The 115,343-nt window shown below is 61.4% G+C and carries 103 protein-coding genes and 1 pseudogene (2 of these 104 running past the window's edge); 48 read left to right on the top strand and 56 right to left on the bottom strand.

All coding sequences use genetic code 11. The features are described 5' to 3' along the window. Both LB545_RS15000 and LB545_RS31010 read left to right on the top strand, forming a co-directional pair. A protein-coding gene (locus tag LB545_RS15000; RefSeq protein ID WP_140763606.1) for a D-alanyl-D-alanine carboxypeptidase family protein crosses the window boundary here: on the top strand, positions 1-472 show its final stretch. 833 nt of this gene lie to the left of the window's left edge; the window shows 472 of its 1,305 coding nt (coding positions 834-1,305); its start codon lies off the left edge, out of view; the stop codon is at positions 470-472. Between the two features lie 327 nt (positions 473-799). Beyond that, positions 800-1,174 (top strand): SH3 domain-containing protein, encoded by a 375-nt coding sequence (locus LB545_RS31010; RefSeq protein ID WP_281405101.1) that lies wholly within the window; start codon positions 800-802, stop codon positions 1,172-1,174. A 263-nt stretch (positions 1,175-1,437) separates the two neighbouring features. Here LB545_RS31010 and fdhF read toward each other — a convergent pair whose 3' ends face one another. The 4 genes from fdhF to glp form a co-directional block, all read right to left on the bottom strand. Continuing rightward, positions 1,438-4,230, bottom strand: coding sequence for a formate dehydrogenase subunit alpha (gene fdhF / locus LB545_RS15010; protein ID WP_224705361.1), 2,793 nt, complete (start codon positions 4,228-4,230; stop codon positions 1,438-1,440). Next, positions 4,230-5,903, bottom strand: a complete 1,674-nt coding sequence (locus tag LB545_RS15015) for an NAD(P)H-dependent oxidoreductase subunit E (protein ID WP_224705362.1) — start codon at positions 5,901-5,903, stop codon at positions 4,230-4,232. Before LB545_RS15015 ends, fdhF begins: the two co-directional genes overlap by 1 nt. Positions 5,904-6,052: 149 nt before the next feature. Then, positions 6,053-6,304 carry a sulfurtransferase TusA family protein gene (locus LB545_RS15020; protein ID WP_224618804.1) on the bottom strand — a complete coding sequence of 84 codons (252 nt, stop codon included), beginning with the start codon at positions 6,302-6,304 and terminating at the stop codon, positions 6,053-6,055. 76 nt (positions 6,305-6,380) lie between these two features. Then, positions 6,381-7,637, bottom strand: a complete 1,257-nt coding sequence (gene glp / locus LB545_RS15025) for a gephyrin-like molybdotransferase Glp (RefSeq protein ID WP_224705363.1) — start codon at positions 7,635-7,637, stop codon at positions 6,381-6,383. A 150-nt stretch (positions 7,638-7,787) separates the two neighbouring features. Between glp and LB545_RS15030 the strand changes: the two genes are divergently transcribed. Together LB545_RS15030 and mobA are read left to right on the top strand one after the other, a co-directional pair. Continuing rightward, positions 7,788-8,672, top strand: coding sequence for a formate dehydrogenase accessory sulfurtransferase FdhD (locus tag LB545_RS15030; RefSeq protein ID WP_140499459.1), 885 nt, complete (start codon positions 7,788-7,790; stop codon positions 8,670-8,672). Next, complete coding sequence (gene mobA / locus LB545_RS15035; RefSeq protein ID WP_181167225.1) at positions 8,662-9,303, top strand: molybdenum cofactor guanylyltransferase MobA; 642 nt, start codon at positions 8,662-8,664, stop codon at positions 9,301-9,303. Before LB545_RS15030 ends, mobA begins: the two co-directional genes overlap by 11 nt. Here the strand turns inward: mobA and LB545_RS15040 are convergent. The 5 genes from LB545_RS15040 to LB545_RS15060 are packed head-to-tail and all read right to left on the bottom strand — an operon-like array spanning position 9,287 to position 14,686. Beyond that, complete coding sequence (locus tag LB545_RS15040) at positions 9,287-11,236, bottom strand: molybdopterin biosynthesis protein (protein ID WP_224705365.1); 1,950 nt, start codon at positions 11,234-11,236, stop codon at positions 9,287-9,289. The two genes, mobA and LB545_RS15040, sit on opposite strands and share 17 nt — an antisense overlap. 14 nt (positions 11,237-11,250) lie before the next feature. Further along, positions 11,251-12,378, bottom strand: coding sequence for a molybdopterin-binding protein (locus tag LB545_RS15045; protein ID WP_140499356.1), 1,128 nt, complete (start codon positions 12,376-12,378; stop codon positions 11,251-11,253). Between the two features lie 42 nt (positions 12,379-12,420). After that, a complete protein-coding gene (locus tag LB545_RS15050) occupies positions 12,421-13,248 on the bottom strand; it encodes an extracellular solute-binding protein (RefSeq protein ID WP_140499358.1) in 828 nt (275 codons plus the stop codon). A 20-nt stretch (positions 13,249-13,268) separates the two neighbouring features. Next, on the bottom strand, positions 13,269-13,991 hold the full coding sequence (locus LB545_RS15055) for an ATP-binding cassette domain-containing protein (protein ID WP_140499360.1): 723 nt from the start codon (positions 13,989-13,991) through the stop codon (positions 13,269-13,271). A gap of 2 nt (positions 13,992-13,993) precedes the next feature. After that, positions 13,994-14,686, bottom strand: a complete 693-nt coding sequence (locus LB545_RS15060; RefSeq protein ID WP_140499362.1) for an ABC transporter permease — start codon at positions 14,684-14,686, stop codon at positions 13,994-13,996. Positions 14,687-14,781: 95 nt separating this feature from the next. On the opposite strand from LB545_RS15060, the gene LB545_RS15065 reads away from it, so the two are divergent. Further along, positions 14,782-15,657, top strand: coding sequence for a helix-turn-helix transcriptional regulator (locus tag LB545_RS15065; RefSeq protein WP_140763609.1), 876 nt, complete (start codon positions 14,782-14,784; stop codon positions 15,655-15,657). A 27-nt stretch (positions 15,658-15,684) separates the two neighbouring features. Here LB545_RS15065 and LB545_RS15070 read toward each other — a convergent pair whose 3' ends face one another. From LB545_RS15070 to LB545_RS15095, 6 genes are all read right to left on the bottom strand, one after another. Continuing rightward, positions 15,685-15,891 (bottom strand): DUF6494 family protein, encoded by a 207-nt coding sequence (locus tag LB545_RS15070; protein ID WP_140499366.1) that lies wholly within the window; start codon positions 15,889-15,891, stop codon positions 15,685-15,687. 309 nt (positions 15,892-16,200) lie between these two features. Beyond that, the gene (locus LB545_RS15075; RefSeq protein WP_224618810.1) at positions 16,201-17,256 is read right to left on the bottom strand and encodes an ABC transporter ATP-binding protein; all 1,056 of its coding nucleotides are present in this window, start codon (positions 17,254-17,256) and stop codon (positions 16,201-16,203) included. Between the two features lie 25 nt (positions 17,257-17,281). Further along, on the bottom strand, positions 17,282-18,037 hold the full coding sequence (locus LB545_RS15080) for a ribonuclease activity regulator RraA (protein ID WP_140521326.1): 756 nt from the start codon (positions 18,035-18,037) through the stop codon (positions 17,282-17,284). A gap of 106 nt (positions 18,038-18,143) precedes the next feature. Then, entirely contained in the window at positions 18,144-19,022 is an 879-nt protein-coding gene (locus tag LB545_RS15085) for a carbohydrate ABC transporter permease (RefSeq protein ID WP_140499370.1), read from the bottom strand. Next, a complete protein-coding gene (locus LB545_RS15090; RefSeq protein ID WP_224618856.1) occupies positions 19,019-19,942 on the bottom strand; it encodes a carbohydrate ABC transporter permease in 924 nt (307 codons plus the stop codon). Before LB545_RS15090 ends, LB545_RS15085 begins: the two co-directional genes overlap by 4 nt. A gap of 2 nt (positions 19,943-19,944) precedes the next feature. After that, positions 19,945-21,225, bottom strand: a complete 1,281-nt coding sequence (locus LB545_RS15095) for an ABC transporter substrate-binding protein (protein ID WP_224705367.1) — start codon at positions 21,223-21,225, stop codon at positions 19,945-19,947. Positions 21,226-21,580: 355 nt separating this feature from the next. Between LB545_RS15095 and LB545_RS15100 the strand changes: the two genes are divergently transcribed. Next, positions 21,581-22,276: a FadR/GntR family transcriptional regulator gene (locus LB545_RS15100; protein ID WP_224680586.1), complete on the top strand. Its 696-nt coding sequence runs from the start codon at positions 21,581-21,583 to the stop codon at positions 22,274-22,276. An 84-nt stretch (positions 22,277-22,360) separates the two neighbouring features. Here LB545_RS15100 and LB545_RS15105 read toward each other — a convergent pair whose 3' ends face one another. After that, on the bottom strand, positions 22,361-23,347 hold the full coding sequence (locus LB545_RS15105) for an aldo/keto reductase (RefSeq protein WP_140521324.1): 987 nt from the start codon (positions 23,345-23,347) through the stop codon (positions 22,361-22,363). Between the two features lie 289 nt (positions 23,348-23,636). Here LB545_RS15105 and LB545_RS15110 point away from each other — a divergent pair, with 289 nt between their 5' ends. From LB545_RS15110 to LB545_RS15120, 3 genes are all read left to right on the top strand, one after another. After that, positions 23,637-24,794, top strand: coding sequence for a mandelate racemase/muconate lactonizing enzyme family protein (locus LB545_RS15110; protein WP_140521323.1), 1,158 nt, complete (start codon positions 23,637-23,639; stop codon positions 24,792-24,794). 54 nt (positions 24,795-24,848) lie between these two features. Beyond that, positions 24,849-25,745, top strand: a complete 897-nt coding sequence (locus LB545_RS15115) for an NAD-dependent epimerase/dehydratase family protein (RefSeq protein WP_140521322.1) — start codon at positions 24,849-24,851, stop codon at positions 25,743-25,745. Between the two features lie 670 nt (positions 25,746-26,415). Continuing rightward, positions 26,416-28,038: an alpha/beta hydrolase gene (locus LB545_RS15120; protein ID WP_224705369.1), complete on the top strand. Its 1,623-nt coding sequence runs from the start codon at positions 26,416-26,418 to the stop codon at positions 28,036-28,038. A gap of 8 nt (positions 28,039-28,046) precedes the next feature. Here the strand turns inward: LB545_RS15120 and LB545_RS15125 are convergent, their stop codons facing one another. The 3 genes from LB545_RS15125 to LB545_RS15135 form a co-directional block, all read right to left on the bottom strand. Beyond that, positions 28,047-28,187, bottom strand: a complete 141-nt coding sequence (locus tag LB545_RS15125) for a hypothetical protein (RefSeq protein WP_411909462.1) — start codon at positions 28,185-28,187, stop codon at positions 28,047-28,049. A gap of 243 nt (positions 28,188-28,430) precedes the next feature. After that, on the bottom strand, positions 28,431-29,906 hold the full coding sequence (locus tag LB545_RS15130; protein WP_140521321.1) for a Do family serine endopeptidase: 1,476 nt from the start codon (positions 29,904-29,906) through the stop codon (positions 28,431-28,433). 656 nt (positions 29,907-30,562) lie between these two features. Continuing rightward, a complete protein-coding gene (locus LB545_RS15135) occupies positions 30,563-30,817 on the bottom strand; it encodes a hypothetical protein (RefSeq protein ID WP_224618816.1) in 255 nt (84 codons plus the stop codon). A 166-nt stretch (positions 30,818-30,983) separates the two neighbouring features. Here LB545_RS15135 and LB545_RS15140 point away from each other — a divergent pair, with 166 nt between their 5' ends. The 5 genes from LB545_RS15140 to LB545_RS15160 all read left to right on the top strand — a co-directional run bounded on the left by LB545_RS15140 (position 30,984) and on the right by LB545_RS15160 (position 34,460). After that, a complete protein-coding gene (locus LB545_RS15140; RefSeq protein WP_224618859.1) occupies positions 30,984-31,133 on the top strand; it encodes a BA14K family protein in 150 nt (49 codons plus the stop codon). Between the two features lie 57 nt (positions 31,134-31,190). Continuing rightward, complete coding sequence (locus LB545_RS15145; protein WP_224655847.1) at positions 31,191-31,751, top strand: hypothetical protein; 561 nt, start codon at positions 31,191-31,193, stop codon at positions 31,749-31,751. An 806-nt stretch (positions 31,752-32,557) separates the two neighbouring features. Next, positions 32,558-33,103, top strand: a complete 546-nt coding sequence (locus LB545_RS15150; protein ID WP_224705371.1) for an HdeD family acid-resistance protein — start codon at positions 32,558-32,560, stop codon at positions 33,101-33,103. A 405-nt stretch (positions 33,104-33,508) separates the two neighbouring features. Next, entirely contained in the window at positions 33,509-34,030 is a 522-nt protein-coding gene (locus LB545_RS15155; protein WP_140499392.1) for a DUF1269 domain-containing protein, read from the top strand. Positions 34,031-34,115: 85 nt separating this feature from the next. After that, positions 34,116-34,460, top strand: coding sequence for a hypothetical protein (locus LB545_RS15160; protein ID WP_224618819.1), 345 nt, complete (start codon positions 34,116-34,118; stop codon positions 34,458-34,460). A gap of 31 nt (positions 34,461-34,491) precedes the next feature. Here the strand turns inward: LB545_RS15160 and LB545_RS15165 are convergent, their stop codons facing one another. The 4 genes from LB545_RS15165 to LB545_RS15175 all read right to left on the bottom strand — a co-directional run bounded on the left by LB545_RS15165 (position 34,492) and on the right by LB545_RS15175 (position 38,876). Then, complete coding sequence (locus tag LB545_RS15165) at positions 34,492-35,520, bottom strand: AI-2E family transporter (RefSeq protein ID WP_411971085.1); 1,029 nt, start codon at positions 35,518-35,520, stop codon at positions 34,492-34,494. Positions 35,521-35,667: 147 nt separating this feature from the next. Then, a complete protein-coding gene (locus LB545_RS31205) occupies positions 35,668-35,982 on the bottom strand; it encodes a YMGG-like glycine zipper-containing protein (RefSeq protein ID WP_348641017.1) in 315 nt (104 codons plus the stop codon). A 197-nt stretch (positions 35,983-36,179) separates the two neighbouring features. Beyond that, on the bottom strand, positions 36,180-37,424 hold the full coding sequence (locus LB545_RS15170; protein ID WP_140559915.1) for an arginine deiminase: 1,245 nt from the start codon (positions 37,422-37,424) through the stop codon (positions 36,180-36,182). Between the two features lie 18 nt (positions 37,425-37,442). After that, positions 37,443-38,876, bottom strand: a complete 1,434-nt coding sequence (locus tag LB545_RS15175; protein WP_140499399.1) for a basic amino acid/polyamine antiporter — start codon at positions 38,874-38,876, stop codon at positions 37,443-37,445. Positions 38,877-39,141: 265 nt separating this feature from the next. Here LB545_RS15175 and LB545_RS15180 point away from each other — a divergent pair, with 265 nt between their 5' ends. Then, on the top strand, positions 39,142-40,572 hold the full coding sequence (locus tag LB545_RS15180) for a basic amino acid/polyamine antiporter (RefSeq protein ID WP_140657542.1): 1,431 nt from the start codon (positions 39,142-39,144) through the stop codon (positions 40,570-40,572). Here LB545_RS15180 and LB545_RS15185 read toward each other — a convergent pair. After that, entirely contained in the window at positions 40,569-41,624 is a 1,056-nt protein-coding gene (locus LB545_RS15185; RefSeq protein ID WP_140657544.1) for a helix-turn-helix domain-containing protein, read from the bottom strand. The two genes, LB545_RS15180 and LB545_RS15185, sit on opposite strands and share 4 nt — an antisense overlap. A 471-nt stretch (positions 41,625-42,095) precedes the next feature. Between LB545_RS15185 and LB545_RS15190 the strand changes: the two genes are divergently transcribed. The 13 genes from LB545_RS15190 to LB545_RS15250 all read left to right on the top strand — a co-directional run bounded on the left by LB545_RS15190 (position 42,096) and on the right by LB545_RS15250 (position 58,343). Continuing rightward, positions 42,096-43,289, top strand: coding sequence for a succinylglutamate desuccinylase/aspartoacylase family protein (locus LB545_RS15190; protein WP_140623463.1), 1,194 nt, complete (start codon positions 42,096-42,098; stop codon positions 43,287-43,289). 79 nt (positions 43,290-43,368) lie between these two features. Further along, on the top strand, positions 43,369-44,811 hold the full coding sequence (locus LB545_RS15195; protein ID WP_140499405.1) for a metal-dependent hydrolase family protein: 1,443 nt from the start codon (positions 43,369-43,371) through the stop codon (positions 44,809-44,811). Between the two features lie 266 nt (positions 44,812-45,077). After that, entirely contained in the window at positions 45,078-45,659 is a 582-nt protein-coding gene (locus LB545_RS15200) for an HdeD family acid-resistance protein (RefSeq protein ID WP_140559917.1), read from the top strand. 15 nt (positions 45,660-45,674) lie between these two features. After that, entirely contained in the window at positions 45,675-46,808 is a 1,134-nt protein-coding gene (locus LB545_RS15205; protein ID WP_140556215.1) for an efflux RND transporter periplasmic adaptor subunit, read from the top strand. Beyond that, positions 46,805-49,966 (top strand): efflux RND transporter permease subunit, encoded by a 3,162-nt coding sequence (locus tag LB545_RS15210; protein ID WP_140559918.1) that lies wholly within the window; start codon positions 46,805-46,807, stop codon positions 49,964-49,966. The genes LB545_RS15205 and LB545_RS15210 overlap by 4 nt, the downstream gene beginning before the upstream one ends. Before the next feature lie 238 nt (positions 49,967-50,204). Then, positions 50,205-50,912, top strand: a complete 708-nt coding sequence (locus tag LB545_RS31015; protein WP_181172733.1) for an META domain-containing protein — start codon at positions 50,205-50,207, stop codon at positions 50,910-50,912. A gap of 18 nt (positions 50,913-50,930) precedes the next feature. After that, complete coding sequence (locus LB545_RS15220) at positions 50,931-52,112, top strand: alpha/beta hydrolase (RefSeq protein WP_140559920.1); 1,182 nt, start codon at positions 50,931-50,933, stop codon at positions 52,110-52,112. Between the two features lie 38 nt (positions 52,113-52,150). Then, positions 52,151-52,858, top strand: coding sequence for an MgtC/SapB family protein (locus LB545_RS15225; protein WP_181172734.1), 708 nt, complete (start codon positions 52,151-52,153; stop codon positions 52,856-52,858). Between the two features lie 62 nt (positions 52,859-52,920). Continuing rightward, positions 52,921-53,121, top strand: a complete 201-nt coding sequence (locus LB545_RS15230) for a hypothetical protein (protein WP_140499417.1) — start codon at positions 52,921-52,923, stop codon at positions 53,119-53,121. Positions 53,122-53,231: 110 nt separating this feature from the next. Beyond that, complete coding sequence (locus tag LB545_RS31020; RefSeq protein ID WP_140674440.1) at positions 53,232-54,170, top strand: helix-turn-helix domain-containing protein; 939 nt, start codon at positions 53,232-53,234, stop codon at positions 54,168-54,170. A 652-nt stretch (positions 54,171-54,822) separates the two neighbouring features. After that, positions 54,823-55,893, top strand: a complete 1,071-nt coding sequence (locus LB545_RS15240) for a helix-turn-helix domain-containing protein (protein WP_140499421.1) — start codon at positions 54,823-54,825, stop codon at positions 55,891-55,893. Between the two features lie 532 nt (positions 55,894-56,425). Next, positions 56,426-57,493, top strand: coding sequence for a helix-turn-helix domain-containing protein (locus LB545_RS15245; protein ID WP_140517445.1), 1,068 nt, complete (start codon positions 56,426-56,428; stop codon positions 57,491-57,493). 427 nt (positions 57,494-57,920) lie between these two features. Continuing rightward, positions 57,921-58,343, top strand: coding sequence for a L,D-transpeptidase (locus tag LB545_RS15250; protein WP_224646872.1), 423 nt, complete (start codon positions 57,921-57,923; stop codon positions 58,341-58,343). A 137-nt stretch (positions 58,344-58,480) separates the two neighbouring features. Here the strand turns inward: LB545_RS15250 and LB545_RS15255 are convergent, their stop codons facing one another. From LB545_RS15255 to LB545_RS15275, 5 genes are all read right to left on the bottom strand, one after another. Beyond that, the gene (locus LB545_RS15255) at positions 58,481-58,933 is read right to left on the bottom strand and encodes a universal stress protein (RefSeq protein WP_140499425.1); all 453 of its coding nucleotides are present in this window, start codon (positions 58,931-58,933) and stop codon (positions 58,481-58,483) included. A gap of 673 nt (positions 58,934-59,606) precedes the next feature. Continuing rightward, positions 59,607-60,431, bottom strand: coding sequence for a Ku protein (locus LB545_RS15260; RefSeq protein WP_140517447.1), 825 nt, complete (start codon positions 60,429-60,431; stop codon positions 59,607-59,609). 137 nt (positions 60,432-60,568) lie between these two features. Beyond that, positions 60,569-61,564, bottom strand: coding sequence for a YihY/virulence factor BrkB family protein (locus LB545_RS15265; RefSeq protein WP_140657550.1), 996 nt, complete (start codon positions 61,562-61,564; stop codon positions 60,569-60,571). A 5-nt stretch (positions 61,565-61,569) separates the two neighbouring features. Next, entirely contained in the window at positions 61,570-61,809 is a 240-nt protein-coding gene (locus LB545_RS15270) for a hypothetical protein (RefSeq protein ID WP_140630370.1), read from the bottom strand. 102 nt (positions 61,810-61,911) lie between these two features. Continuing rightward, the gene (locus tag LB545_RS15275) at positions 61,912-62,217 is read right to left on the bottom strand and encodes a preprotein translocase subunit YajC (protein ID WP_140500644.1); all 306 of its coding nucleotides are present in this window, start codon (positions 62,215-62,217) and stop codon (positions 61,912-61,914) included. Between the two features lie 592 nt (positions 62,218-62,809). Here LB545_RS15275 and cyoA point away from each other — a divergent pair. From cyoA to LB545_RS15345, 14 genes are all read left to right on the top strand, one after another. Continuing rightward, positions 62,810-63,757, top strand: coding sequence for a ubiquinol oxidase subunit II (cyoA, locus tag LB545_RS15280; protein WP_140517451.1), 948 nt, complete (start codon positions 62,810-62,812; stop codon positions 63,755-63,757). 2 nt (positions 63,758-63,759) lie between these two features. After that, a complete protein-coding gene (cyoB, locus tag LB545_RS15285) occupies positions 63,760-65,763 on the top strand; it encodes a cytochrome o ubiquinol oxidase subunit I (RefSeq protein WP_224705375.1) in 2,004 nt (667 codons plus the stop codon). After that, a complete protein-coding gene (gene cyoC / locus LB545_RS15290) occupies positions 65,760-66,434 on the top strand; it encodes a cytochrome o ubiquinol oxidase subunit III (RefSeq protein WP_140521305.1) in 675 nt (224 codons plus the stop codon). Before cyoB ends, cyoC begins: the two co-directional genes overlap by 4 nt. Then, a complete protein-coding gene (gene cyoD, locus LB545_RS15295; protein WP_140521304.1) occupies positions 66,431-66,841 on the top strand; it encodes a cytochrome o ubiquinol oxidase subunit IV in 411 nt (136 codons plus the stop codon). The genes cyoC and cyoD overlap by 4 nt, the downstream gene beginning before the upstream one ends. A gap of 315 nt (positions 66,842-67,156) precedes the next feature. Continuing rightward, positions 67,157-67,993 carry a GlcG/HbpS family heme-binding protein gene (locus LB545_RS15300; RefSeq protein ID WP_224705376.1) on the top strand — a complete coding sequence of 279 codons (837 nt, stop codon included), beginning with the start codon at positions 67,157-67,159 and terminating at the stop codon, positions 67,991-67,993. A 122-nt stretch (positions 67,994-68,115) separates the two neighbouring features. After that, positions 68,116-69,876 (top strand): methanol/ethanol family PQQ-dependent dehydrogenase, encoded by a 1,761-nt coding sequence (locus tag LB545_RS15305; RefSeq protein ID WP_263493954.1) that lies wholly within the window; start codon positions 68,116-68,118, stop codon positions 69,874-69,876. After that, positions 69,857-70,726 carry a substrate-binding domain-containing protein gene (locus LB545_RS15310; RefSeq protein ID WP_140517461.1) on the top strand — a complete coding sequence of 290 codons (870 nt, stop codon included), beginning with the start codon at positions 69,857-69,859 and terminating at the stop codon, positions 70,724-70,726. Before LB545_RS15305 ends, LB545_RS15310 begins: the two co-directional genes overlap by 20 nt. Beyond that, the gene (locus LB545_RS15315; RefSeq protein ID WP_140500652.1) at positions 70,723-71,256 is read left to right on the top strand and encodes a c-type cytochrome; all 534 of its coding nucleotides are present in this window, start codon (positions 70,723-70,725) and stop codon (positions 71,254-71,256) included. The genes LB545_RS15310 and LB545_RS15315 overlap by 4 nt, the downstream gene beginning before the upstream one ends. Continuing rightward, positions 71,253-72,266, top strand: coding sequence for a cytochrome c oxidase subunit II (gene coxB / locus LB545_RS15320; RefSeq protein ID WP_140584239.1), 1,014 nt, complete (start codon positions 71,253-71,255; stop codon positions 72,264-72,266). Before LB545_RS15315 ends, coxB begins: the two co-directional genes overlap by 4 nt. Further along, positions 72,263-74,233: a cytochrome c oxidase subunit I gene (gene ctaD / locus LB545_RS15325; protein ID WP_140565683.1), complete on the top strand. Its 1,971-nt coding sequence runs from the start codon at positions 72,263-72,265 to the stop codon at positions 74,231-74,233. The genes coxB and ctaD overlap by 4 nt, the downstream gene beginning before the upstream one ends. Beyond that, a complete protein-coding gene (locus LB545_RS15330; RefSeq protein WP_140500655.1) occupies positions 74,230-74,835 on the top strand; it encodes a heme-copper oxidase subunit III in 606 nt (201 codons plus the stop codon). The genes ctaD and LB545_RS15330 overlap by 4 nt, the downstream gene beginning before the upstream one ends. Before the next feature lies 1 nt (position 74,836). Next, entirely contained in the window at positions 74,837-75,178 is a 342-nt protein-coding gene (locus tag LB545_RS15335) for a hypothetical protein (RefSeq protein ID WP_140500656.1), read from the top strand. Further along, positions 75,175-76,053: a cytochrome c oxidase assembly protein gene (locus LB545_RS15340; RefSeq protein WP_224705379.1), complete on the top strand. Its 879-nt coding sequence runs from the start codon at positions 75,175-75,177 to the stop codon at positions 76,051-76,053. The genes LB545_RS15335 and LB545_RS15340 overlap by 4 nt, the downstream gene beginning before the upstream one ends. A gap of 1 nt (position 76,054) precedes the next feature. Next, on the top strand, positions 76,055-76,441 hold the full coding sequence (locus tag LB545_RS15345) for a c-type cytochrome (RefSeq protein ID WP_224519045.1): 387 nt from the start codon (positions 76,055-76,057) through the stop codon (positions 76,439-76,441). A gap of 696 nt (positions 76,442-77,137) precedes the next feature. Here the strand turns inward: LB545_RS15345 and LB545_RS15350 are convergent. Continuing rightward, positions 77,138-78,127, bottom strand: a complete 990-nt coding sequence (locus LB545_RS15350; protein WP_140500659.1) for an NAD-dependent epimerase/dehydratase family protein — start codon at positions 78,125-78,127, stop codon at positions 77,138-77,140. Between the two features lie 605 nt (positions 78,128-78,732). On the opposite strand from LB545_RS15350, the gene LB545_RS15355 reads away from it, so the two are divergent. Further along, complete coding sequence (locus tag LB545_RS15355) at positions 78,733-79,575, top strand: ABC transporter permease (protein WP_224705380.1); 843 nt, start codon at positions 78,733-78,735, stop codon at positions 79,573-79,575. A 3-nt stretch (positions 79,576-79,578) separates the two neighbouring features. Beyond that, positions 79,579-80,808: an ABC transporter ATP-binding protein gene (locus LB545_RS15360; RefSeq protein WP_224705381.1), complete on the top strand. Its 1,230-nt coding sequence runs from the start codon at positions 79,579-79,581 to the stop codon at positions 80,806-80,808. A gap of 9 nt (positions 80,809-80,817) precedes the next feature. On the opposite strand, the gene LB545_RS15365 is transcribed toward LB545_RS15360, so the two are convergent. Genes LB545_RS15365 through LB545_RS15405 form a run of 9 tightly spaced genes read right to left on the bottom strand, consistent with a single transcriptional unit; the run spans position 80,818 to position 90,503 of the window. Continuing rightward, positions 80,818-81,756, bottom strand: coding sequence for a glycosyltransferase family 2 protein (locus LB545_RS15365; protein WP_181178035.1), 939 nt, complete (start codon positions 81,754-81,756; stop codon positions 80,818-80,820). After that, positions 81,753-82,631, bottom strand: coding sequence for a glycosyltransferase family 2 protein (locus LB545_RS15370; RefSeq protein WP_140674450.1), 879 nt, complete (start codon positions 82,629-82,631; stop codon positions 81,753-81,755). The genes LB545_RS15365 and LB545_RS15370 overlap by 4 nt, the downstream gene beginning before the upstream one ends. Then, the gene (locus tag LB545_RS15375) at positions 82,624-83,568 is read right to left on the bottom strand and encodes a polysaccharide deacetylase family protein (protein WP_224705382.1); all 945 of its coding nucleotides are present in this window, start codon (positions 83,566-83,568) and stop codon (positions 82,624-82,626) included. The genes LB545_RS15370 and LB545_RS15375 overlap by 8 nt, the downstream gene beginning before the upstream one ends. A 50-nt stretch (positions 83,569-83,618) precedes the next feature. Next, positions 83,619-85,181, bottom strand: coding sequence for a glycosyltransferase (locus LB545_RS15380; protein WP_224705383.1), 1,563 nt, complete (start codon positions 85,179-85,181; stop codon positions 83,619-83,621). Next, on the bottom strand, positions 85,178-86,359 hold the full coding sequence (locus LB545_RS15385) for an NAD-dependent epimerase/dehydratase family protein (RefSeq protein ID WP_318012487.1): 1,182 nt from the start codon (positions 86,357-86,359) through the stop codon (positions 85,178-85,180). Before LB545_RS15385 ends, LB545_RS15380 begins: the two co-directional genes overlap by 4 nt. After that, positions 86,269-87,372 carry a Gfo/Idh/MocA family protein gene (locus LB545_RS15390; protein ID WP_224681397.1) on the bottom strand — a complete coding sequence of 368 codons (1,104 nt, stop codon included), beginning with the start codon at positions 87,370-87,372 and terminating at the stop codon, positions 86,269-86,271. The genes LB545_RS15385 and LB545_RS15390 overlap by 91 nt, the downstream gene beginning before the upstream one ends. After that, on the bottom strand, positions 87,356-88,348 hold the full coding sequence (locus LB545_RS15395) for a glycosyltransferase family 2 protein (RefSeq protein WP_140672443.1): 993 nt from the start codon (positions 88,346-88,348) through the stop codon (positions 87,356-87,358). The genes LB545_RS15390 and LB545_RS15395 overlap by 17 nt, the downstream gene beginning before the upstream one ends. Further along, a complete protein-coding gene (locus tag LB545_RS15400) occupies positions 88,345-89,361 on the bottom strand; it encodes a glycosyltransferase family 2 protein (protein ID WP_140517478.1) in 1,017 nt (338 codons plus the stop codon). The genes LB545_RS15395 and LB545_RS15400 overlap by 4 nt, the downstream gene beginning before the upstream one ends. Then, positions 89,358-90,503 (bottom strand): glycosyltransferase family 2 protein, encoded by a 1,146-nt coding sequence (locus LB545_RS15405; RefSeq protein WP_181170979.1) that lies wholly within the window; start codon positions 90,501-90,503, stop codon positions 89,358-89,360. Before LB545_RS15405 ends, LB545_RS15400 begins: the two co-directional genes overlap by 4 nt. Before the next feature lie 611 nt (positions 90,504-91,114). Here LB545_RS15405 and LB545_RS15410 point away from each other — a divergent pair. Then, positions 91,115-91,339, top strand: coding sequence for a hypothetical protein (locus tag LB545_RS15410; protein ID WP_224655852.1), 225 nt, complete (start codon positions 91,115-91,117; stop codon positions 91,337-91,339). Positions 91,340-91,442: 103 nt separating this feature from the next. Here the strand turns inward: LB545_RS15410 and LB545_RS15415 are convergent, their stop codons facing one another. From LB545_RS15415 to LB545_RS15480, 14 genes and pseudogenes are all read right to left on the bottom strand, one after another. Next, a complete protein-coding gene (locus tag LB545_RS15415; protein WP_224705384.1) occupies positions 91,443-92,564 on the bottom strand; it encodes an aminotransferase class I/II-fold pyridoxal phosphate-dependent enzyme in 1,122 nt (373 codons plus the stop codon). A gap of 11 nt (positions 92,565-92,575) precedes the next feature. Continuing rightward, entirely contained in the window at positions 92,576-93,835 is a 1,260-nt protein-coding gene (locus tag LB545_RS15420; RefSeq protein WP_140500672.1) for a cysteine desulfurase-like protein, read from the bottom strand. A gap of 11 nt (positions 93,836-93,846) precedes the next feature. Continuing rightward, entirely contained in the window at positions 93,847-94,836 is a 990-nt protein-coding gene (locus tag LB545_RS15425) for a pyridoxal-phosphate dependent enzyme (RefSeq protein WP_224705385.1), read from the bottom strand. 14 nt (positions 94,837-94,850) lie between these two features. Beyond that, complete coding sequence (locus tag LB545_RS15430; RefSeq protein ID WP_224705388.1) at positions 94,851-95,837, bottom strand: ornithine cyclodeaminase family protein; 987 nt, start codon at positions 95,835-95,837, stop codon at positions 94,851-94,853. Positions 95,838-95,848: 11 nt separating this feature from the next. Continuing rightward, entirely contained in the window at positions 95,849-96,973 is a 1,125-nt protein-coding gene (locus LB545_RS15435; RefSeq protein WP_140500675.1) for an aminotransferase class I/II-fold pyridoxal phosphate-dependent enzyme, read from the bottom strand. Between the two features lie 20 nt (positions 96,974-96,993). Next, complete coding sequence (hisN, locus tag LB545_RS15440) at positions 96,994-97,803, bottom strand: histidinol-phosphatase (protein WP_140500676.1); 810 nt, start codon at positions 97,801-97,803, stop codon at positions 96,994-96,996. Next, a complete protein-coding gene (locus tag LB545_RS15445) occupies positions 97,790-98,524 on the bottom strand; it encodes an ABC transporter permease (protein WP_140500677.1) in 735 nt (244 codons plus the stop codon). The genes hisN and LB545_RS15445 overlap by 14 nt, the downstream gene beginning before the upstream one ends. Further along, positions 98,521-99,219 (bottom strand): ABC transporter permease, encoded by a 699-nt coding sequence (locus LB545_RS15450; RefSeq protein ID WP_140517485.1) that lies wholly within the window; start codon positions 99,217-99,219, stop codon positions 98,521-98,523. Before LB545_RS15450 ends, LB545_RS15445 begins: the two co-directional genes overlap by 4 nt. A 77-nt stretch (positions 99,220-99,296) precedes the next feature. Next, entirely contained in the window at positions 99,297-100,088 is a 792-nt protein-coding gene (locus LB545_RS15455) for a transporter substrate-binding domain-containing protein (RefSeq protein ID WP_181165247.1), read from the bottom strand. Positions 100,089-100,113: 25 nt separating this feature from the next. Beyond that, positions 100,114-100,878 (bottom strand): ABC transporter ATP-binding protein, encoded by a 765-nt coding sequence (locus LB545_RS15460; RefSeq protein ID WP_140500680.1) that lies wholly within the window; start codon positions 100,876-100,878, stop codon positions 100,114-100,116. Between the two features lie 129 nt (positions 100,879-101,007). Further along, a complete protein-coding gene (locus LB545_RS15465; RefSeq protein WP_140663443.1) occupies positions 101,008-102,489 on the bottom strand; it encodes a PLP-dependent aminotransferase family protein in 1,482 nt (493 codons plus the stop codon). Positions 102,490-102,712: 223 nt separating this feature from the next. Then, a pseudogene (locus LB545_RS15470) lies at positions 102,713-102,823 on the bottom strand (integrase); the annotation flags it as partial. A 154-nt stretch (positions 102,824-102,977) separates the two neighbouring features. Then, positions 102,978-104,309: an aspartate aminotransferase family protein gene (locus tag LB545_RS15475; protein ID WP_140500682.1), complete on the bottom strand. Its 1,332-nt coding sequence runs from the start codon at positions 104,307-104,309 to the stop codon at positions 102,978-102,980. A 97-nt stretch (positions 104,310-104,406) separates the two neighbouring features. Then, positions 104,407-105,384 (bottom strand): LysR family transcriptional regulator, encoded by a 978-nt coding sequence (locus LB545_RS15480; RefSeq protein ID WP_140500683.1) that lies wholly within the window; start codon positions 105,382-105,384, stop codon positions 104,407-104,409. A 119-nt stretch (positions 105,385-105,503) separates the two neighbouring features. On the opposite strand from LB545_RS15480, the gene LB545_RS15485 reads away from it, so the two are divergent. Genes LB545_RS15485 through LB545_RS15495 form a run of 3 tightly spaced genes read left to right on the top strand, consistent with a single transcriptional unit; the run spans position 105,504 to position 111,984 of the window. Next, positions 105,504-107,951 carry an FAD-dependent oxidoreductase gene (locus LB545_RS15485; protein ID WP_140663441.1) on the top strand — a complete coding sequence of 816 codons (2,448 nt, stop codon included), beginning with the start codon at positions 105,504-105,506 and terminating at the stop codon, positions 107,949-107,951. Beyond that, on the top strand, positions 107,948-110,413 hold the full coding sequence (locus LB545_RS15490) for an FAD-dependent oxidoreductase (RefSeq protein ID WP_140663439.1): 2,466 nt from the start codon (positions 107,948-107,950) through the stop codon (positions 110,411-110,413). Before LB545_RS15485 ends, LB545_RS15490 begins: the two co-directional genes overlap by 4 nt. 14 nt (positions 110,414-110,427) lie before the next feature. After that, complete coding sequence (locus tag LB545_RS15495; RefSeq protein ID WP_224618847.1) at positions 110,428-111,984, top strand: trimethylamine methyltransferase family protein; 1,557 nt, start codon at positions 110,428-110,430, stop codon at positions 111,982-111,984. A gap of 80 nt (positions 111,985-112,064) precedes the next feature. Here LB545_RS15495 and LB545_RS31025 read toward each other — a convergent pair whose 3' ends face one another. From LB545_RS31025 to LB545_RS15510, 3 genes are all read right to left on the bottom strand, one after another. Continuing rightward, positions 112,065-113,579 carry an ABC transporter permease gene (locus LB545_RS31025; protein WP_140663437.1) on the bottom strand — a complete coding sequence of 505 codons (1,515 nt, stop codon included), beginning with the start codon at positions 113,577-113,579 and terminating at the stop codon, positions 112,065-112,067. Then, entirely contained in the window at positions 113,566-114,696 is a 1,131-nt protein-coding gene (locus LB545_RS15505) for a quaternary amine ABC transporter ATP-binding protein (protein ID WP_411971083.1), read from the bottom strand. The genes LB545_RS31025 and LB545_RS15505 overlap by 14 nt, the downstream gene beginning before the upstream one ends. Positions 114,697-114,782: 86 nt before the next feature. Continuing rightward, on the bottom strand, positions 114,783-115,343 hold the 3' portion of the coding sequence (locus LB545_RS15510) for a glycine betaine ABC transporter substrate-binding protein (protein ID WP_140818982.1). The gene runs 453 nt beyond the window's last position; only the last 561 of its 1,014 coding nucleotides appear in the window; the start codon falls outside the window, past its right edge; its stop codon occupies positions 114,783-114,785.

The following is a 115,343-nucleotide window of genomic DNA, read 5'->3' on the forward strand; positions in this document are numbered from 1 at the left end:
TAAGGCTTCCAACGGTCCGGACCGGTTCAGGATCGATCGTGGCGGAGAAAGCGCATTGGTCGCCTCCGCGGCTTCGAACGCATCGGTGCCCACTCCGACGTGGAAGCCGGCCCAGGTGGCCGATTCCCGAGCCGCTTTCGCCGCTGAGGCGATGGGCGATGTGTCCAGGGAGCAGGCCTTGTCTGCCGATGCCATCGATCCGATCAGCACCGCTTCCACCCAAGAAGGTCAATGGATCATCCAGATTGGATCGATGCCAAGCAAGGCCGCAGCTCGTGAAATCCTTTCACTCGCGGCTCGCAAAGCGCCAAAACTGCTTTCGAACACTTCTGCTTTTACCGAGGCCTTCGAAAAAGATGGCGATGTGTACTACCGCGCCCGATATGGCGGCTTCGATAACAAGTCGGAAGCGTGGCGCGCTTGCGGGCGACTGGCGCTCAAAAAAATCGATTGCTACGCGCTCACTCGGTAGGTGGGATCGAACGCCCATGCGAACGCTGCAACTCGCCTCTCCCGACGTTGTCTCACCAGGACCACGCGGCAATATCGAAAGATGTCCTCGAGCCCTCTTCAATCCTTCGCATGGGGCTTCGCTGTGAGACGCCGCGGTTGTGCGCCTCGGAGCAACGTCGTCTCGTCGACTTATCAAGACGCCGGTTGCGGCTTTTTCGTCACGGGTAGCGTCCTTCGTTGTTGCCTCATCGCTGCACTATGTGTTGCAACTGTCACAAAGGCTGGCCCTCAAGCTGCCGCCAATGGGATTGCCTTGCCCCGCTTCGCGTCGTTGAAGAGTTCTCCTGTGAATATGCGGGTCGGACCGGGCACCCAATATGACGTCGAATGGGTTTATGTCCGGCCCAGGATTCCGCTTGAAATCTACCAGGAATATGGAAACTGGCGGCGCGTGCGAGACTGGCAGGGAACATCCGGCTGGGTCTTCGGTCCGCTTCTTTCGGGGCGAAGGACCGCTGTAACCGCCCCATGGAGCAAGGACAAGATCGCGCTGCGCGGGAAGCCTTCGGTTTCCAGCCTCGTTACCGCATGGCTGGCGCCGGAAGTAATTGTCGAACTGGTGCGCTGCGACGGCCAATGGTGCAGGGTCGCGGTCAATTCGCTGGCAGGCTTCGTCAGGCAAACCCGCCTTTGGGGCATCTATCCTAACGATATACTCTAACAGCAGCACTCGTCGGAAGGCTGCTGCTGGTCGGCCGGTGATCGCATCTCGCGTCGCCTTCAGCCAAATCAAACCTCGCGAGAAAAACGCCGAGTTGAAGGCGTTCCGCACAACTATGGCTGACATCTGGCCGCCGACAGAGCCCCTCCCACCTGTCGCGAGCCTTCGCGACGGCCTGCCCGACTATTCCGGCGGCCGTCGGACAATGGACTTCCTCAAGTCAGCCATCGCCCAACACCACCTCCGCGGGCAGTTTCCAAACGTCATTCGGCAGCTTCGACCGATCTCGATGCCGGCACGATCCGCGCGGCACAATATTTGAACTCGGGGATCTTGCCGTAAGGATCGAGCATAGGATTGGTAAGCATGTTGGCCGGGCTCTCGTTAAAGCAGAACGGCATGAACACCATGCCATCGGCGACCTCTCGATCGGCCCGCAGAATGGCTTCGACGACGCCGCGCCGCGTCTCCACGTTGATCACGTCTCCCTGCGCAAGGCCGCGGCGCTTGATCTCGTAGGGATTCATCGCGGCAATGCCGTAGGGCTCGATCGCGTTGAGCACCCCGGCGCGGCGCGTCATGGCGCCCGTGTGCCAGTGCTCCAGCAAGCGACCAGTGGTTAGCACCAGAGGATATTCGTCGTCGGGCACCTCGTCGGGAGGCAGGAGGTCGGCGGGCACGATGCGCCCGCGGCCATCCGCGGTCGGAAACCCGGTGGTGAAGACGATCTCGTTGCCAGGAACATCAGGACCATCGGCAGGATAGACGACGGACTCCTCGCGTTCGATGCGCTCCCAGGAAATGTGCTTCAGCGACGGCATTACTTGCGCCATTTCGGCGAAGACATCCGAAACGTGCCTGTAGTTCCAGTCCAGCCCCATGCGGCTGGCAAGCTCGATGATGAGATCGAGGTCCTGCCGCGCCTCGCCCGGCAGGTTGACGGCCGGCCGGCCGATCTGCACCTGCCGATTGGTATTGGTGTAAGTGCCGAGCTTCTCCGCATGCGCGGAGGCAGGGAGCACCACGTCGGCATGCCACGCTGTTTCGGTCAGGAAGATATCCTGAACAACCAGATGCTCTAGCTTGGCGAGTGCGGCGCGCGCATGGCTCTGGTCCGGATCGGACATGGCCGGGTTCTCGCCCATGATGTACATGCCCCGGATCTCGCCGTCATGGATCGCGTCGACGATCTCGACGACGGTCAAGCCGCGTTTGGGGTCGAGCGTCTGGCCCCAGAAATTCTCGTACTGGCCGCGGATATCGGCATTCTCCACCGATTTGTAGTCGGGGAAATACATCGGGATGAGGCCCGCGTCCGAGGCGCCCTGGACATTGTTCTGGCCGCGCAGCGGATGCAGGCCTGTGCCGGCGCGCCCGACATGGCCGGTGATCAGCGCCAGCGCGATCAGGCAGCGCGAATTGTCCGTGCCGTGGGTGTGCTGCGAAATGCCCATGCCCCAAAAAATCATTGAGCGCTCCGCCTTGGCATAGGTGCGCGCCACCTCGCGCAGCACACCGGCCTCGATGCCGCAGACGGGAGCCATCGCCTCGGGCGAAAAATCCTTCACCTTAGCCTTCAATGCCTCGAAGCCGGAGACATTGGCCTGGATGTACTGCTCGTCATAGAGCCTCTCTTCTATGATGACGTGCAGCAGCGCGTTGAGCATCGCCACGTCGCTGCCCGGCTTGAAGCGCAGCGCATAACTGGCGTGGCGCATCAGTTCCTGGCCGCGTGGATCCATCACGATCAGCTTGGTGCCGAGCTTTGCCGCTTGCTTGAAATAGGTGGCGGCCACTGGATGGTTTGTCGCCGGCCGCGCCCCGATGATGATCACGCATTCGGCCTTCATGGCGTCCATGAAAGGCGCCGAGACCGCGCCAGAGCCAACGCCCTCCATCAGAGCGGCCACGGAAGAGGCGTGGCAGAGCCGGGTGCAGTGGTCGATATTGTTGGTGCCGAAACCCTGCCGGACGAATTTCTGGAAGAGATAGGCCTCCTCATTCGACCCCTTTGCCGAGCCGAAGCCAGCCAGCGCCTTGCCACCATGCTGGTCGCGGATGCGTTTCAGCCCACTGGCAGCGCGCTCCAGCGCCTCTTCCCAGCTGGCCTCACGGAACACTGTCAGCGGGTCGACATTGCGCAGATCAATGTCGCCGGCCTTCGGCGCGTCGTCGCGACGGATCAGCGGCTTCGTCAGCCGTTCGGGCGACATCACATAGTCGAAGCCAAAGCGCCCCTTGACGCAGAGCCGGTTCTCGTTCGCCGGACCGTTACGGCCGTCAACCTGGACGATTTTATTGTCCTTGACGGCGACCTGCGTCTGGCAGCCAACGCCGCAAAACGGGCAAACCGTATCGACGACCTTGTCGAACGCCTGGACGACACGCGTCTTGCCGGTCTCGTCCATCAGCGATTTCTCGTAGAGCGCACCAGTCGGGCAAGCCTGGACGCATTCGCCACAGGTGACGCAGGTCGACAGGCCCATCGGATCGTGCATATCGAAGACAGGAATCGAGTGATTGCCGCGCTCGGCCATGCCGATCACGTCGTTGACCTGCACCTCGCGGCAGGCGCGCACGCAAGCGCCGCAGGTGATGCACGCGTCGAGATTGACGGCAATGGCCGGATTGGTGATGTCGAATTCTGGCGCTAGCCCCTCCTCGGTGAACTTGGAACGGTATCGGCTGCCCGAAATCCCCATCGAACCGGCCCATTGCCAGAATGCCGACTGGTTGTCTGGACCGTCGCTCGCCGGTCGCATGTTGCTTGCGAGGAGCTCGAATACCATCTCGCGCGATTTGCGGGCGCGTTCGGTATCGGTTTTCACGACCATGCCGGCGGAAGGCTGGCGAACGCAGGAGGCAGCCAGCACGCGCTCGCCTTCGATGTCGACCATGCAGGCGCGGCAATTGCCGTCGGGACGATAGCCCGGCATGTCGACATGGCACAGATGCGGAATCTTTGTTCCCTCGCGCTTGGCGATATCCCAGATAGTCTCGCCAGGGGCGGCGCTCACGGTTTGCCCATCGAGGGTGAATACCACGCTCTCGGCCATCAGAGGTCACTCCGGAAATGCGTCAGCAGATGATTGATCGGGTTGGGCGCCGCCTGGCCCAGGCCGCAGATCGACGAATCGCGCATCACCGCTTCGAGGTCGCGAATCTTGTCTTCCGGCATCGGGCCCTGTTCCTGCAAGATGGCCACCAACTTTTCGGTTCCCTCGCGACAAGGCGTGCACTTCCCGCAGCTCTCATGTTTGAAGAATTTCATGAGGTTGAGCGTGACCTGCTTTATATTGTCGGCCTGCGAGAACACGACTATAGCATGGGAGCCGACGAAGGCGCCCTGCTTGGCCAGATCGCCGCCGAAATCGAGCGGAATGTCCCCCAGTGCTGCTGGCAGGATGCCGCCTGAGGCGCCGCCCGGCAAATAGGCCTTGAACTCATGACCGTCCGCCATGCCGCCGCAATAGTCGTCGATCAATTCGCGCACCGTGACGCCGGCCGGCGCCAGCTTGACGCCGGGATTTTTCACCCGGCCGGATACGGACCATGAGCGGATGCCGGGGTGGCCGGGCCTGCCCTGCGCAGCGAACCATTGCGCGCCCTTTTCGACGATGTCGCGGATCCACCAGAGCGTCTCGACATTATGGTTGAGGGTCGGTCGTCCGAACAGGCCGACCTCGGCGATGTAGGGGGGGCGGTGGCGCGGCATGCCGCGCTTGCCCTCGATGCTTTCCAGCATCGCACTCTCCTCGCCGCAGATATACGCGCCAGCGCCGCGGCGGAGCTCGATGAAGCCCGGCTTGACGATGCCGGTGGCCTCGAGCGCGGCGATCTCCTGACGAAGAATGGCGAGCACCGCAGGGTATTCGTCACGCATGTAAAGATAGATCCGTTCCGCCTCGACGGCGTGCGCCGCGATCAATGCACCCTCAAAGGCACGGTGCGGATCTCGCTCGAGATAGATGCGGTCCTTGAAGGTGCCGGGCTCACCCTCGTCGCCATTGATCGACATCAGACGCGGGCCCGGATAGGAGCGCACGAACTGCCACTTCTTGCCAGCGGGAAAACCCGCACCGCCCAGACCCCTCAAGCCCGCATCGCCCACGGTGGCGATGAGCTCGTCCGTGGTCAGCGCCCCAATCCGTACCCGCTGCAAAAGCTGGTAGCCGCCCGCCTGCCGATACGCCTCCAGCCCGACATAATCGAGCACGTTCACACCGGTCTCCGCTGCCGCGGCCATGCGCCTCAGGCCCTCGGCGGTTGCCTGGTCGACCTCGCGATCACCGATACGCGCGGCAGGCGCGCCAGCGCAACGGCCCATGCAGGGCGCGCGCATGACCCTGGTCGCCGCTGGATCGGCGCCCGCTTGCAATTCAGCCAGGAGCGTGTCGGCGCCCGCCAGCATGCAACTCACTGAATCGCACACGCGGATTGTCAACGGCGCAGGCGGCATCTCGCCTTCCTTCACAACGTCGAAATGGTCGTAGAAGGTCGCCACCTCGTAGACCTCGGCCTGCGACAAGCGCATATCTTGCGCCAGCGCCCGCAAATGCCGCGCCGACAGGCAGCCATATCGGTCCTGGATCAGATGAAGGAATTCGATCAGCAAGTCGCGCCGTCGCTGGCGCGCGCCCAGGAGCGCCTGAACCTCGGCGAGCGCAGCGTCATCCAGCGGCCTGCCCTTTGGTCCGCGATCACGCGGCCGTCGTTCCTGGATCGTCATGTGCTCACCTCCCCGAGTGAAACGCCCTTACCTCTTAACGATACCCCGCGGACCAGGATGTCGACTATGAGGCACGACATGTCCCCTGCACGACTAGCGCAAGCATTGCGTCCCAAATCTTGGGGCCGCCGCCGACGGGGTGCAACTCGTCACATCGTCGCGGGCTGCGTCTTTTCGATCATGAACACGACGCGATCGCCGTCGCGCTCCGTCGCTTCAAGTCGCTCGCCCATCTCGTTGAGCAGATTGGGGATATCGATGACCGCCAGCGGGTCCGTGCAGTGAACCTCGAGCCGCTCGCCTGGCCTCAAGGCTTTCAACGCCTTGCGGGTCTTGAGCGCGGGCAAAGGGCACTTAAGCCCGGTCAGATCCAGCTTCGTCGTGGTTATCATGGTCGGCATGATGCCCGACGGGACCTGGCCGCGTCAATCGAGCCTGGGTTCCGGCTCTCGTTTCGAGGACGCGATCCGACGGCGCTCACATAAGACTGGAATAGGGTAGGAACTGGACCGTGTGACCTGGCTCGACACGGACTATCTCCTCTCCCAACTCGACGAGACCGTCGGTCGCGACCAGGGATGACAACAGTCCTGCGCCTTCCCTGGGAAACTTCGTCGCTTCGTAGCATCCATCCGCGGCCGCGCGTACGCTTGCTCGCACATACTCGCGCCGTCCCTGCTTTTTGCTATAGGAAAAGGCGGCCCGCATAGCGATCGGGGTCGGTGGTTGCTGGAGGGCCCCCGCAAGGGCGAGGATTGCCGGGCGGGCAATATGCGCGAAGGTGACGAAGCTCGCCACCGGATTGCCAGGAAGTCCGATCAGCGGGGTTCCATCGATCACCCCCATGGCGACCGGCCGGCCCGGCTTGATCGCGACGCGCCAGAACACCAGGGTTCCGGCACTCTCGACGGCGGCCTTCACGCAATCTGCCTCGCCCGTCGACACACCGCCCGAAGTCAGGATCAGGTCATGGCTCAATGCCGCTTCGCTCAGCTTTTCAGCGATCAGGCTACTGTCGTCCACGAGGATACCGAGATCGGTGATGTCGCAGCAGAGTCGAGCGAGCATCGCCGTCAGCATGAAACGGTTGGAGTCGAAAAGCTGCGCCGGTCCGCGCATGTCTCCCGGCGCGACGATTTCGTCCCCGGTCGAGAACACTGCGACGCGTATCCTGCGCCTGACCTGGAGTTCCGTGAACCCCAATGCGGCGGCGAGCGCGATATCTTGCGGCCGCATCCGGTGGCCCGCCGGGAGGACGGCCTCGCCCAATGCGACATCTTCACCCGCAGGGCGCACATTGGCACCCTTTTTCAGGCCGGGCGGGAGAAGGATCCTGCCGGAGCCGTCGATGCTCACGTCTTCCTGCATGAACACCGTGTCGACCCCGTCGGGCATTGGAGCGCCAGTGAAGATGCGTACCGTCTGGCCCGGCCGCACAGGTTCATTCGCCGCCATGCCGGCCTGAACCCTCCCGGCAACGGCGAATGCCGTCTCGACGGTCTGCGGCAGGTCTGCCCCTCGCACGGCGTAGCCGTCGACCGCGGAATTCGTGAAGGGCGGCAGCGGCAGCGATGCCACCATCTTTTTTGCCAGGACGCGCCCATCCGCCAGCAAGAGCGGGACCGCCTCGACCTCCTGTACGGCGCTGAGTTTCGAGGCGATCAGCGCGGCAGTCTCGTCGATGGGCCGCATCTGTCCGCCGAAAGCGAAGCAGTCATCCGAGATTTGCGCCATTTATATTCCCACTCTACGAGCGTGTCGGCTTCTTCGTAATCGCATCAATCCGGCTTTTTTTAATCAGCTTCGGTTGAACAGCCTGTAAGATACGGCAAGCTAGCGCAGGCGCGAGCCAGAATACGACGTCAGGAGACTGCCATGCCTTTGATGCTACGCCAACCGGAACACGCTATCATCACACCCGATCCGCAAGACCAACGGCTGACGGAGCTGGTTGCGGGCGTCGACCATACAGGCGCGGCGGTAGAGGTCCGCGTACCGATCGAACGTGCCCTGACGCTCTATCTCAACGCTCAGGAGATCGTCACGATGATGACGGTCAACGACTATCCGGAATATCTTGCGCTCGGCTATCTGCTGAACCAGAACATGCTTCTGCCCACCGATGTGGTGACGGACGTCGAGTATGACGAGGACCTCCAGGTCGTGGTCGTTCGCACCGAGCGCAACACCGACTACGAGCAGAAGCTCAGAAAGCGAACGCAGACTTCGGGTTGCGCCCAAGGCACTGCCTTCGGCGACGTGCTGGAGGCGATCGAGGACATCACGCTCCCGCCCGCTGAGCTTCGCACCTCCTGGCTCTACGAGCTGACGCACAAAATCAACACCACGCCGTCGCTCTATCTGGAGGCAGGCGCGATCCATGGCTGCGTCCTTTGCAGGAAGGGCACGCCAATCTGCTATATGGAAGACGTCGGCCGCCATAACGCTGTCGACAAGATCGCCGGCTGGATGTACCGCCACGCCATCGATCCGGGGGACAAGATCATGTACACGACCGGGCGGCTGACCTCCGAGATGACGATCAAGACGGTTCGGATGGGCATTCCCATCCTGGTTTCGCGTTCCGGCTTCACCGCCTGGGGCGTGGCGCTGGCCCGCCAAGTGGGGCTGACGCTGGTCGGCCGGGCGCGCGGCAAGCGCTTCACCGCACTTTCGGGCCAGGAGCGGATCGTCTTCGACCAGGATATCGCTTCGGTCGATGAGGAAGCGCCGCGCCACCGCCGCAAGGGTGCCGAGCATGACGACTGAGCGGCCCATGACGCTGGGCGTCGTGCTCGCCGGCGGTCTGGGTCGGCGCATGGGCGGCGGGGACAAGCCGACGCGCGTGATCGGCGGACGCACGATGCTCGAGCATGTCATCGAACGGCTAGGACCTCAATGCGAGGGGCTCGTGCTTAATGCCAATGGCGACCCCGTTCGCTTTGCCCGTTTTGGCCTGCCAGTCGTTGCCGACACGATCGAGGATTATCCTGGGCCGCTCGCCGGCATGCTCGCCGCGCTCGATTGGACGGCGGACAACAGGCCCGACGTCGAGTGGGTGGTCAGCGCCGCCGGTGATTGTCCTTTCCTGCCGCGCGACCTCGTTGCACGCCTCCAGCGGGCGCGCATGACCGAGGGGGCGGATTTGGCGGTGGCGGCATCTGGCGGTCAGGCGCATCCGGTCATAGGTCTCTGGAAAGTCGCCCTGCGGGGCGAATTGCGGCATGCGTTGACCAACGAGGGCCTGCGCAAGATCGACCGGTGGACCAGTCGCTACGGCCTTGCCACCGTATCCTGGCCGGCAGAGCCGGTGGACCCGTTCTTCAACGCCAACACAGTCGAGGACCTCGCCGAAGCCGAGCGGCTGGCCGCGTTGCTTGCCGCTAACCCGGCCGGCTGAACCCCGCATGCTCCAGCGCCGAATGCACCTCGTCGGTCTGGAGGACTTCGAGAAACGCGTGCACCGCGGGCCGATCCTTTCGCGCGCAAACCAGCGCGAAGTCGTAGTGCTCTTCGGTCAACGGGATAAGACCGAGCCCGGCCGCACGCGCGACCGGCGCAATGGTGACGCCCCAGTCAGCGCGCTTCTGCGCTACCGCCGCGGCCACGGCATTGTGTGTGCGCGGCTGGTTCCAGTAGCCGTCCGGGCGTTCCGCGCCGAGGAGTTGGTCGATCAGGATACGCGTTCCCGAGCCTTGGTTGCGGTTGACCATCATGCAATCGGGATCGGCGAGCGCGGCACGGACCGCGTCCTCCGCGCCGAGGCCCTCGAAGCGCTCGTCCCCTCGGCGGAACACCAAACCTTGCATGCGCCGCCAGCCTGGCACGAGTTCGAGACCGTCACCGAGGAAGGGCGCGTTGTAGTTCCGCGTCTTCGGGTCGAAGAGATGGATGGGAGCGAGATCGCACTCGCCGCGCTTGGCCGCCGCAAGACCGCCCAGGCTTCCCACAGACAGCGAGCGCACCGAAATCCCGCGACGCGAAAGTTCGCCAACGACCAGATCGAGGCCGACGCAATGACTGCCGATGACGACGAGGTCGGGAACGCGGACCCGCGGCGTGAACAGCGTCACCGCTACGTCGGCACCGGCAGGCACGTGATCGGCCAGGGCCTCGATGCGGATGAAGCCATCCGCCTGGGTAAAGGATGTTATCGCTCCCGAGCCCTTACCAGTCGGATAGGCCGTCAATCCTCCCTGCCCTTGCACAAGGGAGACCATCGCGAATTCGGTCCGTCCGAGTTCTGAAGGAACCCGCAACGGAAGGCTTGCGGTGATCTGAGCATCGACGCGCGGCGGCAGCCCCGCCATGCGCCGCAGGGCGGGTACCACCATGTCATGGAAGGTGAACATGGCCGAGGTCGGAAATCCCGGCAGGACGATGACCGGCTTGCCCCCGCACACCGCCAGGCAAAGCGGCTTTCCGGGCTTCAGCGCCACGCCGTGGGCGATGATGCCGGGTTTGCCCAGTCGGCAGATAATGCGATGCGTGACATCCCCTGCCCCTTTGGACGTGCCGCCCGACAGGATCATTACGTCGTGGGCGGCGAGCGCCCCGCGCATAGCCGTCTCAAGCGTTGCCTCGTCGTCCGGGAAGGCGCCGAGAAAATGCGCTTCGCCGCCATTTTCAGTGACAGCCGCAGCGATGATCGGCCCGTTGGCATCATAGATGCCGGCCGCCCGCAGCGGCTCGCCTGGCTGAACGAGTTCATCGCCAGTGGAGAGCACAGCCACGCGTGGCCTGCGCGCCACGGCCACTTGCGCGATTCCGCACGCGGCGAGCATGCCGATTTCGCGCGAGCCGATTTGCGTTCCGGTGCGCAGCACGACCTCTCCTCCCGCCATGTCGGATCCTGCATTGGAGACAAACTGGCCGGGCGAGATGCCGCGCCCCACCTCGATGGCACTCAATCCCACCGGATGCGTATGCTCCACCATGATGATGGCGTCCGCGCCACGCGGCAGCGGCCCGCCGGTTGCGATGGGCGTGGCGGTTCCGGTCAGAACGGGGAGTTGCGGAACCGTGCCGCAGGCAATCGCTTCCGCATTCAGCTCAAGCCGAACGGGACGGGTTTCAGAGGCGGCAGCCAGATCGGCCGCACGTACCGCGAAGCCATCGACATTGGAGCGGTCGAAGGGCGGCACGTCGACCGGCGCCGCCACGTCCTCGGCAAGAACCAGCCCGAGCGCGTCGGCCAGCGTCCGCGTCTCGGTCGGCAACGGGCGGGGAAACAGCGCTGCCTCGAAGCGAGCCAGCGCAGCTTCGCGCGACAATATCGTCAGGAACTGCTCCTGCCCGCTGTTCTGCCGGGCCGATGATGGAGAATTCGTCATAGCGGCTCACTCGATCAAAAGTTGCGGAGCGGAAAGGCGGAGACGGGCGTACCGGCGGCATACCCTTCGCTATCGCCCGGGACCGCAAGCCAGGCGTCGGCAAGCCGCATGGCGTCCAGCGAAAAGTCGCCGACGGCGAGCGGCGTCCACATATCCCGTTCCTTCCCGAGCAGAACGAGCTCGTAAAGTCCGACCGCGGATGAGATTTTCCGCGAGAGCGGCAAGATGATCCCTGACCGTTCAGATCTGCCCGACAGGCGGTCCAGGACTGGCTGGACAAGCGCAAGGAACCCAGCGAAGGCTTGGTGCGGCGATCCGGCCAATGCGACCACCGGTGTCTTGCCGAGCCGGCCTATTGCCGTTGTCCCTCCGGGCCGTAAGGCAATGCCGTGCCCAATCAACACCCCGCGCCGCACAAGAGCCTCGGCGGTCACGTCGGCGTGGCCGTCACCAGTACCGCCGATCAGGAGCAGAAAATCGCAGGCCTCGCCATCAAGAGCGGCAATGATCGATGCCGCGTCGCGCTCTACGGTCTCTATACCGACGATCGAAACGCCCGAGGCACTCAGGCTCTCGACCACGAGCCGCATGGAGAATGTCTCGTGGCTGTCGGCAGCGACATCGATCACGCGCACGCGCGGGCTCCGTATGGCAAGCTGGCTCAGTCCCACTTTGCGGGCGACCAGCAGGTCGGCGACGCCGATCGCCTTTCCCTCAAGCATTGGCGGGCGGGCCGCCGCCATATCCTCGCCCGCCCGGCGCACACCCTGACCGGGCACGGCTTCAGCTGCTGCTTGGATCATCGGTCCACTGCAATCGACGAGGCCGGCCTGCAGCACACAGTCGCGATCTTCAGGCATGGCCTCACCCGTCTCGACCCAGATCGGCGCGACCGGCAAAACTAAGGGCGAATAGGCTGATGCCCCCACGAGGTCGAGGGCGCGACACGCCCAGCCGTCAATGGCAGCGATATCTCGCGCAGGCTGAGCCGGCACGACAGGCGGCATCCCGGCAGCGACATAGCGCAAGGCTTGTTCAAGCGGCACCCAGCGGGGGGTGACGGGCATTACACCATCGAGCAGCGCGTCGAGCGCCGCTTCCAGGGGAGTCAGCGGGCCCGTCGAAGAAAACGTTCTCGTCATGGCGCGATATTGAAGCAGACGCGAGCCTGTTTGCAACCAGCTTCAGGAACGCCCGCGCTGCGCATTCGGGAAGAAGAGCTGCTGGCCGTCGATCTTGTACTCTCCGATCGCCTTCTGGCCTTCCGGAGAAATCAGCCAATCGATGAAGCGCTGGCCGGCCTCCACTTTGACGCTTGGATGCTTGTGAGGATTCACCAGCATCACGCCATACTGATTGAACAGCCGCTTGTCACCCTCGACGGCGATGTCCAACTCGCCACGATTCTTGAACGACAGCCAGGTGCCACGATCGGAAAGCGTATAGGCGTTCATGGCTGCCGCGGCGTTGAGCGCCGCCCCCATGCCCTGCCCGATCTCCTTGTACCACGGGCCCCTGGCCGCCTCGATGTCGATGCCGGCCGTCTTCCACAGACCCAATTCGGCCGAATGGGTGCCGGACCTGTCACCACGCGACACGAAGGCCGCCTTCTTGGCTTTGATGGCGATCAGCGCGGCTGCGATGTCCTTGGTCCCGCTGACGCCCGCCGGGTCGCTCTTGGGGCCAACGAGGACGAAGTCGTTGTACATCACGTCGAAGCGCTTCACCCCGAAGCCTTCCTCGATGAACTTCTCCTCCTGCGCCTTGGCATGGACGAAGACCACGTCGGCATCGCCGCGCCGACCGGTGTCGAGCGCCTGACCGGTGCCCTGAGCGACAATCTTCACGCCGATGCCGGTTTTCTTCTCGAACAGCGGCAGGATGTGATCGAACAGGCCGGAATCCTGGGTCGAGGTCGTCGACGCCACGACGATCGACTGGTCCTGGGCAGGCGCGCCGCCTGCTAGCATCAGAAGCACCACAAGCGCAGAGAATATTCGGCGGGTCAGCATCTCAATCTCGGTCCAGTTGATCAAAGCACGAGCTCGCCGCGCACGAAGGCAGCGGCTTGCGGGGTCGCGGGGCGGTCAAGGAAGTCGTCGGCGTCGGCATGCTCGCAAACGCGCCCTCGGAGCAGAAAGACGACGTCTCCCGCGATCCTGCGTACCTGGCCGAGGTGGTGCGACGCCATGATGATCTTCGTGCCCGATTGGGCAGCCGTGATGATGATCTGCTCGACAAAACGCGTCGCCGCCGGATCGAGGCTGGCTGTCGGCTCGTCGAGCAGCAGGATTTCCGGCTGGCGCGACAGGGCGCGGGCGAGGGCCAGCCGCTGCTGCTCGCCACCGGAGAGATGCCGTGCCGGACGTGCAGCGAGATCGAGAAGACCGACGCGCTCGAGCAGTTCCTCCACGCGCGGGGCCCGGAGCCGGCGCGGACAGCCCGCTTGAGCCAGTGCATAGGCGACATTCGCGGCCGCCGAGCGACGCAGCATCACCGGCTTCTGGAACAGGATTGCACGCCGTGTCGGCGGGGAAAGCGTTCGTCCCCCCCAAGTCAGGGTTCCAGCAGAAGGTGCAACAAGCCCCATGCAGAGCCGCAGCAGGGAGGTTTTGCCCGACCCGTTCGGGCCGACGACCAGAGTCGGGGCGCGCGGCCCGATCGTCAGGTTCACCCGGTCCAGGATGGTCGTCGCACCGGCGACCAGCGACACGTCATCGAAGACAAGTGGAAGATCGCTCTGAGCAGCCCGCATCCCTAGCCAGCCCGTTGCTCGGACCAAACTCGCACGCCCCAGGCGGCGGCGTTGATCAGCAAGATGAGGAAAATCAGCATCAGGCCGAGCCCCATGGCGAGCGGCAGGTTTCCCTTCGAGGTCTCAAGTGCGATTGCCGTCGTCATGGTGCGGGTGAAGCCATCTATGTTGCCGCCGACGATCATCACGGTGCCGACCTCGGCCGCCGCCCTGCCGAAGCCCGCGAGCAGAGCCGTGACGAGGCTGAAGCGGCCGTCCCACAAAAGCGTGGCGACCAGGCCCGCCGGCCCGACCTGCATCGCAGTCAGTTCCTCACGATACTCGCGCCACAGATCCTCGACCGTCTGGCGAGTCAGCGCGGCAATGATGGGCAGCACCAGTAGCGCCTGCGCGATGACCATCGCGGCGGGTGTGAACAAGAGGCCGAATTCACCCAGCGGCCCGGATCGCGATAGCAGCAGATAGACCGTCAGCCCGACCACCACCGGCGGCAGGCCCATGAAACCGTTCAGCAGCACGACGATCGCCGAACGACCGGGAAAACGTGCCAGCGCGATAATTGCGCCCAGCGGCAGGCCTGCGACCATGGCGATCGCGACAGCCGAAAGGCTCACGGCGAGCGACAGGCGCACGATGGCAAACAGCGTGGCGTCGCCGCTCGCGATCAGTTGCCATGTGCCCAGCCCTTCCGACATTGCTCCTCGCAGTCCTGTCCCGTGTCAATGTCCTGCAACTCCTCCGTCACTGTCAAATTCTTGAACCTGCACAGGAATATGCATATCAATGCAGGATGGATTTGCTGACGACGTCCGAAGCCGCCGACTATCTGCGCATTGGCGAGCGCAAGCTTTATGAGCTAATCGCGGAGGAGCGTATCCCGTGCAGCAAGGTGGCGGGCAAGTGGCTGTTTCCGCGGCATGAACTCGACCGTTGGGTCATGTCGGGGTTGGTCCGGCCTGCAGGAATGACCCAATCCGAGCCGCCGCCGATCGTCGGTGGCAGCCAGGACGACCTGCTCGAATGGGCTCTCCGCCAATCAGGTTCCGGCCTGGCCTTTCTGACGGAAGGCACGGAAGCCGGCGTGACACGCCTGCTGCGCGGCGAGGTGTCTGTCGCCGCGATTCATTTCCACAGCCCCGACCCGGACCCGAATGTCACCGCGATTGCGACCAGACCGCGGCTTTACGATGCGGTGCTGGTCGGATTCGCCCGCCGCGAGCAAGGCCTGCTGCTCGCGCCAGGCAATCCAAAATCGCTCAACAACCTGACCGACGTACTTGCGACCGGCGCACGCATCGCGGTTCGTCAACGCGGCGCAGGCGCGGACATGCTGCTCACGCAATTGCTGGCGGACTCCGGCGCGAAACAGGACGACGTCAACCGGTTGGAGCCGCCCTGCCTGACCGGACCCGATCTCGCGGCTGCCGTGCGCATTGGTAGGGCCGATTGCGGAATTGCCACGCGCGCGGCCGCCCGCGCCGCTGGCCTCGATTTCGTTCCATTGGCCTGGGAAAGCTTCGATCTCCTGATGCGGCAGCGGACCTACTTCCAGCAACCGATCCAGGCGCTCCTGCGTTTGCTAGGGCAGGAAATCTTCGCCAGCCGCGCCGCCGAGCTTGGCGGATACGATCCATCGCCCGCCGGGCAGATACGGTTCTTCAAGTAGCAGCCGACCCCGATCAAGCCGCAGCTCTCATCCAAGATCGATCTCGCCCTCCACGACATGGCGCAAGCCTGCCGGCTCCGAGGTGATGACGGCCCTCACGGTCAGTCGGCCCTGTCCTTTCAGGCCCTTCTCCGCCACGGCTTTCTCGATTGCCTGCTGCGAAGTCACGCCGACCTGCTTCAGGAACTTGCGCATGGAGACGTTGAAGGGATCGGTTTCCATATTCTGGGTCATATGATTGCCTCGAACGGTGTGGACGATATGGCCGGTCCGGCAAGCTTGGTGCCCGCAACGGCGGCGCTGCGCCAACGGAGCACGGAATGGCCCGGGGTGCAATGAGGACGACGCTCGCACTATGTCTGACGCGGTCCGTTCCTCTGTGGCGTAACAACGCGTGGTGCCGAGATCCCTGGTCATGCCGGAGCGCCGCGGGCGATTGCCGTGACGGCCGATGGGCAAACGGCGATCACCGGTGGTTTCGCAGCAAGTGGCAACTGATGAAGGGCATGATGGGATGGGCTGTTTTTCGCCCGTCAGCGCGCCCTAAGCAATCCTGGTACCACTACGAGCATCGAACAGATGCACCTTGGATACCATGATCTCCAACCCAACCTCTTGATCAAGTTTGAAGGGCGGCTGATCCCGCACCTCGGCCACGAGGTCGACTCCACCTGCACTTAATGTAAGCTCCTGGGCCTCACCGGTCGGCTCGACCACTTGCACCCTCGCCTGAGAGTGGTTGCCACCAACCGAAATGTGCTGCGGACGAATCCCATAAACTACCCCATCCTTGTCGCCCATCCGAGCATCCGCTGGCAAGGGTAAGCGCAAGCCCTGATCGGCGACGAATGCGCCGTTGTCGATGCGGCCCTCGATCAGGTTCATTTCCGGCGAGCCGATAAAGCTTGCGACGAACAGATTGGCTGGGTTCTCGTAGAGCTCGGAGGGGCTGCCGATCTGTTCGATCCGGCCTTTGTTCAACACCACGATGCGGTCGGCGAGCGTCATCGCCTCGGTCTGGTCATGCGTGACATAGATGCTTGTTCGGCCGAGCCGTTGGTGAAGCTTCTTGATTTCGGCGCGCATCTTGACACGCAACTTGGCATCGAGGTTGCTAAGCGGCTCATCAAACAGGAAAGCGGCTGGATCGCGCACGATGGCGCGGCCCATGGCGACACGTTGGCGCTGGCCGCCGGACAACTGCCGCGGCATGCGGCCAAGCAGATCCTGCAGGCCAAGGATTTTGGCCGCCGCCTTGACCCTCGAGACAATCTCTTCCCTAGGGACCTTCGCCAGTCGAAGCGCGAAGCTCATATTGTCGGCCACGCTCATATGCGGATAGAGCGCGTAGCTCTGGAAGACCATGGCTATGTCGCGCGACTTGGCCGGCATCTCGTCGACGACACGCCCGCCGATGCGGATCTCGCCGGTCGTCTGCTCTTCCAGCCCGGCGATCATGCGTAGCAGCGTTGACTTGCCGCAGCCTGACGGACCGACCAGCACCACGAACTCGCCGCTGGCGATCTCGATATTGACATCGCGCAAAACTTCCACGGCGCCGAAGCTCTTGCCGAGCTGTTCTATCTCAATTGCAGACACCTATTGTTCTCCCGTCCGGCACCACTCATTTTTGTTGAGCATGCCGCCATGCTCGGTATTCGGCCTCGCCCTCGGGGCTCAACGGATAGTATTTCCGCAGGTCTCCCCCTTGCGCCAGGCGCGAGCGCGAAAACTCTTCCCACTCAATATGCGCGCCGGCGAGCTCGACCAATTTTGGAGCAAGGGCGACCGGCACGACGACCACGCCGTCATCGTCGGCGACGATGATATCGCCAGGGATGACCAGCACGTTCGAGCAGGCGATGGGAACGTTGACGGCGAACGGCACGATGTTGGTTTGGGCGTGGAAATTCGGCGTGACGTCCCTCACCCAGATGCCGATGTCCAAAGCCGCCGCCTGGGCGGAATCGCGGATGCAGCCGTCGACAACCACGCCGGCCCCGCCACGCCCGGCGAAATAGGTCAGCATCATCTCGCCGAAGATGCCGCTTCCCAGATCGCCGCGCGCATCGACCACCACCATGTCGCCCGGCTGCGTGGGATAGAGCACGTGACGGTGTAACTGCCGCTCCGGCTCCTCATATTCGGTCTCGTTGTAGAGATCCTCGCGCTTCGGCATGCACTGGAGCGTGAGAGCAGGCCCCGCCGCCGTGCGGCCCAGCCTCAATGGACGCGGGCCCCGTATCTGCGGGTCGCGAATGCCCATCTTGTGGTAGAGTTCGCTGGCCAGCGTCGCCGAGCCGATCGCCGCAAGCGCATCGACCAATTGTCTCGGCGGCCGCGAAATGTCCGATATTGCCGGTATCTGATCAGCTGCCATTCCGTATCCTCCGATTGCGCGGCGAGGTCCCTGACCCCACCGATCGTCACTCAGTTGCGTATCCCGTCGTCGAAGCCGTCGAGCGTTCTGGGTGCATGTCCGCCATTCAGCCGCGGACGGCACCGGTGGTGAGACCCTTGACCAGCAGCCCCTGGGCAAACCAGACAAACACCAGGGTCGGGATGACCATCAGGACGCCGGCTGCCGACATCGCGCCCCAGTCGATGCCGAATTGCGAGACGAAGTTGGTGAGCCCGACCGGCAGAGTCTGCGCGGCCTTGCTGGAGGTCAGGGTCAGGGCAAGCAGCAGGTCGTTCCAGGTGAAGAGGAAGGTGATGACCGCGCTGGCGCCAATACCAGGAGCAATCAGCGGCGTCACGATCTGGACCAGCGTGCGCACCGTGCCGGCGCCGTCCGACTGGGCAGCCTCCTCGATCTCTTTCGGCACGTCCTGGATGAAGCCCAGAAGCAGCCAGATGGCGACAGGCAGTTTGGCCGCCGTATGGCTCAGGATCAGCGCCCAGATGGTGTCGAGAATGCCCATGGCGGCAAACACGGCAAAGAGCGGAATGGCAAGCGCTATGACCGGGATCATGCGCATGATCAAAAGCATCCCGAAAATCAGCATGGCGCCCGGCATCCTGAAACGCGACAAGGCATAGGCGCAAGGAATGGCCAGCAGATGGACGAGGATGACCGTCGCCGCCGAGACGATGACGGTGTTCCAGACATAGTCCATCGTGTCGTACTCCGCGAAAACGGAGACGTATTGTGTTAGCGTCGCGGTCTCGGGAATGATGTGCACCGGCACCGAGAAGATGTCGGCCGAACTGCGGATCGACGTTAGGAACAGCCATACCAGCGGAAAGACGGTGAACGCGACGGTCAGGGCCAGCGCCATATACTGGCCGGCGGTTCCCACCGTAAATCGACGGCGCCGGCGCTTTGGCCTGGGACGTGCGCTAACGATTGCGGCTTCGCTCATATCGCTCTCCGTTTCGCAATCAGCCACGGTATTCCGTAGAGGAGCCCGAGCACGAACAGCGACATCCCCAAAGCAATGTAGGAGACGGCCGCCGCATGTCCGAAATCCACCGCCTGAAACGCCAGCAGGTAGGAATAGACGGTGAGCAGGTTGGTGGCGCCGCCCGGCCCGCCCTGCGTCATCAGCCAGACGACGTCGAAGGTCCGGAACGTGTCGATGATGCGAAGCATCAGGGCGATCATGATGATCGGACGCATCAGCGGCAGCACGATATGCCAGAAGCGCTGCCATGGGGTGGCGCCGTCCACGGTGGCCGCCTCGAGCGGTTCCTGCGGCAAGGACTGCAGGCCGGCGAGGAACAGTAGCACCATCAACGGCGTGTTCTGCCAGACATCGGCGACGATCACCGAGACGAGCGCCCAGGTCGGATGGTTGAGCCATGGAATGTCGGGCAGGTTGAACATGCGCAACAGCGCGTCGACCAGGCCGTACTGGGTGTTGAACAGCCACCGGAAATTCAGGCCCACCACTGCGGGCGCGATCATCGGAGGCACCAGGAGCAAGGTGCGCGCGAGCCGCATGCCGCGCAATTTGCCATTGACGAGCACGGCGATCGCCATTCCAGCCACCACTTCAATCGTGATCGAAATGATGCTGAATATGGTCTGATTTCGCAGTGCCTGGTTGAACTGGCGGCCGAAGAGTTCGTCGGTGTAATTTGCCATCCCGATGAAGGGCGCCGAACCGCTCAGATCCCAGCGGAAGAAACTCATGGTGAAAGAGTATCCGAGCGGATAGAGCAGGATGGCCAGCATGACGAGGAGCGCCGGGCTGGCCAGAAGGTATCCTCTCTGCCAGGTGTAGGGCAGCGGCGAACGTCGCCGACGCCTCGACACCGTATGCTGCGCGACGGACGGCATCGTCAATCGTAAGCTCCGGCCCGACGCATGATCTCCTCAGCCTCCGTCGCCGCCTGGTTGAGCGAGTCCGCGGGAGAGACCTGGTCGGTCAAGGCCTGTTCGATGGCCGAAAACATCAGCGTGCAGACTTTCGAGAAGCCGGCTAGCTTCGGCCATTCCTTGCCGTTGGCTATCGTCGTCTCGAGCTGCTGCAGCCACACTGCCTGAGGCCCCTTTGCCGCTGATATCACTTCCTTGGCGATCGCCTGGCTGCTGGGAAAGTTGGTGAATTGGTCGAACTGCAACCGCTGCGCCTCCGGACCGACCGTATACTTGATGAATTCGACGGCGGCGTCCTTGCGTCCGGATTGTCCGTTGAGCGCCATGGCATGCGAAATGGCGCATGAAATCGCGGCCTTGTCCTTGACGTAGGGCGCAGTCGACCACTTGCCGACGACACGTGAGGTCTCCGGATTCGATAGGGTCGCGAAGGCGCCCGGCCAATCGAAATTCGCATAGACCGTGCCGGACGAGAATTCGGTCGAATTCTCGTTCCACTGATAGCCGACCGCATCGGGTGGCACGATTTTGTGCTTCTGGATGAGATCGCGATAGAAGGTCAGGGCCTTGATGCCGGCTTCGGAATTGAAGGCCGGCTTGTTGGCCTGGTCCACCCAATCGCCGCCGGCTTGCCAGAGCAGATCGCTGAAGGTGCGTTGTGCTGGATCGCCCTGCCCCGGCACGACCAGCCCATAATGGCCATTGCCGGTCAGTTTCAGCCCGACGTCGACGAGCTCCTCCCAGGTCTCAGCCGGCTTCAGGCCTTTTTCCTGATAGATATCGCTGCGGTAGTACTGGACGCGCGAATCCATGTTGCGCGGAATGGCCGCCAGATTTCCGGTCTTGGGATCGCGCAGATACTTGACAGCGACCGGGTAGAATTCCGCGAGTTCGCTGTCGCTGAAATAGCTGTTCAGCGGCGCAAAATGGTTGAAGTAGGAATCGATCTGCGCCGTATGGGTGCTATAGACATCGTATTGGCTCGATCGCGCTGCGCTCAACGTGACCACCTTCGCGGTCAGCGGGGTGAATTCCAGCAAGTCGTAGCGAACCTTGATACCGGTCTTGGCGGTGAAATCCTGAATGATCTTTTCCCAGTATTTGGGATAGAGCGGGCCGCCGGTGATCAGCAGTGCGGTGATCTCGTTCACGTCTGCCCTGGCGATCCATGGCGCGGCTAGCGAGCCGGCCGTCACTGCCGCGCTCGCGGCCAGGAATTTGCGTCTCGATAGGTTTGCGGACATCATAATCTCCTCCTTGGTTTGATTGGTCGGCCCATCCAAGGGTCGGCCGATAACTTCAACCTTTCCGGCAAATCCGCGGCGGCTTGCTCCTCCCGCAGCGAGACTGCCTGGATTACGTCCCGAACGACGCTTGCGAGCCGGCCGGGCGATTAGGCACGTTTGTTCCAAGGCGCCTGGGCGTTCGCGAAGGCGTATCGGTCCTGATTTCGGACAGCGGGAGTCGGGATTGGACGAGCTCCACCGTTCGATCCTCCCTTCCCGCAGGCCGAGTTATAGGCTACTGAGCACCATGAGATAAGTTGACTGCATATCTAGCTATCAGCCTATAAGCTTATCAGACAAGTGGATGTTAATGATGGATGCCATGGAGGTCAAGCTTCAAACTTTGCCCAAGCAGGTGGCCGGCGTGCTCGCGCGCCGCATCGCCAGCAGCGGCGTCGCCGGCGGCCAGGGACCGTCGGAGCAGCAGATCCTTCAGGAGTTCGGGGTTTCGCGCGCGGTGGCACGGGAAGCGCTCAAGATCCTGGCGTCTCTCGACATGATCGAGATCGCGCAGGGACGACGCGTGGTGCTGCGTCCCGCAGACGAATGGGACTATCTCAGTCCATTGCTTATCGACTGGCTGCCGCCCGAGCAGACCCGCGAGATCTTGGCGGAAGCACACGCAACGCGGATAATCATCGAACCGGCCATCACCGCCATCGCGGCCAAGCATATGACCAAAGAGAACCTCGAGCGTCTTGGCACTCTGCTGGCAGCGATGTCGGCCAGCGAAGACAATGCGGACGCCTATCTGAAACTCGATCTGGATTTCCACATGGAGATTTGCCGGGCAGCCAAGAATAGAATCCTCGACCGCTTCATGTACTCCTCCCGATGGTGGCAGATGGCAAGCAGGCGCATCAGCAACCAGGTGCCTCATGCCCTGCCCTCGGCGACTGAGATGCACAGAGCGATCTACGAGGCGCTCGTGGCGCGTGATGCAAAACGGGCGGAAGAGGCGATGCGCCGGCACCTGAAGATCACCACGGCCGTTGGCCTGCCCCCATAAGAAATCGCCAGCCGATGCTTCCGAGCGGCGCAGCCAGCAATCGGGCTAGCCGCGCCGCTGCGCGCCGGGAGGACGCGGCCGATATCAGGCGCTTTTTGCTTGCTGTTCCTGGCGCTGGCGCGCGCGAAAACCGAACATGTCGCCCTTGTCTTTGATTTCCGCCCATACCGGTCCGGTAATCTTGTCGATGGCAGCGATGTCCGCGTCGGAAATCGCCCAGCCTGTGCTCTCAGCATTTTCCTCGAGTTCCTTGACCGTGCGCGCGCCGACCAGCGGCGAACTCACGCCCGGCCTGCTGGTAAGCCACTGGATCGCAAGCTGCGGAACCGTCTTGCCGTAGCGCGCCGCAATCGGCTTCAGGGCGTCGACGGCGTCAACCGCGCGCTCGTAGGTGCCCGGCTGGAACAGAACGGTGGTGCGGCGCTCATCGCCTTCGACGAATTTGGTGTCCGGCGACAACAGCCCTGTAAGCAATCCCTGGGCGAGACCGCTATAGGGCATCACGCCGATATTGTGCTTGCGGCAATAGGGCAGCGTCTCAGCCTCAACCTCGCGCCACAGCATGTTGTAGGGCGGCTGGAGCACGTCGATGACGCCATGCTGACGGGCGCTGTCCATGTCGGCGGTGCTGAAATTCGAGACGCCGACTGCCTTGATACGCCCGGACGACCGCAGCCGCTCCATCATCTCCATGGTCGGGCCGATCGGAAAATCCGAGTTCGGCCAGTGGACAAAATAGACATCGACATAGTCCGTCTGCATCCGCTTCAGCGATCCGTCGAGCGCCGCCTCAATCGCGGCGGGTTCGAGGTGATTGGGCGCAACCTTGGTCGCGATAACAGCCTTGTCGCGACGGCCGGCCAGTGCCTTGCCGACGATCTCCTCGGCATGGCCATGTCCATAGGCTTCGGCCGTGTCGATCAGCGTTATGCCAAGCTCCGCGGCGCGTCGGATCACCCGGATCGATTCCTCGTCGTCGGCCGCGCCCCAAAAGGCGCCGGACATACCCCAAGTGCCTAGACCGATCTCCGATACCCTGACCGGCGACGATCCCAACTGTCGCTGTTGCATCCTGTTCCTCCTGATTGGCAGGCAGGGCTATCACCCTGCTGATGTCCAATTTATACGCTTATATACTCGTCTAACAAGTAGGTCCCGGCGGATTTATGGCGATTGGCGCGGAGTGACGAATTTCCCAAGTAATTCAATGATACCTGCCGCTGCGAGGTGTATTCGCGCAAAATCGTTCAAAGGGGGTTTACGTCCCATCTTTCCATCTTGTATGCTTATTGGACAAGTTGACCTAAACTGACCATATGCATTTGAAGGCGCCGCGCGCCATCACGGGGAGGAGGTTTCGATGAAGATCACGGACATCAGGACAGCGGTCGTCGCCTATCACGGCAAGGCGACCCTGATCCGCATCGATACGGACGCCGGCATCTCCGGTTATGGCGAGGCAAATCCCGATGCAGGCGCCGCCGCAATCGTCGGGCTGATTTCGGAACTGAAGTCGGAACTGATCGGCCAAGATCCGCGCAATGTCGAATATTGCTGGGACAAGATTCGCCGTGACCATGTGTTTTCCGGTGCGCAAGCCGGCGTCTTTCTCATCGCGCTGACCGGGCTGGAGATGGCGCTCTGGGACGTGGCGGCGAAAGCCGCCGGGCAGCCGCTTTATCGCTTGTTCGGCGGCAAGTTCCGCGACCGGATAAGACTCTATGCAGATTGCGGCGACGGCGATGAGGAATCGGGATCGCCGCAGGGATGCGCGGCACGCGCGCGCCGCATGGTGGCGGAAGGCTTCACGGCGCTGAAATTCGACATCGACAATCTGCGCCACCCGGCGAAGTTCGACGCGGTGAACCATACCATCAACGGCGCCGAGTTGCGCTTCATGGTCGAGCGTGTTGCAGCGGTCCGCGATGCGATCGGCCCCGACGTCGATCTCTGCATCGACCTGCACGCGCGCTACGACGTGCTCAGCGCCAGCCGCATAGCGGCCGAGATGGAACGGTTCAACCTTCTCTGGCTGGAAGAGCCGATCCCGGCGGAAAATGTCGAGGCCCTGAAGCAGATCCGCATGCGGACCAAGACGCCGATCTGCGTCGGCGAAAATCTCTACCTGCGCTGGGGCTTCCGCGAACTGTTCCAGAACTATGGCGCCGACGTCATCATGCCTGACGTGCCGAAATGCGGCGGCCTTGCGGAAAGCCGCAAGATCGCGAATCTCGCCGAGATGTACTATGTGCCGTTCGCGCCGCATCTGGTGTCGACGCCGCTGGGCACGATGGCGACATGCCATGTCTGCGCCAGCGTTCCGAACTTCCTCGTGCTGGAGTGGCACGCGCTTGAAGAGCGGGAGGCGTGGGACAGTTACGTGCGCCTTCCGGACGGCGCGAAGTCGATCGTCGAAGACGGCCACATCGTGGTGCCTGACGTGCCCGGCATCGGCGTCGAGCTCGACATGGAAGGCGTCCGCAAGCACGCCGTGCCAGGCTTCGGCATCTTTGAATAGGCCGGACCGGGCGGATTGAACTGCTCGATCAAACAAATCCGTTGTGAGGAAGCCATGGGCAAGCGGATCATCTTCACCGGCGGCAGCGGCAAGATCGGCCGTCACGTCATACCCTACCTGCTCGAGCGCGGGCATCAGGTTCTGAATCTCGACCTGACGCCGCTCGATGTGCAGGGCGTCGACACCGTCATCACCAATCTTGCGGACGCTGGCGAGACCTACAATGCACTGACGCTGCATTTCGGGTTCAACGAATACTTCGGCGGAAGGAGCCGCGGCCCGGTCGACGCAGTGGTCCATTTCGCGGCGATCCCGCGGATATTCCTGCGACCGGATAACGCCATGTTCACCGCCAATGTGCAGTCGACCTACAATGTGATCGAAGCCGCCACCAAGCTTGGCATCCGCAAGATCGTCACTGCTTCCAGCGAAACGGTGTACGGTGTGTGCTTTGCCGAAGGCGACCGCGATTTCACATCGTTTCCGGTGGACGAGGACTATGACGTCGATCCGACCGACAGCTATGGTCTCTCCAAAGTGCTGGGCGAGAAGATTGCGCGCTCTTTCGCCTCCCGTACTGGAGCCGACGTCTATGCCCTGCGGATCGGCGGAGTCGTCGAACCGCGGGATTATGGCCGCTTCCCGGAATTCCTGGCCGACGCCTCGAAACGGCGGCGCGACGGCTGGACCTACATGGACGTGCGCGATCTTGGCCAGATCGTCGATCTGTGCATCGAGAAGGACGGCTTGGGGTTCCAGATATTCAACGCAGTCAACGACAACATCGTGGCCGAGATGCCGACGGCGGAATTTCTCAGCAAGCACGCACCCAACATACCAGTCACACGCGCCCTGGATGTATTTGAGGGACCGATCTCAAATCGGAAGCTGCGCGACATCCTTGGGTTCCGGCAAGAGTATGACTGGCGCACACAGCCTGCGGATACTTGACTGGTGGCGGAGAAGGCGGCGGTAGATGGGGATGTTCCTGAGGCCAAGGTTGGCGCAGAGACCAGATTTTCCTGAACTCAAGCAGCGCGCTGGGTAAACGTAGCACTCGGTTCACGAATATTGCCGGCGCTGCGGTGCCACATGGCTTCAGGGCCTTTGGCCGGGCTAGTCCAACGTCTGCTTCCTAGCTCACGCAGTTTGGAGCTAAACGGCGGGTTGGAGGCGCAAAGCTGCCATCCGCAGACGATGCGATCGGCGAGTGTCTAGACCATCGCCTCGAATCGCCTTGGCGAACCGCTTCGTAGCCTAATGGCGGATAACGACAATGGTCGGCCCGGAGGGTCGACGTCTTCTACTGGAAGTCAACACGTTAGCGGAGGGTTCGGCAACCCGTTTCCTTCATATTCTCTGGTACGGTCTGGCAAACCTAGGGACCGGGAGGAGCACTAGTTTTTAATGCGCGTGGTATCTCTGTCTTATCCCGCAAACGGGTCGATGCATGTTGACCCAGGGCATGAGCCTGACTGGTTAGGGGGCCAATAGCGGACGGGCGACTCCGAAGATATAAAAACCATAGGCCAACGTTATCCTGCGGCCCAACTCGAGGCGTAACACCCAAGTGACAACTACTCGTTTCCTTAGTATCTGGCGATCGCTCTCCGGTGTCGGCATGGCCCTCGGCATGCTGTTCTTCGCAGCCGCCCTGACGCCGACGCTCGTTCCCCGCACCGACCTGACGCAAGGCGTACTGGCGGGCGCGTGCTTCGCCATCGGCTACAGCCTTGGCGTCGCCTTGCGGTGGCTGTGGAAATATCTCGAGATTCCGGAACTGCCGCCACGGCCGCGTTTGCTGTCCAAGGCGATCATCCTGGTCCCGTGCCTCGGCCTTGCCGTTGTGGCACTGTGGCGATCCGGCGCGTGGCAGAACTCCATCCGCGCGGTGATGGGCATGCCGGCTGTCGATGGCGCTCATCCCGTCAATGTCTGCGCCCTGGCCATTTGCACCTTCATCGTCGTGCTCGCGCTGGCGCGCCTTGTCGCTTGGCTGGTGTGCGCCATCGCCGGGGCACTGAGACGCTACATACCCCGGCGCCTGGCGAATGTCGCCGGCGCCGCTGTCGCCGTGCTGCTCATCTGGTTGCTGGTGAGCGACGTTGCGATCCGCGCGATCTTCGGCGCGCTCGATTCCTCGTTCGCCAAGTTCGACGCACTCATGGAACCGGAGCGCCAGCAGCCGAGCGAACCCTCCAGGACCGGAAGCCCCGCCTCGCTGGTCAGGTGGGACGAGCTCGGCCGCGCCGGCCGCGAGTTCATCGCGGACGGTCCCGCCGCCGCCGAGATAGGGACCTTCACCGGCCGGCCGGCGCAACAGCCGGTCCGGGTCTATGTCGGGCTGGGAGCGGCGAACAGTGCGCAAGCCCGCGCGAAACTCGCGCTGGAGGAGCTGAAGCGGGCGGGCGGCTTCAGCAAATCCACGCTTGTGGTCATCACGCCGACCGGGACCGGATGGATCGATCCGGCCTCGATGGATGCGCTCGAATATCTGTGCCGCGGCGATGTCGCCAGCGTCGCCGCGCAATATTCCTATCTGAGCAGTCCGCTGTCGCTGCTGGCGCAGCCGGAATACGGCGCCGAGACGGCCCGGGCGCTGTTCCTCGAAATCTACGGCTACTGGACCACCCTGCCGAAGCAGTGGCGGCCGAGGCTTTACCTGCACGGGCTCAGCCTTGGCGCCATGAACTCCGAAAGATCGGCCGGGCTGTTCGAGATATTCAGCGATCCGATCAGCGGCGCACTCTGGAGCGGCCCGCCCTTCGAAAGCCGCATCTGGCGCTCGGTGAGCGATACGCGCAACAACGGCTCGCCGCAGTGGCTGCCGATCTTCCGCAATAGCAGCCTGGTCCGGTTCATGAACCAAAGCGGCCCGGCGGTGGCGCCCGACACGCCCTGGGGCCCGCTGAGGATCGTCTACCTGCAATATGCCAGCGACCCGATCGTATTCTTCGATTATCGCGACGCCTACCGGCAGCCGGATTGGATGAAGGCGCCGCGCGGGCCGGACGTCTCGCCGCAACTGAGCTGGTACCCGGTGGTGACCATGCTGCAGCTCGGTCTCGATATGGCCGTGGCGACAACCACGCCGATCGGCTACGGCCATGTCTACGCGCCGCAGGACTATGTGGAAGCCTGGAGTGCGGTGTTGGGCGTGAAGGACTGGTCGCGACAGCACCTCGCCGCCCTCAAAACCCATCTTGCCAGCAAGGTTGCAGCACAGGCCGACAGAGGCGGCTAGCTGGGGCTTCAGGGCACGGCCGAAATCAGCAGGAACATGGCGAGTATGCCGAGATGGACCACTCCCTGGAGTCTCGTCGTGCGGCCCGTGCCGAGCGTGGGCGTGCTGACGAACATGGTGAGCAGAAGAAACACCGCGAGCCCCGACATCTGTTTAGGTTCACGCCGCAGTCGATTTGCCACTGATGTAAATGGCGGAAAACGGCAGCGGGCGTAAGGGAGCCCGCTGCCGCCAGGAGCGAGGCACGACGACGGACTGACGTGCTCGGCTCCTTGTTCCCGCAGCGGCTTGGCGGCAGACATCGCCGCGGGAAATTGCTGGATGTTCCGCGGCTATCGCGGCGGCATTTGGGGCGGGCGCCCTGAAACCGCCAGGCTCCAGGCCGCCTTCTGTCAGGCCTTGCCCACGGGCAGCGCGACGAACCGGCTCGAGTCGTCGCGGGTGATCTGCATCAGTACGGCCTTGCGGCCAGCCTTGGCTGCCTCGGCCATGGCCTTGGAGACGTCATCAGTGGTGTTCACCTTGGCCGAACTGACGGCGGTGATGACATCGCCCGGCTGGATGCCACGATCAGCCGCATCGCTGTTGGGATCCACATCGGTGACGACCAGTCCTTTGCCATCGTCTGACTTGGTGATGGTCAGGCCAAGATCGGCCAATGCGTCGGCCTTGGCAGGCGCGACCTGCTTGCCGTCATCGCCGGAGGCCCGCTTGTCGCTGGACGGCAGTGTGCCGAGATCGACCTTGATCGTCCGGCTTTTGCCGTCACGAAATACGGTAAGATCGACCGATTTTCCCGGCGCATAGGCGCCGATCGTGCGGGCGAGTTCCTTCGGCGAGGCGACATCCTTGCCGTCGACCTGGGTGATGACGTCACCGGCGGCAATGCCTGCCTTGTTGCCGGGACCAGCGTCCTGGGCGTTCGAGACCAGTGTGCCCTTGTCGGATTTCAGACCAAGGGATTCAGCAATTTCAGCGGTGACCGGCTGGATCTGGACGCCGAGCCAACCTCGCTTGATGGAGCCTTCCTTCATCAGGTCTTCCACGACCTGCTTGGCGGTCGAGGCCGGGATGTCGAAACCAATGCCGACACTGCCGCCCGACGGCGAGAAGATGGCTGTGTTGATACCGATCACCTGGCCATTGAGATTGAAAGTCGGGCCCCCCGAATTGCCATGATTGACCGGAGCATCGATCTGGATGAAGTCGTCATAGGGGCCGGCGCCGATATCGCGGCCCCGAGCGGATACAATGCCGGAAGTGACGGTGCCGCCGAGGCCGAACGGGTTGCCGACTGCCACCACCCAATCACCGATGCGGATCTTGGAGTCGTCGGCGAAGTCGACATAGGTGAACTTGCCGCCGCCATCGACCTTCAGCACAGCCAGGTCCGTCCGCGGATCGGTGCCGACCAGCTTGGCGTCGAGTTCCTTACCGTCACTGGTGACGATGGTGAAGGACGAGCCTTCCGAGACGACGTGATTGTTGGTGACGAGATATCCGTCCTCCGAGATGAAGAAGCCTGAACCCTGTGCCACCGGGCGCGGCTTGCCGTCACCATGTTTGAAGCCGCCCTGCTGCCGGTTGTCGGGCAGGTTCTCGAAACCATCCTGATCGTCGGAACCGTCGTCGGCGACCGGCTGGACCGTGGACTTGACCTTGACGCTGACGACCGCCGGCGAAACCTGCTCGACGACATCGGCGAAGCTCGGCATCTGCGGCGCCTGGACATGCACCGCGTCGGCCAGCACGGGGGCAGTGCCGGAAACAACAGCTCCGACGCCTACAGCGCCTACAGCGCTCAGCGACACTACAGCCGCCGCCAGGCGCCGACGAGTTCCGGAATGCGAATTGGGGACAATATTCATGGGGTTCCATCCTTTTGAGTGAGATGCACTGAGCATCCTTGGCCAGGATGGTTAGAAGAACCTACATTACGGCATCATTGCCATATCATGAAAGTTTTGTCATTTTCATTCCATAGTATTTATAAAGACGATATGTATAGTTATTTTCACTAATATTGCAAACTTGTAACTTGCACGTTCGATTATTATTCAATTCTGTGACATCGAATTCGGTGGATTTGCGATGTCACGACAATCTAAATCGACACTAGAAAAAGTGAATGTGCCTTCCGATTTATTCGGAGTTTACGCGACATTGGGCCGGGGCTTGCCGGGCGGCGATTTCAGATCGAATTTCATCGCGAGTTCTCTATGTGTTGATTGCATGGCAGGCCATTTGAAGGTAGCGCGCATGGCATTGGGCGCGCCTTTGTCGCCGGGACGCCAAGAGGCCGCTCCGGGCGGTGATTTTCCGCAGGGTGAGAGCCTCCCCAGGAGGTGATTATCGTCCAAGCGAGGCGTCGAGAGGGTCTGTCGCTAGCTCGCTAAAGACCGGCGCACCGCTACCATACCACTGGCCCTCCGTCCCGCATCGCCACCGGCATTCGAGCAACACTGGTGGCGCCTGTCGCGACGGGCGTCATTGGCGGAAAGACATGCTGTTCGACTAGCCTCATTCATACCGCAAGCAAGAAATAAACGCTCGATCCACGTTTGGGATTCACCGCATATTCCAAGAAAACCAGGTACTGCCTTAAATTACTTGGCTTTGATGCCATCCGCAGCAGCAGGTCGCACGGCGGGATGAAGTCCACGGAGAAGCATATGAGGCGCATCATCGTCGCTGCGATCATCGCAAGCATGGCAGCCCCCACCTGGGCAATGCCCGTCGGAGCGCTAAGGCCGTCGGTTTCCGATACGGTCACGAACATCGACCTAAGGAGGCCTTCCCGCCATCGACCGGGACATGGAGTACGGCCACCGCACCACAGGCCGCCCCATTATCGGCCCTCGCGTCCGCCACGCCATCACCGGCATTCGAGGAACAATAGCGGCGCCGTCGCCGCGGGCCTCATTGGCGGAATGCTGCTCGGCGGGATGGCGATCTCGGCTGCCCGCCAGCACAATCACAGCGCTTGGAACAACCATGTGAACTGGTGCTCGCAGCGGTACCGCTCCTACCGGGTCTCGGACAATAGCTGGCAGCCCTACAATGGCCCACGCCGGCAGTGCATCTCGCCCTTCTGAGTGCGCTCTGGGCTCGCTGGTGCTAGGAAGCCTACTGGGATTTGTTGAAACGGCTGAATGCAAGCTTGGACGGGAGCAAAAGCGAGCCTGGCAAAGGCCGGCGGGGCCATTGGCGTGAGCCAGCGGAAGTATCCCGCCTGTTCAAAGAGCATCTCCGCGAAGGCGTTTGCCGATCAATTGATACATGTCCGGCGTTCTGGTCGATGCGACGAATCTCGGTCCGAAAGTCGCAGGTCCGCAGGGAAGACATGGTTCTCTGTTTTCATCCACGTCGATGCGCCAGTTGGGAGGACTATTGTGCTAAAAAATCTATCGATCGCGGCAATCAGCGCCATCATGATTGTAAGCTTCAAGCATTCCGCGTTTGGCACGTCGATCGGCGTGGGCAATCCCTACCCGGTCAGTCACTACGAGTGCCAGGACGGCACGCGTCTGGCAGTGCGTCTCCTCGGGGATCGCGCTTCTGTATCCGTCAACGACGCGGCCGAGGTCGATCTGCCCTCCAAGGGACCGGAAGGAACGACGTATTCGAACGGTCAGTGGACGCTGACCATCATACAGGGACGCCTGTCCTGGGGTGTTGGCCGAGCTGTGCCATCTCTATGCGCCGGCGGTTGAGCCTCCCACCTCAGGAAAACTGATGAAGACTATCCAGTTCGGTCGCGCACTTCATCGCAGCTTTCGAGATCCAGATACGCGTCGGCTCCTCGTGCATTGCAGTGTTTCTGGACGCCTGGTGCCTCGGCGCGGCCGGCGGCAGGAACAATGGCACCCATGACAATCTCCATCCGTCAAACCAGCGGTTAATGCATGTCGCCCAGAAGTGCGCAGCGGTTCTGGGACAACGATATGCATCAAAACAAAGACTTAAAGCGAGTCGCCTGAATCTGTTTCGACGCGACACGCTTTAATCCCAAGAGATGCGCTTCGACAATAATACCGAAAACGCACGCGCTCTGACGGCAGTGCATAAAATGCAAAGAATCCAGAAACTAGGCATTGTGTCTCCAAATATCCGAGCCACCATGCAGAATTATTGACAACGTGTTCGCATGCGCGTGATGTCGGCTTAATTCACCAAAGAGGACGAAAGATATGCGGAGATATGCACTAGCTGCCCTGTTAAGTGCCGCACTCGGCTTTGGTATTCCTCTTGCCGCTGTGTCCCCAGCGGGAGCTGTGACCGTAAATATAAATATCGGATCAAACCTTAACAACGGCCGCGCGATTACTTGCGCTCAAGGCCAGCGATTGATTCAGAGCAGAGGCTTCAGGGACGTGCGTCGCGTGGACTGCCGGGGACGCAATTTTGTTTATCACGCGCGTCGCATTGGCGGCAGCACTTTCGAAATAGTGCTGAATGCCCGTACTGGCCGCGTGGTGGATTTCCACCGTATTCGTAGATGACTCAGGGAGGCAAGGGAATGACGCAGTTGTCCGAGACCCAGCAACCCAGACGATCTGCGTGGACGAACTCGGCGATCGGAATCGTCTTTATCCTGGCAGGGATCTTCGTGTTGGGCGATCTGGCGCTGGCCACGACGATCAGCGCGCTTGTCCTGGGAATTGCGATCGTATGCGCCGGCTTTGTCGAGATCGCCCTCGCCATCTGGGCCGGCGGGTGGCGTGGTTTTCTCTGGCAGACGATGCTCGGCATCCTGTACGTCGTTTTTGGCTGCCTGCTCATCAGCTTGCCGGTGCTGGGATCTATCATCCTCACATGGGTGCTCGGTGTCGTGCTCGTGATATCTGGGCTCGGAAGAATGTCTTTGAGCCTGCGCTACCTGTCCACCGACCGATGGATGATGCTTGTTTCCGGCCTGTTCGGTCTCGCGGCTGGCTTCTTGATACTCATCGGATGGCCATCGACCGGGCTTTGGTTGATTGGGGCGTTCGTGGGTATCGACCTAGTTCTTCACGGCCTGGGCTGGCTCGTTACAGGCTTTCGGCCAACGGATACGACCCGATGATCCAACCATTTTCATCGTGACCGTTACCGCTTTGCGGCATTGGCTCCTGTCCTGCCGCGACGGTTCTCAAGCGCGGCAAGCTTTTTGCGTAGGGTTTCATTTTGTCCTGGACGTCGCGAACGGCCGTCGATCCGCATGACCGGGATCAGCCACCCCTCGCGACCAGCAGCGCGGCCTCTCTGATCACATAGGAGAAGTTCGGGCGGCCCGGACGAGAATTCGTCGCGACAAAGCCGAGCGCAACGGACGAAGCGGCCGACAACCAATGTCGAGACCGCAGGCTTGCCAGTCGGACAGGCAAGCAAAATGAGACGTGCTGCACACTATTCGGATTTCCGGCTCAATCTTTCACCTTCTAGGATGTGTATTACGTCCCCTTGGAAAGTCTTAGCCTAGGAGGGCCCCATGTCCGATCTGATCGTCATCGTCTATCCAAACGAGGCCAAGGCTGAAGAGGTACGTCAACGGCTCATAGGACTTCAAAAGGAATACGTTATTAAACTTGGCGACGCGGTTATTGCCACGAAGACCGAGGCGGGTGCGATTAAGCTCAATCAACTTGTGAATACGACGGCGGCAGGCGCTGTATCCGGTAGCTTCTGGGGCTTGCTTATCGGTGTTCTCTTCCTGAATCCGCTGATCGGGCTTGCGGTCGGCGCCACCTCCGGAGCCCTTGGCGGCGCTTTGACGGACGTGGGTATCAACGATGCGTTCATGCGCGATCTGTCAGCCAGCATCCAGCCTGGGGACGCTGCCCTGTTCGTGCTCGCGCACGAGATGACAGCGGACAAGGTGCTCAAGGAGATCCAGGCCTTTGGCGGTGTGGTGCTTAAGACGTCGCTGGATGAGACGAAGGAGCAGGTTCTGCGCGATGCGCTTCAACGCGCTTCGGCGATGGCCGGCCAAGGCGCGGCCGCGACCGCCTGACCGCGGTCACGGAACATCCCGGAATCGGAACTCTGCTGGTCGGCAAGGGCGATGGATGGCCGGATAGCAAGTGGGCGATGCAAGCATGTCCGGCCTTGAGACAGCGGCCCTGCTTTTGATTGAAGCCATCTGCGGCGCGGGCGGAGCTTTCGCTACGACCTGGTTTTGGCGCATGGCTGCGCTGGGTTGGAAATCTGTCGCGGCGGCTGGCGTCGTGGGGGGACTGGCCCTGACAGGGCTGGCCGGTCGGATTCCCGCCTTGGCAAACTTCGTCGGCAACGTCGAAAATGCTATCGATGCCACCGCTCGTGGTGGCGGCACCCTCACGCCCGGCGTGCTGATTGGCGTCGGCATTGCCGGCCTTCTTGGCGGCATCCTGTCGGTTTGTATCATCGGCCTCGTCCGGGGCGCGGGATCCGGACGTCGCTAGGGGCGCGGCCAATCGAATTTCCTGGCGGCAATCACGCGTTTCCCCGATCGGCGGACCCAAGCAACTGAGCGATCCAAAGGGTCGCCGACGATTGCGAGCAAAAAGTAACCAGCGCGATGGTGATGGGCACACCTATGAACGCGCCGAACACACCCCAAAGAAACGACCAGAAAAAGACCGAAAACAGCACCACAAAAGGCGACATCGCCAACACGTAACCGGCAACCCGCGGTTCTATGTAGCTGCCGATGACGAACTGAATGATGTTGAGGCCGGCAAAAATCGAGACGGCGGCCTGTGGCGATCCGAACTGCGCGAGCGCGTAAAGCGTCGGCAAGAATGTCGCGACGAACGGCCCGATAAACGGAATATAGTTCAAGGTGAAGGCGATAACGCCCCACTCGGCGGCAAACCGCAGTCCGAAAGCCGCCGAAAGCGCCCAGACCATCGAACCGGTCGCAAGGCTCATCAATGTCCGAACCAGCATGTAACGTCGCCATTTCGATGCCGTCTGACTGCTGCCGTTGATCAGTGCGGCCGCCGCCTGGGCGCTCAGCGCTACACGAGCATTGCGAGCCGCCGCTTCAGCGTCGAGAAGACCCAGAAGCACGTAAACGACGACAACGATCCAGAACGAGATCACGGTGTTCAGCCTTGCGGTCACGCCTTGAGCTATCCGCACGAACCAGCCGACATTGAAATGCTCGGCCCAGGCGCCGGCCATCACGACACCGTGCCCTTCCAACCACTCGGCGAGTTGACTGTAGAGTCCTTGAAAGCGGGCGCTGTCGGCGAGGACCGATCGGCCAATGCGGCCAAAACCCCAACTCGCGATCGATGCAAAGGCGAAGAATGCCAGGACGACGACACAGACGACTATCGCCAGTGCGATCAGCTTTGGAAGAAGCCGCTGCAGGTTGCGCTGCAATGGCCACACCAGCGCGATGAGGAAAAGAGCGCACACGACTGGCGCGAAAATTGAGGCAGCGGCCTGCAGCGCCCATATGCCGGCGATAACCGCCAGAATATACGTAGGCGCAAAGAGCGTTCGCTTCGCCATGGTATAGTCTGTTCCCGGCCGGCTGGATGACGTTACAGACAACTCCGAAATTGGTCCGGAAGCTTGCTCAGCGCCCAGACCAATGTTCATCGATATCGCTTTACCAGCTCGATTCATGCTGAATAAAGCTGATCTTACGCATCGCGCCTAGCACCGTTCTGTGATGGGTCGACCCTGACGATCGCGAACCGTGTGGCCCCAGCGATCACGAACCCAGCATTCGCGATGATGCGCGCGCGGTGCCGTCGCAGCGCCGACCACAGCCCCTGTGCCGCCACCGACCGCCGCGCCTACAAGGGCACCTCGACTGCCGTTTGCAAGGCCGCCGATGACCGCACCCGTTCCGGCTCCTGCCAGCGCCGTGCCTGCTGTTCGCTGTTCCGTGGCAGTACAACCCGCAGCCATCAGAGCCAAAGCAGAAACAAATATAATACTTCTCATGATTTCATCTCCTGGGTACATTTACATCCGCTCGCCAACAACGAGCATTCCGTCCAAACAATGCCGATTGTTCCTAAAGGATTGGGAGCGACTCCAACGCTCTATGAGCAATTCTGGGGTAGACGGTCTTTATGTGCTGGAGGCCGTCCGGCAGGCATGGCCTTCAGACTATTTGGGGGGCCGACCGGCCGCCTGTACCGAGCCTGGCCGGATCGCTATCAATAGTCGACCGCATCACGAATGATGGGACATGTCATGCAATGACCCCCGCCTCGGCCACGGCCGAGCTCCGCGCCTGAGATAGTGATGACTTCTATGCCTTCCTTGCGCAGCAGCGTATTTGTGTATGTGTTGCGATCGTAGGCAAAGACGACACCAGGCGAGGCGCAAACCAAGTTGGCGCCGCTGTCCCACTGGGTGCGCTCGCGCATGTAGTCGTTGCCGCCGGTTTCAACGACGCGCATCTTCTTGAGACCAAGCGAGTCACGCACCGTCTCAATGAAACTGCCTTTGTCCTTGTGGAGTTCGACGCCCCCCTTGCCGTCAGGGCGATAGGAGAATGCGTCAATGCCGTTGACGATGTCCGGATACATCAGCACGCAGTCACGATCGGCAAACGTGAATACCGTGTCGAGATGCATCGCCGCGCGCAGCTTAGGCATTGCGGCGACGATCACACGTTCGGCAACTCCTTTCTCAAACAGGGCCGCCGCCACTTGGCTGATAGCCTGGCGCGAAGTGCGCTCGCTCATGCCGATAAGCACATTGCCCTTGCCGATAGGCATGACGTCCCCACCCTCGAATGTGGCAAGCCCCCAATCCCTGGTCGGGTCACCCCACCAGACATTGACCTTGCCGGCGAAGTCCGGGTGGAACTTGTATATCGATGTGGTGAGGATGGTCTCCTCGTGGCGCGCAGGCCAATAAAGGGCGTTCAGCGTCACGCCGCCATAGATCCAGCAGGTGGTGTCCCGGGTGTAGAGCGTGTTGGGCAAAGGCGGCAGCAGATATTCGTTGACGCCGGCCGCGTCACGGATCAGCGCCAGTTGTTCGCCGCCGATGCTTTCCGGGAATTCGAAGGTCGACAGCCCGCCGATCAGTGTTTCAGCGAGGTCGCGATTAGAGAGGCCGTCGAGATAGGAGCGGACCTCGTCGATGAGGCCGAGGCCGACCTGGTTCGGTACGATCTGCTGGTCGAGGATCCACTTCTTGGCTTCCGGAATGGCGACCGTCTCGGCGAGCAGATTGTGCATCTCGACCACCTCGACGCCCCTGTCGCGCATCTTGGTCATGAAGTCGAAATGATCGCGCTTGGCATTGTCTACCCAGAGCACGTCGTCGAAGAGGAGTGCGTCACAATTGCTGGGTGTCAGCCGCTGGTGGGCGCGGCCGGGAGCGCACACCATGACCTTGCGCAACTGACCAACCTCTGAATGAACGCCGAATGAAGTATTGTTTGTCATGACCTTCCTTCTTTCTGTTCAAGGTGCGATGGCGCCCGTCAGCAGCCCGTAGGCTCCGATCAGGCCAGCGATGAGCGTGACGGCGAACACGAAGAGTTCGGCGAGCGTGAACAGCTGCAATTTCTGCTCGCGCCGCGCCCAGACGTAGAGGATAGTTCCGGGCGCGAAGAGGACGGCAACAAGCAGCACGTATTTGAGCCCGGCGGCGACGAACATGAAGACCGTGTAAATCGCCGCGATCCAGGCGAAGATCTGGTCGCGGCCGCGCTGATCCGGCGTCTTTTCATAGCCAACGCCGCTACGAGCGAGCAGGATGCCGTAGCCAGCCACGAGCAGGTAGGGCAGCAACGCGGTGACGCTCGTCATGTCGAGCATGAAGTTGAACGCGTCCCGCGACCAGTAGGTGGAGATCACGAAGAGCGATACGACGATGTTGGTGAGCCAGAGTGCGTTAGCGGGAACCTTGTTGCCATTCTGCGCTGCGAAGAGCCTTGGCATGTCCTCCGACTTCGCCGCCGCGAACAGCACCTCGGCGCAGATTAGGGACCAGGCGAGATAGGCGCCGAGCACCGAGATCAGAACGCCGATCGAGATGAAGACCGCACCCCAGTGACCGACGACCGCTTCGAGAACGCCGGCCATCGACGGCTGCTGGACACCGGCGACAGCCGATTGCGGCAGAGCCGCGTAGGGCAGCAGCGTGACCGCTACCATCAGGCCTGTGACGCCGACGAAACCGAGAATCGTCGCCGTACCGACGTCGGAACGCACCTTGGCAAAGCGGGAATAGACGCTGGCGCCCTCGATGCCGAGGAAGACGAAGACCGTGATCAGCATTGTGTCGCGCACCTGGGCGATCAGGGACTTCGGCGGCATGTCCAAGCCGCCGAAGAAATTCTCGCGGAACTGCCCGAAATGAAAGAAGAAGATCAGGAGCAGGATGAAGACCAGGATCGGCACGATCTTGGCAATCGTCACGACAGTATTGATGAAGGTCGCCTGCTCGACGCCGCGCAGGATCATGAAGTGGAAAGCCCAGATGCCGATCAACGAGACGATGATGGCGATGGCGCTGCTGCCGTCCCCAAAGATCCCGGGAAAGAACCGCCCCAGCGTCGAGCCGATGAGCACCCAATAGAAGACGTTGCCCAGGCAACTACCGAGCCAGTAGCCGAAGGCGGACAGGAAGCCCATGTAGTTGCCGAAGCCGGCCTTGGCATAGGCGAAGACGCCCGAGTCGATGTCTGGCCTCTTCTCGGCCAACGCCTGGAACACCCGCGCCAGCATGTACATGCCGGTTCCCGCAATTGCCCAGGCGATGATTGCGCCGAACGGACCTGTCGCAGTCGCGAACCGGCCAGGCAGATTGAAGATGCCCGCGCCGACCATCGATCCCACAACCATGCTGGTCAGCGCAAACAGCGAAAGCTTCTGATTTTCGTTTGAAGTCATAAACCGCTCTCCTGGCTGCGCGAACCAGAGTTCGCGATCAGACGCCTCGCCGACACGTCTCGGTCCAGCAAGGTTATGTCTGATCAGAAGCAGTAAATGCGAATATCGGCAACCGGTTAAACGAGCCAAGGCAAAGGTTTTGGACGTCAGGTATACTAGTGGGATTTTATGCCAATCACGTGGGCGCCAGATTCGAGATAGGTTGCAGGCGTAACAATGAGGCCGCTGGACCGCCGTCCGCCAAGGAATTGTTGATCCAAATTCAATGAACTCGACCGTTCAGCAAAAATTCTCGATATGGACCCTGACGGCTATGGTCGTCGGTTCGATGGTCGGCGCGGGCATCTTCTCTTTGCCGCAGGCTTTTGGTCGCGAGACCGGTCCGTTCGGGGCCATGATCGCTTGGGCCATCGCTGGCGTCGGAATGCTGATGTTGGCCTTCGTCTTCCAGACCTTGTCGGTTCGCAAGCCGGACCTCGATGCGGGCGTGTATGCCTATGCCAAGGCCGGCTTTGGCAACTATCTCGGCTTCCTCTCGGCCCTCGGTTACTGGTCTGCCGCCGTTCTCGGCAACGTTTCCTATTTCGTGCTGATAAAGTCGACGCTGGGGCTTTTCTTTCCTGTGTTCGGCGATGGCAATACCATCACGGCGATCGTCATTTCCTCGATGCTTCTGTGGATCGTACATTCGCTGATCCTGCGGGGCGTCAAGGAAGCGGCGGCGATCAACACCATTGTCACTTACGCCAAGATCATTCCGATCTTTCTCTTTATCATCTTCGTTATCTACGGCTTCAGCGCCGATGTCTTCACGGCCAATTTCTGGGGCGGGGAAGAAATCAGCGTTGGCAGCATCGCGAGCCAGGTTCGCGGGACCATGTTGGTGACCGTATTCGTCTTTGTCGGAATCGAAGGCGCGAGCGTCTATTCGCGTTACGCACGCAACCGCGGGGATGTCGGGGTCGCGACGCTCCTTGGTTTTCTCGGCGTGCTCTGTCTGCTTGTGCTGGTCACCATTCCCTCCTACGGGATCATGCTTCGTCCTGAACTGACAGCGCTGCGCAATCCCTCCATGGCCGGCGTATTGGAAGCGGTGGTCGGGCCATGGGGCGCCAAGTTCGTCAGCTTCGGCCTGCTGATCTCCGTTGCCGGTGCCTATCTGTCCTGGGTGCTGCTGGCCGCTGAAATCCTGTTCACCGCATCACATCACCAGACAATGCCGCGCTTTCTTGCGTATAAAAACAAGCATGGCGTGCCGTCGCGGGCGCTCTGGCTGACCAATACGGTCGTGCAGGTTTTTCTGGTCCTGACGCTTTTTGCTCAACAGGCCTTCAGGCTCGCTCTTGAGCTGACCAGTTCCATGATCCTCATCCCATATCTTCTTGTCGCCGCTTACGGGGTCAAGCTCGCATGGGGCGGCGAGAGCTACGAGAACGACCCCGTAGCGCGGCGTGTCGACTTCGCAAGGGCGGCGATAGCATTGATCTATACGGCCGGTCTCATCTATGCCGCCAGCGCCAAGCACCTGCTGCTTTCGGCCGTCATCTACGGACCGGGCACGATCCTCTTCGTCATGGCTCGGAAGGAGCGGGGGCAGAGGGTGTTTACTCCCGCCGAGATGGGGATGTTCGTCGTCGCCGCACTTGGCGCGGTCGCGGCAATCTACGGCATCCTTGCCGGCGCCATCGCAGTCTAGGGCCCAAAGCTGTTTCGCAGCAGAAGACTACTCAGCGTGTGCGCCCTGCTGTCAGGCTGGCTGATCTGCTGCGAGCTCGTAGCCTGGGCGCCTTGCCAGCCTTCCACGCGTGCCTCCTTTGGCGTAATGCCGAATTCCTTCCTGAACATCCGGCTATACGCCGATGGATCCGTGAAGCCCCAATCCCCAGCAATGGCGGAGATCGGGCGCCCATCCAAGCTGTCGGAAAGTATATCGCGTGTCTTGAGCAGGCGTTTGTGGCGAATATAATTCGAAACACCTCCGGCCGGTTCGAATATCCGGTAGAGGCGAGAGCGGGACACACCGAGTGCGCGGCAAAGCCTGTCGGATGCCAAGGACTGATCATTCAAACTTTGTGCAATGATTTTGGCAGCGCGCTCGGCGATCACGGCGTCGATCACACGCTTCGCCTCGGTGATGCGGTCATGTGATGGCGACACGCACGCAGCCAGCAGATTGGTGGTGGCAGTGGCAATGTGCGACACATCCACGGCCCTCAGATCGGAAAAGGAACGGTGCAGCAGAAGCATGTAGTCTGCCAGGAGTCTTTTCGACTCCTCACGTATTTCAATCCTGGACGATTGGATGAAAGGCAGGTCGCGTGGCAGGAAAACGGCAAGGAGGGCGTCGTTCTCCATCACGCATTCGTAGGGCTCTGCAAAAGATTGCAGGGTCGTTCTCACGACCTGCCAACTTCCAGGAAGCCTGCCCTTGGACAAGGGCAGGCTCAAATACCAATTGTCCACCGAAGGGTTTTTCAAATGCCGCCAGCGACAGCGGTAGCCACTGCCAGGCAATTCGAGGAACATGACAGCCAACGTTCCCAGATCCCACACTGTTTCATGTGCTGGAAACGAATGGCTCCGTTCTTGCATAAGTTCAGTGTCGGCAACGCCTTGATACCAGGTTCGAAACAGGTCGAATTGCTTAGCAGGTGGTGCCGTGGAGGTATCGATGTCGACGGCGCATTGCAGGGACTTCTCGGCACCTGCTCCTCCAGATAGCCCGGCGGCATGAACCATAGCATCCATAGCAACTATCCGTCTTTGTTGGTGCAACACGGGTTATTGCAAGAACATTAGTTCATTCTAATATATACAACTCCGGCAAGCAATGTTGAAGGTGGATGTAATACCCTGTCTACTACCAGCATAGAAGCATGTTAATCAATCGTTAACATGCCATCTGGCCCATTTGAGGTATCCACCAGGAATTCGTGAACTGGGCTTAATTGTACCCGACGGAAGTTGTGGAGGTGGCTGCGTGATATCCGAGGCTTATCAGACCGGTTGTGGTGGCTCTCAACTCAGTATGCAAGGCATCCCAATCATAGACCACCAGTCCATTTTTCTTGTTGGAGGCTGTACTCCCTGAAATGTCTTGTGGGACTAATGCCCGGATACCACGCGCACAACGGGAATAGGTAAGGACGATCTAGCCGCCCTCGCAGGCGTCACCGCGAGATCTGCAGCATGATCCTCATCGGCAGGGACCACACAGCCATGGCGCATGAAACCAGCGAGGGCCTCGGACGTCGCGACTTCATGATCGCATCGGTCGCTACCATCGGCGCTGCCGCTGCGCTCATGGCCGGGCCGGCGCAGGCGCAAACGGGCTCGGCACCTGCAAGCGCGTCTCCCGCAGGGACGTCGGGGACCGTCTATACCGGCGATGTCATCGACGGAAAAAAGGTCATCAGTTCGCTTGACATCTCGGATCTGAAACCAGGCAAGCACAGCCTTTATTTCCAGGGCGTACAGATGCCGACGGGCCAGCACTGGTACGTCTCGGTGATGGTCGCCAAGGGGGCAGCCCCAGGCAAACGACTGGGGCTGATGAGCGGCGTGCATGGCGATGAAATGAGCCCCATTCAAACCGTGCAATCCGTAATGCGTGAGCTCGATCCGGCCGCGATGTCGGGATCGGTGATGGCGGTACTCGACATTTCGCGCCCCGCAATGGAAGGCATGGAACGGAGATGGCCGAATTCGGGGCGCGGGATCGACCTGATCGACATCAATCGGTTGTTCCCTGGCAACGAGGACGCTCCCGACGCGCCGACGCGCCACGCCGGCCTGATATTCAACCGGCTTCTGCGGTCAAACCTCGACTACGGGATCGATTTTCATACAGCCGCCACGGGCATGGACGCGACGGCGTTCCACCTTGCGCGCATGGATCTCCCCGAAGTGCGGGCGATGGCGGAACTCTATCCGGTCGATCAGATTTTCGACAACTTTGGCGAGCGAGGTCTTCTCGCCAATGCCCTCATCGATGCCGGCATTCCCGCCTTCACGCCCGAGATCGGCAAGCCGCGGATCTTCGATCACGACATGATCGCCCTGTTCGTCGAAGGAACGATGAACGTCATCAAGCACCACGGAATAATTTCAGGCCCTATCGGCAGAACCAGCAAGGATTCGAGCGTTTTCGTCGCGGACGGCATGTTTCCCGTCACCGCGACGCATGGCGGTTTCATCGAATTGTTGGTCGAACTCAATGAGACCGTTCGGCCCGGACAGAAAGTTGCAGTCCAAAGGAACACCTTCGGGGAAATCGTCGCGGAATACTCCGTGCCTCTCGGCGGCGAAGTCGGCGCCAGGCGGACCGATGCAACAGCGGAGTCGGGGACTCCGATCGTATTCCTCATCTTTGACAGCGCCAATCCTGTCGGCGGCGATGTGTTGGTCGAGTAACGGGACCTGAAATGACAAGAACCGCGACACGAAGCGCCGTCCGGCAGGTGTCAGTGTCGCTCAACCGAAAGCAAAAGACATGCTGCGGCTAGGCTCGAAGTACGGTCACCTCGTTCACAGTTCTGGTTGCGGTTGTCTCAATCCCGATCTTCAACGAGTCTCTCGTCGTCTGGAGGCCTTTTCCAGGCGTAGTTTTCTCTCCGGTTTCGGGGCTGCCGCCATCGCCGGGGTGCTGACAAAGCCGTCCTTCGCGCAGACGGCCGCGCCCCCTTCCAAGATCCTGTTTCGCGAAGTCCGGCTATTCGACGGCAAGTCGGGTACGGTGAAGGACGGAGCGCAAATCCTGGTGGAGGGCGGCAGGATTTCCGGAATCGATATGACGAACGCCCCTCCCCCGGAGGACGCCACCGTCATCAAATGCCGCAATGGCGTCCTCATGCCAGGGCTCATCGACGCGCATTGGCATGCGATCTTCGCGGCGGTCCCGGTCAACATCCTGCTTAACGGCGACCCGGGGATTATCTTCGCAGCGTCCACCGCCGAGGCGGATCGCACGCTCAGTCGCGGCTTCACCACCATACGCGATCTGGGAGGTCCCTCCTTCTCCTTCAAGCAGGCTATCGACACCGGGCTGATCCCTGGCCCGCGCATCTATCCCTCCGGCGCGATGATCACGACCTCCGGGGGCCACGCCGATCTTCGCCTGCCAAGCGAGATTCCGCGCGACGGCGGCAAGCTCAGCAAAGGTGAACTCCTGGGGGGAGCGGCCATCGTCGACGATATCGGCGACCTGAAGATGCGGATCCGGGAGCAGCTTCTCCAAGGCGCGTCACAGATAAAGTTGGTGGGCGGCGGTGGCGTATCATCGCCCCGCAGTCCGCTGGACATCGTCACCTTCAGCGAAGAAGAGCTGCGGGCAGGCGTCGAGGTGGCACAGGATTGGAGCACCTACGTTACCGTGCACGCCTATACGTCTCGCGCGATACGACGCGCGCTGGCAGCTGGGGTGCAGTCGATCGAGCACGCGCATCTGATGGACGAGGACACGGCGGCGATGATCGCCGAGAAGGGCACATGGCTAAGCACCCAGCCCTTCCTGACGGCGGAGGACACCGGCCCGCTGACGGGACCTAGCGCCGACCGCGCCCAGGAGCTTTTCTCAGGGACGCCGAGGATATATGCCTTTGCTCGCAAGCATGGCATCAAGACGGCCTGGGGTTCCGACGTGCTGTTCTCGCCTGCGTTGGGTCCGCGCCAGAGCATGATGCTCACGCATTTGGCCAACTGGTACAAGAACGCCGAAGTCCTGCAGATGGCCACCTCCGGCAATGCCGAACTGCTCGCACTCTCCAATCTGCGCAACCCTTATCCGGGCAAGCTCGGCGTCATCGAAGAAGGAGCTTTCGCGGACCTCTTAGTCGTGGACGGCAACCCGCTCGACGACATCCGGCTGATCGAGGATCCAAATAAGAACTTCGTCGTCATCATGAAGGACGGCCGGCTTCACAAGAGCACCCTTTGAGAGTCAGCGGAAAACCGTATGCCGCCTTCACTTCCCAGCAATCAGTTAATCCGACACGGCCTCATGGTCCTGACGAAGCAAGGCCGCGAGAAAATCTCGACTAGGCAGTCGTCGTCATCGGGAAATCTCGCCGCGAGGCAACCAGACAGGCTCCTGACGCTCCGTCCGGCAGACTTCTTCCTGATACTTTCCATTGAGCGCTCTCGGCTCTCTTCTCTGCCCGCAGGGTGCGAGATCGATATTTAGAACCTGCATGGAACGGGGACATGCCAGAAAAATCGGATCACCCACCTGCAACGCCATATGAACGGGCCGAAATCGAGCAGGGCAAGTGGCGCAGGTTTCTGCTCTTTGGGCTCCTCCTGCTTGCGGGCGGCGTGTTTTCAGTCGCAGTTCCCAGCGTTTCCAATTTCGCATCCAACGTCGTGTTCGCCGTGGCCCTGATGGCAGTCGGCGTCATCAAGGTCATCCAATCGCTCTGGATCAAAAGTTGGGTGGGCTTCGTGTGGCAGGAACTGACCGGCTTCTTCGAGCTCATCGGCGGCATCATGATTTACTTCAATCCTATCAAAGCATCGGCCGCAATATCACTGTTCATAGCGTTTGTACTATTTGTCCACGGTGTTCTTCAATTAATCATCGCCGCTGAAGTCAGGAAAATCGGCGGCTGGTATTGGTTCGCCGTTTCCGGAATCGTGGCCATATTCGCTGCTTTCTCCATACTGCTGAAGTGGCCGATCGTCAGAGAGATGCCGACTGGCTTGGTGGCCGGATTTTCCATGATGATTGCTGGACTGGCGTATCTCGTCATTGCCCTGAGCGTGCGCAGGACGAAGATTTTGTCTTGAGAGCAGGATCCGACGATGATGAAAAGCAATTTTGACTTTCGAGCCAGGGTCGTGGCGGCCGCATTGCTAGTCAGCGTGGGCGGCTTCGCGGGAGCGGCACGTGCGCAGACCGCGGCGACGGTGCCAGTGGTCGTGCAGAAGGTCCAGTCCGGTCCGGCAAACGCGCCGCTGACATACAACGCGCAGGTCGAGGCGATCGATGCGGTCGACATTCAGGCGCGCGCGTCCGGCCTGCTCAAGGAGATCAGGTTCTCCGAAGGCCAGCACGTGAAGGAGGGCGATCTGCTTTTCGAAATCGAGCCGGATCAACTGTCGGCGGCGGTAATGTCCGCACAGGCGCAGGTGGCCAGGACCGAAGCCACCCGCAACGCCGCGCGACAAAGCCTCTCACGCGCCAGGGACCTGCTCAGCCGCAGGACTATTTCTCAGGCCACGTTGGATGACGCGCAGGCTGCATTCGATGTCGCCGCGGCGGATGTTCAAAGCGCCAATGCAGCCCTCAATACGGCCGAACTCAATCTTTCCTATGCTCAGATCAGGTCTCCCATCAATGGCACCATCGGCCGCTCCCTGGCGACGCGCGGTAATCTCGTGGGGCCCGGCTCCGGATCATTGGCGCGCATCGTACAACTCGATCCTATCCGCGTCGCATTCTCGATCGCTGACAGCACTTTGGTCGACATCAGGCAGAAACTTGCCGGTGGCCAGAAGATCGATGCGAACAAATTCCACCTGAGTCTGTCTCTCGCCAACGGCACACAATTTGCTTTGCCGGGGCGGGTGCAGTTCATCGACAACGAGGTCAATCAGCAGACCGGTACCGTCGCTGTCCGCGCGCTGTTCCCCAACCCCGACCACATTTTGGCGCCTGGCCAGTTCGTCCGGCTAACAATCGTCGACGAAGAAGCCCGGAAATTGCCGATGGTGCCGATGGCGTCCGTTCTTCAGGACCGCCAGGGCAAGTTCGTCTTCGTGCTCAACGACAACAATACCGTGACCAGGCAGGCGATCACGACCGGTGCGCGCATCGACAATCGCTGGGCGGCGACGAGCGGATTGGAAGGCGGCGAAACGATCGTCGTCGAGGGCCTGCAACGCGTTTCCGATGGTCAGCAGGTCACCCCCCGCGAAGCGGAGGGTACGCAATGATCTCGGACCTCTTCATCAGCCGCACCCGGCTCGCGATCGTCGTCTCGATCATCATTTCGATCGCCGGCGGGATCGCGGTGTTTTCCCTTCCCATACAGCAGTATCCGCAGATCACCCCTCCAACGGTGACGGTGTCGGCCTCCTATCCGGGAGCAAGCGCGGAAGTCATCGCCGACGTGGTGGGCGGCCCGCTGGAGACGGCCATCAATGGCGTGGACCACATGATGTACATGTCGTCCACCAGCTCCAATGCCGGCCAATACACGCTATCGGTGACCTTCGAGGTCGGAACCGATCCCGAGACAGCACAGATCAACGTGCAGAACCGCGCTCAGCTGGCGATCTCGCGCCTGCCGGCAGCGGTCGCGCAGCAAGGTGTCTCCGTGCGTGCCCGCTCGCCGGATTTTATCCTCGGCATCGCTTTCTATTCGCCGGACGACAGCCTCGATGCGCTGGCGATCACTAATTTCATCACCACGACCGTCGCCGACACGATATCGCGCGTGCGGGGCGTCGGCGAGGCTTCGGTCGCCGGGGCTTCGGAATACTCGATGAGGGTGTGGCTCAACCCGCAGCGCATGGACGCGCTTAGCCTGACGCCCGACGATGTCTCGGCCGCCATCCAGCGGCAAAACATCCAGGCGACGCTCGGACAGGCCGGCGCCCCCCCGCAGGCGCAGGGCTCGGAGCTGCAATACACTCTGGTCGCGCAGGGGCGGCTGAGAAGCGTCGAGGAATTCGGGGACATCGTCGTGCGCACGGGCTCGGCGGGGGCCAAGGTCTACCTGCGCGATATCGCGCGGCTCGAGCTTGGCGCGCTAAGCTATGCTTCGAGCGCCAGCTTCGCCGGACACGCCTCGGCGATGATGCAGATCAACCAGTCGCCCGGCGCCAACGCCATCCAGACCGCGGCGTCGGTCCGCGCCGAACTGGAGCGCCTCTCGTCACGCTTTCCCAAAGGCATGCAGTATCACATCGTCTACGACGCGACCCGCTTCGTGAATGCCAGCATCTCGCTGACGGCCAGAACCCTGCTTGAGGCGTTCCTGATCGTTCTCGCAGTCACCTACGTCTTCCTGCAGGATTGGCGCGCCATGTTCATCTCGGCGCTTGCCATCCCGGTTTCCATGCTCGGCGCCTTGGCGGTGCTGTTTGCCGCCGGCTATTCGCTGAACATGATTTCTCTTTTGGCGCTGGTGCTGGCGATCGGCCTGGTGGTGGACGATGCCATCCTTGTCGTCGAGAACGTCAAGCATGTGCTGGAGGATACCCCTGACATCGCGGTCGCCGACGCCACGCGCAAGGCGATGCACCAGATCACTGGGCCGATCATTTCCACGACCTTGGTGCTGCTTGCCGTGGTGACGCCGACTGCGTTTCTCGGCGGCATAGGCGGCCAGCTCTACCGGCAGTTCGCCGTGACGCTGTCTTCGGCGCTGGTGATTTCCTCCTTTGTCGGATTGACTCTAAGCCCGGCGCTGGCCGCACTGCTTTTGCGGCGCGATGTGGGCCATTTCAAGCGTGGCCCGCTGGCCTGGTTCACGGCATTCATGAACAAGACGCGCGACGGCTATGGACGCCTCGTCGGGTTTCTGGTGCGGCATTGGTACGTGCCGGTGGCGGGATTGCTTGCCTGTTTTGCCGCCGCCTATCTGATCTTCACCGGGCTACCGTCGACTTTCCTGCCCGACGAGGACCAAGGCGCGCTGTTCGTCGACATCCAGTTGCCCAATGCCGCTTCGCTCGACCGCACGAAAGCCATCGTGGAGGACGTGCGCAAGATTCTGACCGACACCGGAGGCGTGCAAGACGTCATCACGGTTGCGGGGTTCAGCATCCTTCAGTCGACGAGTTCGCCGAGCGGCGCAATGGCGGTCGCGGCGCTGAAGCCCTGGGACGAGCGCAGGTCCAGCGAACTGCAGCTCGCCGGCATCCTGCAGGCGCTGCGGATGAAGTTCTCCCAAATTCCGGGCGCGAACGTCGCCGTGTTCGCGCCGCCGGCGATTGCCGGCATCGGCTCGGTCGGTGGCCTGGACTTCCGCCTGCAAGCGCTTGAAGGACAGCCGCCACAAGAGATCGCGCAGGTCGTCGGCGCCCTGCTTGGCGCCTTCAATCATCTGCCGGAGCTCGGCGGGGCCGCCACCACCTTCAGCGCCAATGTCCCGCAGGTCTATGTCGACGTCGACAGAACGCGCGCCGAAGCGCTTGGGGTAAGCGTGTCGGACGTCTATTCCACCATCGGCGCGGCCTTCGGATCGCGCTACGTAAATGATTTTACGCTCAATGGCCGCGTGTTCCAGGTCAATCTGCAGGCCGATGCCGATTTCCGTGCCCATGCGGAAGACATCTTGAACCTGCATGTGCGTAGCCGGAACGGCACCATGGTGCCCTTGAACAATCTGGCGTCGTTGACGACGATCCTGTCGCCATTCGCCATCCAGCGTTACAATCTCTCGGTCGCCGCTCCCATAAACGCCATTACCGCACCTGGAAGCAGCAGCGGCGGCGCCATGGACGCGATGGAGAAGACAGTGGCCCAGCTGTTGCCGAATGGCTATGGCTTCGAGTGGTCAGGCCTGTCGTTTCAAGAGCGCCGCGGCAGTGGCCAGGAGGGGCTGGTCTTTGCGCTGGCGTTCCTCTTTGCCTATCTCTTCCTTGTCGCCCAATACGAGAGCTGGTCGCTTCCGTTGATCGTCATCCTTTCGCTCGGAGCGGCTCTCTTCGGCGCCATAGCGGCATTGAAGGTCTTCGGGTTGCAGAACAGCCTCTACGTGCAGATCGCCATCGTGCTGCTGATCGGGCTGGCGGCGAAGAATGCCATCCTGATCGTGGAATTCGCCAAGGAGCGGCGCGATGAGGGACTAAGCATAATGAAGGCGGCGCGGATCGGGGCCGAGCAGCGCTTCCGGGCCGTCATGATGACCGCGGTTTCCTTCATCCTCGGGATCATTCCTCTTGTCGTGTCGACTGGTGCCGGTGCGGGCGCGCGGCGGGCTGTTGGCGTCACAATTTTCGGGGGCATGGCCGCGGCTACGACTATTGGCCTGTTGATCATCCCCTCCGTCTATTTTGTCGTCCAGAAAGCAACCGAGTATCTGTCGTCCCGGCGTCGGGGAGATCGTACGGAACGCCTCGATACGATCGAACCATCACATTGAGGTTCGTCCTCGCCAAAGGGCGGTCGAAATGGCCCGCGGCAACCATTTATATTCTTGGAATCTCAATTCTTGGCTTTGCGTCCATTTTTTCGCCGAACGGACTCCTTCTCCGAAACGCGACGATGGACTGAAGACCGGATGTAGGTACATTCGGCGCAATATTTGGCGAAGTTGCCCCCAGAGGCCGGTTTCCGGGCGGCCTTCGAATTCAGTGACGCATCGTCTGGAGGCTGCAACCGTGAGTCCAAAGTCCTGCTCATCCTTGGCGTTGGCCGCTTTGCTCGCGGTGTTGTCGCTGTACGCCACCGCAACGAGCAATGCGGAGGCTGCCTCGTTGGCTGCACGCGGCAACGAACCCGGCTGGCAAATCAGCATCTCGGACACCGCGCTCAGCTTTAACGCCTTAGGGGGCGAGACCTTCACAGCTCAGCCGGCTCCGCGTCCCACAAGGCAAGGCGACGCCGACACCTATCTGGCGACGGTAGACGGCCGGCAACTCGCGCTGACCATCGCTGCCAAAATATGCGTCGATACCATGAGCGGAATGCCATACCCCCAAACCGCGACCGTCATCCTTGGCGACCGGAAATTTGAAGGCTGCGCCGGAGAGCCGGGCGACCTCCTTCACGGAGATTGGCTCGTGGACGAGATTCGAGAAGAAACCACGGTCGCGGGTTCGAAACCCACCCTTGCCTTCGAGCCGGATGGACGCATCCATGGGAATGGTTCGTGCAATCGGTTCTTTGGCGGCTTCGCCTTGACCGGAGAAGCGCTGACGATCTCGGAAACCGGCTCGTCCAGGATGATCTGCGATCAGCCCCTCATGGATCAAGAGCGCAATCTTCTGGAGGCACTCGGGTCCGTCCGTCGCTTTGAAGCCCCACAGACAGGACGAGTGCAACTGTTGGACAAGGATGGCCAAAGGCTGGTGAGTTTACGAAGATAAGCCGGCGCGGCCAGCAGCATGCAGAACCCCGCAGGACGATTTGTGTTGGTTATCTCGCTGGCATTGCTGGTGCAAAGCTGCGCCGGTCCAAGAGCCGTGACGGGCCTTGCCTCGCCTGTACAAATTAGCAACGAAATGTCGGCTATTTCCTTCCTGATCGCCACCACGCGCACAAGGTTCCCCACCTCCGAACCGCCCTATTCGCGGGATCGTTCCCCGACGTTGAGTTTTTCGCAGTTGACTGTCGTCGTGCCGGCCACACACTGGCCGGGCGTCGTCGAGACGTCATCGACATCACCCGATCCGAAGCGCCATTTTTCCGCTCGTGATCTTGTCCGCTTCGAGAACAGAGCATCCTTCGCAGGTCGGTTGAACGGGATGCTGGCGAAGCGTCCGCCTTCGGAGCGCGAGGTGTTTATCTTCGTGCACGGCTACAACAACAATTTTGCCGAAGGCCTGTTTCGTAATGCCCAAGTCGTCCACGACTACCGCATCTCCTCGGTTCCGGTTCATTTCTCCTGGGCGTCGGCGGGATCTATCGGCGCCTATCTTTTCGATCGCGATAGCGCTCTCCAGGCGCGGGACGGCTTGGCCGAAACGATCGAAATCGCAGCTCGATCGAACGCTAGCGGTGTTTTCATCGTCGGCCATTCCATGGGCGCGTATGTCGTAATGGAGGCGCTTCGCACCCTTGTATTGCAAGGTAAGGCGGCGGTTACCTCAAGAATCCGCGGCGTCTTGCTTGCCGCGCCCGATATCGATCCAGATGTCTTCAGCAGCCAAGTCAGGGACATACCCCAACTGCCGCACCCCTTCACGATCGTTGTCTCTCGGCGAGATCGCGCCTTGAGCCTGTCGCGGCGCATTGCAGGTGGCCAGCCACGAGTCGGCAGTGGCTTCGATATCCCGCTCCTCCAGAAAAAGGACATTCAGGTTATCGACATTTCCGACGTGGACGGCGGCGGCCACAGCGGCTTTGCAACGTCGGAAACACTGATGAAGCTGTTGAGGTCCGGGCCCCTGCTGCGCCGTCTCATCGTGAACGAAGATATGCCGGTCGAAGACAAAGCCGAAGAGACCCGGCAGATCATCTTCGATAACGCCTCCCTCGTTCTCCATCTGCCGCTCACAATCCTGAAGCGGTCGGCATCCCGGCAATCCGTGTCCCAGCAGCCGGCGTCCGAGCTCGGCGCCATGTGATGAAAGCCCCTGCATTTTGAATCAGACGGAATGAACATTTGGAAGCTGAAGTCGCGATAACTCAATCAATCCTGCTGAAGCTTGTGCTTGCGTTGCTGCTCGGCGCGCTGATCGGTGCGGAACGCCAGTACCGGCAACAATATACAGGACTTGTGACGCACGCGCTGGTCGCACTGGGCGCGGCGGCATACTCCTCGCTGCCGGGCGCTCTTGGCTCAGGTCTCGATCTTAGAATGGGGGCTCAGGTCGTAACCGGCATTGGCTTCCTTGGCGCCGGCCTGATCATCAGGGACGGTTCCAACATAAGAGGGTTGAGTACGTCCGCGACGATCTGGAGCACTGGCTCTGTCGGGGTCTTCGTAGGCTTTGGCTTTCTGCTGCTGGCCGCGGAAACCGCAATGCTCATTATTATACTCAATTCGCTTCTTCCTAATTTCTCAAGATTCTTTCGAAGGCACTCTCAGGAACAACCTGCCATCGAATACACGTACACTATAGAGATCGTATGCTCACGAGATAATGTTTATTTGCTCAGATCGATTCTGCTTCAGACCATCAATACAAACCTCCTCCGCCTACGCTCCCTTAACAGCCATCCCATCAATGAGGGCGACGCCATGAGAATAGAAGCAACGTTGTTCAGCAACCGTGATGATGCGCAATCAGTCGAACGCGTCGTCGCTCACCTCGCGCTCGACTCGAATGTTCAGTCGGCTTCCTGGGAGCCGGAAGAAAAGACCGAATAGAGCGAAAGCCAGAAAGACCCTCGACACCACCTCGAAACGTCAAATTTTAAGGAGCTGCTACAATGGAAGGAAACACCAAGGCCTTGTTGGCAAACAAATTGATAGCTATCGGCCTCTTGCTCATAGGCTTTCTCATTTTTGCATCGGGCTATCGCTATGGCTCTCCATCGAGCATCATGGTTGGCTGTCTTCTCTTTGCTATCGGAATCATTCTTCTGATTATAAAGATCGCCCGCAGAAACAAGCCGGACTCGGTTGCTTGACTTATCGAGTTGGACGAAAGCGATCGCGTCCAACTCCAGTCCGGACAAAAGACTTGGAGAGGCCCTCGTTGTTGGAGGCTCCTAACTGGTACGCCCGCCAGTATAATTCCGTGGTCGCGCGCACCCGCGAGTCCGATCCCGACGCGGAATTCCATATCCAGCAGATTGGCGAGCAGCGCCATGCATCGAGCCTTGCAACGATAGACTATGGCGACGCGTTCGTCCTCGATTTGCGGGACAAGGGTGGCATCGCCATGTCCGGGGCGATCAATGACGATGCGTTGACGGCGGTGTTCCTCTGGGGCGAAGGCACGACCTTCAACGGACAACGGAGTGAAGTACCGCAGTTGCGGATCATCGGCCCGGGAACAGAATTCAAGCTGGAGATGCCAGGAAGCTATCGCCTCATGCGGATCGGTCTGCGTGGGTCCGCGCTCGAGTCTCTGCGCACGGCATCAGCCTCCCACCTGGGCCAGAGGACCGCGCTGATGCCAGGGATACATGAGCAACGCCTCACGGCAGGAGCCGAGCTGGAGCTTCAGCAGAGGCTGCTGCGAACCGTCGGGTTCGCGGAAGCTGCAGCACAGCGTGGCTATGACCTAAGTGCCGGCCTGGCTGTTGCGGCGAGCGAAGCGGGCGCCGCGCTCGCGCGGGTGCTTTCCCTCACGGAGCAACCATCCCCCCGCGCCCTCGGCTCCAGCGATCGGCGCGATATCGTTGATGCCACCCTGGCCATTCTGGAGGCAAGGCCTCATAGCCCTGTTTCCATCAGTGCAGTCTGCGAGGTACTGGGCATTGGCGAGCGAATGTTGGAGCGCGCCTTTCAGGAACGTCTGGGAGTCAGCCCTCGAGCTTACGAGCGGGAGCGGCGGCTTCGGGCCGCGCACGGCCTTATCCTGACGCAGGGCGATCGCCTCTCGATCACCGACATCGCCATGAGCTTTGGTTTCTGGCACCTGGGCCGTTTCGCTGGAGCCTATACGTCAATCTTCGGATGCTCCCCCAGTGAGGCGCGTCGGCGCTTCTGGAGACACGCAGCACCAGACTGATGGGATGCTCAAACCTGCCGATCCGAGGCTGGTTAACGCGGTGCCTCAGGCATTTTGATCAGGATGGGAAGACGATGAAGCCGTCGGCTCCTGTGGACGGAGGCAGTCGGCAGAAATGCCGGATCCCCCGCGGTCGGCGAATCCTAAAGCCAACGACACACCTACGCGTAGGGCCTCATCACAGCTATGTGCAGCCCGCATTCGGCCTAGTTGCCTACTGAACCACCCCTTTCCGAGAGCTTTCGGGCACTCCGTCGGAAAGTGGATAGAAATTGGTTGGCCGTCAGGAGATTCTGATGGCGCGACCTCAGTGGGGCCGCAACAAACCTTCCGACCGGTTGGTCGCAAGCAAGAGAAACGCAAGGTCACTCCACATGGCGCGCTCGGCGCCGATGAGAATGGCCATAGTCGCAAGGGTAAATACGATGCGAAAACGCTGTCCCAGCTTTCACGAGAAATAAACGCATTGTCTACGTTTGGGATTCCTAGCCCACTCTAGGGGAGCATCTCCGGCTTAAGATTGCCTCAAAATCAATCTCATCCGCGGCGGCAGGTTGAGGGGTGTTTTATTGTCGGTTTCCTTGCGGGAAACGGCCTGCCGACCTCTTGATCTGCCTATACTTCGGCGTCTCATGTACGACAGGAGTTTGTTATGGACGCGAGAGTAACCGCTGCCGGCATTCCCACCGACCCTTTTGCGGATGAGCCTCTAAGATGCGCCATCGACGTAAATAGCTTGTCGGCACCCCCAGCCGAACAGTTTGATTTCTATCGATCATGGTTTGCCGGGGTTGCCGAAATACAGCTTCTTCGGGCCGAGCACGCCGTGTTCCCGGCTCGTCATCAGGTATGGCAGTTGGGCGATCTGGCGTTGAGTTCCATCGAAATCCCAGGCTCCGGCTACGAGATACAATGGGAACATCGCAGACGGTCCCTGTTGGATCACTGGATGCTGTCCGTGCCGTTCTCGCAGTCTGCTGCCGGCGAGATGATATCTCGTCGGCCCCGCATGAGGTGTCTGGCCTTGCCCGATGTTGGAGTGAGCAACGATGATCTGTTCATCACACTGTTTCTGCCCCGCACATGGCCGGCAACCAGATCATCGAAAATCGAAGCCAGCGACGAGGCACTGGATTTTCTTGCGCACTACGCCGTTCTGCTGCACCGCTCACTTCCTCATTTGAGAGAAGCGGATCTGCCCCATATCGTCACCGCGACTGCCAACATTTCCGCGGCTGCTCTTATGCCGACAAAAGATCATCTGGCAGAGGCGCAAGGGCCTGTGAACGCGGTGTCTGCCGCTCGGATTGCCAAGCGTATCGCAGAGAGGTTGAGCGATCCCGACTTGACGCCCAACAAACTCTGCCGCGCGGTCGGTGTCTCACGCTCCCGTCTCTACCGGATTTTCGAGCCGGTGGGCGGTGTGTCCAACTATGTGCGGCGCAAGCGGCTGCTGAAAACGCGCGACGCTCTAGCGGACAGTTCGGACAGGCGAACGATCTCCAGCATTGCCGAAGTATGGGGCTTCCAAGATCCGTCTACCTACAGCCGGATGTTCAAAACAGAGTTCGGCATCTCTCCAAGGGAAGCGCGCGAACTCGGGTGGCAGGGCGTCAAGCATTCGACCTGGCTGACTGTGGATGAGCCCCTCGCGGATGCTGGCATCCTGAGCAACCTTCTGATCAACAATTCATTGGGATTGTCCCTTTCTTCAAGACAGTGACGGATTCCTGGCAGAGGTCGGGGCGCCTGCAGATCATCCCACAAGCTACAAGAAATATACGTCAAACCCATATTATGGATTCCTCGCATATTTTTCAAAAATCGATGACCGTTTAAGCTCGGCCGTGTCCTCGTCATTAGCATCACGATTTTCGATAACTCCACTCTGGATTTTTAATTGTCAGGACCGTCTCCTTGCGAAAAGCACATCGTTCATTGTTGATCTGCTAGCTCGATAGGAGCTTGTGATGGAGGTAACAGTACGAAGCGATACTCTTGGCGAGCCGATCGCTGGAGCAGTTGCCATACACGCTGCCGACATCCGCACATCATCGATTCTGCTGGCTGGGCGAGATGTTCTTGTCGACTGGTTCTATACCACCCAAGCAGGTGCGGGTGTCAGGATTTCAAGTCCCATAACCTCGATCTCGCCGCGGCTACATCCGCCGGGGATGAGCCCGATACGTCTGGTCTCTTGATCGAGAATTCCATGGGGTTGCCGTCACCCTCTTTCAAGCAATGAGTTTGCCTCAATGCAAGACAAGCCATCAATTGTCAGCGAAAGCGAAACGATCGGGACCCCAGAACCTCTAAGATGCGTCGTAGACGTTGATACCTCGCAGGCGCCACCGCCCGAGCAATTCGACCTTTTCCGGAGTTGGCACTCAAATATAGCCGACGTCGAATTGCTGCGAGACGAGTTCGGCTCGTTCTCTGCGCGCGAGCGGGCGTGGCGGTTGGAGAGCCTCGTGCTGGCTTTCATCGAATACCCCGGGATGGGGTACCGTCGGCGGTGGCGCAGCAGAAAGAATCCGGTGTTCGACCACTGGGCTCTTTCGGTGCCCCAGACAATCCCCGCGGGCGGCGGCACGCCAAGAATGGGACAGCTGCGCTGGCAATGCCTGGGTGCACCCCATGAAGACCAGGGTGAGGATGACGGTGTCCTTGCGCTATTCCTTCCGCGGGATTTCGCCTTCTCGCAACCCTTCACGCTCGATATCCGGCCCGAGATGGCCGCATTCGTCGCCGACTATGTTCTGCTGCTCTATCATTCCTTCCCCCATCGCACGGAAAGCGACGTCCCGTATGTCGCATCGGCGACCACCAGCCTGCTTGCCGCGTGCATTTCCCCGTCCCGGGATCACTTTTTCGAAGCACAGGAGCCGATCGACGCGGTCATCATGGCCCGCGCGAACAAGATCATAATAGCCAATCTGGCCGACCGGAATCTGACACCGGGAAAGCTCTCGCAAGACCTCGGCATTTCACGCTCTCGACTTTATCGGATTTTCGAACCAGCCGGAGGAATCTCGCACTATATCCGGCGACAGCGGCTGCTGAAAACGAGGGACGCGCTCGGAAACATCGCGGATGGACGCCCGATTTCGAGCATTGCGGAGGAGTGGGGCTTCATGGATCCCTCGACATATAGCCGGACATTCAGGCGCGAGTTCGGAATCTCGCCCAAAGAGGCGCGGGAGGCGGGCTGGCTGGGCCTCAAGCACCCTCCGTTGGCGGAGCGGTCGAACAACGGCAAACCTTCTCTGAACAGCCTCCTGGCCAACAATTGCCTTCTCAGCCATCAGCTTTCGACTACGTGATTGGAGTCTTCGGCTGAGGTAATCTTGTCGAAGACAAGAGTGAACCCATTCCTTGGCGAAGCTGGAGATTGGACGCCGGTTCGAACTGCCCGCCGGGAACACCCCGCAGTCTGACGAGGCGCTCGTATGGCATGAGATTGCACCCTCAGCGGAGAGGCCGATGTCAGAAATGTTGGTCCCGATAGCGCAGGCTCATCGAAGCTCATAAAATACCAGCCAAGAAGTCATTAAATTTCGGAGGTTCATTTGGTGAATTCTTTGAGCAGACGATCCGTGATCGTTGGGGGAATATCATTTCTGGCGCTGCATGCGGAAGCTTCCCAAAAGAGTTGGTATATCGGGAGAATTCCGGATAAACCCTTTTGACATCCCTCTCGTAGACAAGACGCGCATCCCCCAGCAATTCCGTCGGCAAACGGTGCCTTACTTGGGTAGGGAAACCGCCGGAACAATCCTAATCAACAAGCAGGAGCGCTTCCTGTACTATGTCGAAGACGCCGGCAGGGCGATCCGTTTCGGCATCGCAGTCGGTCGGGACGGACAGAGATGGGGTGGAGAGGCCATCGTTGAACGAAGAGCCCGATGGCCGATCTGGACCCCCACCGCCAAGATGCGACGCCGTAATCCGACCTTGCCGCAGCGCGTTCCGGGAGGCCCAAACAATCCTCTCGGCGCCCGGGCACTGTATCTGTATCGCAATGGCCAGGACACGCTGTATCGCATTCATGGGACCAATGAGCCGTGGACCATTGGAAAAGCTGCATCATCCGGCTGCATCAGGATGTTGAACGAGCATATTTTTGAACTCTTCGGAACGGTGCGCAACGGTGCCCGCGTTATCGTTGTCTAGCCTGCGGCAATCATGAATGCCATTGCGCGGCACCTCTAAATGCCGAGGCCGACGCGTGGAGACATCCTCGTCACAGGACACCGTCTCTCCGGAAGCTTGAGCGCAGAGGAAGCCGGCGCTTCTCCGGTTTCGTTTGGCTACCGCACGACCAAGACAGGCACACTTCCATCCGCGAGAACCTCCGACGTCTGGCTTCCCAGCAAAAGCTTTCTGATGCCACGACGGCCATGGGAAGCCATCACAATCAGGTCGCAGCCTCGTGACTTGGCGGTGTCGATAATCGCCTTGGCCGGGTAGGTATCCGGGACATGTAGAAATTCTGCGGAAACCCCCATCCGGTCGGCTGCCTCCCTGACTTGATCGAGGACTTGCCCTGCGAATTCCTTGCTCGCGGCCTCAAAACTATCAACCTCCTCCTGCGAAGGAATAGACCCGGAGGTAAATCCGGTTCCATAGTCAATCAGCATTGGCTCCGTGACCGTGACAACTGTCGCCTTGGCAGCCAAGGCTTTCGCCAGGGCTATCCCCTGCTCAACGCCCTTCCTGGCGACGTCGGAGCCATCCGTGCTCACGAGGATATGAGTGTACATCTGAGTTCTCCCTGCCTGGTCGACCACGGTTCCGGCAACACCAACACTCGTCGAGATATGCACGTTGGTGCACTGCAAGCCCTCTCTTGGACATCCAACTCACGCCGCTTGTATCGCGACGCTGGGCACATTCGGGAGCGGACGCACCATCTCCAAACCGCGGAGGAATAGCGCTAGCCCGGCCCGGCGATCACCAATTGCCTTTTCGTGTACCAGCTATGGTTAAATCACAGACAAGACGACAGATGTTCGCAATGCCTTTGTTGCCCGCTCAACCTACAATTCATCGAGTCATTGCGTTATGTGCAATTTATCCCAATGAATTGCATCTCGTCCAATTCTCCTTATTGCGACGTGCATATGTTGGCGATTCCCCTTTCGACCCCAAAATCGAACAATATGATTTGATCAATGTATCTTTCGGTGAGTATCTCCATGTGAAAAGAAGCACATTATTGACTGGAGGGGCGGCAGCCGTCACCGCCTGTCTGCAAAGCCCGCCTTTTCGCAGTCGATGGGACGTGCATCTTGGGGTTAAAGGCGACGCGCCCCTGCACCGCGCGAATGACTCGGGCGGAAGCCCCGAGCCCGAGCGACCAATCGATCTTTTCTGATCCCGGCACAGGATCGTTTTCGGTCATAATTCGAAGAAAGCAGACAACCAGATCCGCGACTATGCCGATTTGCGTCCGGCTTTGGCTTTGGGGCGGTCCTTGATGCCTTCCTTGGCGAGACTCTTGCGGAGAACCGACGCCAGATCGATAACGTTCTCCTTGGGCGGGGGCACCGGTTTGGGCGGCTGCTTGCCCTTGCGTTTTGCGTCGATCAACGCGATGAGCGCATCCTCGTAGGTGTCTTCAAATTTCGACGGATCAAACTTGGTCACTTTTTTGTCGATCAGCAGGCCTGCGATTTCGAGCAGTTCCTGGTCATATTCATGGCTTTCCAGGTCTTTGAATACGGTCTCTTCCGAGATCATCTCGTCATGGGTCCGCAACTCGGTAAGCAGCATTCCCTTGCCATATGGCTGTATCACGACTTCGCGCCCGCGTTGGTACAGCACCACGCAGGACCGCGCCGCCACGCCCTTCTTGGCCATCGCTTCGCGCAGCACGGAGAAGGCCTCGGTGGAAGCACCGTCGGCAGGGATCAGGTAATAAGGCTTTTCCAGGTAGCGCGTATCGATATCCTTGATGGCGACAAACTCGTCGACCTCAAGCGTGTGCTCAGACGTCATCTTTAGCTTTTTGATCTCGTCCGGTTCGACCTTGATGAAATCGCCCGCGTCTGCCTCGTAGCCTTTGACTTGGTTTTCGCTATCGACGACATCGCCCGTCTCTTCGTCAACATAGGCAGCCTTGACGGGCAATCCATCTTTCCGATTCAAAATCTTGAAGTGGATTTTCGATGCCTCACTGGTTGCACCCACAAGCTTCACTCCGCACGACACGGACCCGACTTTCAGAAACCCTTTCCAAACTGCTCGTGGGGCCGCCATGCAGTCCTCCTGTCGCGCCGATCCTTGGCACAAACGTCAGCCGGATCGTTCCGTTCCGCCCGCCTGATCAGCATCGACGCACGCGATCGCATCACGGATGGTGCGGCTTTCCATGCCAACGGTGCCCCCGCGCGGCGTCAATCCTGCTTTCGCCGCGACAAATGCGAGAGCAGCGCGGTGATCAGGCTGCTTACCACAATCCATGCGGCGATCTCGCCGTCATGCACCTCAGGCCGGCGCGGCGTGTCTATCTTGTCGCCGCTCAACGCCACTGCCGGCGCAAGGTCTGGCCGGCTTCCGCGCCTGACCGAGTAAGCGCGCGTAATTTCTGCACCGAAGAGGAATATCTGCGCTGAATAATAGACCCAAAGCAGCACCACCATAAGCGCGCCTGCCGCTCCGTAGGAAGTCGCTATCGCGCTGGTGCCGATATACCAGCCGATCAGCGACTTGCCGATGGTGAACAGCAACGCAGTAACCACCGAACCGACGGCAACATCGCGCCATTTGAGCGTGCGATCCGGCAAGACCTTGTAGATCGCGGCGAAGAGCAGCCCAATTAGCAAGAAAGAGACAACGGTGTTGACGGTGCCGAGCACCAGTTCGCCGAACGGCAGGTGGTGATTGATGACATCGCTCAGCGCGGTGATCGCTGCGCTTGCCGCCAGCGATACCAGCAGCATGAAGCCCAACGCGGCAACCAGGCCGAGGCTTGCCGCCCGCGCCCGCACCAGGCGCGAAAGCGACAGGCCGTCGGCTTTTACCTTCCAGATCTCGTTCAACGACTGTTGCATCTCACCGAAAACACCGGAGGCAGTGAAGAAGAGCGTCACCAATCCGATGAGCGTGGCAAGCGTCCCGGACCATCTGTGCGAAGCCGTCTCGATCGTCGCCTTGAGCAGATCGGCACTCTGCGCGCCCATCGCGCCGGATATCTCCGCTGACAGGGCGAGCTGGGCCGCATCCTTGCCCACGGCCAGACCGGCGATCGCCACGACGATCAGAAGGATCGGCGCCAGCGATGTCGTGGCGTAGAAAGCCACCGCTGCCCCGTGGCTCAACGCATTATCGTCGATGAAGCCGGTGACGGCGTCCTTCAAGAGAATCCAGGTACCGCGAACCCAGTGTGGCATCTCCCTCATCCGTCACGCCATATCGGACGCGGAGCGTCGTGGCCTGTCCCGATTGATGTCACGATCGGTGGAAACTGCCCTGCACGCCGTTCTTTGGCCGCTTCCGCCAGTGCCAACACCGCGTTGCGGACCCCGGTCTGGATTGCGCGGTTGGCGTCAAGCCCTTCATGGCTCGTCGCATAGGGCTTCCAGTAGCCGATATAACGCGCGAGTTCGGCCACCTCGCCGATGAGGTCAAGCTTCATCAAGCGCAGCCCGTCGGTAGGGCCGGCGCGGCGAGATGGCGTGGATAATCCCATCCCGCGAGCTCGGCCTCGTTGGCGAGCTTTGCGTCGCGGGGTGATGCGTCAGCCATTTCGGGCCGCGCAATTTTTCTTGAGCCTTATGATCGCCGATTTGTGGACGGTAACCACCCCGCCACAGTCAATCCGTACGCTCAGCTTGTTGGTTTCAGGATCGACCCGAGTGACGTCCCCAACAAGAACGACTTTGTCTCCGACGTGAGTTCTGGGGGGCGCATCGATCGCATAAGGACGATCATAGGAGGGGATGCTCACCCTGGCGCGCCCACTGGGAAGCATGTCCATGACCGTACTCGTCAGGGCAACTTCATCACCGATTGCAACTTCTCGAGGCAGGTTGAATTGCAGCATGGCATTTCTCCCGAGACTACCCAAATCAATGCTGGCAGCTCGAGTTGGTTGCCTGAAATCGCACCTACATAGCAGGCAATCGGAGACGTGCCGACGCGGATCGCGAGCCGCGGGCTCAACAGCTCGCCGGGGAGGAGCACACGGGGGCGGAACCTTTAAGAGCCAAGCCAACCGATATTGCGTGATCGCGAAACGTCCCAGCGCGCAACGGCGTCTCGCCCGAGGTTGGGTTGCATCTTGTAGGGCTCGCGTTCGCCGTAGCACCGGCGGTACCCCCGAGTTGGACATTTGCTGTCCGTTTCCGCAGGAAGAGCATCCAGCCTGCAGCACGTTAGGCGCAGTCTCTTTTCGCGAAATGTTGAGGCGAATTGCGTGGCCGACAAGGCAGGCCGACCACACGGGCGCCAGCTTGCCGTAACGCTGACGTAGAACAAGTTGAGATCGGAGCATGGGGCGCGCGAGACGCTCCGTCATCTCGACGTAGCGCCCTTCGCCGTTGGAGACAAAAGCGCATCTTTGCGGAACAAGCAGCCCGCGCCTCAGTTATGCAGGTACTCATCCCCGGGACGGCGGCTGGCTAAGATGTTTTCCAGTGTTACACCGTTGTAGTCGAGGCCTATCGCTTCTCTGGATTTTCGCGGCGGTAACCCTGTCGGGTTGCGCGGGAGGCGTGCTCGACCCGCAGGGACCGGTCGGCGCGGGGAACCGCACGATCCTCCTGAACTCACTGGCCGTCATGCTGGTCATCGTCATTCCGACGCTGGTCGCGCTGCTTGCCTTCGCCTGGATATTCCGTGCCTCGAACCGCAGGGCTCGGTATGATCCAGAGTTCACCTATTCCGGCCGGATCGAGCTCATCGTCTGGTCGATTCCGACGCTGACCATCCTCTTCCTCGGTGGCTTGATCTATTATGGATCGTACCATCTCGATCCTCGCAAGCCGATCGACTCCAGCCGGCCGCCACTCGAAATCCAAGTGGTGGCGCTCGACTGGAAGTGGCTGTTCCTCTATCCCGATCAAGGTGTCGGAACGGTCAACCAGCTGGTTATTCCAACCGGCATGCCGGTGCGTTTCAGATTGACCTCGGCCAGCGTCATGAACACCTTCTTTGTGCCCCAGCTCGGCAGCATGGTCTATGCCATGAACGGCATGCAGACCGAGGTCAACCTGCAGGCTGATCGCGAGGGCGAGTATTTCGGCCTGTCGGCGCATTTCAGTGGCGATGGCTTTTCGGACATGAATTTCCGTGTCAGGGCAGTCTCGGCTGACGCCTTCGCCAGTTGGGCCTCCTCCTTGCATGGCGGAGGCGGCGTGCTCAACGCCAGCGCCTATCGCCAGCTTGCCAGGCAAAGCATCAACGCGCCGGCATCCTCGTTCGGCCATGTGCAGCCGGGCTTGTTCGATGCGGTCGTGCACCAGACGCTACCTCCGGGGCCGGGACCTGCTGGAACCGCCGCCGGAGAGCCGCAGGTGAGCCCGAAAGCTGAGCCCAAGGCGGGAGCGCCGCCCATGGCTCACCAGCACGATGAAGGAGGATGACGATGCTCGGCAAGCTCGACTGGTCGGCCGTTCCCTTTGACCAGCCTATTCCGCTCGGCGCGGCCCTGATCGTCTTCCTGGCCGCCGCCGCCGTTCTGACCTGGGTAACGATCAAAGGCTACTGGCCTTATTTTTGGCATGAGTGGATAACCTCCGTCGACCACAAGCGGATCGGCGTCATGTATATCGTGCTGGCGGCGCTGATGCTTCTGCGCGGCTTCGTTGACGCCGTCATGATGCGCACCCAGCAGGTGCTCGCCATCCACGGGCCGGGATACCTGCCGCCGGAGCACTACGACCAGGTCTTTTCGGCCCACGGCACGATCATGATCTTCTTCGCCGCGATGCCCTTTGTCATTGGGCTGATGAATTTCGTCATCCCGCTGCAGCTCGGCATCCGCGACGTCGCCTTCCCGACGCTGAACTCAGTCAGCTTCTGGCTGACCGCGACCGGCGCGCTGCTTGTCAACATTTCGCTCGTCGTCGGCGAGTTCGCGCGCACCGGGTGGCTGCCTTATGCGCCGCTGTCGGAGACGACCTACTCGCCAGGCGTCGGCGTCGACTACTATTTGTGGTCGATCCAGATCTCCGGCGTCGGCACCCTGCTCACGGGCGTCAACCTGGCGACCACCATCCTCAAGATGCGTGCGCCAGGCATGGGCTATCTGCGCATGCCGATGTTCTGCTGGACCTCGCTTGCCTCCAACATGCTCATCGTCGCCGCATTCCCTATCCTTACCGCAACCCTGGCCATGCTAACCCTCGACCGTTATCTCGGCTTCCATTTTTTCACCAACGAAGCCGGCGGTAACCAGATGATGTTCGTCAATCTCATCTGGGCCTGGGGTCACCCCGAGGTCTACATCCTCGTGCTTCCCGCCTTCGGGATCTATTCGGAGATCTTCTCGACCTTCTCGTCGAAACCGCTGTTCGGCTATCGTTCGATGGTTGCGGCGACGATGTTCATCTGCATCGTCTCCTTCATGGTCTGGCTGCACCACTTCTTCACCATGGGCGCCGGCGCTGATGTCAATGCGGCTTTCGGCATCGCCACCTCGGTTATCGCCGTCGGCACCGGGGTCAAGATCTACAACTGGCTCTTCACCATGTATGGCGGGCGCGTGCGCTTCGAAACGCCAATGCTGTGGGCGCTAGGCTTTGTCACCACTTTCATCATCGGCGGCATGACCGGCGTGCTGCTCGCCGTTCCGCCGGCCGATTTCATGCTGCACAATTCGCTCTTTCTCGTGGCGCATTTTCACAACGTCATCATCTCGGGCGTGCTGTTCGCGGCCTTTGCCGGCTTCACCTATTGGTTCCCGAAAGCCTTCGGCTTCCGGCTGCATGAAGGTTGGGGCAAGGCGGCGTTCTGGGTCACGCTTGCCGGCTACATTCTGGTGTTCGTGCCGCTCTATATCGTCGGCCTTCTCGGCATGACCCGCCGCCTTCAGCATATCGACATGGATATGTGGGCGCCGTGGCTTGTCGTGGCGGCCTTCGGAATCGTGGTGATGATCGTCGGCGCCGCATGCCAGGTCACGCAGCTTGTCGTCTCGATCAGGCATCGCGACGAGTTGCGCGACGAGACCGGCGACCCTTGGGACGGGCGCTCGCTGGAATGGTCGACATCCTCGCCGCCGCCCATCTTCAACTACGCGCGGCTGCCGCATGTCGAAAACGAGGAGCCCTACTGGACCGTCAAGCAAAGGGCAATGGACGAGCAGAGTCAGGAGACCGAAGAGGACTACGAGGCGATCGAGATGCCGCGCAATAGCCCCACAGGCTTCGTCACCGCCTTCTTCAGCACTCTGATTGGCTTCGCGCTCATCTGGCACATCTGGTGGTTGGCGATTGTCGGCTTCATCGGGGCCTATGCCACCTTCGTTGTATTCGCCTGGCGCGAGCATGGCGATTACGAGATCCCTGCCGAGGAGGTCGGCCGCATCGATCTTGACCGCAAGGCAGCCCAACTTGCCTGGATGCATAGACGCGAGCGTGGGGCATGAGCGACATCCCCGCCGGCACCGCAACGCGCGATCCCTACCGGCTGGGCCGCACCGCAGGGCATGGCCATCACGTGTTCTCGGCGACCGGCCACGGCGAGGGAGGCCCGGCCTCGAAGTTCGTCACGGTTGCCTACGGCTTTTGGATCTTCCTGTTGTCGGACATCATAATGTTCTCGGCTTTCTTCGCCGCGTATGCCGTCCTGTCCAATTCGGCGGCGGGCGGGCCAACAGGCAAGGAGCTGTTTGAGTTGACGCGCGTCGCGGCACAGACGGCGCTGCTGCTCACCTCGAGCTTCACCGGCGGCCTTGCGATGCTCGCGACCCACCGCCGGTCAATGGCCGCCGCCCAGTTCTGGTTGCTGGTGACCGGCCTGCTTGGTGCAGCCTTCCTGTTCCTGGAGGTGCAGGAATTCGCGGCCATGGTGAATGAGCAGGCGGGCCCATCACGCAGCGCCTTCCTGTCCGCGTTCTTCGCCCTTGTGGGCTGCCACGGAACCCATGTTGGACTTGGCCTGCTTTGGCTCGGCACCATGATGGCGCAGCTCTGGATAAAAGGCTTTCGTCCCGACATATTGCGCCGGCTTCACTGCTTCAGCCTGTTCTGGCACGCGCTGGACATTATCTGGATCGCCATCTTCACCCTGGTCTATCTGCTGGGAGCGTCATCATGAGCGAAATGGACAGCCGGAACGAGGACATGCTTGACCGCCGCGATTCCGCACCAGGCGAAGAACGCAGCGAGGAACACGAGGTGGCGGGAGGCCTTTCCGGCTATCTGCTGGGCTTTGGCCTGGCAATGTTGTTGTCAGTGGCGTCCTTCATTGCGGCACAAACCGATCTAATTTACCAGCCGGCCGTGATCTCGGCCCTGACGGTGCTTGCCATCGCACAAATGGGCGTACATCTCGTCTTCTTCCTGCACCTGACGACAGGACCTGACAACACCAACAACGTGCTCGCGCTCGCTTTCGGTGTGCTGATCGTGACCTTGGTCGTTTTGGGCTCGGTGTGGATCATGAACCATCTCAGCCAGAACATGGGAGCGATGGATGCGCATCAGGCTCACATGATGCCATAATGCGGTTCCAGGTCTGTGGCCTGGGCGCAAAACCGCCTGTCCGTCGGTTCGGTTACCTTGCGCATAGCGTCTGCACTTTCAGGCGTCGAAAATCCATAGGTGCGGAGAGCGGTGAGGAGCTGGTCGAGCTGTTTGGCCCGGCAATGTCTATATCGGCCCGCTCACGGTCGGCGGCAGAATGAGCTGCTGCCCATGGTCGCAACGTCTGTGCCTTCCATCATAATTTCAGGAACTAGGAACATAGGGGCCTCGTCCGAGTTCCATTGAAAGTGTGGGAACATAGCTCAGTTTGCCAAGGGATCGGGCGAGGATTCCTTGCTCTGTGAGCGCTCCCACTTTCCACATTGTGTTCAACGAATGCTCCGGATCATGGGTCGCCCACAGCTTTCCTCCCTGGCTTTCAGCCTCCTGGTACTCGTTAATTGTGCATTGCTGCAAAGCAGGGCCTGGGCACAGCTACCCTGCCCCGCCGACCACGCCAAGCTCCTGGCTGCCCTCAAGGCAAACGTCAAAGCAAGCGGAGGCCCCGCCAATGGCGGCTTCGAGACCAATGAATGGGCGGCGATCGTTACGCGTGACGGGACAGTTTGCGCCGTTGCTTTCAGCGGCCCCACCAGCGATGCGCAGTGGCCCGGCAGCCGGCTGATCGCAGCCGAAAAGGCCAGCACGGCCAACGGGCTCAGCGTTGCCCAGCTGGCTCTCTCGACGGCGAATCTATATGCTTCTGTTCAGCCGGGTGGCCCCTTGTTCGGCTTGCAGCTTACCAATCCTGTCAACCAGGCAGCCGCTTATGCCGGCGATAGCAAGACCTTTGGGAGTGCAAGCGATCCGCTGGTTGGCAAGCCGATCGGCGGCGTCGTGGCATTTGGCGGCGGCCTGGCTCTCTACGACGGCAAAACGATTGTCGGCGGGCTTGGCGTCAGCGGCGACTCCTCGTGCGCCGATCACAATGTCGCTTGGCGGCTGCGTGCGGCCCTGGGCCTGGACAAGGTTCCGGCGGGCGTCAACCCCAACGCCAAGGACGCCATCGTCTACGATCTCGATCCTGGCGGAAAGAGCGCCTCCGGTTGGGGTCATCCGTTGTGCGCAGGAACCGAGGCGGACGTCGCGGCGGAACTCGGCGCCGGAGTGGGAGGTTCGATCCGCAAATGAGGGGATCTCTGAAAGTGGCGGGGAAATACGCATCTGCGACACCAGACGGCCGAGGAGCGGAAAGGGGCCGCCGTTTCGACTTTAGGCCGTTGAAGTGGCTGGTGCTGGCCGCAGGCTGCTCATTGCTGAACGCCGCGGCCGCGCAGTCCGCGGTGACACCCGCCATCACACCGCCCGCCGCGGCCGCGCCACCTGATGACGGCCAATGGACAATGCCGGCTAAGAATTATGCCTCGACGCGCTACAGCGAACTGGCGGACATTAACGAGGACAATGTCAAGAACCTTCAAGTTGCCTTCACTTTTTCGACCGGAGTGAACAAGGGTCAGGAAGCGGCGCCACTCGTCGTCGGCAACACGATGTATATCGTGACACCTTTTCCAAACATCGTCTACGCGCTCGATCTTTCCAAACCGGGCGCGCCGATGAAATGGAAGTACGAGCCAAATCCTGAGCCTGCCGCGCAGGGCGTTGCCTGCTGCGACGTGGTCAACCGCGGTGCGGTCTTCGCCGACGGGCGCCTCTTCTTCAACACGCTGGATGGTCACACGATCGCGCTGGATGCCGCCACTGGCCAACCGGTGTGGAACGCGCATGTCGGCAACATCAATATCGGCGAGACCATAACCATGGCGCCGCTTGTGGTGAAGGGCAAAGTGCTGGTCGGCAATTCCGGCGGCGAGATGGGTGTGCGCGGCTGGGTCAAGGCGCTGGACGCGGGCGACGGACATGTCGTCTGGACGGCTTACGGCACCGGACCGGACAAGGACGTGCTGATCGGGCCGGATTTCAAGCCGCATTACGACATGGACAAGGGCAAGGACCTTGGCGTGACCACATGGCCGCCGGAAGCCTGGAAGATCGGCGGCGGCAACATGTGGGGCTGGATCTCTTACGATCCGGACCTCAACTTGATCTATCACGGGACCGGCAATCCAGGGCCGTGGAATCCGGACCTTCGGCCCGGCGACAACAAATGGACCTCCGGGATTTTCGCGCGCGATCCCGATACCGGAGCCGCGAAATGGTTCTACCAATGGAGCCCGCACGACCTGCACGACTACGACGGCATCAACGAGCAGATCCTGCTCGATATGAATTGGCAGGGTAAGCCGCGCAAAGTGCTCGTCCGCCCGGAGCGCAACGGCTATCTCTACATTCTGGATCGGACCACCGGGGAAGTCCTGTCAGCGACACCCTATGGGGTCGTCAATTCCAGCAAGGGCGTCGATCTGAAAACCGGGCGCCTGATCGAAAACCCGGACAAGAAAACCGGCACCGGCAGGGTGATCCGGGATATCTGCCCGACAGCATCCGGGCTCAAGGATTGGCAGCCATCTGCGTTCTCGCCGAAGACAGGACTGCTCTACATCCCACACAACAATCTGTGCATGGACGAAGAAGGCCTCGAGGTGAACTACATCGCCGGCACCCCCTATGTCGGCATGAATGTGCGCATGATCCCGGGCCCGGGTGGCAACCGCGGTGCCTTCACCGCCTGGGACATCGCGGCCGCAAAGCCGGCTTGGAACCTTAAAGAGAATTTTCCGGTGTGGAGTGGCGCGGTCGCCACCGCCGGCAACGTCGTGTTCTACGGCACAATGGAGGGCTGGTTCAAAGCTGTGAGCGCAAGGACAGGGGAATTGCTTTGGCAGTTCAAGACCTCGTCCGGGATCATCGGCCAGCCGGTCACCTATCGCGGCCCCGACGGGCACCAATACGTCGCGATCCTGTCGGGCGTCGGCGGTTGGGCCGGCGCGATCGTATCGGGCGACCTCGACCCGCGCGACGCTACCGCCGCGCTCGGCTTCGTCAATGCGATGAAAGACCTGAAGAACGCGACCACGGCGGGAGGCACGCTCTATGTGTTCCGGCTCCCCTGATGCTTTCGAGTTGAAGGCAGTTCGAAGACGCGAGGCGAACGGGCGTCTTGTGGTCGCGGTGGTAGCGTTTGCCTCGCTGCTCTTCGCGGTTGCCGCCGACGCACGTGAACTCAAGGTATGTGCCGACCCTAACAACATGCCGTTTTCCAACGCCGCTGGACAGGGCTTCGAAAACAAGATTGCCCAGATCATCGCCAAAGAGCTGGATGCAAGACTTTCCTATACCTGGTGGGCCCAACGCCGCGGTTTCGTTCGCAACACGCTCAAGGCAGGCCTGTGCGATCTCATACCTGGCACTCCCGCCAATCTCGAAATTCTCCGCGCCACCGCTCCCTATTACCGCTCGACCTATGTCTTCGTGACGCGGCGGGACAGTCCCGAGATCACGTCTTTCAACGATCCACGCCTGCGCACTCTGCGCATCGGCGTGCAGCTCATCGGCGATGACGGGGCCAACTCCCCACCGGCCCAGGCACTCGGCCGCCGCGGCATTGTCGGTCATCTCGTCGGCTATCCAGTCTATGGCGACTATTCGGCTCCCAACCCGCCCGCGCGCATTGTCGAGGCGGTGGCCAGCGGCGAGATCGATGTTGCCGTCGTCTGGGGCCCGCTCGCCGGTTATTTCGCCGCCAAGCAGAAGACACCGCTGCGCATCACGCCCGTGACACCTCGAATCGACGGGCCTCAATTGCCAATGGTCTACGACATCTCCATGGGCGTCCGACGCGGGGACGACGCGCTGCGCGACGAAGTGGATGCAGCCCTTGCCAAGCACAAGGCTGAGATCGACGCGACCCTGGCCCGATACGGTGTGCCGCGCCTTGATATCGGCGGGAGCGCGGACCGATGAGGCGGAACCTCACCGTGCTCTTGTCGGCGATGCTGGCCCTTGCCGCTTGCCAGCGGGAAGAGCGCGACACACGTCCGCAATCGGCCCTTGGGTCCGGCCAACAGCCAACGCCGGTGACTGCGCTGGAGCCAGGCGGCCAAAGGCCGCTCCCGAGCGACAACAAGGCTGCCAGCTTCGAGGCCAACGCCTTTCATCTCAGCGAGGGCAAGCGCCTGTTCAGCTGGTTCAATTGCTCGGGGTGCCATGCCAATGGCGGCGGCGGCATGGGACCGGCGCTGATGGATGAGAAGTGGGTTTACGGCAGCTCGATCGAGAGTATCCACGCAACGATCCGGGACGGGCGGCCTAACGGCATGCCTAGCTTCCGAAACAAGATACCCGATGATCAGATTTGGGAGCTTGCAGCCTTCGTACGTTCGCTGAGCGGCAACGCCCCCTCCTCCGCCGCACCGCAGCGTAACGACGACATGATGGTCCATCCGTCGGAAAATCGCCTCCCCGATGCCGCGACGCTGGGGAAATCGCCGTGAAACGATTTTTTCCCAAAGCGAGTTGCGCAGCCGCTCTCCTGGCGCTTTCAGGTTGCAGCGGCTGGCAGTCCGCTCTCGATCCGAAAGGCCCGGCCGCGGGCGAGCTCGCCTGGTTGATCTGGTTTTTCACTGCCCTGTGCGCGGCCGTGTGGATGCTGGTGATGGTCGTGCTGGTCGCCACCCTGTTCCAGCGAGTTCGAACAGGAAAAGATCCGCTCGTGCTCGACCTCGCTTCCGAACATCGCAAAATGCGCGTGGTCTTGACCGCGGTTGGGGTGACTGCGGCGATCCTAATTGGGCTGACCCTGCTGAGCTTCTTCGCCAACCGGACCCTTGCCGGGATCGGATCGGACGAGGCGCTGACGGTCCGCGTGACCGGCCACCAATGGTGGTGGGAAGTGCGCTACGAGAATGCTCAGCCAAGCCGCATCCTGACGACGGCGAACGAGATCCATATTCCGGCCGGCGAGCCGGTTCGGCTTCTTTTGACTTCAACAGACGTAATCCACTCCTTCTGGGTGCCGAGCCTTGCCGGCAAGCTCGACCTCATCCCCGGACATATGAATGTGCTGGACATCAGGGCTGACAAGCCAGGCGTCTATCGTGGTCAATGTGCTGAGTTCTGCGGCGCGCAGCACGCCAACATGGGCACCTTCATCATTGCCGAGCCGCGGCCGCAGTTCGATGCCTGGCTGGACGACCAGTTGCGGCCTGCCGCCGCTCCGACCAATGCCGAAGCCAAGGCCGGCGCGGATCTTTTCCTCCAGCGGCCCTGCGTGATGTGCCACAGGATCGGCGGCACACCCGCAGGTGGCACGGTAGCGCCCGATCTTACCCATATAGCCAGCCGGCAAACTCTCGCAGCCGGAACGCTGACGATGAGCCGCGGCAATCTCGCCGCTTGGATCGCCGACCCGCAAGGCATCAAGCCCGGCTCCCACATGCCTGTAACGGCTCTCAATGGCGACGAGCTCAATGCCATCATTGCCTACCTCGAGGGGCTGAAATGACCAGCGCCGACCTGACGAGCGGACGTGACCTGCGGGCGGAGGCGCAAGCAAAGGGAGATCTCGCTCCCGAGCATGACGGACCGCGCGATACCGGCATGGAGCAAGCCGATCTCCAGCGGTGGCTGGAGCGCACCTGGCGTACGCCCCCGGGCATCATCGGCGCGCTGTCGAGCGTCGACCACAAGGTGATCGCCAGGCGCTATCTGATCACTGCCTTTGTCTTTCTGTGTCTGGGCGGGCTCAACGCAGTGGCTATGCGTGTTCAGCTCTCGGGACCACAGCGTGGGCTGATCGGGCCGGACCTCTACAACCAGCTGTTTACCATGCACGGCGTCACGATGATGTTCCTGTTCGCGGTACCGATCGTGCAGGCGACCGGCATTTATCTCGTGCCGCTGATGGTCGGCACCCGCAACATCGCGTTTCCGCGGCTGAATGCGTTCAGTTATTGGGTCTATGTTTCGGGCGGCCTGTTCGCCTGGGTGTCTTTCGCTCTCAACATGGCGCCGGACGTCGGCTGGTTCGCCTATGTGCCGCTGTCCGGTCCCGAATTCGCCCCTGGCAAGCGCGCCGACGTCTGGGCGCAGATGATTACCTATACCGAGGTGTCTTCACTGGCTGTGGCAGTGGCGACGATCGTCACGATCTTGAAGCAGCGTGCTCCCGGCATGTCGCTGGACAAGATCCCGCTATACGTCTGGGCGATGCTGGTCACCTCCTTTGTCATCGTCTTCGCAATGCCGGCGGTGATGATCACCTCGACATTCCTGATCCTCGACAGGCTGGTCGGCACACACATCTTCAACCCGGCCGAAGGCGGTGATGCCTTGCTGTTCCAGCATCTGTTCTGGTTCTTCGGTCACCCCGAGGTCTACATCATCTTCCTGCCGGCGACCGGCATGGTCTCCTCGATCATCCCGGCTTTCGCCCGGCGACCGGTGTTCGGCCATCTCGGCATGGTTCTGTCGTTGATCGCGGTCGGCTTCCTGTCCTTCGGCCTGTGGGTCCACCATATGTTCGCGACAGGCCTGCCCAAGCTCGGCGCCAGCTTCTTCACCGCTTCCAGCATGATGATCGCTATTCCCAACGGCGTACAGATCTTCTGCTGGCTGGCAACGATGTGGGACGGCAGACCGGTGATCCGCACGCCAATGTTGTTCGTGTTCGGCTTCTTCTTCATCTTCGTCATCGGCGGTCTCACCGGCGTCATGCTGGCCTCCGTACCGCTGGATCTGCAGGTGCACGACACCTACTTCGTCGTCGCGCATTTCCACTATGTGCTGATCGGCGGATCGGTATTCCCGCTGCTGGGTGCGGCCTATTTCTGGTTTCCTAAAGTCACCGGCCGAATGATGAGCGAGCGCCTGGGCCGCTTGCATTTCTGGCTGGCCTTCATTGGCTTCAACGCCGCCTTTTTCCCGATGCACATTGTGGGGCTGTGGGGCATGCCGCGACGGGTCTACACCTATCCGGCCGAGCTTGGCTGGGGGAACATCAACCTGTTCATAACAGCAGGCGCGGTGGTCTTCTTCCTGAGTTTCGTCCTGTTCACCTTCAATCTTGTGCATGGCGCGTTGAAAGGCGCAGCGGCAGGCAACAATCCCTGGGAGGCCGGCACCCTGGAATGGGCAACGCCCTCGCCGCCGCCGAGCTATAATTTCGCGCGCATTCCGGTCGTCACCAACGCGGAGCCACTCTGGGCCGAGCGCGACGCTCTTCCCGTAGCGACCGGGCTTCGCGTCGACGCGCGCGAGCTGCTGGTCTCGACAGTCGCTGAAGCCCATCCCGACATTCGCGAGAAATCGGCGACACCGTCGATCTGGCCGCTCTTTGCAGCGTTCGCCGTAGGCGGCACGTTTCTCTATTCGATCTTCACCCCCTGGGCCATCGTGTGGGGCGCCCTGCCAATCGCCGTCACCTTGATCGGCTGGTTCTGGCCAAAAGGTGATCCGGAGGACGAGGAATGAACGAGCGTCCCGTCACAGATGTTTCCGGTCTCCCCACCTTTGGGCATGGTCCGCGCAGCCCGACCTGGTGGGGCACGCTCGCTTTCATGGCTCTGGAGGGCACCGGCTTTGCGCTCGCCGCAGCCGCCTATCTCTACTTGGCGGTCTCTTGGCCTGAATGGCCGTTGAGTGCACCGCAGCCGAACCATTGGCCAGGAACGATCGTCACGCTGCTGCTGATCGCCAGCCTGGTGCCGAACCACATCCTCGATCGCTATGCCAAGCAATGCGCCATCGTGCCGGTGCGGATCGGACTGGTTGTCATGTCGCTGCTCGGCCTCGCCCCGCTCCTTGTGCGCTGGTTCGAGTTTCCGGCCTTGAACGTTTACTGGGATACGAACGCCTACGGCTCGATGCTTTGGGTGCTGCTCGGGCTCCACACCACGCATCTGATAACAGATGTCGGCGATACGATCGTGCTGACGGTGCTGATGTTCACGCGCCATGGCTATAGCGGGCGACGCTTCGGCGACGTCGGCGACAATGTTTTCTATTGGGATTTCGTGGTCGCAACCTGGCTTCCGATCTATCTGCTGATCTACTGGGTACCGAGGCTCGGCTGACATGCGCGCGGTCCGGTTGGGAACTTCCTGGGGTGGGCTTTTGTCGGGCCCGTTGGCTTGGGCGGTCTCGACGCAACTGAACTACTCGCTGGTTCCCTGGCAATGCAATCACCAGGTGCCGGTCGTGCTTCCCTTAGCGTTGCTGCTCGCCTTGTTCTCGCTTCTGGGCGGTGCTCTGTCCTGGCAGGCAAAGCGGCAAGGCGGCGCTGCTTTCAAAGCAGAACGCACGCGCGGTACCGAGCATTTCGTCGCCGATCTCGGCATGCTGGCGGCTCTCCTGTTTGCACTGGTCATCATCATGCAGGGAAGCGCCGCACTTATCCTGGACGAGTGTCTGCGATGAACCTGGCCACGCTCTTCTCCACCTCGATCTGCTATGGCTCCGGCGCGCCCGAGGCCGGATGGACACTTGCGCTTCCCATCACGGCCCCGCTGACGGCCGTCGCGCTCATCTACATGGCCGGTGCGATGCGGCTGTGGCGCCGCAGCACTCGCGGCCGTCCGCTACGGATGCGTCAGGCGCTGCTGTTTGCCGCCGGCTGGAGCGTACTGACGGCAGCGTTGGTCAGTCCGATCCATGCTCTCGGCGAGCGGCTGTTTGTCGCGCACATGATCGAGCACGAGTTGCTGATGGCAGTGGCGGCGCCGCTGCTGGTCATCGCCTGCCCCGCCCCTGCTCTGCTGTGGGCATTTCCCGTAACGTTTCGGCGTGCCCTGGGTATGGTTGGGCATGGCAAATCGCTGCGAGCGCTCTGGACCTTTGCGAGCCGGCCTGTCACCGCAACGATTGTTCACGGGATCGCGATATGGGTGTGGCACATTCCGGTCCTGTTTGAGGCAGCGCTCGAGCATGGCGTGCTGCATTATGCGCAACATGCGAGCTTCCTCGGCACCGGCCTGCTCTTCTGGTGGGCGTTGCTGCCGCGCCAAGGCCAACAGCAGGCCTATGGAAGTGCCGTGATGCATCTTTTCTTCACCTCCCTGCACACCGGCCTGCTCGGCGTCCTGCTTCTTCTATCGCCGAAGCTCTGGTACCCGGAGAATGCTGCCGGGGCGGCAGTGTGGAATTTAAGCCCGATCGAAGACCAGCAGCTTGCCGGGCTCGTTATGTGGGTCCCGGCCGGCCTTATCTATGGCGGGGCAGCGCTATTGCTGGCCGGCCTCTGGATAACGACGAGCGGAACCAGGAAGGTCGCGCATGCGCCCTGGCCCATCTAAATTGATCATCGCCGTGTGCATTCTGCTGGTCGTCGCGGGCGGCGCGCTCGCATTGTGGGCCGACCGAGCCCATCGGGTGCAGCAAGAGGCGGACGCCGCTACCGGCGGCGTCGGTGCACGTGCGGTACCGATCATGCTGGCGAATGGCTGCGCCGGCTGCCACACCATCACCGGTGTACCCGGTGCGGTAGGCCACGTCGGCCCGCGCTTAGACGCCAGTCTATCTGACAGGATCTATGTTGGCGGCGTGCTGGCTAACAATCCGGAGAACATGATCCGCTGGATACGATCAGCAAGGGACGTTAATCCGCACACCGCCATGCCCTCCACCGGCATCACCGAGCAGCAAGCGCGTGACATCGCCGCCTATCTCTATGCTTTGAGATAGACCGCCGCCTCGGCGGGATCACGGGCTGTGCCCAGGACCATAGCCGACAGGGGAACAAAGCTGCCCGATTATGGTTTGGACAGCAGCCGGCGCAGTACAAATTCAAGTCCGCCGTGCTGCTGGGTCATAAGCTCCAGCCAAGAGCCCGCTTCCCCCTCCCTCAAGAGCGGGCTCTTTCCTTGTGGATCGATGCGGAGCGATCAGGGGCGTGGACTGAGGCGACATGAAGCAACTTCTGTCAGATCTCGCCGCAATGGCCGAACCCGGCTTCTGGATCGCCTTGGGGCTTTTAGCCCTGCCTTACTCCGTGGGAGTAATCTTCCTGATCAAGACATGCCACTGCCTCTGATCGCCCAGCCGTCCGGTCGTACGGGCTTTATTACCTGCCAGCGCAAGATGTGAGTGACCATCACGGATCGTCGCCGAGCGAGAGCGTGCAGGCCATCCGCGCCGCTCGAACACCCATAAGGTTGCCGACCACGCGTTGGAGGAGTTGCTGGGGGAGCATGCATTGCCGCGGAGGAGCCTTCCGCACTTGTATGTCGCCTTCGGTGGGCCCTGAACGATGCGCGGAAGCGCGCGTTCACAGCATCGAACTGGCCGGTTGAGCATACCGCGACGTTGGTCGAAGAATCCGGATTGCGGCGAGCACATTTCTCCCCTTTTTCGGTCACATTTTATCGGGGCGGATCCCACTCACACCGATGCGGCAACCATCGAGTCCGAGGAAACACTGGACAAGTCGTTCTGTTGCTGGCGGCGAAACCAGTCCAGGGTGAGGCGCACACCCTCTTCAAGAGGTATTTGACAGGCCCAGCCGGGGATGATCCTCCGCGCTAGAGTTAAGTCCGGGCAGCGGTTCGTCGGATCTTGGGGGATCGGATCAACATGCACGATTTTGGTGCCTGGCACCAAGCCTGCGACGTAACGGGCAACATCGATAACGGAAATCTCACGATCGTTTCCGATGTTCAGGGGACCAATATAACCATGCTCCTCCCCCCAGAAGAATTGTTCTAGGCCGTCCACGATATCGCTGACGTATCCCCAACTCCGCGACTGCAAGCCGTCGCCAAAAACGATTATAGGTTTGCCGAACAGCGCATTCGTGATGAAATTTGATACTGCACGTCCATCGTCAGGTCGTGTCCTAGGTCCGTAGACGTTGAACAATCTTGCAACTCGAATGTCGAGCCCGCTCAATCGGTTACTCTCAAAAAGCAGGGCCTCGGCGCAACGCTTACCTTCATCATACGATGAACGCGGCCCCGTGCAATCAACGGAGCCCCTGTAAGTTTCCGGTTGCGGCGTTACCAGCGGATCGCCGTAAACCTCAGACGTGGACGTGAAACAGAAACGGCCCCCGGCGCGAAGAAGGGTCAGAAGCCGCATAGTTCCTATTACGTTGGCCGAGATGGTTCGTACCGGATCTTGCATATACCAGGGAGGCGAAGCAGGCGAGGCGAGATGATAGATCTCGTCAAAAAGGCTCCCCTGCTGAAAATCTTCAACAGCCACATCTACCACGACCAAGCGAGGGTCGGCGATATGATCCAGATTGGCACGAGTACCAGTCCAGAAATTGTCAACAGCAACAATTCGATTGATTTCTTGCCTTAACAACAGTCGATCAACCAGGTGGGATCCGATGAACCCGGCTGCTCCCGCGACAAGAACACTTTTCATTTCCGACCCAAAGCTTTGCAGCTTGCTCAGGAGCTATGAACGCTGACTCGTCAAGCCGTCTGAATTGCCAATGAGATGTCACTCCCTCCACGCAATGATGGTTCGCGCAACGCGCATCGCCCGAACAACCCAAATCCGCGCAAATAGTACCACCCCATTGGACAATGGCACATCTTAAGGACCCTGTCACCAGCGGTGCAGTGCATACACTACACTGTAAAAACGAAAGATTCCTGTAGCCTGACTATCTTCGATGGGCATAACATCACCACAAGTTCAATAGGGAAATGTATCCTCGACAACCCAGCACAGGTAGGAGAATAGCGGTAGAAACTCAGACGGCCCGGGCAGGTGTTCGTTCGCATCCGGGTCGAATATAAAGTCCGTGTGCGAAAAATGCCCTCCGTCCGATTGGACTTATCGAACAACGGGGATATGCGGCGCGATCTCGCGCCTCCGGAGGATCTGGTCGAGCATTGAGGGCGGCTGCTATGCGCTCTCGAATGGTGAGGCTCGTGAACGGCAGGCACCATCAAAAGTGCTGATTGCACTGCGCGGAAATGTAAGCCTCAATGGGGCTGTCAAGGGAGGCGGACGCCATCATCGTGTCGGACCAGACAGGCGCGCAATCAGCTGTCGTGACAATCATCGATCCGTCCCGCAAGCGAGGACTGTTCGAACCTTCCGAGCTTTGGCGATATCGGGAAGTTGTGTTCTTCCTGGCCTGGCGTGATTTCAAGGTCAAATACCGGCAGACTTATCTGGGCATCCTTTGGGCAATGCTGCAGCCGCTCGTTGCTATGTCGGTCTTCAGCATCTTCTTCGGCAAGCTCGCAGGCATTTCGTCCAACGGCGCGCCATACCCGCTATTTGTTCTGTGTGGGCTTGTGCCATGGAGTTTTTTTTCGCGAGCCGTCGCCAGCATGACGGGCAGCCTCGTCAGAAACCAGGAGCTGGTGAAACGCGTCTATTTCCCGCGTCTGATCATTCCCATCTCCACGATGGCCTCATGCCTGACCGATATGCTCGTCGGCTTCGCTCTTTTGTTCGCCGCCATGCTGGCATTCGGAAGCTGGCCGGCACCACAAGCAGTCTTCTTGCCGCTGCTCGTGCTCGTAATGGCTGCGTCAGCGACTGGAGTGGGCGTGGCATTGTCGGCGATCAACGTTCGCTTTCGCGATGTGGGCTATCTGTTGCCGTTCAGCCTTCAGATACTTCTGTTCATGACCCCGATCGTGTATCCAGCCAATCTCGTCCCTCAATTGTGGCGGCCGCTCTATAGTCTGAACCCAATGGTTGGGACAGTCGAGGCCATCCGCTGGAGCGTGCTGGGCACGCCTGCGGACTGGCTCATGATCTCGATATCAACGCTCTCCTCGCTAGCCCTTCTCGTTGCCGGACTGACTATCTTCTCAAAATCCGAACGCGCGTTTCCGGACCTGATCTGAGTGATGACCGACATCGTGATCCAAGCTGCCAATCTCTCCAAGGCGTATAGACTTGGTGTGGCGAACAACAGCTTCCCCACGCTGCGAGACGCGCTCGCCAGCAAAAGGCGGGGTCTTCGCGGGGAGGCCGATACAAGCCACCGCAAAGGTGCGGACGAGCCGTTCTGGGCGTTGAAAAACGTCTCCTTCGAGGTGCACGCAGGCGAAGTCCTTGCCGTGATCGGTCCCAACGGTGCAGGAAAGAGCACCATTCTCAAGATACTGGCGAAGATCGTGGAGCCGACTTCCGGCCGCGCGACGATACATGGACGGCTGGGAGCTTTGCTGGAGGTCGGCACGGGGTTCCATGCCGAACTGACCGGCCGTGAGAACATTTATCTCAACGGGGCCATACTCGGCATGCGGCGCATCGAGATCAATTCCAAGCTTGACGAGATCGTGGATTTCTCCGGGGTCGAGCCGTTTCTCGATACGCCTGTCAAACGATACTCAAGCGGCATGTACTTGCGTCTGGCCTTCGCGATTGCCGCCCACGTCAATCCCGACATTCTGGTGGTCGATGAGGTCTTGGCAGTCGGCGATGCCACGTTCCAAAAGAAATGCATTGCCAAGGCAGCGAGCATCGCCGGGACAGGCCGCACCGTGCTGATCGTCAGTCACCAGATGCCGGTTCTGCAGCGACTTTGCACCCGCGCAATCCTTATCGACGGCGGGATGATCCAGGCGGACGGTCCGACTCAGGACGTGGTCCGGGATTATCTCCAGACGCTTGAGGCCCGCGCAGGAACCGATCTGAGTGTGCGATCCACGCGCACCGGGCGCGGCCGCCTCCGTGTGGTCGGCATCGAAGTCTTCAATGAAATGGGTCCCGTCGCGTCCGGGCAGCCGGCAACTTTTCGGCTTCAGGTTGATGGGCCGCGCGAAACATTGCAGTGCCTTGTGACTATCATTGATGATCTCGGGGATCCTGTGACCTCATTTGATAGCCGGGAGCATTCCCTGCATGACCGTCAGGGCGAAGTCTACACGGTACATGTGGACAGCCTTATGCTGAGACCAGGGCGCTACAGGATTGACGTAGCGCTGGTGGCGGACGACAGGGTGGTCGAAGACCATGTCGAGACGGCCGCTGTGTTCGATGTCATGCCCGGTTTGCTCGACGATCGACCGGTCAGCGCCCAGCCTGGCTTTGGCAATGTCAGCTTCCCGCATCGATGGGTGGTCAGGAAGTGACGCCTGTTTTCACCTAGCCACGTGCGCAAGCTGTCGCCGAATCCTGCGCCGCTGCTTTGCTGTCCACATCATGATCTTCAGGGCAAGCCGTTCGGCTTTGCTTCCGATCGTTGCAGGCGTGACATAGGGCGCGCGTGCCAGCCGCAGCGCCAATTGGAGGCGGAAATCCCGCGTTCCACTTTCCATCATATGCTCCGCGATCCAGTCCAGAAAAGCGGCGCGGGCGGGGTGTTTCCCCATCCGATCATAGAGCCCTCGCTGAGTGGCAATCGCCGAGGCCGAACTGGAATGCTGCCGGTAGCGTGCGAGAGTTACAGGAGTGATAAAGGCTGGGAATCGCAGGAACAGCTTCGCCCACAGAGCCTGGTCTTCATAGAGCTCAAAGTGCTCCTCAAAGCCACCAACCGTGCTAACCGCGCTTCTCCGCAAGAGCACGGAACAGGTACACGGAACGTGGCCGTCCTGCATCAGCAGCAGCCGACCCAAAAGCCGGGCGGGCTGATGTAAGCGTGCGGCAAGTCCATCCGTCGGCTCGACCCAGTCGGAGCGCGCTCCATCCGGGTACCACCATTTGGTCGGCCCGAAAATCATTGCGGCATCCGGGTTGGCATCGGCTGCCGCCAGGACCGTCTGCAGCATATGCGGCTCGTACAAATCATCTGCATCCAGGAAGGCAAGCAAATCGCCGCAGCTGGCCGCTATTCCGGCGTTTCTCGCTGCCGCGGCGCCACGCTTGGATCCGGGAGGCCTGCGCAGCACCTTAATTCGAGGATCGATTGCCGCGGCATCATTGGCGATCCTGATACTGTCGTCCGTCGAATTGTCGTCAACCAGCAAGAGCTCCCAATCTGCAATCGTCTGGGCCCGGACGCTGGCGATCGCTTCACCCAGATTTGACGCCGCATTGAGGAAGGGGGTTATGATCGTCACCCGCGGCACGGAAGTCATCGCTGCAGCCGTCTTACGATGCTTCGCTTGCTCGTCTTCCAGGTTTCGCGCGCGAGCACTTTCCAGATTGCGGAACGAATGCGGAAGGAGGCGCCCTGATCCGCCATCACCCCATTCAGCCATCTGAGAAACGTGATACGCGCGGCTTCGTCAGCGCCTGCCCTGGCAGAAGCGGCAGAGCAGCTTTCGACGTGCTGGCGGTATCTCGCCCAGGTCTGGCCGGACACGTAGACGGGCGCGAATGCGAGCGCCTTCGCAAAGAAGGTCTGGTCTTCGAACATCAGGCGGAAGCTGTTCTCGAATCCCCCGAGCGTTGCCAACAAACTTGAACGCATCAGGGCGTTGCAAGTTGTCGGCGTCTGGGCTTGGTTCTGCAGCAGCAGTTCCAGCAGCACGGGCGGATCGTATCGGGCGTTCGGTTCGACTCCGAGCGGGTAATAGTAGTCCGCACGACCAGCAAGCTTTGCCCAGCTATGCCAGATCAACGTCCGGCCGTAGATTAGACCGAGCGCCGGATCGTTTTCCATGATGGAGACTTGTTCGGACAGCTTTTCGGGCAGCCATGTATCGTCTGCATCGAGAAACGCGACATAGGCGCCCCGCGCCTCGGCCAGCCCGCGGTTGCGCGACGCGCTGATACCATGATTGCCCTTGTCGGGATGGGAGAGTAGTCGCACCTTGCCTGGCAAGCGCTGCGCATAGTCGCGCACGATGACAGATGAACGGTCCGTCGAGCCATCGTCGACGACGAGGAGTTCCCAGTCGGTGAAGCTTTGACCTACAACGCTGTCAATAGCTTCCCGGAGATATCTCTCGCCGTTGAACACGACGATGATTCCCGTGACGCGCGGTTCTCGGCATGCATGGTCAGCCATGGCAAAGGACCGCGCGCCGGAACTCTATCTCACCCCAATCAGCGACCGTGACCCGCGGCAGTCGGAAAGGGTCGACCCTGAGCCCAGCTTCACGCGGCAGGGTGGTTACTGCATAGTCCATGCCAGCAGATCTTACCGCTTCGGCGGTGCTGTCGTCGAAGTCTCCGAAGGGGTATGCGAATCCCGCCACCCTCCGCCCTGTAATCTCTTCGCATTGTTTGCGGCTAGCGGAGATCTCGCGTTCAAGACTGTCCCGTTTCAGCAACGGCAGGGATGGATGCGTGCAGGTGTGGGCACCGATCGAAACGCCATCGGTGTCGGCGAGATGCCGCAGCTCCGAATGAGTCATGGCGCGGTCACGCCTTCGGGGGCTGGCGTCGGTTCCTGCCCATCTTGCCAGCTGCTGCAGCGCCCTCCTCCGTTCGTGTACTCTCAACGGCTTCAGCAGTGCGTGCAAGCCGAAATGGAGCGCCGTGCGGCTGATGACGAGATTCGATTTCGCGCGCGTGGCGTCCTCCGTCACCAGCCAATCATAGTTTCGGCCTGCGATCTGGATCGCGAGCCTCTCCGGGAGAGCAGGCGTTTCCAAAGTGATGCGCGACAGAATATCCCACCAGAACACTGAGGGGTCGCTGAGCGCGTGGGTAGTGACGAAGACGGTCACAGGAGCGTTCATGCGTAGCATGACCGGCACGGCATTTTGCACGACATCCGCATAACCGTCGTCAAAGGTAACTGCCACGGCATTTCTCGCTGGCTTTCCGTCCCGAAGCCGTTGTGCCAGCCATTGCAAGGGAACAATATCGCGCGCCTTTGTCAGGATTTCGATTTGGCGTGCGAAATTTTGTGGCGAGACCGAGAGTTCCCAAGGATCGACGCGTGGTTCTCCGACGCGATGATACATCAGCACGAGCGGCCGGTTGTAACCGGCAAGCAATCGGCCCCGTCGCAGGAGCTTGCTAAGAGCTTGACGCACTGTCACGCCGCTCATCGCCTGAAAGCGCGCGCGGCGACAATCACCGGGCAACATGGGTCATGCACATCGAGCATTGCCGAATTCAGCTCATGCTCCGCCAAGCCATAGAGAAACCCGGTAGCCGAATAGGCGTTTCCATAGTGGCGGACTTCGACATTCTCCACCCCGAACCTGTCTGAGAGAAGCCGGCCCAGTGCCGCCGGGGTTATCGACCAGAACCAGCTCTCGCCCCATTCTCCTCGGTCAATCGGGCTTACCCAAGGGACCGTGACCAGAAGCACGCCTCCCGGTTTCAGCATCCGCCATAGGGTTGCAACCGCGACAGGCATGTTGAAAAGGAGGTGCAGTGTCTGGGTGAGCACGATGCAGTCAAATGTCTCGGGCGGCAGGTCGTCGCCGTTGGCCAGATCGCCCACGAAGGTTGTCAGCGGGTGACCTTCATATCGGTTTAGAACGTCGCTCCTGGCAACTCGACTGCCTCCGAAGCGGGTCGTATAGGCGTTGTCCCCGATCTCCAGAACCCTGCCGGATATGTTCAGCGAACATGATGCGAGGAAAGTCTCGACATAGCGGCGGTCCACTGGCTTGCCGCGATCAAAACCGAAATTTGTACTGAAGGGCAGCGGGCGGCTGAGGTCACCGAACCGGACGCCTGAGCGGCGCCGACTTGACCAACCCTTGAAACGCTGCCGCAGCATCATGGTGGTCTGCAATGGTGCTGCGAGCGAAACGGCAATGGTGTTCAGGAACTGACCGCCGAGCGAAGAACGGGATCGAACCGCTGTACTAAGCTGTCCCAGTTGCATGTGCGCATAATAGCGTTTCCAATTTTCGACGCCCTGATGGTAGGCGGCCGTCCAGTCTGGATTGGTCCGCGCACGATTCCTCTGCCGGCCAAGGACTTTTAGCGCCGCGCGCAACATCATCGGATTGCTGTTGGACATATTCGTTGCGTGCCTGCGGTAATCTGCGAGACACTCCGGGGTGCATGCGGCCTTGTTTGCCCGAGACAGGCGAAGGTAGACGTCGTAGTCCTCGCAAGCCCGCAGGGATCGGTCAAATCCGCCAGCGGCATCCAATGTGCTACGCCGATAGAGCACTGTCGCATGCATTCCAATCAGGTTGCCGGTCAAGAATCCGGCATACGGGTCCTCTCCCACCGGCCTCAGCGGAACTGAATTCCTGACTGCGCCGGCCTCATCGATGTAGCAATAGGCTCCATAGACCAAGGCGCAATCCGGACTGTCATGGAACAAAGCAAGATTGGTAGCGAGCGCCGTCGGGCGCAGCCTGTCATCGGCATCCAGGAACGCGATGAATTCGCCACGTGCTGCCTTCATTCCCGTATTGCGGGCAGCGGCTAAACCCTGGTTTTCTTGGCGGATGTAGTGGACGTCGACATACCGGCGAACAACATTTTCGGGATTGTCGAACGAACCATCGTCCACAACGATGATCTCATCGGGCCGCACGCTCTGGTTCCGGACACTGTCGATCGCTTCCGCGAGAAATCGAGCATGGTTATAGGTCGTAATGACAACCGAGACACAGGCTGCGGCGGGTCTGACGGTCATCTTTCGCCCACTTGGCTCTGCGCAGTCGGGTAGCCGGCAAAGGTTAGCCATGCGACTGAGCGCCGACATGCCTCCTCGAAGCCGACCACCGGCTGGTATCCGAGCTCGCGCTCGGCCTTGGCCGACGGGAGTTTCACCCGACACCGGTGCAACAGCGCACGTTCTTCAGATACCTTGATCTTTGGAGCCATAGGCGGCCTCTGATCGAGCCCTGATTTCCGCCACTCGGCATAGCCTACCTTTAGTCCGCTACGAACGGGTCTCGGGAGGCTTCGGACAAGCCGCCGGTAAAGGTCGCCATCTCTCAGCCATTGTGTCCAGTTCGGCGCGAATGACAATGGCGCGGAAACCGAAATCGCAGCCAGGTCGAAGCCCAATGCCTCGGCGATCGGGCGGCAAAGATCTGCCCAACTTATCCTTTCGCGGTCCCCGACCAGATAGGTTCGCCCAGCCGCCTCGGGCACTTCGATGGCAAGCTTGATCGCATGAACGACATTGTCGACATAAGCGCTGTTGCAGATGCCATGGCCGCCATCCACCAGATAGGCAGAGCCGTCGAGGAGATCGTTGGCGAAGCCCCCCGTCCAGCTGGAGCGCGGGCCAAAGACAATTCCGGGCCGCAGTACCACCACCTGGACTGCACCGTCCCGTGACAATTCCCCGAGACGACGTTCAGCACGAACCTTGGCATTGTTGTACTCGACCGTCTGGCCGTCGTGCAGCGCGCTCGTTTCGTCCGTTCCGGGCGGCGGCGATTGGCCATGAACGGATGCGCTACTGAGGTAGACCAGGCGAACGACGCCCGCAGCGGCGGCGGCACGATAGACAGGCTCGACGGCATCGACGATCGTGCGACTATCACCGGCAACTGCATGAACAACGGACTGACAGCCAAGAAGGGCCGCAGTAAGAGCCGGAACGTCATGCGCGTCCGCCACCCTTCCATCGATCGCAAAGCGGGACAGGCTGGCGAAAGCACTCGGCCTGCGAACGATCGGCCTCACCTCAGCCCAGCCGGAAAGATGCAGCAACTCCACTGTCCGGCAACCTATGAAGCCGTTGGCGCCAAGCACGGCAACAGTGCCGGTCATTGTCTGGTCTCGGCGGAAGCAATGACGTGGCGAAAGTCTTCTGCTCCGAGCCAAGGCATGTCCAGCCGTTTCCGTCTGGCATAGCATTCCTCGATTCGCTTGAGCACGTTGCGCCCCGCTGTGGCTGACCCGGAAAGGAGGGTTCCATTTCGGACCGTGTCGACCAAGTCCGAAATCTGATCGCAGAACGCATCGACGAAATCGCGCGACCGGTCGTCGGTGTTGGTGAAGGAGGCGGTGGCTGCCGTGCGGCATCCTTTCAAGGCGATCTCTACAAGCTCAGTCTCATTGACTGCCCAAGAAATCGAGCCACGTTCGCCCTCAAGACGGTAAAGGTTCGGACGAGCCCAATCACGGCTCAGCCGGACCGTTGCCTCGAAGCCGCCAAAACCTAACCGGACAAGGCAGTTCGCCTCGACGCCGCCCATTGCGTCATCGGCGTAGTGGATTTCATGGGGCTCTCCGAACCACCAGGTCAGGAGGTCAAGGCAATGCGTGCCTATGTCCTGAAGCACGCCACCGCCGGATTCCGCGCGGCTGAAATAGCTCGTCGAAGCGACAGGCCACTGGAAAGGGCCACCCTCAAAACAACAGACACCTTGAATTTTTCCGATCAATCCGCCCTCGACCATGGCCTTTATCGATCGGGTGGCAGGGAACTGCCTTCTGACGAGGCCTGTTGCCACATGCAGATTGTTGGCTGCCGCTACCGCCAGGATAAGTTCTGCGTCGGAGCTGCTCGTGGCCATCGGCTTCTCGCATAGAACATGCATGCCGGCCCGCAACGCCTGCATCGACTGATCAAGATGGTATCGAGGCGGGGAAGCGATGATCGCCACATCGGCGCCCACAGCCAGAAGGCCGTCGAAACTGGCTGCAACCTTCGCTCCGGGCAGCCGCGCCTGTACGACCGCGGCGGATTTCGCTTCGGGATCAAAGATGGCTGCGACTGCGATCTGGCCTCTGCCTTGAAGGCGCGACAGCGCTTCCGCATAGTAGAGCTTCGTGACGGCGCCACATCCGGCCAAAACGAGACGGACAGGCTCACCTTGCCGCAGCCGTGCCGGCTGCCGTTGCACAGTTTCAATTTGGGCGGACAATCTCGCCTCCCTGCTTCGCAACGAGCCACAGCATACGTCCAATTGTCTTGAGCGACGGATCGAGGTGGAAGGCTTCACTCATTTGCGCGAGGCATCCAGCCCAATCACCAGAGCCAAGCAGCCGCCGTCCGGTTTCGAGAGCGCTTTGCGAATAAGTCCGCCGAGCCGATGCGGCGACATCGTCCGCGAGTTCGCTTGGAAGATAGCTCTTGAAAATATCAATCGCCATTCGCGTGTAGGCCATGTCCGCGGCATTCCGGATATGGCGCCCTGTGTTCGATTGCGGGTGCATCCGATAAAGCGCAAGGGCTTGCGGTTCGTACCAGACAGGAAAACGAGAAGCGATGCGTATCCACATCTCCCAGTCTTCGCTGCATTTCAGCCGCCGGTCGAAGCCGCCGAGTTCTTCGTAGACCGCGCGTCGGACCGCGATGGACGGCGTCATGATGCGCTGTTCGAGCGCCAATCGGACCACCGCATTCTCAAGCCTTCCGGAGATTGACTGCATTGCAGGTTCGATTGACAACTCCTGTCCGTGGGCGTCCATGAAGACCGTCCGGCAGAACGCCGCTCCTACTCTCGGATCCGCATCGAAACCCCGACCGAGCAATTCGTAAAATTCTGGTCGGACGGCATCGTCGCCGTGCAGGAGATGGACAAGTTCCCCCTGGGCTCGGCTCAGACAGGTATGGAAGTTGCCGATGTGGCCGAGGTTTTGCGGCTGGCGGAAAAAGCCGACACGCCTTCCCCCGATTTCGTTCACGACTTTTTGCGGATCGTCGGACGAACAATCGTCAACCACTTCGATCTGCATATGAGCCGGGTCAGGGGCTTGCGCGAGCACGCTTTGCAGCGTTGAGGCAAGAAAGCGGGCGCTATTATAGACGGGGATCATCACCGACCACTTCGGACGAACAGCCGCCTGTGGCAATGACGGGACCGGATCGCGATTCTCGAAGTTGCGGAAAGCCGTCATCTCCCGAGCACCGAGGATTTCAGCAGGAGCAGTGCCAACCGCGCGATATCGCGTTTCGGCACGTTGTTTCCGCCAGTGCCGCTTCGCAGCAATCGTAGGAAGCACGATCTGGCCGACGGCAAGTCACCTCCGTTCAGATACTGCTTCGACCATTCGTAAAAGTAGCGGGAACAGCCGCCACGGGCAAACTGTGCCCCACGGGCATCCATGACATTCGCCATTCGCCGGTAGAATCCCTCGATCGCATCAAGCCTGAGCGGGCTTGGCAGCGCCGATACAAGCCCACCCGGGTGCAGACGATAGATACCTGCCACCTCGTCGACAAAGGCGAGGTCTGCTGTCTTTGCGCAATGCACATACAGCGGCCAATCAGTAATCGGAAAGAAATCTGCATACCAAGACGGTACATCCCGAACGCACGCGGTTCGCATCATACCGCCGCAAGTGGCGAAGGGATTGCCTTCCCAAATTTCCCTTTGTGTGATTAAGGGCTTCTGATCCCGTGGCGTCCACCGCCGCGACGTGATCTCGTCGCCGTGCGCCACGAGCGCATTGTAAAATATGGCCGAGAGCTCAGGATGCGCGTCAAGATGGGCCACCTGATCTCGCAGCTTGGTCTTGGATGTCCACAGGTCGTCGCCATCAAGGATCGAGACATAGCGCCCGCGCGCAACCCGGAGTCCTCTCGCAACGACCTCGTTGGATCTCAAATTGCTGCCAGAATAGATCGCCGATAGTCTTTCGGGATAATCGGATACATACCGCTCCACGATCTCCCGGGTACCGTCGGTCGAAAAATCTTCGCTGATCAGGATCTCGACACCGGATTCCGTATCTTGCATGAGAACGCTGTCGATCGCTGCCGCTACGTAGCGAGCGTGATTGTAGGTGACAATGAGCACGGTCACACTGACCGTCGGTTCATTCACTGTCCGCTCAAAAGTGCATTCTGCCCTCTGAGCCAAATTGCGGCCCGACGACATCTGCTCTTCCGACAGCAGCAGCTTCTTCATTCCAAGCCTCTAAGGAGAAACGGGCTGTCTGAGCCGCTGCCCTCTTGGGGCATTGCAAAGGTTCCTCGTTCGGGATGCTGCGCCAAATAGCCTCCGCAGGGTCCAAGTTTGCTGTCCATTGCAGCCAGATTGTTGAGCAAGGCACGGTAATCGGTATTCTCGCCGCGATCGAAAAGCTCATCGACAGCGTAGTCCCAGAACGGTTTCCCGATCCCCGAGCTGCGGCCTTCGCGTTCCAGTTTGGTTCCTTGCTTCGCCTTGCGCCGGAAAATGGCAAGCGTCGCACCGACGACTTTCGCGAACTGCGAGGGCGATCGCCAGAGCACTCTGGCGAAGTTCATGCCGACGGCAGCAAAGCGGCGCCTTTTAAGCCCGAGCCTGGCGATCTCGACATCGTTACGGAACATCACATCCGATAGGATCGGGCTCACCATCTCGCTGCAGCGAGCAAAGAGGCTCTCGAGCACCATCCGACGCGAGATGAGCATTCGGACGAAATCTTGCGACATGGCTCCTGGCGTTCGGCGGTATCCGACCAAGTGCTCCTTGACGACATCGAATCGGTATTTCGAGGCGATACTCAATTGGAGGAAGAAGTCCTCACAACCCTCCGCACCGTTTTCGCGCAGTCGCGAGGAATAGCCACCCATTTCGAGTAAGACATCGCGCCGGAACATTGCCGAACTTCCGTGACCGATAAAGTTCTGTCCGAGATGCTGCATGAATACCCATCCGTGCGGGTGCATGCGCTTAGGCGTAATGATCGCCTTATCATCGGCATCGATCGTCCGGTAAAGCGTATAGACAAGCCCAACATCATTGCCTGCTGCAGCGAAAACACGCAGCTGCTTTTCGAGTTTGGTTGGGTGCCAGAGATCGTCGGCGTCTATAGGAGCTATATAGATGCCTTTGCTTGCACGTATCCCCGTATTCCGCGCCGACGCGACGCCACTGTTCTTCTGTTGTAGCAACTTGATACGCGGATCGTCATTGGATAGTCGGCGGACAATTGATGCAGTTTCATCAATCGAACCGTCGTCAACGACTATTATTTCGATGTTTCTGTATGTCTGGTTTATCACCGACGCCAAGGTGCGTTCGATAAATTGTTCTGCGTTGTAGGCAGGGATAATGACAGCCACGAATGCGTGAGTAGGACATTGTGAGTTGCTCGTAGAACAACTCCCCTTGGTGCGGCCACTTCCCTTCACTGTCACCCGGCCTCTGAGCTCTGCATGTACTGCTAAACGGCTGTTGTCCGGCTCACTAACATTTTGGGCCACGCACACTGGACGGCCCTCGCCCGGCCTTCTTAGGTGGCCGATCCATTCTCTTTGTGCCACAGCCCATAGCGTATTTTCCTTTCGCCCCTGACCGACTTGGGGTTCGAAAACTCACGCAATAGCCCACGCTGCACCCTGACTAAGTGACCCAAAATGATCTCGCCCGTGCGTAGAGCCGCCCACGCAGAGTGGCGGATCCGAGAGTATCTGCTGTTCCTGCAATCTATGCCCCTGGATGGCGAGTAGATAGATCGTCAAAAGCGGTACCCGTTAAGGAAAATTCGCGACCGTTTCGGGATGCCCCGAGAATAAACGCTCTCTTTGCTGCGCGCGTTCACGAATGTCACGAGCTGACTGAATCGCACCCAAGGCTGCGGAAATTCGCGTTCCATCTGGAGTTCGCCCCTGGGACCGGACAAATTGAACAAGCAGAATTGACTTGGAAGCCGGGCTTTCGAAGGATGGAAGCGATGGTGACTTATCGCACGCACAGCATCGAGTTCAAACGTCAAGTAGTGCAGGAGTTCCTCTCTGGCGAGACGCTGCATGGTCTCGCCAGGCGGCACGAACTGCCGCGTAAACCTGATCCGCATCTGGGTCCTGAATTACGAGGCCGGCTCCTTCGACGAGACGTGGCGGCGGCTGACACGATGCAGACGTATGAGCGCGGATCGCAGCGTTGGAGCGGCTGGTAGGCCGACAAGCCTTGGATCGAGTTTCCAAAGGGCTCTGAAAAGCGTGCCACGTCCCAGAGGCGGGACTACATCCGCCTTCGGCGGCAGGACATCGCCGTATATGTCACGACCTTTGCCGGGAAGAATGCTTGCGAATCGCTGCGGAGATCGCCGCCAGGCCACCCCGCAGTTCGTCCTCAAGAGGATAGAGGAAGCCGATACGCATGTGGTTGCGCGGCATCTCGAACCAGTGGCCCGGACCGACATAGGTGCCATAGCTTTCCAGCAGGTCGGCGTAAAAGTCGTCGAAATCGAATCCCGGACCATGACGGAAACGGGGGAAGCAGACCACGCCGCCCTGGGGCTCGACCCATTCGATCAGCTCGTCGCTCTCAATCCAATCGCGCATGATGGCAAGGCGTCCGGCCAGCACTGGCGCCTGCGCGGCGAGGAAGGCGTCGCGGCCTTCCAGGATGCGGGCGCCGATCCACTCGTCGACGACGCTGCCGCAGATGCCGATCTGCTCCTTCGCCGCCAGGAAGCGCTCCATCAAGTGCACGTCGCGCGTCATGATCCAGCCCATGCGGATGCCCGGCGCGCCGTAAGCCTTGGACAGCGAAGCCACACTGATCGCGGCGGGGCTGAGCGAGGCGGCGGGGGGCAGCATCTCGCCATGGGTCAGGTCGCGGTAGGTTTCGTCCACCAGTAGCCTGCATCCCGCCTTTTCGACCAAGGCGATCAGCGCCTCCAGTTGAGGGCGGCCGATCATCGTGCCGGTTGGGTTATGCGGGCAGGTGATGCTGACATAGCGGGTGTTCGGGCGCAGAGCGCTGGCGACGGCATCGATGTCGAGGCCGAACCGATCGTCGAATTTGAGGTCGATAAAGGTGATGCCGCAGCCGATGGCGCGCGGCGTCTCGATGTTAGTGGCATAGTTCGGCCGCACCACGACAAGATGGTCGTCGCGCGATAGAAGCGTGGTGGCGATGATGAACAGCGCGCCAGCGGCGCCGGCGGCCACCAAAACGTCGTTGGGGCCGAGGCCCTTGCCCTGCGCGGCTATCAACGCCCGAAGCTCAGGGTCGCCGCGATGCTCGCCATAGGGCAGCAGCAGGTCAGGGACGGAGAGATGGAAATCGGACAGCTTACGGTCTCGTACGGAGCTTTCCGACAGGTTGAAGCGAATGCGGTCATAGCCGTATTCCTCCGGTGATTCCTTCTCGATCACCATGCGTGCGTAGTCCATGCTTTCCCCCGTCAGGCTGCCAGCCGGGCGACGGCCAAAACGGCCTGGTCGACCTCGTCTGCTGTGGTGTAATGCGATAGGCCGAGCCGAGCGACTCCGCCTTGCTCGCGCAGACCGAGCAGGCCGGAGGCTTCATAAGCGTAGAAATCGCCGGCCCAGCCGAAGATGTTTTCGCCCGCCAGCGCGGCTGCGATCTCCTGCGGCGACCTCTTGGCCAGCCGGAAGCTGAAGGTGGGCACACGGGCGTCCAGCCGGTTGCGGCTGGCGATGCCGCAGAGCTTGAAACCGGGAATGCCGGCAACACCCGCCAGGAACCGGTCCATCAGTCCGGCTTCGTAGTCGGTCGCCGCCTCCAATCCCGCCACGATGCGCTGGCGCAGCGGCGCGGCAACGTCGACGCCGGCGCACTGCTCGCCGAGCCAAGCGATGTGCTCGATCGCCGCCTGCGTGCCGGCCTGCGCCTCGAAGGAGGGAGTGCCGGGGGTGTGGCGCCACGGCATGTCGAAGGAGGCGGGCCGCACCTTGAGCGGCGTGAGCCGGTCGCGCAGCTCCGGCCGTATATACATGACCCCGGCGTGCGGACCGAAGAACTTGTAGGCAGAGCATGCGAGCAGGTCGCAGCCGATCGCCGACACGTCGAGGGCCAAATGCGGCGCCGACTGCACGGCATCGACCATGGTGACGGCGCCGGCAGCTTTACCAGCAGCCACGATACGGGCAACGTCGTTGACGGTGCCGAAGATGTTGCTCGCGTGATTGCAGGCAACCAGACGCGTGCGCGGGCCGATCAGTTCGTCCAGCATGTCGTAGCGATATTCGAAGGTTTCGGTATCGAACTCGAGCCAGCGGACGGTGACGCCACGTTCCTCGGCTGCGATGATCCACGGGCCGACATTGCCATCATGATCCATGCGGGTAAGCACGATCTCGTCGCCCGGTTTCCAGTCGCGTGCCACCATGCGCGAAAAATGGAAGATCAGCGAGGTGCTGTTGAGGCCGAAGACGATCTCGTCCGGCTGTGCACCGAGCAAGGCGGCCGCCGCTGCATGCGCTCCCACCAAGATGCGGTCGCTATCACGCGAGGTGTGGAAGGCACCGCCCTCGTTGGCGCAGCTTCGCAGCATCACCTCGCTCATGCGCTCGACCACGCGTGCCGGTACTTGCGAGCCGCCCGGCGCGTCGAGATAGATACGTGGCTTGCCGTCGTCGGTGATCGCCAGCGCCGGGAAGGCCCCGCGCACCGCCTCGATGTCCCATCGTCCAGTCGTCATGGAATTCCCTTTCAGGTCGGTCGCACCGCCGCGATCGCGGCCGTCAGTTCGTCGTAGTCGAAATTCCCGCCGCACAGCACGATCGCATTGACTTGGCCGCGGTACCGTTCCGGGTGCTTCATCAGCCCTGCCAGCGCTAGGCCGGCTGCACCCTCGACCAATAGATGCTCTTCGATCGCGAGACGGGCGAGCGCGCCGGCGATCTCGGCTTCGGAACAGATGACCACATCGTCAACGACCGACCGGGCGCGGCCGAGCGTGACTGAATCCTCATCCATGCCGCCGGCGACGCCGTCGGCCAACGTCGGCAAGTGCTCGACATCGATCACCTTGCCCGCTTCCATCGACGCTGCCAGCGCCATGCTGTTGGCGGCCGCGCAGCCGATGATCCGCGTGCGCGGACTGAAGGCCTTCATCACGGCGCCGATGCCGCCGATCAACCCGCCGCCGCCCATGGCGATGAAGACATTGTCGATACGCGAATGCTCTTCCAGCAGTTCGAGCCCGATCGTGCCCTGGCCAGCAACAACGTCGGGATCGTTGTACGGAGATACGTAGACGAGTCCCTTCTCCTCGCCCAGGCGGCGCGCGTGCGCCTCGGACTGGCCGCTTTCGTCGCCATGCAGGATCACGTCGACGCCAAAGGACCGTATGCGCGCCAGTTTGGCCTTCGTGACATTGTGCGGAAGCACGACCGACAATTTTCGGAACAGGCGCGACGCCGCGAAGCTGGAGGCTATGCCGTGGTTGCCGGACGAGGCGGTGACGAACGGCCGGCCCCCGGTCGCATCGTCCATCGCGGTCAGCTTCGAGAAGGCGCCTCGCGCCTTGAAGGAGTTGGTGAACTGGAAATTTTCGCATTTGAACAAAACGGTGCTACCGATCGCGTCGCCGACGGCGGACGCGCCCAGCAGCGGCGTCTTCGCGATGTGGCCGCGGATGCGGGCATGCGCCCGCACGGACCGCGCGGCAGCGGCGGCGATGTCACCTTCGTTCGACATGGTTCTGTCCTGGGTCAAGAGTTTGCGGCTGTGCCGGCGCTCGCGAGGATGGCGCTGGCGATTGCCGCGTCCTCTGCGCCGAGGCCGGTCAGGTCGGCGATGCTGATGTCACCAGGCTTGCGCGTCAATGAGCCAGTCCGCAGCGATACGCCGATCTCACCGATCCGCTCTGGCTCGACGAGGCCGGCCGCGATGGCATGAGCGAACTCGCCATGGTCGATGCTCTGCAGGGCCGAATCGGCGAGCAACGTGTTGGCGCGCGCGACCAGCGTATTCTCCAATTCCTGTTTGCCGGGCGCATCGGCTCCGATGGCTGTAATGTGCGTGCCGGGCGCGATCCATTCAGCGCGCACCAGCGGCGCGGTCGCGGGCGTCGTGGTGACAATCACTTGTGAATCGGAACAAAGGTCGGCGAGCGAGCCGACTGGCGATACCTGGAGGCCAAGGTCGGCCACGTCGGCGGCGAAGCGTCCCGCCGCCGCTGGCGAGCGGCCCCATACCGCGACCGAAAGCGGCTCGCCGTGAGCCAGCGCTCGCAGCGCGCGTAACTGCATGCGTGCCTGGGTTCCGGTGCCGACGATGCCGAGGCGCGTCGCGCCCTTGGGCCAGCACAGCCGGGTCGCCAGCGCGCCGGCATAGCCAGTGCGCCAGTCGGTCAGCATGCCTTGGTCGAACAGCAGCGCTACCGGTTCGCCTGTCGTGGCCGACAGCGCCACCATCATGCCGTTGCCGCTTGGAAGGCCCTTGGTCGGATTGTCGTAGAACCCAGTCGCGACTTTGACGACGAAGATCGACGCGCCCGATACATGGGCGCATTTCACATGGCAATCGCCGTTCGCCGCCGCGAATCCCATGTGGACGACGGGCGGCTGCTGGACTGCCCCGGCGCTGTAGGCGACGAGGCTTTCGCGAACGGCCGCAATACCGGCGGCGTGGTCGAGCCGCCGCAGGATCTCCGCCCGGTCGAAGATGAGCGGCATGTTTGCGGCTGGCCTAGCCATGGTCGTTCCGTTCAGGCCGCCGAGCGGGCAAGGCCGCGCAGGAAGAGCTGCACACGTTCCAACCCGCCTTCCAGGACATGCGCCGGCGCGCCGATGCCGACGCGGAAATAGCCGTCCATGCCGTAGACGTCGCCCGGCGCGACAAGCACGCCCTGCTCGTCCTTGACGCGATGCGCCAGCTCGGTCGAATTTATCGGCAAGTGATAGCGCACGAATGCCATGCCGCCTGCCTGCGGCGGCGCCAGCGAGACCAGCCCCTCGTTGGCGCGGACCCAGCGCACCATCATGTCGACATTGCGTGACAGGAGGTCCCGGCTGCGGTCGAGGATCGCCTTGCGGCGCGCCGGCTGCAACACCATCGACGCGACCAGTTCGCTGACCGCGCCGGTAGTGATGGAGGTATAGTCCTTGCGCTGCCAGGAGGCATAGATCTCGGCAGCGGGGCCGACCAGCCAGCCGATGCGCAGGCCCGGCATCGCCATCGCCTTCGACAAGCCGCTGGTGACGATGGCTTTCTCATAAAGGTCGACGCTGCTCGGCGGCTCGAGGGTACCGTATTCGGCTCCCTTGTAGACCTCGTCCGTATGTAGCCAGATGCCGTTGGTGCGTGCGATGGCCACAATTTCCCCGAGCAGGTCCGCCGGCACCACGCGTCCGGTCGGATTGTTGGGCGTGCAGAGCGTGATGACCTTGGTGCGGGGCGAAATCGCCGCGCGGATGTCGGCCGGATCGGGCAGCCAGCCCAGTTCCTCGCGCAGCGGCACATCACGTACCACCGCGCCGAGCGCCTTCGCCCATCCCCTGATCTGCAGGTAGTTGGGGACGACGACGATGATCTCGTCGCCCGGCTCCAGCAGCGTCATCGCCATCAGAAAATTGGCTTCGGCCGAGCCGTTGGTGACCATCACCTCGTCGGCCGTACGATTCTTGTATGTGGCCGCGATCGCCTCGCGAAGGACGACGGCACCGTTCGTCCAGCCGTAACCGAGTTCGGCGGCAAGCACCTTTTCGCGTTCCTCCGGGCTCAGCAGTTCGTTGAGCGAATAGGGGTGTACCCCGCTATCGGAGAGGTTGTACTCGACGATGTTCTCGTAGAGCGACTGGATGCGTTCGAGGGTGAATTCTTCGATCTGCATGTGTGTACGATTCCTCTTCTTCAGGAAGCCGCGCGGGCCGGTGAGGTCGCGTTGGCCAGGATGCCTAGCACAGTTCTGTGCAACTCAGGTGTGGCGCTGGCCACGACGGAACGGCGGCCGGAACGGATCGTCAGCTCGCCGCCCTGCCAGTCGGTCATGACGCCACCGGCGTTACGCACGATCGGGATCAGTGCGCAATAATCGAAGGCGTCCAGCCCCCCGTCCACATTGATGTCCAGCGCGCCGTCGGCGACGCGGCCATAGGCATGGCAACCGCCGCCATAGACGCTCCAGCGCACCTGGCGGCGCAGCCTCTTGTAGGCGGCCGTATCCTTGTCGTCGAAGGATTCCGGGTTGCCGTTGCCGACAAGGGCCTCGCTAAGGTCCTGGCAGGCGCGCGTGCGTACGGGCTTGCCGTTGAGGGTGGTCGGCGAACCGTCGGCGCCCAGCCAGCGCTCGTTGGTGACGGGATTGTCGATGACCCCGAGCATGGGAACGCCGTTGCGGGCCAGCGCGATCAGCGTGCCGAAGGTCGGAATGCCGGTGATGAAGGCTTTGGTGCCGTCGATCGGATCGATGACCCAGACCCATTCCGCGTCGAGGCCGACGGACCCAAATTCCTCGCCGAGGATGCCGTGGTCGGGATACGCCTCCTGGATGCGCGCGCGCAGCCTCTCCTCGACCTCCCGGTCTACCGCGGTGACAGGGCTTGCATCGCCCTTGGAAACGAAGCCGTGTTGCTCGCTGAGCGCTTCCTGGATTGTCGCCCGGCTGACGTCTGCCAGCGAACCGGCGAAAGCCGTAAAGGTCTTGGGGTCAGATGCCGGCATTGTCGGCTCCCTCTATGAGTGGGGTTGCGGGTTCGTCCAGAGGACGCGTGTGTCGTGAAAGCCTGTATTCGAGGGCGCGCAACGCCGTGGTGAGCACGTAGGTAATGGTGAGGTAGATAAGCGCCGCGGTGATGAAGAGCTCATAGGGCGCGAAGGTGCGGGCGACGATCGTGTTGGCGGCGCCGGTCAGCTCCATGACGGTGATGGTCGAGGCGAGTGATGTGGATTTCAGCATGCTGACCACCTCGTTGCCGTAAGCCGGCAGGGCGATGCGGAAGGCGCCCGGCAGGATGATCGTGCGGTAGGTCAACGCCGTCGACATGCCGCAGGCACGCGCCGCCTCGATCTCACCGGCTGGCACCGCCTCGATGGCGCCGCGCAGGATGTAGGCGGTGTAGGCGGCCGTGTTCAGGCTGAAGGTCAGAATGGCGCACACCCAGGCCTGGCGCAGATATGGCCACAGAAAGCTGTCGCGAACGACCTCGAGCTGGGCGAGACCGTAATAGACAAGGAATATCTGGACCAGGAGCGGCGTGCCGCGGAAGAAGTAAATGTACCAGTGCAGCAGGAGGCGCACCGGCGCCGGGCCGCTGACGCGCAGGATGGCGACGGGAAGTGCCACCGCCATGCCGCAGAAGAGTGAGGCGACGAGCAGTTCGATCGTCGTGACGGTGGCCGACAGCAGCGCCGGCAAGCTCTCGACCATAAGCTCGAAGTTCATCGCGCCAGCTTCCTCTCGCCGCGCGTCGCACGCCGTTCCAGCGCGTCGACAATCGAGGTGTTCAGTATGGTGAGCAGGAGGTAGATCAGCGCCGCGGCGAGGTAGAAGCGGAAGGGTTCGCCATTGACCTGCGTCGCCATGGTGGAGATGCGCATCAGCTCCTCCAGCCCGACGATGGAGATAAGCGACGTGTCCTTGATGAGCGAGATCCAGTTGTTGCCGAGGCCGGGCAGCGCGTAGCGCCACATCAGCGGCAGGCGGATGTGGATGAAGCTGGTCGCGGCCGACATGCCGAAGGCATCTGCCGCCTCGATCTCGCCCTTGGGAATGGCGAGATAGGCGCCGCGCAGCACCTCGGCCGCGTAGCCGCCGAAGACCAGGCTGAGCGCGAAGACGCCGGCCGGCATCGCCGGCACTTCGAGAAAGTGGATGCTGGGGTCAATCATCTTCGCCAAGCCGGTCAGGGCCACCGTGCCGCCGAAATAGGCGATGAGGATGATGAGGAGTTCGGGCGTGCCGCGCACGACCAGAGTGAAGCCCCGGCCGATGGCGCGCAGCACACAGTTCGAGGAGAGCTGTGCCAGCGCGCCGAGAATGCCCCAAACGAGGCCGACCGCCAGCGACAGCAGCGCGACCTCGACGGTGGTCATGAGCCCGCTCGCGACCTCCAAACCCCATCCCTGGAAAATGTCCATCTGCCGCTCCTGCGGTGGCAAGAAGAAAGACGCCGGCCATCGGGTGAAATGGCCGGCGATGAACCGTACGGCTCGGCCTAGTTCGATGCCGGCAGCACGCTGAACGACCAGTACTTGTCGTTGATGGTCTTGAACGTGCCGTCGTCGATCATGGCCTTCATCGCCTTGTCGAGCTCGTCGCGAAGGCCGGCATCGTCCTTGCGCATGCCGATGCCCACGCCTGGCCCGAAATACTTCACGTCCTTGATCTCCGGACCGATGAATTTGTAACCCTTGCCTCGGTCCTTGTTGAGGAAGTCGTTGGCGAGCTTGATCGGGCCGGCGAAGACGAGATCGGTCCGCTTGGAGGTCAGGTCGAGCAGCATGTTGTCGGCCGTGTCGTAGAGCTGGATCGTGGCCTCAGGAAAGTTGTCTCGCATGTAGTTCTCGTAAGTTGAGGCACGCTCGATCCCGATGGTCTTGCCCTTGAGACCATCGGGGTTGGGCTTGCCGTCGTCCGTCAGCGGCTTGGCATCGCTTCCGTCCGGACCGACGAACCGGGCGGTGGAGGAGCGGTACGGGATCGAAAAGTCGATGCTCTTCTTGCGCTCGTCGGTGATCGACATCGACGCGGCGAGAAGATCGAACTTGCCGGCGACAAGGCCCGGAATAAGCGAATCGAAAGGCATGCAGACAAAGGAGGCGTCGGCGCCGAGGCGCTTGACAACTTCCTTCGCGACATCGATGTCGAAGCCGCGCAACTCGCCGTTCGCGTCCTTGTAGTTGAACGGCGGGTATGTGCATTCACTGCCGACGCGCAGGTCGCGCGCCGAGACCTGCGCGGCGAAGGCGGCGAGGCCGGCCGCAAGCATCAAGACAAGTTTTTTCATCATGTTCCCCTGTTGTTTGTCCTGTTCAAAGAACGCGCTGCAGGAAGGCCCGGCAGCGCGCCGATTGCGGATCGCCGAGAACCTGTCCCGGCGGGCCGCGCTCCTCCACCATGCCCTGGTGGAGAAAGAGCACCTCGCGCGAGATCTCGCGCGCGAAACCTATTTCATGGGTGACGACGATCATCGTGCGTCCTTCTTCGGCGAGCGTGCGCATGACCGAGAGCACCTCGCCGACCAGTTCCGGGTCGAGCGCGGAGGTCGGCTCGTCGAACAGCATCAGCTTCGGCTCCATCGCCAGCGCGCGGGCGATGCCGACGCGCTGCTGCTGGCCGCCGGAAATATGCGCGGGGTAGTGGTCGCGCTTCTCGAACAGCCCGACCTTGGCGAGATAGGCCCCGGCTCGCTGCCGGGCCTCCTGTTTGGACAGGCCGAGCACCTTCATCGGTGCAAGCATCACGTTGTCGAGCACGGTGCGCTGGCTCCACAGATTGAAGCTCTGGAAGACCATGCCGATGCGGCTGCGGATGCGATTGATCTGGCGCGCATTCAGCTTCGCGCGCCCCGAACTGCGATCCAGCGTCAATTCCTCGCCTTCCACCGCGATCGTGCCGGCGTCGGGAATTTCCAGAAGATTCATGCAGCGCAGGAAGGTGCTCTTGCCCGACCCGCTGGCGCCGATCATGGTGATCACGTCATGGGCATGGGCGACCAGGTCGACGCCTTTCAAGACTTCCAGAGCGCCGAAGCTCTTACGGATGTTATTTGCCCGCAGGACGGTGTTTTGGTCCATGTCCACTTGGTGCCCTTGCCTCCCGATCGGCTGGACACGGAGATTGTCCCGGAAGCGCGGCTGCCCAAAGAGCCAATTTCGCCGACGGGCAGCGGACCAATTCCAGTCCCGTGGGCTGTGAATGCGTCGTCAACCGTGTTCGAGGATAGTCTGCGCGAGGATGTCGACGCAACGCGGGATGCGGCGGACCGACGTGTTGCCGAAGCCCAGCACAAGACCCCTCGGCTTGGTTTCCCGGCGTGCGTAGCGCGAGAGTGGTGGGCAGTCCAGCCCCTTCTGGAGCAGTGTTCGCGATACGGCCACGTCGTCAAACGGTTCGCGTGCGTGGACGGTCAGGTGCAGGCCGGCGTGAACGTCGGGAACGTCGAAGCCGTCTCGCAGCTTTGCGCGCAGGCATTGTGTCAGGCAGGCGGCGCGATCGCGGTAGATGGTGCGCATACGCCGAAGGTGCGAGGCGAGCCGCCCCTGGTCCATGAAGTCGGCGACCAGCGCCTGGTCCGGTAGCGGTGCGTAGAAGGAGAAAATACGCTGGGCGAGGGCGAACGCCTCGACCAGCGGCATCGGCGCGATCAAATAGGCGAGCCGCAGGCCGGGCGCCAGCATGCGGTTGAACGAGCCGGCATAGATGACCCGCCGCGGATCGCGCGCGTAGAGCGTCGTCTGCGCTTCGCCCGACCAGCGGATCTCGCTATTGGAATCATCCTCGAATATCCAGCCGGGCCGGTCCGCCGCCCAATCAAGCAGCTTTTGCCGGCGATCCGACGTCATCGTGCAGCCGAACGGCCATTGCTCGGTCGGGGAGACAACGGCCATACGCGCCTCTCGGACCATCACGCCGGCGGCTTCTGTATCGAAGCCTTGCCTGTCGAGCGGGGCGGGAACGGTGACAAGGCCGAAGGCTTCCAGCGTGGCGATCTCGGGCATGTGGCAAGGATCCTCGACCAGAACGGTGTCGCCGCGGTCGAGCAGAACATGAGACGCGAGAGCGGCCGCTTGCAGCGTATTGCCGATGACGATGATCTGTTCGGGACGACAGTTGATCGCTTTAGCCTCCGCCAGATAGCCCGCGATGCGGGTGGCCAGCAGTGGCGCGCCGCGCGAATAGTCATAGCCGGTGTGGGCGCTGGCGTGCTCGCGCCAGCGGCGGCTAGCGATCTGAGCGAACTCGTCATAGGGGAACTCGTTCAGCGCCGGCACGCCGGCGCTGAGATCGTAGGTCTCGATGCGTTCGGCTGGCAGGTTCATGTCGAGCAGCGCCTGGCCGCGGCGCGAGGGTGCCGGGAGCGCATTTGGACCTGACACCGGTATGACCGCCGTCTCGGCTCGGGGGTGATTGTCTTCCGGCAGCATGGTTTCGACGAAGGTGCCGGCGCCGATCCGACGTGCGACATAGCCCTCCGTGGCAAGTCGCTCATAGGCGAGGACAACGGTGTTGCGCGAGAGCCCGAGTTCCTCGGCCATGACGCGGCTTGGCGGCAGGCGCGCTCCTGGCGCCATGATGCCATCCCGTATCCAGCGGCGCAACTGCTCGAAAAGTTGCTCGTTCAACGGCGTGCCACGGCTGCGGTCGAAGACGATCCTGTTCCAGCTGGGATAGTTGAAAGCGTGCATGTCTGTTCACCGGCTACGGCGGGACCTCACGAGCGGCGACGCAGCCATAAGGATGATCTTCCTATCGAATTGAAATCACCCTATCACATGACGAACGATGAGCAGAAAGCCTTCTCTGCATGCGTCGAATGCCAGCTTTCAGCCACTGGCAGCGTTCACCAAATGGCCGAGATGCACGCGCAAATTGTTCACGGCTCCACTCGTGAAGTGGAGCCGCTCTTGATCACACCTCAGTTGCCTCGGCAAGTTCGAGAGCATCTTCTACATCGACTCCCAGATAGCGGACCGTGTTCACGATCTTGCTATGACCGAGCAAAGACTGGATGGCTCCCAGAGGATAACTGACCTCAATCCAACAAGCATGTTTCTGACAGCTCAGCCTCCGCACGTCGACAGAGCCGGTTTGGGCGGGCCCGGTCCTTTCCGAATGATTCTCTCTGCTGCTCAGCCGCCGCCAAAGGTTTGTGCCCCTCCGAGCACAGGAACCGTTATTGACCGCTGAATGCCGCAAAGCTTTTTTCGAAGCGGTCGACGACATCCTCGATATCGGACATTGCCAAGCAAAGCGGCGGACACATGCGGATGACATTGCGGTACGGTCCCGAGCGGCTGGCGACGAGCCCGTTGCGGCGCGTTTCCTCGAAAATGGCGAGCGTCTCCTCCGGCGCCGGCTCTTTCGTCGCGCCGTCCTTGACGAGTTCGATCGCAAGCATAAGCCCACGGCCCCTGATATCGCCGATGATTGGAAAGCGCTCCTTCATGTCGTTAAGGCGACCCTTGAGCACCGCGCCAACATCCCGGGCGTTCTCCTGGAGTCGTTCCTCTTTTATGACCTTTAGCACGGCTCGGCCGGCCGCGCATGCCACCGGATTGGCGCCATAGGTGTGGAACAGAAATTTATCGGCCATGGATTCAGCGACATCTCGCTTGGCGATGACCGCGCCGAGCGGGATGCCGTTGCCCACACCTTTGGCGATGACGACGATATCGGGCACAATGCCATGGGATTCAAACGCCCAGAAGGCATCGCCGGTTCGGGCGACACCGGATTGCACTTCATCAATGATACAGAGACCGCCGGCCGCGCGGACACGCTCGACAGCGCCGGCAATGTAGCCCGGCGGCATCGGCACGATGCCGCCATAGCCCTGCACCGGCTCGATAATCATGCCGGCCAGCCCGCCGCTGGTTGAACTCGCTATGGCGCGCTCGACCTCGTCGAGATAGGGCTGCAAGCCTTCGCCATGAATGCCGCGATACTGGTTGGGCTCGGCCACGAAAGTGACCCCGCCAAGCTGGGGCACGGGATGGCGAAAACCCGCTATCCCGGTCACCGACTGCGCGCCGAAAGTGGCGCCGTGATAGCTCGAGGCAAGCGCCAGCATGTCGATGTTGCCGGTATGCGAGCGCGCCATCAGCAGCGCAAGATCGATCGCTTCGGCCCCGCTGTTGGTGAAATGTACGACCCAATCGTGACCGGCCGGCATCGTTGCCACCAGTTCCTCCGCGTACTGAGCCGGAACCGGGTGGTAGAACATCGTCGTGCAATGCGTCAGTTCCGCCAGTTGCTCGGTGGCCGCCTTGACCACCTGCGGATGCGCGTGGCCGACCGAGATGCAAAGGTTCATGCCGAGCAGGTCGATGTATTTACGATCCTTCTCGTCCCAGACATACTGGCCCTTGCCGCGCTTGAGGATCAGCGGGTCCTTGTAAGGAACGAACTTGCGCTGCGTGGCCGAATAGAAGCGGTTCCGCCGATCGACGATGGCCTCGGTCGACCAGTCGATGTCCAGATTGGAATGGACGTGCGGAGCGTTCATGCCGTGTCTCCCGTGTTGCGAACTCCTGGATTGAAAACACGGAATGCGCGGCGCGCACACCGCCAAACCTCCTTATCAGGATAACTGATGGAGTTGATTAGTCATGCGACGAGGGGCGATCGACGGCATAGCAGTCGGCGGGAAGGCCAGGCAGGCGGGTGCTGATCGCGTTGGTCAGCACTTCCGCGGTACGCGTGGCGAAAGCCTCGGGGAGGTTTCCGAGCTCCCGCTCGCGCGCGACCAGAAGGATGTTGCGCGACAGCCCGGTGAACGGCAAGGGATGGACGTCAATCTCCATACCCTCCGCCAGCCCGTCGATGAGCAGGGTCGGCGTCAGGATCGCAAAGCCCATGCCGGCCGCGACCGGCGCCATCACCACGCTGGAGCGGTCACCTTCCATGGCACGCGGGATCTCGATGCGCAGGCGGCTCAGATGCTGGTCGACGCGCAGGCCAACCGGCGTCTCGCGCGAGAAGCGCACGAAGGCGAGCTTCTTGGAGAGCTTGACGATGTCACCGACATCGCCGGCAAAACCCTTTGGCGTCACCAGCAGGAATTTTTCGGTCATCACAGGATAACGTGTCAGTCCCTCGATCTCGAACAGCTCGCCGGAGGTGACGGCGAGGTCGGCGCGGCGGGCCCGCAGCAAGGCGACGTGGTCGGTCGCCAAACCCGCGAACAGGCTGAGCTCGGGAATGCCGAAACCCTTGCGGGCAAGGACCGAAAGCGCCGGCGCCAGCGTTGTCGCGATCGACGCCAGAAGCGCGATGCGCAACAGCGGCAGCGGTGCTGCATTGACGCGCCGCGCGTCGGTGCGCAGGCCCTCGACCTCGGCCAGTATGGCAACGGCGCGGCGATGCAGCGCGATGCCGGCTTTGGTGAGCTCGATCGGCCGCAAATTGCGATCGATCAGGCTGACGCCGAGCGCGCTTTCCAGGTTCTTCAGATGCTGCGAAGCGGCCGATTGCGTCATGCCCAGCATCTGTGCCGCCTGGGTGACGTGCCTGGTCTCGACGATGGCGACGAAAACCTCGATCGATCGGAAAAGGTTGAAATCGAAACTGCCGCTCTTCACCCGCAACTCCGCCCGTGAAGCATCATAAGTTTTCCTAATGTTGCGAAATTTGGGTTGAGCGCAAGTGGTTTAGCGGGAGAAGATCGCGCTGTTCCAATCCAGCGAAGGTATCCCACAAGGTGAATGGCAGCGCACGCATCGTGATCATTGGCGGCGGTGTCATTGGCCTCGGCATAGCCTATCACCTTGCCGAACTGGGCGTGAGCGATGTCGTCCTTCTGGAGCGCCACCAACTGACCAGCGGCACATCCTGGCACGCCGCCGGAATCGTCGGTCCGTTACGCGCCAGCCTCAACCTAACAAGGCTGGCGCAATATGCGACCGAGCTGTTTCCACGCCTCGAGGACCTGACGGGCCAGGCGTCCGGCTACCGCCGCACCGGCGGCCTGTGGCTGGCGCGACGTGCGGAGCGCATGGACGAACTGAAGCGCATCGCGCATATGGGTGATGTCTGCGGCTTGACGGTTGGGATCGTCGATCAGGCGGGCGTGGCCGAGCACGTGCGCGGCATCGTCACCGATGGCGTCGAGGGCGCGCTGTGGGTCGAGGAAGACGGCCAGGCCAATCCAGTTGATATCTGTGCGGCCTATGCAAAACGGGCCCGCGCCGCCGGTATCCGCATCCTCGAGGGGTTAGCCTGTTCGGGCATCGTGACCCGCAACGGCCGGGTCGCTGGCGTCAAGCTGGCCTCCGGCGCCACCATCGATTGCGAGACCGTCGTCAACTGTGCCGGCGCCTGGGCGCGCGATATCGGCGCGCTCGCCGGCGTTCCTGTGCCGCTGCAGGCCGTCGAGCACATGTATGTCGTGACGGAGCCGATCGCCGGCCTGCAGGATCCGTTTCCCATCCTGCGCGACCTCGACGAAGGCATCTACATCAAGGGTGATTCGGGCAAGCTGGTGCTGGGCGGCTTCGAGCCGAACGCCAAGCTCTTCGACGTTCGCGGACCGGTTGGCGACAGGCCATTCCTCGAACTGCCCGAGGATTGGGAGCAGTTCGAGCCTTTCATGTCGGCCGGGCTGAAACTCCTGCCGGCGCTGTCGCAGACCGGCATCAGGCACTTCATGAATGGCCCGGAGAGTTTTACCCCCGACACGCGGCCGCTGATAGGCGAGTCGCCCTATCTGCGCGGCTTCTATGTCGCCGCCGGCTTCAACTCGACAGGCATGATGTCGTCGGCCGGCGCCGGCAAGGCCATGGCCGAATGGATCGTCGACGGCGAGCCCAGCCTCGATCTGTGGGCGCTTGACATCGCCCGCTTCGACCGCGCCGCCGCGGCGCGCTCTTTCGTCGGCGCCAGGATGGAGGAAGCGGTTGCCGACCTCTTCCGCATGCATTGGCCTTACAAGCAGGCCGCCGCCGGGCGCGAGGTGCGGTGTTCCGCCTTTCACCGTACGTTCGCCGAAGCGGGTGCTGTGTTCGGCGCGCCGACCGGCTGGGAGCGACCGCTCTGGTTCGGCGGCACGGAGACGCGCGGCTATTCCGTCGGCGCTCAGAAATGGTGGAGCCCGGCCAAGGCCGAAGCCGAGCGAATGGCGCAAGGCGTTGGCCTGTTCGAGCTTTCGCCTTTCACCAAGATCGATGTGCGTGGACGCGACGCGATCCAGCTGATGCAAAGCCTGTGCGCGGGGGACGTCGACAGGCCCGAAGGCCGCGCCGTCTATACGCAGATGCTCAACGCACGCGGCGGCATCGAGGCCGATGTGACGGTCACGCGAGTCGACGAGCACGGCTTCCGGGTTATTTCAGGTGCCGCGACCAGACAGAAAGATTTTGCCTGGATCGCGCGCCATGCTGAGGATCTTGGTCTCAACGTCTCGGTCTTCGACGCCACGTCCGCGGAGGCCGTTCTCGGGGTCATGGGGCCGAATTCGCGGGCGCTGCTGCAGAGCCTGACTGACGTCGATCTTTCGGACGCAGCCTTCCCGTTCTCGACTTCGCGCCGCATCGACATCGGCACCGCGAATGTGCGGGCGACCCGAGTCAGCTTTGTCGGCGAGCTCGGCTTCGAGCTTTATGTGCCGGTCGAACACGCCGAGAGCCTGCTTGCCACGATCGTCTCAGCGGGCGGCGCCCATGGCCTGACCTTTTGTGGCCACTACGCGCTGGATGGCTGCCGGTTGGAAAAGGGCTATCGCCATTGGGGCCATGATATCGGGCCGAAGGACACGCCGCTGGAGGCGGGCCTGTCCTTCGCGGTGTTCTGGAAGAGGGATGATTTCATCGGCCGCGATGCCCTGCTGAAGCAGAAGGCCGATGGCCTGAAGCGCCGGCTCATGCATTTCGCCGTCGACGGCGACAATCCGCTTCTGCTGCATGACGAACCGATCTATCGCGACGGCAAACTTGCCGGGTTGACGACGTCAGGTGGCCTCGGCGTTCGCACGGGGCTCAGCCTTTGCCTGGGCTACGTTGCCTGTGATCCAGGCGAGACGAAAACGCAGCTGCTTGCCTGCGACTACCAGATCGCGGTGGCCGGTGCGCGCTACAGGCTGCGCCCACTCGACAAGCCACCCTATGACCCAACCGGATCGCGCATGCGCGTAAGCGCGGAGGAAAATTCATGAGACAACAGGCCCGCGTGGTCGTTATCGGCGGCGGCGCCATGGGCGTGTCGCTGCTCTATCACCTGGCCAAGCGCGGCTGGAGCGATGTCATGCTCGTCGAGAGGCAGGAGCTGACAGCAGGCTCGACCTGGCACGCCGCCGGGCTCTGCACGCATTTCGCCCACAATGCGACGATCATGGAGATGCGCGCGCATTCGGTGCGGCTCTATCGCGAAATCCTGACCGCCGAGACCGGGTTGCCGACAGGTTTCCACCCAAGCGGCGCATTGCGCATTACGCGCTCGCCGGAGCGCATGGACGAATTCCGCCATGTGCAGGGGCTTGGCCGGTTCGTCGGCCATGACTTCCACATTCTCAGTCCCGATGAGCTCAAGCAGATCTATCCGCTCTGCCATACCGACGGCATCATAGGCGCGATCTACGAGCCCAATGACGGTCATGTCGATCCGACGCTGGCGACCAACGCAATGGCCAGCGGCGCGCGCTCGCGCGGCGCCGAGATCGTGCGCCACAATCCGGTCCTGGCAATCGAGCGCAAGCCATCGGGCGAGTGGCTGGTCCGCACACAACAGGGTGACATTGTCGCGGAGCATGTGGTGAACGCGGCCGGCACATGGTGCCGCGAGATTGGCGCCATGATGGGGCTCGACCTGCCCGTGGTGCCGATGCTGCACCAATATGTCGTGACCGATACCGTCCCCGAGATTGCCGACCGGATCGCCGCCGGCGCCAAGGAACTGCCGATCATCCGCGATCCGGAAGAAAGCTGGTATCTGCGCCAGGAGCGCGACGGCTTTATCGTCGGTCCCTATGAAAAGTCGGCTCACCCCTGGGCGGTCGATGGCGTGCCACCAGAATTCGGCATGGACTTGCTGCCGCCCGACCTGGATCGGGTCGAGCACATCATCGCGCTGGCGATGGAGCGTGTCCCGGCACTCGCCAATGCCGGCATCAAGACGGTGGTCAACGGGCCGATCACCTTCACGCCGGATGCCAATCCGCTGGTCGGTCCGGCATTCGGCCTCGGCAATGCCTGGCTGCTCACCGGCTCAAGCATGGGCGTGATGGAAGGCGGCGGCGCCGGTCGCTTCCTCGCCGACTGGATCGTCGACGGATCACCGCCAATGGATGCGCTTGCCATCGACCCACGCCGCTTCGGCAATTATGCCGACCGCGACTATCGCATCGACAAGGCGGTGGAAGGGTTCGGCCTGCAATTCGGCATCCACTATCCCAACGAGGAACGCGAGGCCGGCCGCCCGCGCCGCACGACGCCGGCGCTCGAACTTCAGAGAAGCCAGGGGGCAGTGTTGGGCGCCGCCTATGGCTGGGAGCGGCCGAACTGGTTCGCTGCCAACGGCGCCGACCGTGACCCGCCACTGACCTTCCGCAAGCCCGGCTGGTTCGACGCGGTGCGCGGCGAGTGCCGTGACGTGCAGGCCAGCGTCGGCGCCATCGACCTTTCGGCCTTCTCCAAATTCGAGATCGGCGGACCAGGCGCCAGCGCCTTCATGGCTTCGCTCGGCGCCAACCGACCACCGGAACGTCACGGCCGCATCGGGCTCATTCACGCGCTGACGGCAAAGGGCGGCGTGGCGTCGGAATTTACCGTGACCCGACTCGGCGACGATGGGTTCTACCTGACCAGCGCAGCACTTGCGGAGCGACATGACGAAGGTCTGCTACGCTCGCGCGCCGCAGCCTTTCCAGGTGTGACGATCGACAACGTCACCGAAAGGCGCGGCGTGCTCGGCGTAATGGGACCGCGTGCTCGCGACCTGCTGCAAAAGATCTGTGAGGCCGATCTGTCGAACGCGGCATTCCCCTGGCTTTCGGCGCAGATCATCCGCGTGGCCGGCATCAAGACGGCAGCGCTCCGGGTCTCTTATGCCGGTGAGTTCGGTTGGGAACTGCACGTTCAGTTGGCGCAGTTCGGCAAGCTCTACGAAGCGATCACCAAGGCCGGAGCGCAGTTCGATTTGCGTCCGTTCGGCATCTACGCGCTCAACGCAATGCGGCTGGAAAAGGGCTACCGCGCCTGGGGCGCCGACCTGACCACGGAGCGCACGCCGCTGGAGGCCGGACTGGGTGCCTTGGTCAAGACTGACAACCGGATGTTCGTCGGTCGTGAGGCGATGCTGGAGCGGGTCGGCGAAAACGCCTGGTCCATGCTGCTGCTCGAAATCGACGACGACGGCGAGCGACTGCCGTTTTACGCCCATGCCGTGATGCAGGCGGGGCGCCCGGTCGGGATCGTTTCCTCCGGCAGCCACGGCTTCCGCACCGGCAAGACCGTTGCGCTCGCCTATCTGCGACCCGGTGTTGCGGCGGAAGGCCTGACCGTCTCGATCCTCGGCAGGGAACTGACGGCGCGGGAGCTGAAGAAAGCGCCTTACGATCCGGACAATCTGCGGCTGCGCGGCCTTCAGGCCGATGCGCCGGCCGCCTTCATGCCTGCCTGATCACGGAGACGAAAATGGACAAGGACGCGATGATCGACGCTCCAGCGCCACGAAGCGGGGGCCGAGCGGGAAGGCAAGGCCAGCGCCTGGCCCAGCAGGCGCCGCGGCGTCCCTACATCAGCCGGCGGATCGGCACGTTCAATATCCTCGACGAAGAAGGCCTGAGCCTGATCGAGGCGAACGCCGACCGGCTGCTCAAGGAGGTCGGCATGGAGTTCCATGACGATCCCGAGATCCTCGACATCTTTCGCGATGCGGGCGCCGACGTGCAGGGCACCAGAGTCCGCTTCGAGCCCGGCATGTGCCGCAAGATCGTCCGCGCCACCGCGCCTTCGCAATTCAAGCAGCACGCCCGCAACCCGGCCAACACGGTGGTGATCGGCGGCGACAACACCGTGCTGTGTCCGTCGTGGGGGCCGCCCTTCGTCCACGATCTCGATCGCGGACGGCGCTACGCCACGATCGCGGACTTCCGCGATCTGGTGAAGATCCATCAGATGATCCCGCATCTGCATCATTCGGGCGGCGTCGTTTGCGAGCCTGTCGACCTGCCGGCCAACAAGCGTCATCTCGACATGCTCTACACCCACATCCGCCATTCGGACCGTGCCTTCATGGGCGCGTTCATCGGTTCGAGGCGAGCACAGGACGCGGTTGACATGGCCAAGATCGTCTTCGGCGAGGAGTTCGTCGCCAACAACGCTGTGCTCTACAACGTCTCCAACACCAATGCGCCGCTGGTGCTCGACGCCAACATGTCGGGTTCGCTGAAGGTCTGCGCCCGCAACAATCAGCCGGTCGCCTGCACGCCATGGACGCTGGCCGGCGCGATGAGCCCGTGCACGGTCGCCGGCACGCTGGCGCAGGTGCTGGCCGAGGCGCTCGCCTGTCTCAGCCTCGTACAGCTGATCAACCCCGGCGCGCCCTGCCTGATGGGAAGCTTTGCCAGCACGATCTCGATGCAGAGTGGAGCGCCGACCTTCGGGACGCCGGAAGCGGGCAAGATGGTGCTCGCCTGCGGGCAGTTGGCGCGTCGCGTCGGCGTTCCGTTCCACACCGTCGGTTCGCTGTCGGCCTCAAAGCTTCCCGACGCACAGGCCGAGCAGGAAGCGACATGGGGCATATTGATGTCGATGTTTGCCGGCGCCAACGTGATCAACCACGCCACCGGCTGGCTCGAGGGCGGACTGGTCACCGGTTTCGAAAAGACGGTCATCGACGCCGATCTCTGCGGCAAGGTCGCCAGCCTGTTCGAAGGCATCGATCTGTCGCTCAATGCGCAGGCGATGGAGGCGATCGAAGCGGTCGGGCCGGGATCGCATTTCCTGGGCAGTGCGCATACGCAGTCCAATTTCCTCTCGGCCTTCTATCGCTCCACCAGCAGCGACAACAATTCCTTCGAGCAATGGAACGAGGACGGCCGGCTCGACGCCGCGCAACGCGCCAACCGGCAATGGAAGAGGCTGCTCGACGACTACCAGGATCCGGGGCTCGATCCGGCGATCGACGAAGCGCTCCAGGCCTTCATCGCCAACCGCAAGGCCAGCGAGCCGGACCAGGCTTATTTCTAGAGCCGGTACCGCATCTTTGATGGCCCGTTCGTGGAATGTTGACCGGCCGAGCTCCACGAGAAGATCGTTCCCAAACGGCTTTATCTGGTTCGTCCTTGCACGATACGGTCGATGATCATGGCGCAGAGAAGTATGGCGAAGCCCGCGAGCAGTCCCTGCCCGACAGCTGCGTATTGAAGCGCATTGAGGACATCTTCTCCCAACCCTTTGGCGCCGATCAGGGAAGCGATGACCACCATTGAAAGGCACATCAAAATGGTCTGGTTTATGCCGGCCATGATGGAAGGCATCGCTAGCGGGAGATCGACCCGGGTCAGGAGAAACCATCTTGTTGCACCATAGGCTTGCGCGGCCTCTCTAATGGCCGGCGGGACACCCTGCAAACCGAGCGCAGTCAGGCGCACCACTGGCGGAGTACCGAAAATCAGCGTGGCGATGACGCCGGGCGGCTTGCCGATGCCGAACAATGCGATCACCGGGATCAAATAGACAAATGCCGGCATGGTCTGCATGAAGTCGAGCACCGGCCGCACGGCGGCATAGACGCGCGGTCGGCGTCCGCACCATATCCCAAGCGGAACTCCTATCGCGAGGCAGATAATGGCCGATGTGCCCAACAGGGCGACTGTTTCCAGGCTCTTTTCCCAAAAGCCAAGCACGGCAAGATAGGCGAGCGCAGCCACGGTGAAGATGGCGACGCGCGGCCCCGCCAGTTGCCAGGCCAGGGCTAGAATGATCGCCATTGTCACTGGCCAGGGCATGCCCGTCAGTCCATAGGCCAAGGCATCGAGCACCAACGATATTGCGCCTGTGATGCCGCCGAAAAAGCCCTCCCCGAGATGCGACACCGCTCCCATCAGGCTGTCCAGACCCGATGACAACGCGGCCTGCCACTCGCGATTCGAGGGCGCGGCAATCAGCCAGACGGCTGGTGTCGGCGCGGCGAAGCGATAGACCGAAAGCCCATAGGCTGCGATGCAGAAGGCAAGGGCGCATAGCGCCAGCGGATGATTGAGCCCGCGCTGAAGCGTCGGATTCGAACGCCAGCGCGCGAAGCGCCGCTCCAGCATCCGGTTGGCGAGGAAACCGGCGATCAGCCTGGCGAAGAGCAAAGTGACAATACCGGACCCAATTACAACCGGCGCCTTCGCCTTTGCGGCGTCGGCCCGCATTCTGGCCGTGTTGGCAGCTTTCTCCAGAGCGGCCGCTGATGATCTCAGGCCAGCTGCATTGTCCGCCCCCGCTGCCTCGGCGGCTTTTGCCTGTTCCGCGCGCGCCTGTGCCTGCTTGGTCACGCGTTCGGCTCGTGCTTGCTCTGCGGCGCCGAGGTTACCAGCCGCGCCGACGCCGATCTGAACCACCGCAAGCGTCTCCAGGAAGAAGATGAGCCAGAACAGAAGTGTGATGCCTCGGGCAGCGGCCCAGACCGGCCCAAGCAGTGCGGCCGCCAGGTTGAACGGCCAGACGGCACCGGACGCCCGCCGGATGCGGGCGAACACATCGATATAGTAATCGGGGTTGCGGAGGACGAATTCCCGAACGAGTCCTTCCTCTGCCGGTTGCGATTGCACAGCGACAGGATCATGGGCGTTCACGGGTTTCGCCCTTTCGCAGACCGTGGAGCAGGATCTGCCTGTCGACGATGCCGACGACAGACCCACCGGGATCTGTCACAGCAAGCGGTGCGGCATCCCGTGCCGCGAGTTCGACGAGTTCGGCCAGGGATTCTCGAGAATCCACCCTGTGCAACCGCTCGACGTCCAATTCCGGATGAGACCGGCTCTTGAAACTCTCGACCGACTCCATGATGCGCCCGGCGGTGATCACGTTCAGGCGCGAGATGTCGGCGACGAATTTCGCGACATAGTCGTGCTTCGGAGATGTGACGATCTCCTCGGGCGTGTCGGTCTGGACGATGACGCCATCTTTCATGATCGCGATGCGATCGCCGATCCGGATCGCCTCGTCGAGGTCATGGGTGATGAAGATCACTGTCTTTCCCATCGAGCGTGAGAGGGCCAGGAACTCGTCTTGAAGTTGCCGCCTTATCAAGGGATCGAGCGCGCTGAATGGCTCGTCCATGAGCAGGATCGCTGGATCGGCAGCCAAAGCGCGGGCGAGGCCGACGCGCTGCTGCATCCCGCCTGAGAGCTCATGGCAGTAGCGATCCCCCCAGCCCGACAGGTTCACCTTGGCAAGTGCCGTCTCGGCGGCGTCAAATCTCCGCTGCTTGGTCGCGGCTTGGATCTCCAGCGGGAGCGCGACGTTGTCGCGTACGGTGCGATGCGGAAGCAGACCGAAGCTCTGGAACACCATGGCGATCCTGCGAGACCGCAATGCCCTCAACTCAGCGGGCGACTTGGCCATGACGTTTTCACCGTCGACGAAAATCTCGCCGGCGGACGGCTCGAGTAGGCGGTTTATATGGCGGATCAATGTCGATTTGCCACTGCCCGACAGGCCCATGACGCAGAAGATTTCACCCGGCCGAACCGAAATGTTGACGTTGGCGACGCCCACGACACATCCGAAGCGCCTGGCCACTTCGTCCTTGTCCAGGCGGTCGCGCAAAATCGCCATCATCGCCACTGGCGCGCGGGCGCCAAAGATTTTCCAGACGCCCTTCAAAATGATGGCGGCACCGTGGCTTGCCGCGTCTCCGCGGTCCGCCAGGCCGGGTCCTCCCGGCGCAATGATCGGTGCGGTGTCCACCGGCTACCGCTCCCGTCCGATCACGGATTTGAGCGGCCGGGCAACAGTGCAGGCCGGTTCAGAGCCTGCAATGCCGGCCCTGGCCTTCAATGACCGAACCACTTCGCCACGTCGTCGGGGTGGGCTTTGATCCATTCCTTCGCCACATCGCCTGCCGGCTTCTTGTCGACGATGATTGCATAGGCCCATTTGCTGATGTCGTCCGGATTGAAAGTAATCCGATCCAAAGCGGCGGTCAGTTCCGGTTGCCGCTGGGCCAGCGAACCAGCATAGGCGATGTGCACGGTGGTGTCAGCATATGCCGACGACACTTTCGATTTTTCGAACCATTGAGGATCCTCGCTCGGCTGCAGCATCATGAACTTGGCTGGGTCGTGTTTCGGTTCGGTGAGAAAGGCAAGCTTGTAGCGGGCGAAATTCTGGTGTGGGCCGTAGCAGTAGCCGACCCATGGCTTGTCTGCCTTCGCGGCCCGGTCGAGCGATGCCGCGGCCACCGCTTCGTCGGTCACCTGGAGATCGAAGAAATCGGCGAATCCATAGTCGCGGGCCCGCACCTTTTCGATGTTTGTCGACTGCCAGCCTGACGCGCCGATCCAGATTTCCCCCTTGCCGTCGCCATTGGTATCGAAGATCTTGGCGTTGTCCGG

Source organism: Mesorhizobium sp. BR1-1-6, from assembly GCF_020165355.1.
Lineage (GTDB): Bacteria > Pseudomonadota > Alphaproteobacteria > Rhizobiales > Rhizobiaceae > Mesorhizobium.

Bases quoted from the DNA above. Each gene is read 5' to 3' on its own strand.
- LB545_RS15095 (WP_224705367.1), bottom strand. From the start codon at position 21,225: ATGTCCGCAAACCTATCGAGACGCAAATTCCTGGCCGCGAGCGCGGCA.
- LB545_RS15220 (WP_140559920.1), top strand. From the start codon at position 50,931: ATGCAGAACCCCGCAGGACGATTTGTGTTGGTTATCTCGCTGGCATTG.
- LB545_RS15050 (WP_140499358.1), bottom strand. From the start codon at position 13,248: ATGCTGACCCGCCGAATATTCTCTGCGCTTGTGGTGCTTCTGATGCTA.
- LB545_RS15030 (WP_140499459.1), top strand. From the start codon at position 7,788: ATGCTACGCCAACCGGAACACGCTATCATCACACCCGATCCGCAAGAC.
- LB545_RS15450 (WP_140517485.1), bottom strand. From the start codon at position 99,219: ATGGACATTTTCCAGGGATGGGGTTTGGAGGTCGCGAGCGGGCTCATG.
- LB545_RS15185 (WP_140657544.1), bottom strand. From the start codon at position 41,624: ATGGATGCTATGGTTCATGCCGCCGGGCTATCTGGAGGAGCAGGTGCC.
- LB545_RS15055 (WP_140499360.1), bottom strand. From the start codon at position 13,991: ATGCGGGCTGCTCAGAGCGATCTTCCACTTGTCTTCGATGACGTGTCG.
- LB545_RS15080 (WP_140521326.1), bottom strand. From the start codon at position 18,037: ATGGCAGCTGATCAGATACCGGCAATATCGGACATTTCGCGGCCGCCG.
- LB545_RS15130 (WP_140521321.1), bottom strand. From the start codon at position 29,906: ATGAATATTGTCCCCAATTCGCATTCCGGAACTCGTCGGCGCCTGGCG.
- LB545_RS15190 (WP_140623463.1), top strand. From the start codon at position 42,096: ATGGCGCATGAAACCAGCGAGGGCCTCGGACGTCGCGACTTCATGATC.
- LB545_RS15045 (WP_140499356.1), bottom strand. From the start codon at position 12,378: ATGACGAGAACGTTTTCTTCGACGGGCCCGCTGACTCCCCTGGAAGCG.
- LB545_RS15085 (WP_140499370.1), bottom strand. From the start codon at position 19,022: ATGAGCGAAGCCGCAATCGTTAGCGCACGTCCCAGGCCAAAGCGCCGG.
- LB545_RS15310 (WP_140517461.1), top strand. From the start codon at position 69,857: ATGTGTTCCGGCTCCCCTGATGCTTTCGAGTTGAAGGCAGTTCGAAGA.
- LB545_RS15425 (WP_224705385.1), bottom strand. From the start codon at position 94,836: ATGTCGAACGAAGGTGACATCGCCGCCGCTGCCGCGCGGTCCGTGCGG.
- LB545_RS15495 (WP_224618847.1), top strand. From the start codon at position 110,428: ATGGACAAGGACGCGATGATCGACGCTCCAGCGCCACGAAGCGGGGGC.
- LB545_RS15400 (WP_140517478.1), bottom strand. From the start codon at position 89,361: ATGAAGAAGCTGCTGCTGTCGGAAGAGCAGATGTCGTCGGGCCGCAAT.
- LB545_RS15410 (WP_224655852.1), top strand. From the start codon at position 91,115: ATGGTGACTTATCGCACGCACAGCATCGAGTTCAAACGTCAAGTAGTG.
- cyoB (WP_224705375.1), top strand. From the start codon at position 63,760: ATGCTCGGCAAGCTCGACTGGTCGGCCGTTCCCTTTGACCAGCCTATT.
- LB545_RS15100 (WP_224680586.1), top strand. From the start codon at position 21,581: ATGGATGCCATGGAGGTCAAGCTTCAAACTTTGCCCAAGCAGGTGGCC.
- LB545_RS15200 (WP_140559917.1), top strand. From the start codon at position 45,078: ATGCCAGAAAAATCGGATCACCCACCTGCAACGCCATATGAACGGGCC.
- mobA (WP_181167225.1), top strand. From the start codon at position 8,662: ATGACGACTGAGCGGCCCATGACGCTGGGCGTCGTGCTCGCCGGCGGT.
- LB545_RS15460 (WP_140500680.1), bottom strand. From the start codon at position 100,878: ATGGACCAAAACACCGTCCTGCGGGCAAATAACATCCGTAAGAGCTTC.
- ctaD (WP_140565683.1), top strand. From the start codon at position 72,263: ATGACCAGCGCCGACCTGACGAGCGGACGTGACCTGCGGGCGGAGGCG.
- LB545_RS15170 (WP_140559915.1), bottom strand. From the start codon at position 37,424: ATGACAAACAATACTTCATTCGGCGTTCATTCAGAGGTTGGTCAGTTG.
- LB545_RS15070 (WP_140499366.1), bottom strand. From the start codon at position 15,891: ATGACCCAGAATATGGAAACCGATCCCTTCAACGTCTCCATGCGCAAG.
- LB545_RS15020 (WP_224618804.1), bottom strand. From the start codon at position 6,304: ATGCCGACCATGATAACCACGACGAAGCTGGATCTGACCGGGCTTAAG.
- LB545_RS15115 (WP_140521322.1), top strand. From the start codon at position 24,849: ATGGGCAAGCGGATCATCTTCACCGGCGGCAGCGGCAAGATCGGCCGT.
- LB545_RS15420 (WP_140500672.1), bottom strand. From the start codon at position 93,835: ATGACGACTGGACGATGGGACATCGAGGCGGTGCGCGGGGCCTTCCCG.
- LB545_RS15335 (WP_140500656.1), top strand. From the start codon at position 74,837: ATGCGCGCGGTCCGGTTGGGAACTTCCTGGGGTGGGCTTTTGTCGGGC.
- LB545_RS15210 (WP_140559918.1), top strand. From the start codon at position 46,805: ATGATCTCGGACCTCTTCATCAGCCGCACCCGGCTCGCGATCGTCGTC.
- fdhF (WP_224705361.1), bottom strand. From the start codon at position 4,230: ATGGCCGAGAGCGTGGTATTCACCCTCGATGGGCAAACCGTGAGCGCC.
- LB545_RS15065 (WP_140763609.1), top strand. From the start codon at position 14,782: ATGGATTTGCTGACGACGTCCGAAGCCGCCGACTATCTGCGCATTGGC.
- LB545_RS15165 (WP_411971085.1), bottom strand. From the start codon at position 35,520: ATGGCGAAGCGAACGCTCTTTGCGCCTACGTATATTCTGGCGGTTATC.
- LB545_RS15370 (WP_140674450.1), bottom strand. From the start codon at position 82,631: ATGGCTGACCATGCATGCCGAGAACCGCGCGTCACGGGAATCATCGTC.
- LB545_RS15205 (WP_140556215.1), top strand. From the start codon at position 45,675: ATGATGAAAAGCAATTTTGACTTTCGAGCCAGGGTCGTGGCGGCCGCA.
- LB545_RS15145 (WP_224655847.1), top strand. From the start codon at position 31,191: ATGCAAGCTTGGACGGGAGCAAAAGCGAGCCTGGCAAAGGCCGGCGGG.
- LB545_RS15475 (WP_140500682.1), bottom strand. From the start codon at position 104,309: ATGAACGCTCCGCACGTCCATTCCAATCTGGACATCGACTGGTCGACC.
- LB545_RS15125 (WP_411909462.1), bottom strand. From the start codon at position 28,187: ATGTCGGGGCTCGCGGTGTTTCTTCTGCTCACCATGTTCGTCAGCACG.
- LB545_RS15455 (WP_181165247.1), bottom strand. From the start codon at position 100,088: ATGAAAAAACTTGTCTTGATGCTTGCGGCCGGCCTCGCCGCCTTCGCC.
- LB545_RS15315 (WP_140500652.1), top strand. From the start codon at position 70,723: ATGAGGCGGAACCTCACCGTGCTCTTGTCGGCGATGCTGGCCCTTGCC.
- LB545_RS15260 (WP_140517447.1), bottom strand. From the start codon at position 60,431: ATGGCGGCCCCACGAGCAGTTTGGAAAGGGTTTCTGAAAGTCGGGTCC.
- LB545_RS15350 (WP_140500659.1), bottom strand. From the start codon at position 78,127: ATGAAAAGTGTTCTTGTCGCGGGAGCAGCCGGGTTCATCGGATCCCAC.
- LB545_RS15040 (WP_224705365.1), bottom strand. From the start codon at position 11,236: ATGACGAATTCTCCATCATCGGCCCGGCAGAACAGCGGGCAGGAGCAG.
- LB545_RS15090 (WP_224618856.1), bottom strand. From the start codon at position 19,942: ATGCCGTCCGTCGCGCAGCATACGGTGTCGAGGCGTCGGCGACGTTCG.
- LB545_RS15180 (WP_140657542.1), top strand. From the start codon at position 39,142: ATGAACTCGACCGTTCAGCAAAAATTCTCGATATGGACCCTGACGGCT.
- cyoC (WP_140521305.1), top strand. From the start codon at position 65,760: ATGAGCGACATCCCCGCCGGCACCGCAACGCGCGATCCCTACCGGCTG.
- cyoD (WP_140521304.1), top strand. From the start codon at position 66,431: ATGAGCGAAATGGACAGCCGGAACGAGGACATGCTTGACCGCCGCGAT.
- LB545_RS15270 (WP_140630370.1), bottom strand. From the start codon at position 61,809: ATGAAGCTTGACCTCATCGGCGAGGTGGCCGAACTCGCGCGTTATATC.
- LB545_RS15380 (WP_224705383.1), bottom strand. From the start codon at position 85,181: ATGACCGTCAGACCCGCCGCAGCCTGTGTCTCGGTTGTCATTACGACC.
- LB545_RS15245 (WP_140517445.1), top strand. From the start codon at position 56,426: ATGCAAGACAAGCCATCAATTGTCAGCGAAAGCGAAACGATCGGGACC.
- LB545_RS15265 (WP_140657550.1), bottom strand. From the start codon at position 61,564: ATGCCACACTGGGTTCGCGGTACCTGGATTCTCTTGAAGGACGCCGTC.
- LB545_RS15360 (WP_224705381.1), top strand. From the start codon at position 79,579: ATGACCGACATCGTGATCCAAGCTGCCAATCTCTCCAAGGCGTATAGA.
- LB545_RS15140 (WP_224618859.1), top strand. From the start codon at position 30,984: ATGGCGATCTCGGCTGCCCGCCAGCACAATCACAGCGCTTGGAACAAC.
- glp (WP_224705363.1), bottom strand. From the start codon at position 7,637: ATGGCGCAAATCTCGGATGACTGCTTCGCTTTCGGCGGACAGATGCGG.
- LB545_RS15255 (WP_140499425.1), bottom strand. From the start codon at position 58,933: ATGTACACTCATATCCTCGTGAGCACGGATGGCTCCGACGTCGCCAGG.
- LB545_RS15105 (WP_140521324.1), bottom strand. From the start codon at position 23,347: ATGCAACAGCGACAGTTGGGATCGTCGCCGGTCAGGGTATCGGAGATC.
- LB545_RS15135 (WP_224618816.1), bottom strand. From the start codon at position 30,817: ATGTTCGTGACCGTATCGGAAACCGACGGCCTTAGCGCTCCGACGGGC.
- LB545_RS15490 (WP_140663439.1), top strand. From the start codon at position 107,948: ATGAGACAACAGGCCCGCGTGGTCGTTATCGGCGGCGGCGCCATGGGC.
- LB545_RS15150 (WP_224705371.1), top strand. From the start codon at position 32,558: ATGACGCAGTTGTCCGAGACCCAGCAACCCAGACGATCTGCGTGGACG.
- LB545_RS15435 (WP_140500675.1), bottom strand. From the start codon at position 96,973: ATGCAGATCGAAGAATTCACCCTCGAACGCATCCAGTCGCTCTACGAG.
- hisN (WP_140500676.1), bottom strand. From the start codon at position 97,803: ATGCCGGCATCTGACCCCAAGACCTTTACGGCTTTCGCCGGTTCGCTG.
- LB545_RS15465 (WP_140663443.1), bottom strand. From the start codon at position 102,489: ATGCACGCTTTCAACTATCCCAGCTGGAACAGGATCGTCTTCGACCGC.
- LB545_RS15230 (WP_140499417.1), top strand. From the start codon at position 52,921: ATGGAAGGAAACACCAAGGCCTTGTTGGCAAACAAATTGATAGCTATC.
- LB545_RS15240 (WP_140499421.1), top strand. From the start codon at position 54,823: ATGGACGCGAGAGTAACCGCTGCCGGCATTCCCACCGACCCTTTTGCG.
- LB545_RS15160 (WP_224618819.1), top strand. From the start codon at position 34,116: ATGTCCGGCCTTGAGACAGCGGCCCTGCTTTTGATTGAAGCCATCTGC.
- LB545_RS15330 (WP_140500655.1), top strand. From the start codon at position 74,230: ATGAACGAGCGTCCCGTCACAGATGTTTCCGGTCTCCCCACCTTTGGG.
- LB545_RS15060 (WP_140499362.1), bottom strand. From the start codon at position 14,686: ATGTCGGAAGGGCTGGGCACATGGCAACTGATCGCGAGCGGCGACGCC.
- LB545_RS15445 (WP_140500677.1), bottom strand. From the start codon at position 98,524: ATGAACTTCGAGCTTATGGTCGAGAGCTTGCCGGCGCTGCTGTCGGCC.
- LB545_RS15015 (WP_224705362.1), bottom strand. From the start codon at position 5,903: ATGACGATCCAGGAACGACGGCCGCGTGATCGCGGACCAAAGGGCAGG.
- LB545_RS15110 (WP_140521323.1), top strand. From the start codon at position 23,637: ATGAAGATCACGGACATCAGGACAGCGGTCGTCGCCTATCACGGCAAG.
- LB545_RS15155 (WP_140499392.1), top strand. From the start codon at position 33,509: ATGTCCGATCTGATCGTCATCGTCTATCCAAACGAGGCCAAGGCTGAA.
- LB545_RS15340 (WP_224705379.1), top strand. From the start codon at position 75,175: ATGAACCTGGCCACGCTCTTCTCCACCTCGATCTGCTATGGCTCCGGC.
- LB545_RS31205 (WP_348641017.1), bottom strand. From the start codon at position 35,982: ATGTACCCAGGAGATGAAATCATGAGAAGTATTATATTTGTTTCTGCT.
- LB545_RS15365 (WP_181178035.1), bottom strand. From the start codon at position 81,756: ATGACTTCCGTGCCGCGGGTGACGATCATAACCCCCTTCCTCAATGCG.
- LB545_RS15120 (WP_224705369.1), top strand. From the start codon at position 26,416: ATGGCCCTCGGCATGCTGTTCTTCGCAGCCGCCCTGACGCCGACGCTC.
- LB545_RS15430 (WP_224705388.1), bottom strand. From the start codon at position 95,837: ATGGCTAGGCCAGCCGCAAACATGCCGCTCATCTTCGACCGGGCGGAG.
- LB545_RS15395 (WP_140672443.1), bottom strand. From the start codon at position 88,348: ATGACGGCTTTCCGCAACTTCGAGAATCGCGATCCGGTCCCGTCATTG.
- LB545_RS15415 (WP_224705384.1), bottom strand. From the start codon at position 92,564: ATGGACTACGCACGCATGGTGATCGAGAAGGAATCACCGGAGGAATAC.
- LB545_RS15175 (WP_140499399.1), bottom strand. From the start codon at position 38,876: ATGACTTCAAACGAAAATCAGAAGCTTTCGCTGTTTGCGCTGACCAGC.
- LB545_RS15385 (WP_318012487.1), bottom strand. From the start codon at position 86,359: ATGCTATGCCAGACGGAAACGGCTGGACATGCCTTGGCTCGGAGCAGA.
- LB545_RS15275 (WP_140500644.1), bottom strand. From the start codon at position 62,217: ATGCTGCAATTCAACCTGCCTCGAGAAGTTGCAATCGGTGATGAAGTT.
- LB545_RS15195 (WP_140499405.1), top strand. From the start codon at position 43,369: ATGCTGCGGCTAGGCTCGAAGTACGGTCACCTCGTTCACAGTTCTGGT.